Source organism: Pseudomonas sp. LBUM1652 (genome assembly GCF_059716105.1).
This window is the reverse complement of sequence record NZ_CP166804.1, coordinates 5,261,007-5,373,226: the sequence shown is the minus strand read 5'-3', so window position 1 is coordinate 5,373,226 and position 112,220 is coordinate 5,261,007. Positions and strand designations below refer to the sequence as shown.

Genomic DNA, 112,220 nt, shown 5'->3' with positions numbered 1-112,220 from the left:
AGTGCCCCGGACGGCTGGCGCCGCACAGACCTTCGGAGAGGTGCGGCACGCTGACCCGGGTCTGTCCGGCCATGCCGTCGGGGTACATTTCCTCGACAGTCGGCGCGAACAGCAGCGAACAGCCAGCTTCCAACAGTTTTTCCTGATCCGCCGCCAGGGTGCGCGGATACTTGTCGAGGTCTTCGCCGGCGCCGAATTGCAGCGGATTGACGAAAATGCTCGCCACCACGAAGTCGACCCGCTGGGTGGCCTTGGTGACCAGCGCCACGTGGCCGCTGTGCAGGTTGCCCATGGTCGGCACGAAGCCGATGCGCTTGCCTTCGCTACGGGCGCGGGCTACGGCGGCGCGCAGTTCGCGTACGGTTTTAACGGTGTTCATGCAGAGAATCCGTGTTCGATCCCAGGGAAAGTAACGCCTTTGACTTCGTTGACGTATGCCTTCAGTGCGGACTGGATGCTGTCCTGACCCTGCATGAAGTTTTTAACGAACTTCGGTACGCGGCCGGTGATCGACAGGCCGAGCATGTCGTGCAGCACCAGTACTTGGCCGTCGGTATCGCTACCGGCGCCGATGCCGATGACCGGAATCTTCACGGCCTGACTGATTTCAGCGGCCAGTTCACTCGGCACGCATTCGAGCAGCAGCATTGATGCGCCTGCCTGCTCCAGCGAGATCGCATCAGCGCGCATCTGCCGCGCCTGGTTCTCGTTGCGGCCCTGCACTTTGTAGCCGCCGAGAATGTTCACCGCTTGCGGGGTCAACCCCATGTGCGCGCAGACCGGAACACCGCGTTCGGCCAGCAGACGAATCGACTCGGCCAACCACAGCTGACCTTCGACCTTGACCATGTGCGCACCGGCCTGCATCAGCATGGCGCTGTTGTTCATGGTTTGTTCGAGGGTGGCGTTGGCCATGAACGGCAAGTCGGCCAGGATCAGGGCGTCGCTGTTGCCGCGTTTGACGCAGGCGGTGTGGTAGGCCATTTCCGCAGTGGTCACCGGCAATGTGCTGTCATGACCTTGCAGGACCATGCCGAGGGAGTCGCCCACCAGCAGCACTTCGACACCGGCCTCGTTGCAGGCGTGGGCGAAGGTCGCGTCATAGCAGGTCAGCATGGTGATCTTTTCACCTTTCTGCTTGAGGCTCTGGAGCGTGGTCAGGGTGATGGCTGGCATGTAAAAAATCCTCGTTCAGGCGCTCTGGAAACTACTGCGAGTAACGCGCGTGATTCTTCATCTACTCAGGCGCACGCTCTTTTGTCGTGCTTATAAGGCCTGGATTGCGCCCGTTTGTGCCGGGTTGGCGGCAGCGGGACGCCTATAGTCGTGAGGAGAACCTAGGAAGTCAATTGCGTGTGTTACCGCGTTGTTACGAGGGGAGTGTTACCGGCGTTACTGATGCGATTCAGCGCGGCGGCGGGGCTTGATCGGGGCGTTTTTGTCCGACAAAAAACGAATACGGAGCATCGCTTATGTGGCGAGGGGATTTATCCCCGATGGGCGGCGAAGCGGCCCCAAAATGGTAGTACGCATTAATCAGTCACTCCGCATTTGCCGGTTTTGCGACTGCTGCGCAGCCGATCGGGGATAAACCCCCTCGCCACAAAAGCCTGCACCCAAGGGAAATGGGTGTCAGGCGTGAGGGAGGCGCTCGAGGCCGACGAACGGGCAGGCGGCGAGCAGGTCGGTGAGGGTGCGGCCATCGGCCAAACGCAGCTCTTCAGGAGCTAGCTCGGCGAGGGGATAGAGGACGAACGCACGTTCCTGAATTTGATAGTGCGGGACTTTCAGCCGTGGTTCGTCGATCAGCCGATCACCGAACAGCAGAATATCCAGATCCAGCGTGCGCGGCCCCCAGCGCTCCAGACGTTCGCGGCCCTGATCGTTCTCGATGGCTTGCAAGGCATCGAGCAGTTCCAGCGGCGCCATATTGCTCTCGAGCGCTGCAACCGCGTTGGTATAACGCGGTTGGCCTGGCAGCAACGAGTCGCTTTGGTAGAAGGCTGAAACGCCGGCCAGCGTGGTCAGCGGCAATTGCCCCAGCGCCTCGACGGCGCTGCGCAATTGTTCGGCAGGGTCAGCGAGGTTGCTGCCCATGCCGATGTAGATACGTTCCATGCCTTACTCGCCCGATGCGCTCGGAGCACCGGCGGTGCGCTTGCGCTTGGAACCGCTGCTGCGGCGACGCTTGCGCGGAGCACCGCTGGCGTCATCACCTTTGCCGCTCAGATCACGGATCATGTCGCGACGCTCGCTGTCATTGGCGTCCTGATAATCGGTCCACCATTCGCCCAGGCCATCGGTCTGCTCGCCAGCGCTTTCACGCAACAGCAGGAAGTCATAACCGGCGCGGAAACGTGGATTGTCCAGCAGCAGATCGGCACGTTTGCCGCTGCGCCGTGGCAGGCGTTCCTGCATGTCCCAGATTTCGCGGATCGGCATGGTGAAGCGCTTCGGAATCGCAATGCGCTGGCACTGTTCGGCAATCAGTTCGTGCGCCGCTTCCTGCATGGCCGGAATCGGCGGCATGCCACGCTCTTGCAGACGCAACACACGGGCCGGCAGGGCAGGCCAGAGCATGGCGGCAAACAGGAACGCCGGGGTTACCGGTTTGTTCTGCTTGATCCGCAGATCGGTGTTGGTCAGCGCTTCACTGATCAGCGTGTGGGTGTATTCCGGGTTGTGTTCCAGTGCGTCGGCACTGGCCGGGAACAGCGGGGCGAACAGTTGCAGATCGACCAGCATTTCGAAGGTAATCGCGCCGTGGCCGGAGAGGAACAGCTTGAGTACTTCTTCGAACAGGCGTGCCGACGGAATCTCGCGCAGCATCGGCGCCAGTTCACGGATCGGCTGGACGGTGTGCTTCTCGATACCGAAATTGAGCTTGGCGGCGAAACGCACGGCTCGCAGCATGCGCACCGGGTCTTCCTGATAGCGCTGCTTCGGGTCGCCGATCAGACGAATCAGATGATTGCGGATGTCGTGTACGCCATTGGCGTAATCGAGAATGCGCTCGCTGACCGGATCGTAATACAGGGCGTTGATGGTGAAGTCGCGGCGCTGCGCGTCTTCTTCCAGGGTGCCGTAGACGTTGTCGCGCAGAATCCGCCCGCTTTCGTTACGCGAAGACTGATTGCTGTCTTCGTCGTCTTCGTTCTGCGGGTGATTGGCGCGGAATGTCGCGACTTCGATGATTTCGCGACCGAAGTGGATATGCACCAGCTTGAAGCGACGTCCGATGATTCGCGCATTGCGGAATTCGGCACGGACTTGCTCAGGGGTGGCGCTGGTGGCGACGTCGAAATCCTTGGGCGTGATGCCCAACAGCATGTCACGCACGCAACCGCCGACCAGATAGGCCTGGTAACCGGCGCCCTGCAAGCGTTCGACGATATTGACCGCGTAGCGGCTGAACTGCGTTTTCTGCAGCGAATGTTGGCCGCTGTTGAGCACTTCAGGGGTGCTGCGGATGTGTTGCGTACGACGCACGGGAGCTCGGAATGACTGGAACAACTTCTTCAGCATGGGATGCACTGTTTGAAGGAATGTTCGGCCATACCAAAGAATGACCGCATGATGGGCGCAGATTCTAGCATTTAGTCGGGGGATGGTGTAGGACGCAGCCGTTTTACGCTGCAAGCCGCGGGCTACAGGCGTCGAGCCTTGAAAATGTGGGGAGTTTTGCCGGGAGGGAGAAACTACAAGGGGAGCCGAAGCTCCCCAAGAAGTAGTTGCGTGCTCTTTTTATTATTGATTCGGGCTTCTTGTTTTTGTTGAGTGCCCTCGCCATGAAGCTTTTCCTTCATGACCCTCCCAATCGGGAGCCAAGAGCAAACGGATTGCTTTGGTCGCTGAATTGCAGTGATCTCTCGATCCAACCAGTACAGGCTCTGTCTTAGGACAGTTTTTGTTGTTCTCGGCCTGGTCGTGGGGCAAGCCCCAAATACAACGCCTCTCCAAAAGAATCAGTTAGCTGCGCCTCTCGCCGTCTTGTTTTTATTGTGCGTGAGTCGATTCGTCTTATTTTTATTGTCTTGTGCATTGCTTGTTATTGTTCTTGTACCAAACATATAGCAGGTGCCGTGCCAACTTTTGCGAAGGCCAATAAAACAAGGGGTTAGGTCGATATAACCGTTTTAGAGGGGCGAAAAAAAGCCGGGGTTTCGTTACCGATAACCCCGGCTTCTGTTACGTGAAAAGGCTGAGGTAACAGTTTTTTCACATCTTCATGCGTTACCCGCACACTCGACAGGTAACGTTCAGCTCTCGCTGGCGACCCCGGTCTTGCGCCGCGGGATGCCCAAGCGCTGACGGCGTTCCCACAGGCATTTACGGCTGACGCCCAGTTTGCGCGCCAGTTCGGTCTCGGTCATGTGGTCCTGATGCTCAAGCACGAAGTGCTGGAAGTAGTCTTCCAGCGACAGATCTTCGGTCGGTTCATGGCTGCTGTTGCTGGTGTTACCCGCCGTCTGTGGCGGCAGACCGATGAATTCGTCGTCTTCCAGATCGCTCAGCTCGATATCGATGCCCAGCAGGTCGGCGGAGATTTCCGGGCTCTCGCTGAGGATCACCGCGCGCTCGACGGCGTTTTCCAGCTCTCGCACGTTACCCGGCCAGGAATAGTGACGGATTGCCTGTTCGGCATCTGCGGCAAATTTCAGGTCGGTACGGTTGATGCGCGCACTTTGGCGGGCGAGGAAAGCATTGGCGATTTCGTTGACGTCGGCGCCACGCTCGCGCAGGGCCGGCAGTTTCAACGCGATCACGTGCAGACGGTAATAAAGGTCTTCACGGAACTGGCCGATTTTCGCCAGGCTCTTCAGGTCGCGGTGGGTCGCGGCGATCAAACGCACATCGACCTTCTGCGACTGCACCGAACCAACGCGGCGAATCTCGCCTTCCTGCAATACACGCAGCAGGCGAGCCTGGGCTTCCAGCGGCAATTCGCCGATCTCATCGAGGAATAGCGTGCCACCGTCCGCCGCTTCCACCAGACCGGCACGCCCGGCGCTGGCGCCAGTGAACGCGCCTTTCTCGTGGCCGAACAGTTCGGACTCGATCAGGCTTTCCGGGATGGCCGCGCAGTTCACCGAGATCATCGGCGCCTTGGCGCGTTTCGACAGGTTGTGCAGGGCGCGGGCAACAAGCTCTTTACCCGTGCCGGATTCGCCCTGAATCAGAACATTGGAATCGGTCGGCGCCACTTTGCGGATCTTGCTGTACAGGTCCTGCATCGGTGGACAGGAGCCGATGATGCCGATTTCGCCGTTGCTGTTGTCGACGGCGGCTTTGCCGCTGCCATTGGCGGTTTTACCGGTAACAACTTCGCCGGCAGCAGGCGCCGACTGACGGTCTCGCAGAATCCGCGCGACAGCCTGAAGCATTTCATCGTGGTCGAAAGGCTTGGCGATGTAGTCCACCGCGCCCATCTTCATCGAGTCGACCGCCGAGCGCAGGCTTGCGTAACTGGTCATGATCAGCACCGGCGTGCCCTGGCCAAGCTTGATCAGCTCGGTACCCGGCGCACCCGGCAGGCGCAGATCGCTGACGATCAGATCGAACGTAGGAATGGTGAAGCGTTCTTGTGCTTCCTGCACTGAACCGGCTTCGCTGACCTGGTACTGGTTACGTTCCAGCAGGCGGCGCAAGGCGGAGCGGATAATTGTTTCGTCTTCGACGATCAAAATGTGCGGCATTGATTCGATACTCTCGACGGTCTCAGTTCACAGCGGACGTCGCTTCGACATGACGCGGTAAGGTCACCCGGATACGGGTGCCGCGTTGGCTTTGTACATCAGCCGGGCTGTCGATGGTGATTTGTCCATAATGCTCTTCAACGATGGAATAGACCAGTGCAAGGCCCAGACCGGTGCCTTCGCCAGGATCCTTGGTGGTGAAGAAGGGTTCGAACAATCGGTCCATGATGTTCTTCGGAATACCACTGCCTTCGTCCTCGACGATCAGATCGACCGTGTGTTCGCCGGCTTCGCTCTTGACCCGCACCGCACTGCCCGCAGGCGACGCGTCACGGGCGTTGGAGAGCAGATTGATGAGGACCTGAGCGAGTCGCTGTGGATCACCTTCGACCCAGTGATCCGGATCGCACAGGTTGTAGAACTGCACTTCGAAATTGCGTCGGTTCAGGGCCAGCAGGCCGATGGCGTCCTGGGCCACTTCCGCCAGACAAACGGGCTCGTCGCTGTGCTGATGGCTGCCGGCATGGGCAAAACTCATCAGCGACTGAACGATGCGAGACACGCGTTTGGTCTGTTCGAGGATCTGCCCGCTGATTTCCGTCAGCTCGCCATCGTCTTCGCGTTCTTCGCGCAGGTTCTGCGCCAGACAGGCGATGCCGGTGATCGGGTTACCGATTTCGTGGGCCACACCGGCCGCGAGACGACCGATGCTCGCCAGGCGCTCGGAGTGCACCAGTTTGTCTTCGAGCATCTGGGTTTCAGTCAGATCTTCCACCAGCAACACCAAACCACTGTTACCCGGCGCCAACGGCTCGTCGATTGCGGCTTTGTGCAGGTTCAGCCAGCGGGTCTGGCCATCGAGCGCCAAGTGCTGTTTGTGCAAATGCTCGTCAGGCAAGTTGATGAAGCCTTGCAGCAATTCTTTCCACGGATTGCCGATGGTGCTCAGGCGGGAACCGACCACCCGTTGCGCGGCGATCCCGGTCAGCTCCTCCATGGCCTTGTTCCACATCAGGATCTCTTGATCCTTAGCCAGCGAGCAGACGCCCATCGGCAATTCCTGCAGGGTCTGGCGGTGGTAGCGGCGCAGGGCGTCGAGCTCGGCGGCCAGACCTGTGAGGCGCGAGTGGTAATCCTCGAGGCGGCTTTCGATGAAGTGAATGTCTTCGGTGACATAGTTTTCGCCGCCGGCCTTGTACGGCAGGAAGGTTTCGACCATGTCCTGCGCCACACTCGGGCCCATCAGGCCGGAAAGGTTGGCTTCGATACGGTCGCGCAGACGGCGCAAGGCGTAAGGGCGGCGTTCATCGAATGGCAGATAAAGGTCACGCAGCGCCTGTTCGACTTCTTTCTGAGCAGCCTTGGCACCCAGTGGTTTGGCCAGTTGCGTGGCGAATTCCTGTGGCGAGGCAGCGTGCAGTTCCCGGCGTTGCGGGCGGCGCACGTTATCCACCGCGCAGGCTTCGGCGGCGCTGGCTTCTTCGGGACTGGCGTTGGTGAACAGCGAGATCAGGGTGAACATCAATACGTTGGCGGCCAGTGACGCGATGGCAGCCATGTGCCAGCTGGTGTCGTCCAACACGTAGATCATGTTCAGCAGCGGAATGTAGAAACCCTGCAGATTGCCGACCAGCGGCAACAGCATGGTGATCACCCAGACCAGAATCCCCGCCAGCAAACCGGCAATGAAGCCGCGACGGTTGGCGGTCGGCCAGTACAGCACCGACAGCACGCCCGGTAGGAATTGCAGGGTCGCTACGAAGGCCACGATGCCCAGGTTGGCCAGATCCTGGCCGGCGCCGAGCAGCAGATAGAAGCAGAAGCCGGCCATGATGATCGCGACGATCAACGCCCGGCGCGTCCACTTCAGCCAGCGGTAGATATTGCCTTCGGCCGGTGGCTGATAAAGCGGTAGCACCAGGTGGTTAAGGGCCATGCCCGACAACGCCAGGGTGGTGACGATGATCAACCCGCTGGCCGCCGACAGGCCACCAACGTAGGCGAGCAATGCCAAAGGCTTGCTGTTGGCGGCAATGCCGATGCCGAGGGTGAAGTATTCCGGATCGGTCGTGGCGCCAAGCTTGAGGCCGGCCCACAGGATCAGCGGCACCGCCAGACTCATCAACAACAGGAACAGCGGCAGGCCCCAACTGGCACTCACCAGTGAGCGCGGGTTGAGGTTCTCGGTAAAGGTCATGTGATACATGTGCGGCATCACGATCGCCGAGGCGAAGAACACCAGCAGCAACGTGCGCCACGGGCCTTCCTGCAACGGCGTGTGCAAGGCGGCGAGAGCGGTCTGGTTTTGCAGCAGCCACAGTTCAAGTTGTTGCGGGCCGTCGAACACGCCATAGAGGGCGTACAGGCCAACGCCGCCGAGGGCGATCAGTTTGATCACCGACTCGAAGGCAATCGCGAACACCAGCCCTTCGTGTTTCTCGCGGGTGGCAATGTGGCGCGAGCCAAAGAAGATCGTGAACAGAATGATCAGCGCACAGAATGCCAGCGCCACGCGGCTTTGAATCGGTTCACCGGTGAGAATGCCGATGGAGTCGGCCACTGCCTGAATCTGTAATGCCAGCAGCGGCAAGACGCCGATCAGCATGAAAATCGTGGTCAGTGCCCCGGCCCAGGTGCTGCGAAAACGAAACGCAAACAGATCCGCCAGCGACGACAGTTGATAGGTGCGGGTGATTTTCAGAATCGGATAGAGCAGCACCGGCGCCAGCAGAAACGCGCCGGACACCCCGAGATAGCTGGAGAGAAAGCCGTAGCCGTACTGATAGGCCAGGCCGACCGTGCCGTAGAACGCCCAGGCACTGGCATAGACCCCCAGCGACAGGGTGTAGGTCAACGGATGGCGAATGATCGCCCGCGGGATCATGCCCCGTTCGCTGATCCAGGCTACGCCGAACAGCACCGCCAGGTAGGCGGCGCTGACCAGGATCATCTGGGTCAGGCTAAAGCTCATCGGCATCTTTTTGGCTCTGCAGGATGAAGGTCACGACAATCAGGATCAGCCAGAGCAGATAGGGGCGATACCAGGCGCCCGTAGCGTCGATCCACCAATCCATGATGGCGGGAGAAAACAGATAGATCCCCACGACCAAAAGCAGGACCAAGCGATAGATGTACATCCCGGCCTCTCTTTTTTATGCGCGTGCCCGAAAACGTGCGGCGATGGTAACGGATGGCGGCGCGACTGCAAGTGTCGTCATAGCAGTTGCGCTTCGGGCAGGGTCAGTGTGCGCGGGATCTTGCTGGCATCCCAATGGGCGCTGCCCCAGTTGAGCAGTTCCTGCGGCGACGCATGTGCCAGTTCGGCGCCGGGGTTTTGCCCCAATGCGCGCAAGGCCCGCAGCAGCAACGGCGTGGCTTGGTCGGCTTTCAGCGGCGGCGAGCGGTAGGACTTGCCGAGCTTGTTGCCGTCCGGCTGGGTGATCAACGGCAGGTGCAGATAACGCGGCTGACGCAGGCCCAACAGTTGTTGCAGATAGAGCTGGCGTGGCGTGGAGTCGAGCAGGTCGGCGCCGCGTACGATGTCGGAAATGCCTTGCCAGGCATCGTCGAGCACCACGGCCAATTGATAGGCATAGAGGCCGTCGCGACGGCGAATCACGAAATCGCCGACATCACGGCCCAGATGCTGTCGGTATTCGCCCTGCACCCGGTCGATGAAGTGGTATTCGAGTTCCGGCACGCGCAGGCGGATCGCCGCGTCCTGCTGGTCGTGTCCGGCATTGCGGCACAGCCCCGGATAAATCCCGTCATAGGGCTCCAGCTGTTTGCGCGAGCAGGTGCAGGCGTAGGCCAGGCCATGATTGAACAGGCTGTTGAGCACTTCGGCATACGCGTCGTGCCGATCACTTTGGCGCACCATCTCGCCGTCCCATTCGAAACCGTAGCTTTCCAGGGCCTTGAGGATCGCCGCTTGCGCACCGGGTTCTTCACGGGGCGGATCGAGATCTTCCATGCGCACCAGCCAACGTCCGCCAACCGAACGTGCATCAAGATAAGAGGCGAGGGCGGCAACCAGCGAACCGAAGTGCAGGTGGCCACTTGGGGTTGGGGCGAAACGGCCGATGTAGGCGGGTGATGTCTTGGCAGTCATTGGGCGAAACTACTTTTCAGGGCGTGCGCAGGTCAACTTGTAGGAGTGAGCCTGCTCGAGATAGCAGTGTGACAATCAACATCATTATTGACTGATCTACCGTGATCGCGAGCAGGCTCACTCCTACACAGGCAAAAGGCAGAAACAAAAACGGAGCGTTCGCACGCTCCGTTTTTCGTTCAGGTCGAGATTACTTGCCGACCTGCTTTTCCTTGATTTCAGCGAGGTTCTTGCAGTCGACGCACATGTCGGCTGTCGGGCGGGCTTCGAGGCGCTTGACGCCGATCTCGATGCCGCAGGATTCGCACCAGCCGTAATCTTCGTTCTGGATCAGATCAAGCGTCTTGTCGATCTTCTTGATCAGCTTGCGCTCGCGATCACGGGCGCGAAGCTCCAGAGCGAATTCTTCTTCCTGGCTGGCACGGTCGGCCGGGTCAGGGAAGTTGGCCGCTTCGTCTTTCATGTGGTCGACAGTACGGTCGACTTCCTGCATCAAGTCCTGCTTCCACTTGTTCAGGATCTTGGTGAAGTGGGCGCGCATCGGAGCGCCCATGTACTCTTCGTCTTTGGCCTGAACATAAGGTTCGAAACCGCTGACGGTCGGATTAGCCTGTTGCTTTGCTTGGGTGGGCATGAAATGGACCGCCTCTACTCTTGTAATCCATTGCGCAGGATTGCTCCATCACCGACACCTGCCGGCCCTGCGGCTGCAAGCGGGCGAACTTACCAGATCAATTCGGCCTGCGCTACTCCCGGATGTCGAGGCCCCGGCGGGTGGCGCTTGCAAATGTTTGGCAAGCCGTGTCTGGCGGTGTGGGAGACCTGTTCAATCACTGATTTTAGTCAATCCTGGAGGGTACGCGTGTGTCATTACATTCCAGAGTTCTTGAGGCTGTGACCGCTACGGGTTCTCGCTCGTTCCGGCAGATGGGTAGAATCGTTTCTTTTCTCCCGTCGAAGGAAGGCCAATGGCTCAGCCCTACAGTGCGCGCAGTCGTGCGATCGAACCGTTCCATGTGATGGCGCTGCTGGCGCGGGCCAACGAGCTGCAGGCTGAAGGCCACGATGTGATCCACCTGGAAATCGGCGAGCCAGACTTCACCACGGCCGAGCCGATCATTCGTGCCGGGCAAGCGGCGCTGACGGCGGGCAAGACCCGTTACACCGCGGCGCGCGGTATTCCTGAACTGCGCGAGGCGATTTCCGGGTTTTATCAATCGCGCTATGGCCTGAATATCGACCCACGGCGGATTCTGATCACTCCGGGCGGCTCCGGCGCCTTGTTGCTCGCCAGCGCGTTGTTGGTCGATCCCGGCAAACACTGGCTGTTGGCAGACCCGGGCTATCCGTGCAATCGGCACTTCTTGCGCCTGGTCGAAGGCGCGGCGCAGCTGGTTCCTGTAGGGCCTGACGTGCGTTATCAACTGACCCCAGATCTGGTCGAGCGCCATTGGGATCACGACAGCGTCGGTGCATTGGTGGCCTCGCCGGCCAACCCGACCGGGACGATCCTGACCCGAGATGAGCTGGCCGGGTTATCCACAGCCATCAAGGCGCGACACGGACATCTGGTGGTGGACGAGATCTATCACGGCCTGACTTATGGCACCGACGCGGCGAGTGTGCTGGAAGTCGATGACAGCGCTTTTGTCCTCAACAGTTTCTCCAAATACTTCGGCATGACGGGGTGGCGTCTCGGCTGGCTGGTAGCCCCGGATGCGGCGGTCAGTGAGCTGGAGAAGCTCGCGCAGAACCTCTACATCAGCGCGCCGAGCATGGCCCAGTACGCCGCGCTGGCCTGTTTCGAGCCGGACACCATTGCGATTCTCGAAGAGCGCCGCGCAGAGTTCGGACGTCGTCGTGACTTTCTCCTTCCGGCATTGCGCGAGTTGGGGTTCAACATCGCCGTTGAGCCCGAAGGTGCTTTCTATTTGTATGCAGATATCAGCCGGTTCGGCGGTGATGCCTTCGCATTCTGTCGTCATTTCCTCGAAACCGAGCACGTTGCGTTTACCCCGGGGCTTGATTTTGGTCGCTATCAGGCCAGTCACCATGTGCGTTTTGCCTACACGCAAAACCTCCCGCGCCTACAGGAAGCAGTCGAGCGAATCGCCCGTGGCTTGAAGAGTTGGCAAGGCTGATGCGCTTTTATCCTCCTCTGGAAGAGGCGCGGCTGATTCGACGTTACAAGCGTTTTCTCGCCGATATCGAAACCGTTGGCGGCGAGATGCTGACCATTCACTGCCCGAACACTGGTTCGATGCTCAACTGTCAGGTCGAGGGTGGGCAGGTCTGGTTCAGTCGCTCCAACGACCCGAAGCGCAAGTTGCCTGGCACCTGGGAAGTCGGCGAAACCCCACAGGGTCGGTTGTTTTGCGTGAACACCGGGCGCGCCAACGGGCTGGTGGAAGAAGCCTTGCAGGCCGGTGTCATCACCGAGTTGAACGGGTTTACCGCGTTGAAGCGCGAAGTGGCTTACGGACAGGAAAAAAGCCGCATCGATTTCCGCCTCGAATACCCCAGCGGCCCCGCTTATGTAGAAGTGAAAAGCGTCACCCTGGGCTTCGATGGCACGAATGTGGCGGCTTTTCCCGATGCCGTGACCCAGCGCGGTGCCAAGCATCTGCGTGAGCTGGCGCATCTGGCGCGGGACGGGATTCGCGCGGTGCAGTTGTATTGCGTCAATCTCACCGGGATTGAAGCGGTGCGTCCTGCGGTGGAAATCGATTCGGCCTACGCCGATGCCCTGCGCGAAGCGGTGGCCTGTGGCGTTGAAGTCCTGGCTTACGGCGTTCGGCTCAACCATGAAGAGATGGTGATCGACCGGCGACTCGACGTATTGCTCAACGGTTAAACATCGATCCACACGCCCTGTGCATCTTCGCGGCAATCTATAGTCGTCAGCGCCTGCCCGGCGCAGGGGCCGGACACGCACTCGCCGTCCTCGATCAGAAACAGTGCGCCGTGGGTGGCGCACTGGATCAGGCTGTTGCTCGGGTCGAGAAACTGGTCCGGGTGCCATTCCAGACCCACACCGCGATGCGGGCAGCGATTCAGGTAGACATACGCCTGACCGTTGCGGCGCACGGCAAACAGCTTTTTACCGTCAATATCAAAACCGCGACTGCCGGCCTCGGCCAGATCGGCGCCCGCGCACAGAAACTTCATGGCTATCCTCTAATGTCGGCTCGTGTCCGGATATGTCCGAGCTTGACGTTTAAATGCAAACAATTATCAAATGGAGGCCTTCACCCGCAGGCGCCCGCCAGATGCCGAGGATACTTGGCCTGTCATCCTGACGCCCGGGAAACCTTGTTCAAGGAAGCTGTGTATGCGCCTGAGTACCCGCGTCGCTGTGCTCTGTGTCGGACTTTTCGCCAGCCACATGACGGCAGCGGCCGATCTGCCGCAACGCTGGGTCAGTGCTGGCGGTGCGCTGTCGGAGTGGGTCAGTGCGTTGGGCGGCGAGTCAAAACTGGTCGGCGTCGATACCACCAGTCAGCATCCCGACTCGTTGAAGGCGCTGCCGAGCATCGGTTATCAGCGCAGCCTTTCCGCCGAGGGCATTCTCAGCCTGCGTCCGGACATCCTCATCGGCACAGAAGAAGTCGGTCCGCCCCCCGTGCTTGCCCAAGTGAAGGCGGCCAAGGTTCAGGTGGAGTTGTTCTCGGCTCAGCCGGATCTGCCAACGCTGGAAAAAAACGTCATTCATCTTGGGCAGTTGCTCGGCGCTGAAGAGCGGGCCACTCAGTTGCTGCAAAGTTATCAACAGCAACTCGACGCGCAGAAAGCGCGGGTGACTGAAGCGCAGTCCAAGCAGAAATCGCCGGGCGTGCTGCTGTTGCTGGGACATGCCGGGGGCAAACCGCTGATCGCCGGCAAGGACACCGCCGCCGATTGGCTGCTGCAACAGGCGGGCGGGCATAACCTGGCGACTCACACCGGCTACAAACCGTTTTCCGTGGAATCTCTTGCGAGTCTTGATCCTGAAGTGCTGGTGTTTGCCGATCGTGCGTTGACCGGTGATGCGGCCAAGGCTGCACTGTTCAAGGAAAACCCGATTCTCAATTCAAGCCGTGCGGCCAAGGACGGACGTGTGCTTGAGCTCGATCCGACCTTGCTGGTCGGCGGGCTCGGGCCGCGACTGCCGGCGGCGTTGAAAACCCTGTCTGACGGTTTCTACCCAACCAAGAGTGGCCAATGACCACACTGCTCAAACCTCGTGGCCTGTTCATCGGCCTGACACTCCTGTGTCTGCTGGCAATCTGGTTGTCGCTGGCGCTGGGGCCGGTCAGCCTGCCGTTGTTCGATACGTTGCGTGCGGCGTTGCGCCTGATTGGCGTACCGTTGGCTCCGGAAGGGCTGGAGCAGGCTGAGCTGATTCTCGGGCAGATTCGTCTGCCGCGAACGTTGCTCGGGCTGGCGGTCGGCGGTGTGCTGGCCTTGTCCGGTGTGGCGATGCAGGGATTGTTTCGTAATCCTTTGGCGGATCCGGGGCTGGTCGGGGTTTCCAGTGGCGCGGCGTTGGGCGCGGCAATTGCGATTGTCGGCGGCTCGTTTTTCGGCGGCTTGCCGGAGTGGTTCGGGCCTTATCTGTTATCGGTGTGCGCGTTCCTCGGTGGGCTCGGGGTGACGGCGCTGGTTTATCGCCTCGGCCGGCGCAACGGGCAAACCCATGTCGCGACCATGCTGCTGGCGGGGATCGCGCTGACCGCGCTGGCCAGTTCGGCGGTCGGACTGTTCACTTATCTGGCGGACGACGCGACTTTGCGCACGCTGACCTTCTGGAACCTCGGCAGTCTCAATGGCGCCAGTTATGCGCGGTTGTGGCCATTGCTGATCATCAGCGCCGGCGTTGCCCTGTGGTTGCCGCGCCGGGCGAAAGCGCTGAATGCCTTGCTGCTCGGCGAGTCCGAGGCCGGGCATTTGGGGGTTGATGTCGAACGGCTCAAGCGTGAACTGGTGTTTTGTACGGCGCTGGGTGTCGGCGCGGCAGTGGCTGCAGCGGGGATGATCGGCTTCGTTGGGCTGGTGGTGCCGCATCTGGTGCGCTTGCTCGCGGGTCCCGATCATCGAGTATTGCTGCCGGCCTCGGTGTTGGCCGGGGCTAGTCTGTTGTTGCTGGCTGATCTGGTGGCGCGTCTGGCACTGGCACCGGCGGAATTGCCGATCGGGATCGTCACGGCGTTTATCGGCGCGCCGTTCTTCCTTTATTTGCTGCTGCGAGGGCGTGCCTGATGTTGCGTGCGCAAAATCTGCATATCCGTCGCGGCCGCAAGACTGTTCTCAGCGAGGTCACCCTGCAACTCGAACCGGGCGAAGTGCTCGGCGTGCTGGGGCCGAACGGCGCCGGTAAAAGTACTTTGCTTGGTGCCTTATGCGGTGAACTGGCGCCAAGTGAAGGCGAGGTCTCGCTTGATGGCCAGTCGTTGGCACATTGGACGGGCACGCAACGCGCTCGACGATTGGCCGTGTTACCGCAGGTTTCGACCCTGGATTTCGCCTTTCGCGTTGAAGAAGTGGTCGGCATGGGGCGTTTGCCTTATCAAAGCGGTCGAGTGCGTGATGACGAGATTGTCGCCGCAGCATTGGCGGCGGCGGATGCCGGGCATCTGAGCGGGCGCAGCTATCTGGCATTGTCGGGCGGTGAGCGCCAGCGCGTGCATCTGGCGCGGGTGCTTGCGCAACTCTGGCCGGGGCAGGTCGGGCAGACATTGCTGCTGGATGAGCCGACGTCGATGCTTGATCCGCTGCATCAACACACGACTTTGCAGGCCGTACGCGAGTTTGCCGATCGCGGCGCGGCAGTGATGGTGATCCTGCATGATCTGAATCTGGCTGCGCGTTATTGTGATCGCGTGTTGCTGCTTGAGGGCGGACGACCGGTTGCGCTGGACACGCCGCAGCAAGTGTTGCGGCCGGACACGCTCAAAGCCGTGTTCGGTCTCGAAGTATTGGTGCAGCCGCACCCGGAGCGTGGGCATCCGCTGATCATCGCCCGCTGACTTTCTCATTGAGGTGATTGCATGCGAGGAATGTGGCTGTTGGCGGTGTTGTTGCTCGCGGGGTGTCAGCATGTTGCCGCGCCACCGCCAGTCAGTGGCGAGATTCGTGACCTGCACAGCGGTCAGGTGCTGACCGCGCAGCAACTGCTCACACGTCTTGCTGAACCGCAGCGGCTGATCATCGGCGAGCAGCATGACAACGCCGATCACCACGCCGCGCAGTTATGGCTTTTGCAGTCTCTTGGCAAACAGCGGCCGCAAGGCAGCCTGTTGTTGGAAATGCTCACGCCTGATCAGCAGCCGAAGGTTGATGCGCTAAGCCAGTCTGCGTCTCAGCCCGACAACCTTCCTGACGCATTGGCCTGGCAGGAGGGTTGGGACTGGAGTCTCTATGGGCCGATTGTTCGCTTCGCCCTCACACAGCCGTATCCGCTGCTGGCGGCAAATCTGGATAACAACGAAATCCGCAGCTTTTATCGCAATCCTTCCCTTATGCCGGGGGAGCGCAGCAATGCTCAATCGGTGAAAACTGTTTTGCTGGAGCAGATCAGCGATTCCCACTGTGGCCTGCTGCCTGAGTCGCAGATGCCGGCGATGCTGGCGGTTCAGCAACAACGCGATCGGCGCATGGCCGAGCGTTTATTGGCTGCGTCCACACCGTCGTTGCTGCTGGCGGGTGCCTGGCATGCACGCAAGGATGTCGGGGTGCCGCTGCATGTTGTGGATCTGGGCGCTACCCAGGCTCCTGCAGTGCTGATGCTGGCGGAGCAGGGCGCCGAGGTTACGGCGGCGATGGCCGATTACGTCTGGTACACCTCGGCCATGCCCAAGCGTGATTACTGCGAAGAAATGCGCAAACAGTTCGGCAAGTGACTTTTCCACAGGCAAAAAAAGACCCGGTAAAAACCGGGTCAAATAACCGTGATTAGCCTGATGAGGAGATAATCTGAGAGTCCGAACCAAGGGCTTTTCAGAATATCGACTGATCTCGCGACCAGTTGTGATAATCATAGCGATTCTCATTACCGAGTCAACCTCTGTTTTTTCATTTGCCTGATTTAATCTCGGGATTGGCCGGAATGCCCCGGAAAACGAGGACTTAAAACTGGGTTTTGACCGCAGTCAGTTGAGTGATCTGGCCGTTGAGCTGGCTGATGCGCCGCGCCATGCTTTCGATCAGGCTGTGGGCGATCTTCGGATTGCTGCGGGTCATGCTCAAAAACTGATCACCGGGAATCAGCATCACCGTGCTCGAATCACGAGCAATTACTGTGGCATTTCGTGGCTCCCCGGTGAACACCGCCATGGCTCCAAAAATCTCATCCTTGGGCACTTCGCCGACCTTATGTCCATCGACAAAGGCTTCGGCATGCCCGTCGATGATGACAAACACGTGATCGGCGGCATCGCCCTGGTGGATCAGCACTTCACCGGCCTCGACCCGTTTGAAACCGTTGGTACTGCGAAACTCCCGCGGTTTCAGTTCGGCCACGGCGTGGGCGAGGAGTGCCATTTGGCCCAGCAGGTACTCGAGAAATTGGTTCGCCCGGTTGGTGTCAGCATACAAATGCCCGAACACATCGCTGCGGCGATAGGGCAACAAGCGCAACGGTCCTTCACTGCACAGACGGCAATCGCCCCATGCATCACCCTGTTGTAGGCCGATCAAGTCACCTTCCTGCCAATAGAACAGTGCTCGTGCACCGACGTACCCGTTGATTACACCTTCCGTCAGCAGAAACAACTGATCGCCGGGCAACTGCGCCATCAAGTCATCGGTCGTCTCCAGTTCAATCACCGGGCCGCACGGCACGAGGTCTTCCAGCCACTGCGCAGGAAAATTCTGCAGACGGTTGATCACTGAGTCGGCAAATGCCGATTGTTCCCCAAGCAGGTACATGACGGTCAGCGCCCGTTCAGTTCTTGTGACGTGAGGAAATGGCTTCGAGTTGCTTGTTCAAGGCGTCCTTGCGCTCGGCGGGGATGTCGTTCCAGTGAACATCCATCAATGCGCCTTCGATCGCATACAACAACACCTTCGATGCGCGAAACCCGCGGGTACGCACGGCCCGGTAGGCGTCCACCGCGCCCAGGCGACGCAAGTCCGAGGCGCTGTGGATGCCCACGGCATGCAGCCATTGCGCCGACGTCTTGCCAAGATTCTTCAGGTGTTGCAGTTCATCATTCATCAAGCCTCCTTGCGACGGCCGAATGGTGCGTGGGGCGAGCTTCTCAGGAGTGTAGCCATCAGTAGGAAAAGCGTGGTTGTTTGGTCGGATTCAACGCAAACGCTTCTAAGAACGGTCGCAATTTTCAGCAGGATAGGCGGGGGGGAGGGATGCCATGGCGCGGGAAAAATCCGCGCAGCAAGCAGTCCAGCGCAAAGCGGGGGCGCTGGACACATCAGGCAGAAGCGTTTAGCGAGTGCGATAACGCAGGCGTGTACCGAAGTTCATCGACATCAGAATCTCGTCAGCGCTCAGCTCAGGCGGAAAGTACGCACCGGAAATCTGTGCGTGGGCCAGGCTTGCACCTTCCAGCGATGCGTTGCGGAAATCAATGCCACGCAAATCGGCGGAACGGAAATACGCGTCCCGGAAATCCACGCCATCGGCGTTCAGTTCACGCAGGTCGAGGCCACGGAAGTCGCCGCCGACCATATCGATCGGCCCGTCTTGCGGGCGTTCCTTGTTGAAACCTGTGATGTCATCTTTGTGCAGCAAAGCATACAGCGGGGTATCGAGAAGTTTCGGCTGGCTCATGTCACATCACCTGTTGGTTTTATGGCGCCAGTATAGTGCCACTATTTGACGGCCGTGAAGCCGGCGAGGGCTTCACGGCCGAAATAGTTTCTTACAGGCCTGGCAGGCGTTGGCGGATTTGCGCGACCACGGTGTCCAGTGTGCCGGATTCATTGGTCTGCACGCGTTTGCTGCGCAGGATTTCTTCCGGCGTCAGCGCTTCGCGATTGGCCTGCTGAGCTTCGATCACTGCCAGCGTGGCGTCGGACGGATCCTGTTTGTCTGCCTGACGAATCGCCAGCCAGCTCTCGATCACCGCTTGCGGCGCGTTGCAGTCGAGAATCAGGAACGGCGTGCCGGTGGCTTCGGCGACTTGAGCCGCGCTGTCACGTTGTTCGCGCTTGAGGTAAGTGGCGTCAATCACCACCGGGAAACCGGCGTGCAGGATCACGTCAGCGATTTCATGCAGGCGCGCGTAGGTCTTGGCGCTGGCGTCGGCACTATAAATGCCGGCCTGTACATCATTGGCGACGGTTTGCTCGCCGAACAGACGCTTGCGCTCAACATCGGAGCGCAGGCGGATCGCCCCCAGCGCTTCGACCAGACGCATGGCCACGTGGCTCTTGCCGACAGCGGAAACGCCGTGGGTGATCGCCATGAAGCGCGAAGGAATGGTGCTGTAGCTTTCCGCCAGGTTGGCGTAGTTGCGGTACTGGCGCAGGGTGGTGGCGCGCTGCACCGGGGTCGCGTCTGCCGGCATGCTGAACAGCGCTACTTTTGCGCGAACCAGTGCGCGGTAGGCTTTATAGAAGTTCAGCACTTCCAGGCCTTGATAGTCGCCGGTCAGTTCCAGATATTGGCTGATGAAGCGGCGGGCCAGGGATTTCAGGCCGCGATCTTCCAGGTCCATTGCCAGGAAACCGGTGTCGGCCCAGACGTCAGTGAAGCGGAACGGTTCGTTGAATTCGATGCAGTCGAAGATCACCACTTTGCCGTCAATGACAGTAGCGTTACCCAAGTGAATATCGCCGTGGCACTCGCGGGTGAAGCCTTCGGCCTTGCGCTGGGCGAACAGTGGCTTGAGACGCGCAAAGCTGCTTTCGGCCCAGGCTTTCAGGGCTTCAAGTTGCAGCAGGTCATTTTTGTCGCTGAGGAACGGCAGGATCTGTTCGAAGTTTTGCGATACCGGCGCCATCACGCTGTCCGGGGTGCCGGCGTCGTGCTCGGCCGGGACTTCCGGGGCGGTGAGGTGGAAATGGGCGATCTGCTCGGCCATTTCATCGATGTGCTGGGTGGTCAGCTCGCCATTGGCTTGCAAGGTGCTGAGCAAACCGGTCTGCGGGAACTGACGCATTTTCAGCACGTATTCGATAGCCGGGCCGTCGCCGCCCAGTTGTGGTGCTTCGACGCTGCCGGTGACAGGCAACACCTCCAGATACAAATCGTCGGTCAGGCGCTGGTTCAGACGCAGTTCTTCGCCGCAAAAGTGTCCGCGTTGTTCGAGATTGGTGAAGTCGAGGAAGCCGAAATTCACGGGCTTCTTCACTTTATAAGCAAAGGGACCGGTGAGGATCACCCACGAGATATGGGTTTCGATGACCTGGAACCCTTCGACGGGGTGCGGGTAGAGGGCCGGGTTTTGCAGGGCAGCGATCAGTGACTGGCTCACGGGCGATCCTTCAGAGACTGGGGGAAATTCGAGGTCGCCATTATGGCCGCTCGCCAGCCCGACGCAAACCTCGGAGCGCTCCTGTTGAGTATGAATAAAGTGCGTATAATCCGCCGCCATGACTCGAACTCGATCCCCCCGCACTCCTAAAAAACCACCTGCCAAGGGCCTGCGCCCATGGTTGGGTTGGGCCATTAAACTCAGTCTGGTCGGCCTTGTGGTGCTGGCCGGCTTCGCCGTTTACCTCGATGCCGTGGTGCAGGAGAAGTTCTCCGGCAAGCGCTGGACCATCCCGGCCAAGGTCTACGCGCGCCCGCTTGAGCTGTTCGTCGGACAAAAGCTCAGCAAGGACGATTTCCTCACCGAACTCGATGCCCTCGGCTACCGCCGCGAAGCCGTGAGCAATGGCCCTGGCGCCGCTGCCGTCAGCGGCAACACCGTCGATCTGAATACCCGTGGCTTCCAGTTCTATGAAGGTCTGGAGAAAGCGCAGCCGGTGCGCGTGCGCTTCTCGGGCGATTATGTCGCCGAGCTTTCAGCCACCAATGGCTCCAAGCTGTCAGTGGTGCGCCTGGAACCGGTGTTGATCGGCGGGATTTATCCGAAGAATCTTGAAGACCGCATTCTGATCAAACTCGATCAAGTGCCGCCATATCTGCTGGAAACCCTGGTTGCGGTTGAGGATCGGGATTTCTACAGTCACTGGGGCGTGTCGCCGAAGTCGATTGCCCGCGCCATCTGGGTCAACACGTCCGGCGGCAAGATGACCCAGGGCGGCAGTACGCTGACCCAGCAGTTGGTGAAAAACTTCTACCTCACCAACGAACGCAGCCTGTCCCGCAAGCTCACCGAAGCGATGATGGCGATGCTGCTGGAACTGCATTACGACAAGAAGGAAATTCTTGAGGCCTACCTCAACGAAGTCTTCGTCGGACAGGACGGCCAACGCGCGGTGCACGGTTTCGGTCTGGCCAGTCAGTTCTTCTTCGGTCAGCCTCTGTCCGAGTTGAAGCTGCATCAAGTCGCGATGCTGGTGGGAATGGTCAAAGGCCCGTCCTATTACAACCCGCGGCGCAATCCCGAGCGTGCGCTGGAACGTCGTAATCTGGTGCTCGATGTGCTTGAGCAACAAGGCGTCGCAACGGCGGAGCAGGTCGAAGCAGCGAAGAAAATGCCACTGGGTGTGACCACTCGCGGCAAGCTGGCCGACAGCTCGTTCCCGGGCTTTATCGATCTGGTCAAACGCCAGTTGCGTGAAGACTACCGCGACGAAGACTTGACCGAAGAAGGTCTGCGGATCTTCACCAGTTTCGACCCGATTCTGCAGATGAAAGCCGAGGCGTCGGTCAACGACACCTTTAAGCGTCTGTCCGGGCGCAAAGGCTCCGATGACGTTGAAGCGGCGATGGTCGTGACCAATCCGGAAACCGGCGAAGTCCAGGCGATGATCGGCAGCCGACAGGCAAGCTATGCCGGCTTCAACCGGGCACTGGATGCGGTACGACCGATCGGCTCGTTGATCAAGCCGGCGGTGTATCTCACTGCGCTGGAAAAACCGAGCCAATACACCCTGACCAGCTGGTTGTCGGATGATCCGTTGTCGGTCAAGGGGGCGAACGGTCAAGTGTGGAAACCACAGAACTACGATCGTCGTTCCCACGGCACTGTGTTCCTCTATCAGGGCCTGGCGCATTCCTACAACCTGTCGACCTCGCGTCTGGGCCTGGAAGTGGGCGTGCCCAATGTCCTCAAGACGCTGGGGCGCCTGGGTGTGACGCGCGAGTTTCCGGCATTCCCGTCGATGTTGCTGGGTGCCGGCGGCATGACCCCGATCGAAGTGGCGACCATGTATCAGACCCTCGCCAACGGTGGTTTCAATACGCCGATGCGCGGGATTCGCAGCGTGCTGACCGCCGAAGGCGAGCCGCTCAAGCGTTATCCGTTCCAGATTCAGCAGCGTTTCGATCCGGCGTCCATTTACCTGATCCAGAACGCCATGCAGCGGGTCATGCGTGAAGGCACCGGCAGCTCGGTTTACAACGTGCTGCCCAAGACCCTGACACTGGCTGGCAAGACCGGTACCAGTAACGACTCGCGTGACAGCTGGTTCGCCGGTTTCAGTCAGGATCTGCTGGCGGTGGTCTGGCTGGGACGCGATGACAACGGCAAGACGCCATTCACTGGTGCTACCGGTGCGTTGCAGGTCTGGACAAGTTTCATGCGCAAGGCTGACCCGCTGCCGCTGGACATGCCACAGCCGGACAACATCGTCCAGGCGTGGGTCGATTCGCGTACCGGGCAAGGCTCTGATGCCAACTGCCCGGGGGCGGTGCAGATGCCGTATATTCGCGGCAGCGAACCACCACCCGGCGCTGCCTGTGCAAGCGAAACGCCTGCTTCCGGCGAGTCGGTGATGGATTGGGTCAAGGGCTGGATGAATTAAGCAAAGAGGGTTTCAAGTGAACAAGTGGTTGATTCCAGCGGTGACTGCCGTGGCTTTGCTCAGCGGCTGCTCTACCGTACAGCGTGGTTCGATTCCGGTGGTTGATTCGGGCACGGCTGTGTCCAACAGCGAACGTATTTCGGCCAATGGCGGCTTCCGTCAAACCACGGTCAAGCGTCCTGCGCAGGGCCAGACTCAGGCCATACCGCAAGGTGATACTGGCGTTGTGGTGATGGTGCCGGGCGGCGGCGCGGCAACATCGGCGCCGATCAGCTCTTCGCCGATCGTGCCGGGCCCGGCATCCGGCGGCATCACGCCGGGGCCGTACAACCCTTCGCCAGTCGAGTCGGCACCGATCAACTCCGGCAGCTACAGCATGCCTTCGACGCCGAGCGGCATTCCTTCTGCCAGCAGCGGCGGCGGTCTGTCGGCGGACGAGCAACTGGACGGTCCGGTACTCGCCTTGCTGACGACTGCCCAACAGCAACAGGCCGGTGGCGACCTCAACGGTGCATCGTCCAGCCTGGAGCGCGCGCAGCGTGTTGCCCCGCGTGAGCCGCAAGTGCTTTATCGCCTGGCGCAGGTGCGTATGGCCCAAGGCGATGCGCCGCAAGCCGAGCAGTTTGCCCGTCGTGCACTGACCATGGCCAACGGCCGTCCGGACTTGCAGGCCAGCCTGTGGGAAATCATCGCTCAGTCCCGTGAGAAACAAGGTGATTCCGCCGGCGCTGCGCAGGCTCGCCAGAAGGCCAAGGTTTCGTTGTGATGGATAGTCGTTTCCCGAAAATCGCCGATCAGCTGTTGCTGATTGAGCGTGAGCTGCGCACGCAGGGGTGGTGGGATGAAGTTCAGCCGTCGGTAGAAGCCTTGAGCAGCGTCGAGCCATTCTCGGTCGACACGCTGGACTTCGAGCAGTGGCTGCAATGGATCTTCCTGCCTCGGATGAAGATGATCCTCGAGCAGGATCTGCCTTTGCCGAACGCCTCGGGCATTCAGGAAATGGCTGAAATGGTCTTCGCCCAGCGCAATATGCAGGGCAAGGATCGGCAGCTTCAGTTATTGCTCAAACAGTTTGATCAGTTGATTACTGCTTCGCGCTGAACCGGAAGCTGCCAGTTGTTACTGGCAGTTTTCCGCAATCTGCTTCTGCGCTTCGACGATGCGCTCCTGACGTTGTGCATCGCTCAGCCGCCGCAACTCCCCCTCAACTTCCTCCCGCAAACGCGGATTGTTGTGCAATTGCGCAAGATTCGTACGTGCCTGCTCGCAAAACGCCTTGAGCTGCGCTTGTTGATCGGCGACTTGCTTCTTGACCTTGTCGTCGATGGCTTTCTGATCGCCCATCACGCCGCCACCTGGCATCGGCGCCGGTTTTGCCGCAGGCGAGGAGGGCGTCTGCAGGGTAGTGGACGGCTGGCCTTGGGGAGGTTGTGCATCAAAGTGAGTGACACCTTGGGCATCGACCCATTTGTAGATCTGAGCGGCCGTGCACCATGGGCTGAGGCCGATCAGCAGGGTTAACAGAAGCATTCGCATGCTGATTCCTTGGCAAAATTGCGCAATTGACACTAACAGAGTAGCTGTTTTCAGGTTTTTTCTTGCGTTCTCATGTGCTTACCCACAATTAAGCACATAGACGGCTTGACTTGGAGAGGGCGAAACAGAAGAATCCAAAGTCCGCTGTAGAGGGACTGCCAGAAGCAGACCCACTCGGTAGATCATGAGGCGCACATCCGCGCCGACCTGTTACACCCGCAACGCGTTACCTCGCGCTGGGTGGGAAAGGCCCGCAACACTTGGGACGATCCCAATACTTGCTCAGTCAGTGCTGACGTAGTCGGCGACCACCGTCGCTCATGCTCTGCCGAGAAGTAAACCTATTAAGACCCGTCCCATTTTTCGTGGGCGGTATTCTGGCGTTTTAGAGGTGAACAACGTGGAGCTTTTATCTGGCGGTGAGATGCTCGTCCGCTTCTTGCGTGACGAAGGCGTCAAATATATCTACGGGTACCCGGGTGGTGCTCTCCTGCATGTTTACGATGCCCTGTTCAAAGAGCCGGAAGTGACTCACATCCTGGTTCGTCACGAGCAAGCGGCTACCCATATGGCTGACGGCTACGCCCGTGCCACCGGTAAAGCCGGCGTGGTATTGGTGACTTCCGGTCCAGGCGCCACAAACGCCATCACCGGTATTGCCACCGCCTATATGGATTCGATTCCAATGGTGATCATTTCCGGTCAGGTGCCTAGCACCATGGTCGGCACCGACGCGTTCCAGGAAACCGACATGATCGGTATCTCCCGGCCGATCGTGAAGCACAGCTTCATGATCAAGCACGCTTCGGAAATCCCGGAAGTCATGAAGAAGGCCTTCTACCTGGCGCAATCCGGTCGTCCGGGTCCGGTCGTGGTCGATATTCCGAAAGACATGACCAACCCGGCCGAGAAGTTCGAATACATCTTCCCGAAGAAAGCCAAGCTGCGCTCCTACAGCCCGGCCGTTCGCGGTCACTCGGGGCAAATCCGCAAGGCGGCAGAAATGCTCCTGGCGGCCAAGCGCCCTGTGCTGTACTCCGGTGGCGGCGTGATCCTGGGCAACGGTTCCGCACCGCTGACCGAACTGGCGAAAATGCTCAACCTGCCAGTGACCAACACGCTGATGGGCCTGGGCGGCTTCCCTGGCACCGATCGTCAGTTTATCGGCATGCTCGGGATGCACGGCAGCTACACCGCCAACCTGGCGATGCACCATGCCGACGTGATCCTGGCTGTCGGTGCGCGTTTCGACGATCGCGTGATCAACGGCGCGGCGAAGTTCTGCCCGAACGCCAAGATCATCCACATCGACATCGACCCGGCTTCGATTTCCAAGACCATCAAGGCTGACGTGCCTATCGTTGGTCCGGTCGAGAGCGTCCTGACCGAAATGGTCGCGATCCTCAAGGAAATCGGCGAGACCCCAAACAAGGAGTCTGTGGCCAGTTGGTGGAAGCAGGTTGATGAATGGCGTGGTGATCGCGGCCTGTTTCCTTACGACAAGGGCGACGGCAGCAAGATCAAGCCGCAGACCGTGATCGAAACCCTGTGCGAAGTGACCAAGGGCGATGCCTTTATCACCTCCGACGTGGGTCAACACCAGATGTTCGCTGCGCAGTACTACACGTTCAACAAGCCTAACCGCTGGATCAACTCCGGTGGCCTGGGCACCATGGGCTTCGGTTTCCCAGCGGCCATGGGTATCAAGTTGAACTTCCCGGAAGACGACGTTGCCTGCGTCACCGGTGAAGGCAGTATCCAGATGAACATCCAGGAACTGTCGACCTGCCTGCAATATGGCTTGCCAGTAAAAATCGTCATCCTGAACAACGGTGTTCTGGGGATGGTGCGTCAGTGGCAGGACATGAGCTACGGTAGCCGTCACTCGCACTCGTACATGGAATCGCTGCCTGACTTCGTCAAGTTGGCTGAAGCCTACGGTCACGTTGGCGTACGCATCACCGATTCGAAAGATTTGAAGTCGAAGATGGAAGAAGCGTTCGCCATGAAGGATCGCCTGGTCGTGATCGATATTTCGGTAGACACCAGCGAGCACGTCTACCCGATGCAGATCAAAGACGGCTCGATGCGCGATATGTGGCTGAGCAAGACGGAGCGTACTTAATCATGCGGCACATTATTTCCTTGCTTCTGGAAAACGAACCCGGCGCTCTGTCTCGCGTAGTCGGCCTGTTCTCGCAGCGCAACTACAACATCGAAAGCCTGACCGTGGCCCCGACCGAAGACCCGACTCTGTCGCGTCTGACGCTGACCACCGTTGGCCACGATGAAGTCATCGAGCAGATCACTAAAAACCTGAACAAGCTGATCGAAGTGGTCAAGCTGGTGGACCTGTCGGAAAGTGCTCATATCGAGCGCGAACTGATGCTGGTCAAGGTCAAGGCCACTGGCGCCCAGCGCGCCGAGATCAAACGCACCACCGATATTTACCGTGGACAGATCGTCGATGTCAGCGCCAGCGTGTATACCGTTCAATTGACCGGTACCAGCGACAAGCTCGACAGCTTCATTCAGTCCATTGGCACCGCATCGATTCTGGAAACCGTCCGCAGCGGCGTGACCGGCATTGCCCGCGGCGACAAAGTACTCAGCATCTAAACCAAATTAGCGAATGGCCTGAACGGCCAGGATATATAGGGGAAATTCATGAAAGTTTTCTACGATAAAGACTGCGACCTGTCGATCATCCAGGGCAAGAAAGTTGCCATCATCGGTTACGGTTCCCAGGGCCACGCCCAGGCGTGCAACCTGAAAGATTCCGGTGTCGACGTTACCGTTGGTCTGCGTAAAGGTTCGGCCACCGTTGCCAAAGCTGAAGCTCACGGCCTGAAAGTGACCGACGTTGCTTCCGCTGTTGCTGCTGCCGACCTGGTCATGATCCTGACCCCGGACGAGTTCCAGTCCTCGCTGTACAAAAACGAAATCGAGCCGAACATCAAGAAAGGCGCCACCCTGGCCTTCTCCCACGGTTTCGCGATCCACTACAACCAGGTTGTTCCGCGTGCCGATCTCGACGTGATCATGATCGCGCCGAAAGCCCCGGGCCACACCGTGCGTTCCGAGTTCGTGAAGGGTGGTGGTATCCCTGACCTGATCGCGATCTACCAGGACGCTTCGGGCAACGCCAAAAACGTTGCACTGTCCTACGCTGCCGGTGTTGGCGGCGGTCGTACCGGCATCATCGAAACTACCTTCAAGGACGAGACTGAAACCGATCTGTTCGGCGAACAAGCCGTTCTGTGTGGCGGTACCGTTGAACTGGTCAAAGCCGGTTTCGAAACTCTGGTTGAAGCTGGCTACGCGCCGGAAATGGCCTACTTCGAGTGCCTGCACGAACTGAAACTGATCGTTGACCTCATGTACGAAGGCGGTATCGCCAACATGAACTACTCGATCTCCAACAACGCTGAGTACGGCGAGTACGTGACCGGTCCGGAAGTAATCAACGCCGAATCCCGTCAGGCCATGCGCAACGCCCTGAAACGTATTCAGGACGGCGAATACGCCAAAATGTTCATCAGCGAAGGCGCAACCGGCTACCCTTCGATGACCGCCAAGCGTCGTAACAACGCCGCTCACGGTATCGAAATCATCGGCGAGCAACTGCGCTCCATGATGCCGTGGATCGGTGCCAACAAGATCGTCGACAAAGCCAAAAACTAAGTCGTCGTCCCTTGTACGAAAAACGCGGCCTCGGCCGCGTTTTTTCGTTTGAGGCGGTGGTTCTGGTATAAAGCTGCATCGTTTGTGGCCGAACCGTCGTCCCAGACACCTGTCGAATTTTTTCCAAACCGTTGCAAGGTAATGTCCATGAGCGAACGTCCCGAAGAGCCGAACAAGGCTTCTGACGCCGAAAGCCTGCTGCCTATCGATGAACACATCGAAGAAGGGCACGACGCAGAAGGTCGTAAAGTCCGGCATCGTGGTATCTATCTGCTGCCGAATCTGTTCACCACTGCGAACCTGTTCGCAGGGTTCTACTCCATCATCAACTCGATGAGTGCCCAGGCTGCGTTAAGCGCCGGGGACTCGGTGAACGCGAGCAAGTATTTCGCCTTCGCTGCCATCGCTATTTTCGTCGCCATGGTGCTCGACGGCCTCGATGGTCGTGTTGCGCGCATGACCAATACGCAAAGCGCTTTCGGCGCCGAGTATGACTCGCTGTCCGACATGGTTGCTTTCGGCGTGGCACCGGCGCTGCTGGCCTTTGGCTGGGCGTTGGGTGATATGGGCAAGGTCGGCTGGATGGTCGCCTTCATCTATGTAGCGGGTGCGGCCCTGCGTCTGGCGCGCTTCAACACTCAGGTTGGCACTGCCGACAAGCGCTACTTCATCGGTCTGGCCAGTCCGGCAGCCGCCGGCGTGGTGGCGGGTATTGTCTGGGCGTTCAGCGATTACGGGATCCAGGGCTCGAAGATGTCGTTCCTGGTCGCGCTGATGGTGGCCGCTGCCGGCATGCTGATGGTCAGCAACATCAAGTACAACAGCTTCAAGGAGCTGGACTTGAAAGGGCGTGTGCCTTTCGTTGCGATTCTCGCGGTGGTGTTGGTGTTTGCCGTGGTCTTCAGCGATCCACCGCGCATTCTGCTGCTGGTGTTTCTCGCTTATGCGGCCTCCGGCCCAGTGCAATACCTCTTGCATCTTCGTCGCCACAAAAACGCCGAGTGATGTAATTTCCCGCATACTCCGCAGTCTATGGGTACATCTGTCCTCCAAAGCTGCGGAGTTGTCATGTTGATCAAAATCCCCAAAGCATCTGACTGCCATGAGTCGGATGTCACGTCTGAATCGATTTATCTCTCTCGTCGCCAATTGCTTGGAGCCACTGCCGCCGGTATCGCCGTCAGCAGCTTGCCGCGCTGGGCAAGTGCAGACGAAGCCGCTCGATATGCTGATGTCGAGGCGGGTAAAGCGCCAGCCTGGTTTACCGAGAAGCTCCCCTCTACTAAGTGGGGAGCGGTCAACGTCAAGGATGAGGCGATCACCCCTTATAAAGACGCGACTCACTACAACAACTTCTATGAGTTCGGTACTGACAAAGGTGACCCGGCGGCGAATGCCGGGACGCTGAAAACCGAACCCTGGAGTGTTGTGGTAGACGGGGAGGTGGGTAAGCCAGGGCGTTATGCGCTGGAAGACTTCATGAAACCGTATCAGCTGGAAGAGCGCATCTATCGCCTGCGCTGCGTTGAAGCCTGGTCGATGGTTATTCCGTGGATCGGTTTTCCTATCTCGGCGCTGCTCAAGCAGGTCGAGCCTACCTCCAATGCCAAGTACATCCGTTTCGAAACGCTGCAGGATCCCAAGAGCATGCCCGGACAGCGCTCTGGTTTTGCCCTGATCGACTGGCCTTATGTAGAAGGCTTGCGTCTGGATGAGGCGATGAATCCATTGGCGATTCTGGCTGTGGGCATGTATGGCCGGGAATTGCCGAATCAGAATGGCGCACCGCTGCGTTTGGTTGTGCCTTGGAAGTATGGGTTCAAGAGCGTCAAATCCATCGTGCGGATCAGTTTGGTCAGCGAGCAGCCGAAGACGACATGGCAGAGTATTGCGGCGGATGAGTACGGGTTTTATGCGAACGTGAATCCTACAGTCGACCATCCGCGCTGGACGCAAGCACGGGAGCGCCGGTTGCCGAACAGCCTGTTCAAGCCGAATGTGCGCGATACCCAGATGTTCAACGGCTACTCGGATGAAGTTGCTTCTTTATATACAGGGCTCGATCTGCGGAAGAATTACTGATGCGATATCCGGTCTGGCGAGTGGGTGTTTTCATTGCAGCGGCGATCTGGCCTTTGCTGTGGTTTTATCAAGCCTTCGAAGATTTGCTTGGGCCGGATCCTGGCAAGGTCCTGGTTGATCGGCTCGGACTCGGGACGTTGGTGTTGTTGCTGATTACTTTGAGCATGACGCCTATGCAAAAGTTGACCGGCTGGGCGGGGTGGATCGCAGTACGTCGGCAATTGGGGCTTTGGTGTTTTGCCTATGTGGTTCTACATCTATGTAGCTACATGGCATTCATTCTCGGGTTCGATTGGTCGCAGCTTGGCGTTGAGCTGCGTAAGCGGCCATACATTATTGTCGGTACGTTAGGTTTTCTCGGGTTGCTGGCGTTGGCGGCGACTTCCAATCGTTACAGTCAGCGCCGTCTAGGCGTGCGCTGGAAGAAGCTGCACCGTCTGGCCTATGTGATTCTGGGGCTGGGTTTGCTGCATATGCTTTGGATCGTGCGTGCGGATCTCCGGGAGTGGGCTATCTATGCCTTTATAGGTGCTCTGCTTCTTTTGCTGCGTGTGCCACCCGTTACTCGCCGAATCCCGCGTTTAATGGCTAAAAAACAGATTCTGCAAGAAAAGCGAAATTAGTGGTTGACGGCAGATTCTGGAAGTCTATAATTCGCCCCACTTCCGGCGCAGTCGAAACGGAAAACTCCTTGAGATTCAATGAGTTGCACGGTTTTCGGCAGCGGGTTGCTTCAGTTCATCGAAGCCTGGAAGGAGTTGAAAGAGCGGTGATGTTTGGCTCTTTTAACGGTTCGATCTTCTCGGTCGAAAGCGGAGAAAAAGAGGTGTTGACAACAGCGACTAACGCTGTAGAATTCGCCTCCCGCTAACGAGAGATCGGAAGCGCAAGTGGTTGAAGTTGCTGAAGAATTCTTCGAAAACTTCTGAAAATAATCACTTGACAGCAAATGAGGCTGCTGTAGAATGCGCGCCTCGGTTGAGACGAAAGATCTTAACCAACCGCTCTTTAACAACTGAATCAAGCAATTCGTGTGGGTGCTTGTGGAGTCAGGCTGATAGTCAACAAGATTATCAGCATCACAAGTTACTCCGCGAGAAATCAAAGATGTAACCAACGATTGCTGAGCCAAGTTTAGGGTTTCTTAAAAACCCAAAGATGTTTGAACTGAAGAGTTTGATCATGGCTCAGATTGAACGCTGGCGGCAGGCCTAACACATGCAAGTCGAGCGGATGAGAGGAGCTTGCTCCTGGAATCAGCGGCGGACGGGTGAGTAATGCCTAGGAATCTGCCTGGTAGTGGGGGACAACGTTTCGAAAGGAACGCTAATACCGCATACGTCCTACGGGAGAAAGCAGGGGACCTTCGGGCCTTGCGCTATCAGATGAGCCTAGGTCGGATTAGCTAGTTGGTGAGGTAATGGCTCACCAAGGCGACGATCCGTAACTGGTCTGAGAGGATGATCAGTCACACTGGAACTGAGACACGGTCCAGACTCCTACGGGAGGCAGCAGTGGGGAATATTGGACAATGGGCGAAAGCCTGATCCAGCCATGCCGCGTGTGTGAAGAAGGTCTTCGGATTGTAAAGCACTTTAAGTTGGGAGGAAGGGCATTAACCTAATACGTTAGTGTTTTGACGTTACCGACAGAATAAGCACCGGCTAACTCTGTGCCAGCAGCCGCGGTAATACAGAGGGTGCAAGCGTTAATCGGAATTACTGGGCGTAAAGCGCGCGTAGGTGGTTTGTTAAGTTGGATGTGAAATCCCCGGGCTCAACCTGGGAACTGCATTCAAAACTGACAAGCTAGAGTATGGTAGAGGGTGGTGGAATTTCCTGTGTAGCGGTGAAATGCGTAGATATAGGAAGGAACACCAGTGGCGAAGGCGACCACCTGGACTGATACTGACACTGAGGTGCGAAAGCGTGGGGAGCAAACAGGATTAGATACCCTGGTAGTCCACGCCGTAAACGATGTCAACTAGCCGTTGGGAGCCTTGAGCTCTTAGTGGCGCAGCTAACGCATTAAGTTGACCGCCTGGGGAGTACGGCCGCAAGGTTAAAACTCAAATGAATTGACGGGGGCCCGCACAAGCGGTGGAGCATGTGGTTTAATTCGAAGCAACGCGAAGAACCTTACCAGGCCTTGACATCCAATGAACTTTCCAGAGATGGATTGGTGCCTTCGGGAACATTGAGACAGGTGCTGCATGGCTGTCGTCAGCTCGTGTCGTGAGATGTTGGGTTAAGTCCCGTAACGAGCGCAACCCTTGTCCTTAGTTACCAGCACGTAATGGTGGGCACTCTAAGGAGACTGCCGGTGACAAACCGGAGGAAGGTGGGGATGACGTCAAGTCATCATGGCCCTTACGGCCTGGGCTACACACGTGCTACAATGGTCGGTACAAAGGGTTGCCAAGCCGCGAGGTGGAGCTAATCCCATAAAACCGATCGTAGTCCGGATCGCAGTCTGCAACTCGACTGCGTGAAGTCGGAATCGCTAGTAATCGTGAATCAGAATGTCACGGTGAATACGTTCCCGGGCCTTGTACACACCGCCCGTCACACCATGGGAGTGGGTTGCACCAGAAGTAGCTAGTCTAACCTTCGGGAGGACGGTTACCACGGTGTGATTCATGACTGGGGTGAAGTCGTAACAAGGTAGCCGTAGGGGAACCTGCGGCTGGATCACCTCCTTAATCGACGACATCAGCTGCTCCATAAGTTCCCACACGAATTGCTTGATTCATTGAAGAAGACGATAAGAAGCAGCCCGAAATTGGGTCTGTAGCTCAGTTGGTTAGAGCGCACCCCTGATAAGGGTGAGGTCGGCAGTTCGAATCTGCCCAGACCCACCAATTTTGTGTGGGAAACGCCTGTAGAGAATACGGGGCCATAGCTCAGCTGGGAGAGCGCCTGCCTTGCACGCAGGAGGTCAGCGGTTCGATCCCGCTTGGCTCCACCACTACTGCTTCTGAAGTTTTGAAAGCTTAGAAATGAGCATTCCATCAGTATGATGATGAATGTTGATTTCTAGTCTTTGATTAGATCGTTCTTTAAAAATTTGGGTATGTGATAGAAAGATAGACTGAACGTTACTTTCACTGGTAACGGATCAGGCTAAGGTAAAATTTGTGAGTTACTCTGAATTGAGTATTATCGAATTTTCGGCGAATGTCGTCTTCACAGTATAACCAGATTGCTTGGGGTTATATGGTCAAGTGAAGAAGCGCATACGGTGGATGCCTTGGCAGTCAGAGGCGATGAAAGACGTGGTAGCCTGCGAAAAGCTTCGGGGAGTCGGCAAACAGACTTTGATCCGGAGATGTCTGAATGGGGGAACCCAGCCATCATAAGATGGTTATCTTGTACTGAATACATAGGTGCAAGAGGCGAACCAGGGGAACTGAAACATCTAAGTACCCTGAGGAAAAGAAATCAACCGAGATTCCCTTAGTAGTGGCGAGCGAACGGGGACTAGCCCTTAAGTGGCTTTGAGATTAGCGGAACGCTCTGGAAAGTGCGGCCATAGTGGGTGATAGCCCTGTACGCGAAAATCTCTTAGTCATGAAATCGAGTAGGACGGAGCACGAGAAACTTTGTCTGAATATGGGGGGACCATCCTCCAAGGCTAAATACTACTGACTGACCGATAGTGAACTAGTACCGTGAGGGAAAGGCGAAAAGAACCCCGGAGAGGGGAGTGAAATAGATCCTGAAACCGTATGCGTACAAGCAGTGGGAGCCCACTTTGTTGGGTGACTGCGTACCTTTTGTATAATGGGTCAGCGACTTATTTTCAGTGGCGAGCTTAACCGAATAGGGGAGGCGTAGCGAAAGCGAGTCTTAATAGGGCGTCTAGTCGCTGGGAATAGACCCGAAACCGGGCGATCTATCCATGGGCAGGTTGAAGGTTGGGTAACACTAACTGGAGGACCGAACCGACTACCGTTGAAAAGTTAGCGGATGACCTGTGGATCGGAGTGAAAGGCTAATCAAGCTCGGAGATAGCTGGTTCTCCTCGAAAGCTATTTAGGTAGCGCCTCATGTATCACTGTAGGGGGTAGAGCACTGTTTCGGCTAGGGGGTCATCCCGACTTACCAAACCGATGCAAACTCCGAATACCTACAAGTGCCGAGCATGGGAGACACACGGCGGGTGCTAACGTCCGTCGTGAAAAGGGAAACAACCCAGACCGTCAGCTAAGGTCCCAAAGTTATGGTTAAGTGGGAAACGATGTGGGAAGGCTTAGACAGCTAGGAGGTTGGCTTAGAAGCAGCCACCCTTTAAAGAAAGCGTAATAGCTCACTAGTCGAGTCGGCCTGCGCGGAAGATGTAACGGGGCTCAAACCATACACCGAAGCTACGGGTATCACCTTCGGGTGATGCGGTAGAGGAGCGTTCTGTAAGCCTGTGAAGGTGAGTTGAGAAGCTTGCTGGAGGTATCAGAAGTGCGAATGCTGACATGAGTAACGACAATGGGTGTGAAAAACACCCACGCCGAAAGACCAAGGTTTCCTGCGCAACGTTAATCGACGCAGGGTTAGTCGGTCCCTAAGGCGAGGCTGAAAAGCGTAGTCGATGGAAAACAGGTTAATATTCCTGTACTTCTGGTTATTGCGATGGAGGGACGGAGAAGGCTAGGCCAGCTTGGCGTTGGTTGTCCAAGTTTAAGGTGGTAGGCTGGAATCTTAGGTAAATCCGGGATTCTAAGGCCGAGAGCTGATGACGAGTCATCTTTTAGATGACGAAGTGGTTGATGCCATGCTTCCAAGAAAAGCTTCTAAGCTTCAGGTAACCAGGAACCGTACCCCAAACCGACACAGGTGGTTGGGTAGAGAATACCAAGGCGCTTGAGAGAACTCGGGTGAAGGAACTAGGCAAAATGGCACCGTAACTTCGGGAGAAGGTGCGCCGGTGAGGGTGAAGGACTTGCTCCGTAAGCTCATGCCGGTCGAAGATACCAGGCCGCTGCGACTGTTTATTAAAAACACAGCACTCTGCAAACACGAAAGTGGACGTATAGGGTGTGACGCCTGCCCGGTGCCGGAAGGTTAATTGATGGGGTTAGCTAACGCGAAGCTCTTGATCGAAGCCCCGGTAAACGGCGGCCGTAACTATAACGGTCCTAAGGTAGCGAAATTCCTTGTCGGGTAAGTTCCGACCTGCACGAATGGCGTAACGATGGCGGCGCTGTCTCCACCCGAGACTCAGTGAAATTGAAATCGCTGTGAAGATGCAGTGTATCCGCGGCTAGACGGAAAGACCCCGTGAACCTTTACTATAGCTTTGCACTGGACTTTGAATTTGCTTGTGTAGGATAGGTGGGAGGCTTTGAAGCGTGGACGCCAGTTCGCGTGGAGCCAACCTTGAAATACCACCCTGGCAACTTTGAGGTTCTAACTCAGGTCCGTTATCCGGATCGAGGACAGTGTATGGTGGGTAGTTTGACTGGGGCGGTCTCCTCCTAAAGAGTAACGGAGGAGTACGAAGGTGCGCTCAGACCGGTCGGAAATCGGTCGTAGAGTATAAAGGCAAAAGCGCGCTTGACTGCGAGACAGACACGTCGAGCAGGTACGAAAGTAGGTCTTAGTGATCCGGTGGTTCTGTATGGAAGGGCCATCGCTCAACGGATAAAAGGTACTCCGGGGATAACAGGCTGATACCGCCCAAGAGTTCATATCGACGGCGGTGTTTGGCACCTCGATGTCGGCTCATCACATCCTGGGGCTGAAGCCGGTCCCAAGGGTATGGCTGTTCGCCATTTAAAGTGGTACGCGAGCTGGGTTTAGAACGTCGTGAGACAGTTCGGTCCCTATCTGCCGTGGACGTTTGAGATTTGAGAGGGGCTGCTCCTAGTACGAGAGGACCGGAGTGGACGAACCTCTGGTGTTCCGGTTGTCACGCCAGTGGCATTGCCGGGTAGCTATGTTCGGGAAAGATAACCGCTGAAAGCATCTAAGCGGGAAACTTGCCTCAAGATGAGATCTCACTGGAACCTTGAGTTCCCTGAAGGGCCGTCGAAGACTACGACGTTGATAGGTTGGGTGTGTAAGCGCTGTGAGGCGTTGAGCTAACCAATACTAATTGCCCGTGAGGCTTGACCATATAACACCCAAGCAATTTGCGTCGAAAGGCCAAGTTGCGGTGTGAAGACGAAACGAACCGAAAGTTCGATGTTCACAAAACACCGATAGCTGTCACATACCCAATTTGCTGAAGCGAGGCCATCAGGTCACGACTCAGTACCCGAATTTCTTGACGACCATAGAGCGTTGGAACCACCTGATCCCATCCCGAACTCAGCAGTGAAACGATGCATCGCCGATGGTAGTGTGGGGTTTCCCCATGTGAGAGTAGGTCATCGTCAAGATTAAATTCCGAAACCCCAATTGCGAAAGCAGTTGGGGTTTTGTTTTGCCCGCAGGAAAGTTTTTTGCTTAGCCTGCGAACAAATTTGCACAGTTATTTTCCAATCAGAACACTAGAATAGCCCCACCTTTTTCGGAGCCAGAGCCTTTATGTCAGAGTCGGTTGACGCCCCCGGGCTGTCAGATTTACCGCTGGAAGACTTGGTGGCCTGTCACGAGTGCGATTTGCTGATGCGCAAGCCAAAACTTGCCCACGGTGAGAAGGCCCTCTGTCCACGCTGCGGTTACGAGCTATACGCCCACCGCCATAACGTGGTGCAGCGTAGCCTTGCCCTGGTAATCGCGGCACTGCTGCTCTACGTACCAGCGAACTTTTTACCCATCATGGAGCTCAATCTACTCGGGCAATCGTCGCAGGACACTGTCTGGAGCGGTGTGGTCGGTTTGTTCAACACGGACATGCAAGGTGTATCGATCGTCGTATTCCTGTGCAGCATGGCCATACCGTTAATCAAATTGCTCTGCCAGTTGATCGTATTGCTAACAATCCGCTTCAACATCGGTCGCAGCTACGGTTTGTTGCTCTACCGCATTTACCATCACCTCAAAGATTGGGGAATGCTTGAGGTCTACCTCATGGGCGTACTGGTGGCGATCGTCAAACTGGCGGACATGGCGGCCATTACTGTCGGTTTCGGCCTGGTGTGTTTCATTGCGTTGTTGTTGGTACAGGTCTGGCTGGAAGTGGTGATGTCACCGCATCAGATCTGGCAGGCGTTATCTGGAGAGGATGCTCATGCGGGCGATTGATGCGGGCATTCTGATTTGTACCGAATGCCACGAATTGAACAGGCAGGAAGCGGACACCGATGAGCAAACCTGCACTCGATGCGGTGCATTGGTTCATGCTCGGCGTCCAAACAGTCTGGCCCGAACCTGGGCTCTGCTGATTACGGCGGCAATTATCTATATTCCGGCCAATGTGTTGCCGATCATGACTGTCAGTTCTTTGGGGCAAGGCGATCCGAGTACCATCATGTCCGGTGTGATCCAGTTGGTGCAGCACGGCATGATTCCAATTGCTGCCGTGGTGTTCATCGCCAGTATTCTGGTGCCGACTTTCAAATTGGTCGGCATCGCCCTGCTGCTGTTTTCGGTGCAGCGGCGCCAGCCGTTGTCCGCGCGTCAGCGCATCTGGATGTACCGCTTTATCGAGTTCATCGGCCGCTGGTCGATGCTCGATATTTTTGTGATCGCCATTCTGGTGGCGGTCGTCAATTTCGGCAGGCTTGCCAGTGTCGAAGCCAATCTTGGCGCCATCGCTTTCGCCACTGTGGTGATTCTGACGATGCTCGCCGCAGTAACTTTCGATCCCCGACTGATTTGGGATAACACGGAGTCGGACGACGACCATGACTGATTTGCCCGTAGCGAAAACCCGACCGGCCTCGAACTGGTCTGCCATTTGGGTACTGCCTCTGATTGCGCTGATCATCGGCGGTTGGCTCGGCTGGCGTGCCTATTCCGAAACCGGTATCGAGATCCAGGTTCGCTTCGAAAGCGGCGAAGGCATCCAGGCCAACAAGACCGAGGTCATGTACAAAGGCATGTCGGTCGGTAAGGTGAAGGCGCTCAAACTCGACGACGAAGGCAACTCCAAGGGAGTGATTGCCACGGTCGAGATGAACAAGGACGTCGGGCAGTACCTCAAGACAAGCACTCGCTTCTGGCTGGTCAAACCCAGCGTGACCTTGGCGGGTATTACCGGTCTGGAAACCCTGGTGTCCGGTAACTACGTGGCCATCAGCCCCGGCGAAGGCGAGCCTGCGCGCAAGTTCAAGGCGCTCGCCGAAGAGCCGCCGCTCTCCGACGCCAAACCCGGTCTGCACCTGACGATCAAGGCTGATCGCCTCGGTTCGCTGAATCGCGGGAGTCCGGTGTTCTACAAGCAGATCAAGGTTGGCCAGGTGAAAAGCTACCTGCTTTCCGAAGACCAAAGCACGGTCGAACTCAAGGTCTTTATCGAGCCGACCTACGCCAAACTCGTGCGCAAACACACGCGTTTCTGGAACGCCAGCGGCATCAGCATCGATGCCAATCTGTCCGGAGTAAAAGTGCGTAGCGAATCCTTGGCGAGCATTGTTGCCGGCGGTATCGCATTCGCAACGCCTGAGAACCGCAAGGACAGTCCTCCGACCGATCCAAGCCTGCCGTTCCGTCTCTATGAAGACTTCGATGCCGCCGCTGCCGGGATTCGGGTCAAGGTCAAACTCAGCGACTTCGAAGGCCTGCAGGCCGGCCGCACGCCGGTGATGTACAAAGGTATTCAGGTCGGCAACATGAAAGCGCTGAAAGTTGATCCGGATTTGAACAGCGCCACAGCCGAGCTCACCCTTGATCCATTGGCTGAGGACTATCTGGTCGATGGCACTCAGTTCTGGGTGGTCAAACCGTCGATTTCCCTCGCCGGTATCACCGGGTTGGAAGCGCTGGTGAAAGGTAACTACATCGCTGTACGCCCGGGCGACAAGGGTGCGGCACCGAAACGCGAATTCGAGGCCAGGCCAAAAGCGCCGCCGCTGGATCTGCGTTCGCCGGGCCTGCACCTGGTGTTGTTCACCGATGCCCTCGGCTCAATCGATGTGGGTAGCCCGATTCTGTACAAGCAGGTCAAGGTCGGTTCGGTGCAAAGCTACCAGTTCTCCAAGACCAAGAAGCAATTGGTCATCGGTGTGCACATCGATAAGGAATACGAAAACCTCGTCAATGCCTCGACCCGTTTCTGGAATGTCAGCGGTATCACACTGACCGGTGGTTTGACGGGCGGGATTCAAGTGAAGAGCGAGTCGTTGCAGACGTTGATGGCCGGCGGTATCGCCTTCGAAACGCCGCAGGCCAAGGCGCCATTGCAGAAGCGCATTCCGCGCTTCCGTCTGTTCGCCAACCATGACGACGCGAATCAGAAGGGCGCCGTGGTGACGATCAAGGTTGATCGCGCCGACGGTTTGCGCAGCGGCACACCGGTTCGCTTCAAAGGCCTGGATGTTGGCAAGATCGAAAGTGTCGACCTGACTGACGATCTGCAATCGGTCATCCTCACCGCGCGTATCACTGAAGTGCCGGAGAAGATTGCCCGGGTTGGCAGTCAGTTCTGGGTGGTCAAGCCGGAGTTGGGTTTGATGAAAACATCGAACCTGGAAACCCTGGTGACCGGGCAATACGTCGAAGTGCAACCGGCGGCAAAAAACCTCGGCCCGCAGAAGAACTTCGTGGCACTGGCCAATGCGCCGGAAGTGGCTAAGCAAGAGGCAGGTTTGAGTCTGGTGTTGAGCGCGGCTCGCCGTGGCTCGCTGAAACCGGGTGTGCCGGTGACTTATCGTGAAATCACTGTGGGTAAGGTCACTGGTTATGAACTGGGTCAGACCGCCGACCGGGTGTTGGTACATATCCTGATCGAGCCGAAGTACGCGCCGTTGGTGCGCAGTGGCAGCCGGTTCTGGAATACCAGCGGTGTAGGCTTCGATATCGGTCTGTTCAATGGTTTGACGGTACGCACGGAGTCGCTTGAGACGGCGATCCAGGGTGGCATTGCCTTCGCTACACCGGATGGCGAGCGCATGGGTAATCCGGCGCGTCCTGAGCAGACGTTCCCGTTGTTCGACAAGTTTGAGGATGAGTGGCTGACTTGGGCGCCGAAGATTTCGCTGGGTAAGTAAGCTTGCGGCGACTGCTCGCGATAGGGCACTAAAAATCAGCACAAACCCCAAGCCATAAAAAAGGGCCGCGATCCAAACAGATCGCGGCCCTTTTTATTGCCTTCAGTTAATGCCGATCAAACCGCATCCATCTGCGGTTCATCCGCTTCAACATTCAGCGTCGCCTTTACCACATCATGGCGACGGATGTACTTCCAGTCCGCCTCGTCAATGTAGATCCCCGCCGGGCCGCTGCCACCTTCCAGGTCGATGGCGACACTGGCGCAGACCTGCGGCTTCACGCTCGCCAGAATCGGCACAAAGCCCAGTTGCAGGCTGGTTTCCAGCAATGCGGCCTGGTTCTTCTCGTCGATGTCCGCCGCCTCGTCGAGGTAGTACGGCAGGCGTACGCGACCGGCCAGATCGCGATCCATCAAGTGCAGCAACAAGTACATGTTGGTCAGCGCCTTGATGGTCATGGTGGTGCCGTTGGACGCCGCGCCGTCGATGTCGGTGTGAATCACCGGTTGACCGTTAACCTTGGTGATCTCGAACGCCAGTTCGAACAAGTCCTTGAGGCCGAGCTGGTTGTGGTTTGCCGCCACCAGCCGTGCCAGGTATTCCTTGGCTTCTTCGTTCTTGTTGTCCTGCTCGGCGCTTTGGCTCAGATCGAACACTGACAGTGTTTCGCCTTCTTCGTACTGACCGGCGCTGTGGATGATCTGGTCGATGTGCTTGAGCGCTTCCTTGTTCGGCGCCAGCACAATGCGGAAGCTCTGCAGGTTGGAGACCTGACGCTTGTTGATCTCGCGGTTGAACAGCGCCAGTTGATGCTCGAGGCTGTCGTAGTCGCTGCGGATGTTACGCAAGGTCCGGGCGATGTCGGTGACCGCTGCACGACGGGCCTTGCCCAAGGTCAGGGCTTCGTCGGTACGGTGTGCATAGGCGTTGATCAGCAGTGACAGACGGCGCTCCATGTCGTCTTCGCTGTCGAACTTGGCCACGCCTTTGAGGCGCACTTGCGCATACAGCGCTTCGATCTGGCCATCGGCGCGCAGCAGGCCCTGCCAACTGTCCTGGTAGTCGTTGAGCAGCGGCAGCAAGTTGTCCATCGAATCGTCGACAGGGTCCATGAACGGCGTACCGAACGGCAGATCCGCCGGCAGCAGTTGGCGGCGGCGCAGAGCGTCGTCGAGGGTGCGTTGCTTGGCTTCCATGTCCGCGATCTGCCGGCCGACCAGTTGCAGCTTGGCCGACAGTTGCTGGACGCGCTCGGTGAACGCATCGCTGGAGCGTTTGAGCTCGTCCTGCGCGCCTTCCATTTGCGCCAGTTGTTCGAGCTTGTCGCCTTCTTCGGCGCTCAAGGTCTGGGTGCGACGGAAGTCTTCCAGGGCTTTCTGCGCATCCAGCACCTGCTGGTACAGCGCTTCGGTCTGGGTCTTGCTCGCGGCGCGGTCGGCGGCCACGGCTTGCTGGGTTTTCAGTTGCTTGAGCTCTTTTTCCAGACGCTCTTTCTGATCACGCAGCGCGGCGCGGTCGGCCAGCGCTTGCAGGGCCGGCGGCTCGATGTGCGAGATGTCGATCGACAGGCCCGGCACTTCGAAGCGCTCGCCTTTGAAGCCATCAAGGATCAATTCAACCGATTTGACCCACTCGCCATCCTCGTCGAGGGTGATGCCGTGTTCGCCCAGCGGCAGACTGAACAGCGCGCTGTTGAACAGACGCATCAAACGCTCGACGTCCTGTTGCGAGAACTCTTCGCGCAGGCGCGCATAGCTGTTGTTGTCGGCGTGATCGAGTTGCTGCTTCACCGACTTCAGGCGTTTTTCCAGATCGCGCAGACGCTCTTCCAGATCTTCGGCGCTGAACTGACGGGATTGCGCCAGGGCGCCGGCCAGTTCGTCGTGGGCGTCTTTGGCCGCCAGCAGTTGCTGCTCCAGCACTTTGACGTCGTCGACCAGCGCGAAACGGTTTTTCAGTACCGACAGCTCGCCGAGCCAGCGCTGGATACCGGAGATTTCCCGCTCCAGACGCATCAGTTCCTGAGTGCCGCCACGCTGATTGTTTTGCAGAGCGTCCTGCTCGCCACGGTAGTGGTCGGCCTGAATGGTCAGCTCTTCTTTGCGCGCACTGGCGTAGTCCGACCAGGTGCCGAGCAACGAGTCGAGCAAAGGCGACAGGCGATGCAGTTTGCCGCGCAGCACGTCGCGTTGTTTCACGCCGTTGGCCAAGGCTTCAACCAATGGGCCAGCGGCAACCAGCGAGTTGTAGTCCTGTTCCATACGACGCACGTCGCGGAACGCTTCTTCGCACGCGGCGATGTAGTCGACGCTGCCGGAACGCAGGCTGTGTTCGAAGGCATCGAGGAACAGCTGCTTGAGTTTGGCCGCAGTGATTTCGCGCATGTGCAGCAGGTTGATGAACAGCGCGCGGAAGGTCTTCAGGCTCTGCTCGCTGGTGGAACGCAGCGGGATCAGGGTCAGATCCAGCGGGATCGATGTGTGACCGCCGACCAGCAAACGACGCAGTTCGTCAGGTTTGAGCTCGTAGGCTTTCAGGCCTTCGCGCTCAAGGTTGCTGAACAGCTCTTTCTGACGCAGGCAGGTGTCGTTTTTCTGGTAATGAGCCAGATCGAGTTTGCCCGCGTAGGCGAAGAACTGGTGACCGAAACCGCCGCCCGGGCCGCGACCGACCACGCCGATCACGTGCGGGCCGTGGGGCAGGTTCACTTCAACCAGGATGTAGCTGGTGTCGGAAGCGAAGTAGAAACGCCGCGATTGTTCCAGGCTGTACTTGCCGAAACTCATGTCCGACATGCGCGCCAGAATCGGGAACTGCAAGGCGTTGATCGACGCCGATTTACCGAGGTTGTTCGCGCCGTAAACCGACAGTGGTTCTTCGAGCGGAAACAGGCCGAGGCTGTAACCGGCGGTGTTCAAAAGGGCAAAGCGGCGGATGCCGTAGCGTTCCTGGCTCATGCGTCGGACTCCTGTTCTTCGGCAATGGCGCGGGCCAGTGCGTCTTCTTCGCTTTCTTCATCAAATTCGGAAAGATCGAGCGGATCGTCGGTTTCGAGGAATTTCGCCTCAGCGGCTTCGTCAATCAGCACCGGCGCCGGCAGCGGCAGAACGCTGTGGACGCTGGCGGCCAGATCGCGGTCTTGCTGCACTGACAGGCACACGTCGAGGAAACGGTGCATCGGTGGCAGGAACCGGTAGACGCCGTTTTCTTCGCCAGCGAAACCCAGTTGAGTCATGCGGCGCATGATTTTTTCTTCCAGCTCTTCAACCGTCTGCACTTCGGCCTGAATAAACAGGTCGCGGTACTTCTCCAGCAACGACGGCAGTTCTTCGCGGCCGAGGCTGCCGCCGTCGAGCACGGCGATCGGGTCGCGGCCCTGGTCGGCCAGATGCTCGACGAGGATGAAGGTGAACAGCGCCAGACGCTGGGCAGTCTTGTTCACCGCCGCCGCGGCCATGTCCGGCACGAAGTAGTAGAAACCACGGGTGTCGCAGACCAGTTCAAAACCCAAGGCCTTGAACAGCGTGCGGTACTGATCCTGGAAGTTCGAAAGTTGTGTGTACAGCTCCGGGTCGCGGCGGCTGACGTGGTAGCCCTTGAACAGTTCGCGGAAGATCGGCGCCAGTTGGGACAGTTCGGAGAGATCAAGATGCATTGGGGATGCTCGCAGAATCCTCGGCGGCGGTGTCGCGGGCCGAGAGCAGGGCGAAGGAGCGCAGGCTGACCTGGTGCTCGTGAGTGTGGTATTCGCGGCGTTCCAGACGCTCGCGCTTGAAGCGTTTTTCCCGCGACAGGCGCGAGAACCAGTAGAGCAATTCGTCGGTCGCGCCGTCCGGTTCCTGCTCCAGCAGCCAGGTCATCAAGTCCGGCATCGGCAGGGATTCTTCGCAACGATCGACCATCTCGCGCACGGTGCGCGGCGCACGTGGGGCCTCGCCCTTGTGAGTCTTGTGCGCCTTGGGGAAGCGCGCCGGTTTCGGCTCGAATCGCGCCAAAGCGTAAACGTAGGCTTCAACTTGACTGGCGCTGCCGAGGAAGGTGCTTTGCGGCCGGGTGAACAGTGGCATCGCGGCTTGTGGCACGGCGTCGATGCCTTTACGGCGGATCGCCGCCAGGGCCAGCGCGGCGCCACGGGTCACGGCGTTGTGCCGACGGGCTTCTTCACGCAGCGGCAGCAGCAGTTCGCGGGCATGACGCAGGGTCAACTGGGCGCTGGTCTGCATTTCGAGAATGCGCGCGTGGGTGCGCAGCAGCATGTCGTCATCGACCAGATGGCCGAGGCGCTGCTGTTCGCTGAGCATCTTCAGCAGCACGGTTTCGACCTTGCGCACGCCTTGTTCGAAGGCGCCGTCGGCGTTCACCAGATCGATCATCGGCTCGACGTATTCGTCCCAGGTTGCCAACACTTCGGCGTAACGCTGACGCAACGGAATCTGCCGGTCGCTGGTTTTCGCCCGTTCGGCGACGGCCACCAGCGCCTGTTCGTCGTTGTCGAGCTTCTTCAATACGTCGCGCACGCGCATATCGAGAAGACGCAACTGACGGGCGAGGTCGTTGCCGTCGCGGATGTCGAACGCGTCCTGGATGTAACCGGCCAGACGTTCGAGGTGGCGCAGATAGGCTTCGATTTCCAGGCACAGGCCCAGACGGTGCTCACGGCGCAGGTAGGCGAGGAAGTCGTGGATCTGCGCGTTCAGCTCGAAACGGTTCGGGCTTTTCGCCACGGGCACCAGGATATCGAGGCGAATCCACACGTCGAGCAGGCTGGTGATGTCCTGCGGCGTGCTGTCCAGTTGTTGGGCGGCCAGTTGCGTGCGCAGTTCGTTGAGGCTCAAGGTGCCTTGGTCGAAGTGCTCGCACAGTGGCTCCAGAAGTGCCCAGTGTTCAGCGAGGGCGCGCAAGACGCGCTTGGGTTCGATCATCGGAATGGCCGGCTGGTTGGCGATTAAAAGCCGCGATTGTACTGCATCACGAAGGATGCGATTCACTCTCGGGACGGGCTGTCGCTTTTGTTTAGGTCAAGACTATCGATCAACAGCGGGCGATCTTTAGCGAAGGGCGGTAGAATCAGCGCACTTTCAGTTATCCACAAGTGGCCGACCCTTGCTTATCGAGTCCCGCCGCCGCGCCTATTTGAACGCCATGCAGGTGGTCAATTGGCTGCCGCGCACCGAATTGCCCTTCGCCGCCCCGTCGCGGCCCGAGCTGCTGGACATGCCCGAGCCTGAGGTTGAGGTGCCGGTGGTGCTGGCTCCGCAGGCCGAAGCTCCGGTGCAAGCGGCTGCAGCGCGTCCGGTCGAGCGGGCGAAGATCGAAGTGCCGCGCCCCTCGCTGGCGAGCACCCGCACCGGCGCCAAACCGGTGGAAGAAGTCGACGACACACCGGTGGTCGCCAAACCAGCCCCTGTGCCGCCACCGCGTTTCGCCCTGCAATTGCTGCGTGCCGGGCGTTGTCTGCTGCTGGTGGAGTTACCCACAGGCGAACCCTTCCAGAGTCGCGACCCCGCTTATCTGCTGCTCAAAGACATGCTGCGCGCCGCCGGTCTGCCGGATGCGCCGCAGATCGTCGGCGAACCAGTGCGTTGGCCGTGGCTCAATCGCGGCACGATGGATCAAGGCCCGGACGCGGCGCGCGACTTTGTGCAGGGTTTCCTTTCTGTGCAGATGGAAGCCGCGCCTTGTGCCTGCCTGTGGCTGATCGGCCTGCCGGCAGTGCGTTTTGCCGGTGAGGCGGACGCCGAAGCGTTCAATCGTGAATTGCAGATCGAAGGCCTGGGCTCGGCCTGGGCCCTCCCGGGTCTGGAATTATTAATGGAAGAGCCGCAGCGCAAAGCCGCTGTGTGGCAAGCCATGCGTCGGCTGATGGCGCGCTGGAAAGAATCGAATGAGTGAAGCTGTATCGTTCCGCCCGATGACCGAGGCGGATCTGGACACCGTGCTGAAGATTGAATACGCGGCGTACAGCCATCCATGGACTCGCGGGATTTTTCTCGATGGCTTGGGCAAGTACCAGATCTGGCTGATGTTCGAAGGTCAGCAGCAAGTCGGCCACGGCGTGGTGCAGATCATTCTTGATGAGGCGCATCTGCTCAATATCACGGTGAAACCGGAGAATCAGGGGCGTGGGCTGGGGCTGACGTTGATGGAGCATTTGATGTCGCGGGCCTATGCCGCCGAGGCTCGCGAGTGTTTTCTCGAAGTACGCGACAGCAATACCGCGGCGTTCAAGTTGTATGAGCGTTATGGCTTCAACGAGATTGGCCGGCGTCGGGATTACTATCCGGCGGTGGGTGGGCGTGAAGATGCGGTGGTCATGGCCTGCACCTTGGTTGATTGAATACTGTAGGAGCTGCGCAGGCTGCGATCTTTTGATCTTGATCTAAAAAACAAAGTCAAAAGATCGCAGCCTGCGGCAGCTCCTACAGGGGATTGCATGATGGCGGGTGATCAGCGGTTGCCATCAATCGGATCGCGCCGCGCCAGTTCCGCCTCATCCAGGCCGTTACCGCCGCCGATGTCATCTTCATCGACCACGCTCAAATCCCAATCCGCCGGATGGTTTTCACCCGCTTCTGCGGCATCCCGGGCACCATCTTCATGAATCAGCGTTTCCGGGCTCATATCGTCGTCGGTCGGCTCATGGTCGCTGATTGACGCTCCCGTCATGCCCGCCTCACGCACACGTTCCTCTGGCATCAGCTGTTCGCGCTCACGCTCGGGCAATTCATCGCCAATTTTTGCGCTGGGCTGTTCGTCTTCGTCGAAGTCCAGTTCGCGCATCGAACCCATGCGGTCTTCGTTATCATCGATGGGCTCCGGTTGCACCGCATCGTAAGGGCGTCGTGAATCAGTCATGGCAATTCCTCATACTGTGGGCCTTACTTGGGTGGACACACCCGGCACGCGAGAATTCCAATCAAAACACTTGCGATCCTTTCGTGACCCCGACGGACGGTTGTCTGTCAAAGCTGCGCATCTTTCTTGAGGCCTTACAGCATGCATGACTTACAAGACCTGATTGATAACAACGAGCGTTGGGCTGACGCGATCACCAAGGAAGACCCGGATTTCTTCGCCAAACTCGCTCGCCAGCAAACCCCCGAATATCTATGGATCGGCTGCTCCGACGCGCGGGTGCCGGCCAACGAAATCGTCGGCATGCTGCCGGGTGATCTGTTCGTTCACCGCAACGTCGCCAACGTGGTCCTGCACACCGACCTCAACTGCCTGTCGGTGATCCAGTACGCCGTCGATGTGCTCAAGGTCAAACACATCCTGGTCACCGGCCACTACGGCTGTGGCGGTGTGCGGGCGTCGATGCAGGATCGTCAGTTCGGCCTGATTGACGGCTGGCTGCGTTCGATCCGCGATCTGTACTACGAAAAACGTGAAGAGCTGGCCAAGCTGCCAACCGAAGAAGAACAGGTCGACCGACTGTGCGAGCTCAACGTCGTCCAGCAAGTGGCCAACGTCGCCCACACCAGCATCATCCAGAACGCCTGGCATCGCGGGCAGAGCCTTTCGATTCACGGTTGCATCTATGGCATCAAGGACGGTCGCTGGAAAAGCCTGAACACGACCATCAGCGGTTTCGAACAGTTGCCGCCGCAATACCGTTTGCGTCCGGTCGGTGAGTTGTAACCCGGATTTTTCAGGGGCTGTTCAACGTGAGCATTGCCGGTGCCAGCGCTGCAGAAAGTACTGGCCCTCAATGCTCGGTGGTTCGTTGTAACCGGTGATCCACCCTCGGCAACGCGAAGACCCGCAACCGCAGGCAAACTGGCGCAGCAGTTTGTCTTCGGTGGCGGCGTAATCCATGGTCAGGCGCTCGCCCCTGTGGATATCTTTCAACGCCCACAGCCATAGTTCGCTCATGTCGAGAAACACATTTGGGTCGCAGGCGTGTTCGAGCAATCCGCAGAAGCGCGGATCGTAGATATGAATGCCGGTCAGCAATTGTCGGGTCTGTCGACAGCGATAGGGCAGCAATTGCCCCGAGACCCGGCACATGCGGCTGGTATGCAGAAACTCACGGCGCGCGGCAACCGCCACAGGGTTGCCGTGTTGATCGTGGATGACTTCGAAGTCGGCGCTGGATGGAAACCCGAGGCGCACCGGCAGTCCGGCGAAGGGGTAGATGCCTTCGGTATCGCGTGGAGCGGATCCAGCAACGGCATGGGTATTCATAACAATCCTTGTCGCAAGGGGCTGCGACTTCCTTGGTTGACGTCCTGTCAACACGGTGACACGTTTCTTTGGATCCAATCTATTCGTATAGGTATAGCCGGTCTACTGTCAGATCTGACAGTCGAGATAGACGCTTTCCCGCGTCAGTCATGACTGACACAGGAATCACGTCTGCTCGATTACAGATGTGGAGCGGGAACCGCAGCGGCTGGCAGCGGGGCTTTGAGCTGTTGCAGTTGCGCCTTGATCGGCGTGGTCGTGCACTTGGCAGCGGCCTCTTCCGGCTTCAGGTTGCGGATCGAGGTGTAGAACAGCTCGCAGGTTTTGACCTTTTGCGTCACCTGCCAGGTCTGGGTGCAGCTGTTGAGCGTGGCTTGCGGATCACTTCCCGGTTTGCTGCCCATCCCGGCCTGCCAGCAGGCGGCGCTCAAATCCTGCCCCATCACTTTCAAACCAGCAGCATCGGCTTTGGCCTGCGCATCGTCGCCGGTGTAGCTCTTGGGGTCGGCGGCGTACCAGATGTAACTCGGGTGGTTCGAACCGAGCACCGGCACTTTTACACCTTCGCTCGGGCTGATGGTCGCCAGACCCAGGACGTTCACGGTCGGCCCGTATTGCTGTTTGATCCAGTTCCGCACGGGCGCGCCGAAAGCCACCATCGGCAGCGTCGCGCCGCTGGCGGTCTGGCTGAACTGTTTGACCAGTGTGGTCTGGTAGTCCTTGAAGTAGTCATAGACGCCTTCCAGATCGCTGCCGGCGTTGGACGGCGCGGCAATCGGGGCGATGTCGATGATGGTCTGGTAAGCAGGTGTCTGATCGGCAGGGATGCCATTGACCGTCAACAGCGTTGCCCAGCGGTCGGTGGTGTTCGAACGCAGATAATCCTGAGCCTGAGTCAGTGAGTAATCCGGCGGGAAGTGCAACAGCTCGACGCTTTTGCGATTTTCCAGGGCCATGCCCAGTGGCAGGAACAGGTACCAGCTATAGGCCCATTTGCCGTCGGCATTGAGTTTGCTCGCGCCGGTATAAGCCAGATCACCGGCATCGAGCAGGGCGGACAGCGGTTTGTCGTACCCCTCAGGCACGCCGCTGATTTCGGCGTAAATCTGGCCGTTATCGTTCTTCACCAGCACCTTGGCATCGGTGTAACCATCGCGCTGCACGCTCTGGCTCAGATAATGGGCGACGGTCTGCTCCAGCGACCAATTGCGAAAGCAGATCACGCTGCAATTGTTGGGATAGGCGAAGAGGCGGGTGACGCGCTCGGTGCTGCCCAGTTTCAGGTCGACATCGGCGTGGGCGGCCGCGCTCAGTGTGAGCGCGGCGAGGGTAAGTCCTGCGAATTTGAACATGCTCAGATCCTTTTCAGCGTGGTTTCCCCCGATTGTTGGGGCGCTTCATATTGGATCAGCGCCGTGACACAGAGAAGCCATCATTCGCAGATTTTTACGCCGCGCCGCAGGACTCGCTCTCAGACCTGAAAATGCAGGGCGTTGGTCAAATCCCCCATGGGTTTCTGGCCTCGTGCGGTCATTGCATCATCGCGCTGCTTGAGGCCGTCGAGGGTCTCCAGTTGGAACACTCGGGTGATCAGGCGCAGGATCGATGCCGTGTCGTAAATCGTGTGATCCACCGTGCCCTTGCGTGCGAATGGCGACACCACCAAGGCCGGTACGCGTGAGCCCGGCCCCCAGCGATCCCCCTTGGGCGGCGCGACGTGATCCCACCAGCCGCCGTTTTCGTCCACCGTGACGATCACCACCATGTTTTTCCACTGTGGACTTTCGCGCAGCACCTTCAGCGCACGCACGATGTGCCGGTCACCTGACGCCACGTCGGCATAACCGGCGTGCATGTTCAGGTTGCCCTGAGGTTTGTAGAAACTCACGGCGGGCAGCTTGCCGGCCTCGGCGTCGGCGAAGAACTTGTTGGTGCTCGACTCGTCACCCAACCCGGCATCGCGCAGGCGTTTGTTGCGCTCGGCTGGATTCTCCGGGCCTTGCTGCTTGAAGTAGTTGAACGGCTGGTGGTGATACTGAAAGTTAGGGATCTTCGGAATGCCGCCGGAATCCTTGTACTGCTCCAGCGTCGCCTGCCACGCCCCGGCGTACCACGCCCAGTCGACGTTCTTCTTCGACAGCTTGTCGCCGATGTGCTCGTGGGTCTGCGGCACCAACACGTTGGGCAGATCGGGTTTCGAGTACGCCGGACGCTCCGGGTCGCGAATCCACGTTGGCCAGTAGGGAGGGGCGAGAGTGTTGACCGCGAAACCGTCCGGCGTCAGCGCACTCGGGCCAAACTGTGGCGGGCCTGTCATGGCGCTGGCCGGTGATTGCGCCAGCGGTTTGAGCCTTGGATCGGCCGGGTCATCGCTTTGCAGCGCAGCGATTTGGCTTTTGGCTACCGAATTGGCAGCGTCCGGGTAAAACGGCGCGGTGGCGCTGATCAGGTATTGATGGTTGAGGAACGAGCCACCGAAGGCGCCCTGGAAGAAGTTGTCGCACAGCACGAATTCCTGCGCGACGTCCCACAAACGCAGGGAATAGCGACTCTGTGCGTAGTGGCCCATGGTCAAGCCGCCGGAATCGGCCCACGCGACAAAACCATCGTTCTTGCCGCCATTGATCTGCATCTGGTTCTGATAGAACACGTGCCATAAATCGCGGGTAACCAGACCAAACGGCAAGTCTTCGCCGTTCGGACCTTTGAGGGCGAATGGGGCGTTCGGCAGGTTTTCCTGAAACTGCGTGGCGCCGGGATAGGTTACGCCATCGAGGGTTTGCGGACCGATCTGCAAGACACCGCCCCAGGCGGGCGGCAGGGTTTGTAGCAGGCTGCCGTCGCGGTCGCGTTGTTGATAGTCGGCAGGTTTTAGCGCTGACAGCGGTTTCTCGACACCGGGGAAATCACCGAACAGGTTGTTGAAGCTGCGGTTCTCGGCGTAGATCACCACCACGGTTTTCACCTGATCGCGCAGGGCCTTGTCCAATTCGGCATGGGACAGTGGCCGCTCGGTCGGTTGGCCGGATTGATCGCCCGCGTTGCTGCAACCCGCCAGCGTTGCGCCGACACCGAGTACCGCGACGCCGCCGAGAAAGCGGCGGCGACTGGTGTCGGTGGGTTTATCAGATTCTGGCGAGGAGGTGTCTTTAGCGTCTGTATCGTCGTTCATGTCGCGCCCGTTTTTGCTTAAATGTTTCAGTATGTTTCAGTATGTTTCGGGCGGACGCTAGCAAGGGAATGTGACGGTGGGGTTACAAATGGCGCGGTGTCTACCGCGCATCGGCACTGCTAGACTGCTGCGATATTGAAACCGGCTACGGTGAACCATGAAGCCTTCCATTGCTCTTGATTTGCAACGAACTGCCGTCCGTGAAGTGGTCGGCAGATTTCGCGTGACCAACCCCCGAGTCTTTGGCTCTGCGGTGCTGGGGACTGATATGGAAGGCAGTGATCTTGATCTCTTGGTCGATCCACTGCCCGGGGCCACCTTGTTTGATCTCGGCGGACTTCAGGTCGAACTTGAGGATCTGCTCGGCGTTACTGTTGATTTGCTGACGCCGGGAGACCTGCCGTTGAAGTTTCGTCAGCAGGTTCTTGATCAGGCCCGTCCCGTATGATCTGAGCAAAACTGATTGCACCTGCCCTTAGGCAGGTGCAATCCAATCATTTACGGCATCACCGGCGGCGTATACGCCAATGTCGTCCCCAGCGCCCACAGCAACAGCAGTACCAGCGGCGTGTGCACCAGCAATTGCACGAACGAGAAGCCGATCAGATCCCGCGCCTTCAGACCGAGCACGCCCAGCAGCGGCAGCATGTAGAACGGGTTGATCAGGTTCGGCAGCGCTTCGGCGGCGTTGTAGATCTGCACCGCCCAGCCGAGGTGATACTGCAGATCGTTGGCCACTTGCATCACGTACGGCGCTTCGATGATCCACTTGCCGCCGCCGGACGGGATGAAGAAGCCGAGAATCGCCGAGTACACGCCCATCAACAACGCATAGGTATCGTGAGAGGCGATGCTCACGAAAAACGTCGAGATGTGATGCGCCAGGGTTTGCGCATCGGCGCCTTTGACCGTGGTCATCAGCGCGGCAATCGAGCCGTACAGCGGGAACTGAATCAGCACGCCCGTGGTGGTCGGCACCGCTCGCGCAACCGCGTCCAGGAAGCTGCGCGGACGCCAGTGCAGCAATGCGCCGAGCATGATGAACAGGAAGTTGTAGGTGTTCAGCCCGGAGATCGCGGTGATCGCCGGTTTAGTCGAGAACTCGTGGAACAACCATCCCGCCGCCAGCAGCACCAGCACGATGATCAGCAGCGGACTGTGTTCCAGCCATTCACCCGGCCGGGTGCGTGGTTGCAGCGGAGGCAGGTTAAAGGCCGGGTCGATGCCGCAGGCCTCGGCGTCGCGCGCGGAGTTCGGCCCGGGGGCGGTGGCGTAGGCGATGATGATCGAAATCACGATCAGCGCCAGCAGCATCACGCCGGACTGCCAGAGGAAAATCGTTTCGGTGAACGGAATAACGCCAGTGATCGACAGGATCGATGGCGGCAGGCTGGCGGGGTTGGCCTGCAATTGCGCAGCCGACGACGACAAGCCCAGCGCCCACACCGCGCCAAGACCCAGATAAGCAGCGGCCCCGGCGGCACGGTAGTCCATTTTCAGATCGGTGCGGCGGGCGAGGGCGCGCACCAGCAAACCGCCGAACACCAGCGACAGACCCCAGTTGAGCAGCGACGCGACCATCGAGATCAAGGCAACCCAGGCCACGGCGGAGCGACCGTTTTTCGGGATGCGTGCCAGGCGATCAATCAGTTTCACGGCGGGGGGCGAGCTGGCGACAACGTAGCCGCCTATCACCACGAAAGCCATCTGCATGGTGAACGGAATCAGGCTCCAGAAGCCGTCACCGAACGCCATCGCGGCAGCGGTGGGCTTGGCGCCCATGGCCAGCGTGGCCAGTGCCACGATGATCACGGCCAGCGCGGCGAATACCCAAGAGTCGGGAAACCAGCGTTCGGCAAAACTTGAACAGCGCAGGGCAAAGCGTGCGGAGCGGCTATCTTCGATATCAACGGCCACGGGAGTACCTCGGATTTTTTATGGTTATTTTTGGTCCCTTGGGGCTGCCATCCCTATCAGTCAAACCAGATAACCCCTGTGGATATGACTGTCAGAGCTTCGCGTACCCTCAGGACAGGCATAAACAGTAAATCAACCGCCGCCGTTTTGTGAGCAGGTTTTGCCAAACCATGACTATGGTCTAACGGGTTGTCCATCCGCCCATTTGCGTAGACCATGGGCGCCTTGGTTTTTTGCCTGCCAGAGTTCTTTGCCATGACTGCCCAAACCACGGCCAAACCTGCGCCGTTCAGCCGCTCCGACTACAAGACCCTCGGTCTTGCGGCCCTTGGCGGGGCGCTGGAGATCTACGATTTCATCATTTTCGTGTTCTTCGCCCTGACCCTCAGCCAGTTGTTCTTCCCGCCGGAAATGCCCGAGTGGCTGCGCCTGTTGCAGAGCTTCGGCATCTTCGTCACCGGTTATCTGGCGCGGCCGCTGGGCGGGATCCTGATGGCGCATTTCGCCGACCGATTGGGGCGCAAGAAAGTCTTCAGTCTGAGCATCCTGATGATGGCGTTGCCGTGCCTGCTGATCGGGATCATGCCGACGTATGCGCAGATCGGTTATTTCGCGCCGCTGCTATTGCTGGCGCTGCGCATCCTCCAAGGCGCGGCCGTCGGCGGTGAAGTACCGAGCGCCTGGGTGTTCGTCGCCGAACACGCACCGACCGGCCATCGCGGTTATGCGCTGGGCGTTTTGCAGGCCGGGTTGACGTTCGGCTATCTGATCGGCGCACTGACCGCGACCTTTCTGGCGCAAGCCTTTACCCCGGCGGAAATCCTCGATTACGCCTGGCGCTATCCGTTCCTGCTCGGCGGCGTATTCGGCGTGATCGGTGTCTATCTGCGTCGCTGGTTAAGCGAAACTCCGGTATTCATGGCGATGGAAGCGCAACGCGAAGCGCGGGTCGAACTGCCGCTGCGTACCGTGCTGCGTGAACACCGGTTGGCGATGCTGCCGGCCATGCTACTGACTTGCGTACTGACCTCGGCAGTGGTGGTGTTCGTGGTCATCACCCCGACCATGATGCAGAAAACCTTCGGCATGACCGCTAGCCACACCTTTGCCCTGAGCGCATTGGGCATCGTCTTCCTCAACATCGGTTGCGTGATCGCCGGTCTGCTGGTCGATCGCATCGGCGCCTGGCGCACCGTCATGCTTTACAGCCTGCTGCTGCCGCTAGGCATCGCCGTGCTTTATGGCTGTCTGATCATGGGCGGCGATTGGGTTGGACTGGCCTACGCCGTGGCCGGTCTGGCGTGTGGTGTCGTCGGCGCGGTGCCGTCGGTGATGGTCGGTTTGTTCCCGGCGCGTATCCGAGTGTCGGGGATCTCCTTCACCTACAACATTGCCTACGCCGCCTGGGCGAGTATCACACCGCTGTTGTTGATCGGTCTGATGCCGTGGAGCCCTTGGATCTGCGTGATCTTCTGCGCGGTGATGGGCGTAGTGGGGATTCTCAGTGCAGCGTATTTCGGCTCGCGGATGCCGCGCACGGGCCCGTGTCAGGTGGCCGGGGCTGCTTGACGCCAACCGCCCAAACTATTTTTGACTGACCGGTCTCAAACGCTCTTCAGAAAAGACTTCCAAGGCCGATGGTTAGGCTGTATCCCGCTTACTACCCTGCCCATCGGTGCTTTCCCATGTTCAACAAACGCCTGAAGCAAGAGCTGGCCGCTCTTCGTGAAGAACTCTCCAGTCTTGTACAGGTAAAGGAAAGCCTGGAGAGCGAGATGCTGGTGCTGACCCTTGAACCGGACGGACGGATTCAATCGGTCAACCAGAACTTCCTCAACGAGATGCTCTACAAGAGCCAGGACCTGATGGGTCGGGCGCTTGAGGATATCGTGCCGGCTCACGTCAAATCCGACGAATTTCACCACCGCTTCAGGAATGCCTTGACCCGAGGCGAGCACTTCGCCGGAGCCGTGCGCCTGTTGCGTGGCAATGGTGAAGAGGCCTGGTTGCGCTCGATTGCCCAGCCTGTACGTTCTTCGGATGGGCGGATCAAACATATTTCGATCTTCTCCAGCGACTTGACCCGCACCATCGAAGCCTCCCGCGAACACGAAAACCTGATCGGCGCGTTGGTGCGTTCCACTGCAGTGATCGAGTTTGACCTCAACGGCAACGTGCTGAACGCCAACGAGCGGTTCCTCAACGGCATGGGTTACAGCCTGGCGCAGATCAAAGGCAAACATCACCGTATGTTCTGCACACCCGAGGAATACAACAGCGCCGAGTATCAGAACTTCTGGCGCCGTTTGAACAATGGCGAATTCGTGGCTGAACGCTTCAAGCGTGTCGACAGCCATGGTCGTACAGTCTGGCTGGAGGCGTCCTACAACCCGGTGGTCGATGCCAACAACAAACTGTACAAAGTGGTGAAGTTCGCCACGGTGATCACCGATCAGGTCAATCGCGAGCAAGCCGTCGCCGACGCGGCCAACATTGCCTACAGCACCTCGCAGCAGACCGACAGCACCGCGCAACGCGGTACGACCGTTGTGACCGAGGCTGTCAACGTGATGCGCGATCTGTCGCGGCACATGCAGACCGCCGGTGAAGGCATCGAAGCGTTGAACGAGCAGTCGCTGGTGATTGGCACCATCGTCAAAACCATCAGCGGCATTGCCGAGCAGACTAACTTGCTGGCGCTCAACGCGGCGATCGAAGCGGCTCGCGCGGGCGAGCAGGGTCGCGGCTTTGCTGTGGTGGCCGATGAAGTGCGACAACTGGCTTCACGTACCAGCCAGGCGACCGAGGAAATCGTCGGCGTGGTGCGGCAGAACCAGGAAATGGCGCGCAACGCCGTCGCCCTGATGACCGACGGCAAGCTCCAGGCCGAACAAGGGCTGGCGCTCGCGGCGGAGGCGGGCACGGTGATCCTCGAGATTCAGGACGGCGCGCAGAAAGTGGTCGATGCGGTCGGCCAGTTCGCCAATCAACTGTCCCACTGACCTGCACTGATCCCTTGTGGGAGCGACGGTGCGACGATTCGACCTGCTCGCGAAGGCGTCAGTACACTCAGCATTGATGTTGACTGATACACCGCTTTCGCGAGCAGGCTCGCTCCCACAGGATCTGTGTTTCTCCAGTGGCAGCGCTACAATCTGTTCCTTTTTCCCGGAGCAGATCCCCATGAGCGATTCCCACCGCCGCCCGGTACCCCTGAACAAAGCCTACCGTTTGCTCAACCACGGCCCGACCGTTCTGGTCAGCGCCGCCCATGACGGCCAGCGCAACATCATGGCCGCCGCGTGGGCGATGCCGCTGGATTTCGAACCGCCGAAAGTCGCCGTCGTACTCGACAAATCCACCTGGACGCGGCAATTGCTCGAAGCCTCCGGCACCTTTGTCCTCAACGTGCCGTGCGTCAATCAGGCCGACATCGTGCAAACCGTCGGCAACACGTCGGGTCTGGAAATCACTCAAAACCAAGGGCAGGACAAGTTTCAGGCCTATGGCTTGCAGACCTTTGCTGGCGAGAAAGTCGAGGCGCCATTGCTCGACGGTTGCGTCGCCTGGCTCGAATGCCGCTTGTTGCCCGAGCCGCGTAACCACGAACAGTACGATCTGTTTCTCGCCGAAGTCATCGCCGCTCACGCCGATGAGCGTGTGTTCAGTGAAGGGCGTTGGCATTTCGAAGGGCATGATGGTTTGCGTACGCTGCACCATGTGGCGGGCGGGCATTTCCTGACGATTGGTGATGCGGTGGATGGCAAGACGCTGGCGCTTTAACGCTGGTTGATGGCAAATCATTGCCGAATGTTGCAAGGTAGGGGCATTGTCGAACCGATCAGGCGCGTGCCCCATGGATCTTTCCCTTTCGAGTTATCTCGCACCGTTACTGTCGCTGGCGTTGCTATGGACAGTTGCGGTGGTCACACCCGGCCCGAACTTCTTCAACATCGCTCAACTCGCAGTTAGCCGCTCCCGCCGTCATGGCGTGGTAGCGGCGCTCGGCGTTGCCAGCGGGACGGTGTTGTGGGGACTGGCGGGCGGCCTGGGTATCCAGTCATTGTTCAGCGCAGCACCGACCTTGTACTTGAGCTTCAAGATTGCCGGCGGCTGCTACCTGATCTATCTCGGACTCCAGCAATTCAAGCGCAAGGCGTCCATCGTCCCAGGCGCTTCAGATGCTGCGGAGCAAACGTTGCTCGGTGCTTACGGGCGCGGTTTTCTGGGCAATATGACCAACCCCAAATCGGCGCTTTTCGTCGCAACAATCTTCGCCACCGCGATGCCTGCCCATATACCGCCGTTGCTGCTGGCGCTGGCGGTGATGACCATGGCCACGTTGTCGTTCAGTTGGTATTGCAGCGTGGCGCTGTTCTTCGCCAGTCGGCGGATTGCCGGTGTTTACGAGCGGTCACGTCAATGGCTGGATCGATTGGCCGGTGGTTGTTATCTGCTGTTTGGTGCGCATCTGCTGGCTTATCGCTGAGCCGCGGTCACAGTCTGGGTTGCTGCAATCTGTATCAGATTTGCTTCATTGGCTTGATCAGGCTTTCTGCAGGAATTCCAAACAGCTCATGAAGTTTCCAGATCATTGGCAAAGTGAGTGCCCGCTTGCCATTCAACACTTCATAGACCCTGTTTGTTCGACCGATAGCCGGAGCGAGATCCGCGGCTGACAGGCCTGACTGTTCCATCCGGAATTTGATGGCATCGATTGGATTGGGCAAATCCAGTGGAAACTGTTTGGCTTCGTAGGCCTCAATGAGAGTGATCATGATGTCGAAGTAATCACCTTCAGGGGTACCCGGTTCTGGCTCGTTGTCGAAGAGTGCAGACACGTTATTGAGCGCCGCACGGTAGTCTTCTTCGTTATGAATCGGACGTATGTTCATGGGTTACTCCATTTCGACGGTATCAGCGTCGATTGCATCGTACTGCTTGTGGGTGCCGACGAATTTTATGTATATGGCGCCGAAGCGGCACGGTCACTTACTCTATCCGTGGCAGCAAATTTTTGGGGTAGGAAAAGGCGACGGAATGCTAGTGAACACAATCTGTTAGCCACAAAAAAGGCCTACCTCCCGGTAAGCCTTTTCCATTCACTGCGTAGCCTCAATCGCCCAACGCTTCCCCTTCACGCCGTGGATCCGCGCCACCCGCCAACGACACACTCCCTTGCGCATCCTTGACCCGCACGACGGCCTGGGTGCCGCTGGTCATGTCGATTTCATTCACGCTGTGGCCCTTGTCCTTCAGCGCCTGAATCAGCGCCGGGCTGAACTGGCCTTGTTCCAGTTCGGTCGGGCCGTTGCGGCTGCCGAAGTTGGGCAGGCTGATAGCGCTTTGCGGGTCGAGGTTCCAGTCGAGCAGGCCGACGGTGGTTTTCGCCACGTATTCGATGATCTGCGAGCCACCCGGTGAGCCGACGCTTGCGAGGAATTCGCCGCTGTTGCGGTCGAAGATCAGCGTCGGCGCCATCGACGAGCGTGGTCGTTTGCCGGGTTCGACGCGGTTGGCGACTTTCTGCCCGTTTTCTTCGGGGATGAACGAGAAGTCGGTCATCTGGTTGTTCAGCAAGAAGCCCTGAACCATCAGGTGCGAACCGAATGCGGCTTCGATGGTGGTGGTCATCGACACGGCGCCGCCGAGGTCATCCACCGCCACCACTTGCGAGGTGGAAATGCGTAGCGGCGAGCGATCCGGTGCGTAGGCCACTTGCACGCCCGGCGGCGTGCCCGGTTTGGCGCTGCCCATGCTGCGTTCGCCGATCAGGCTGGCGCGGCTGGCGAGGTAGCCTGGGTCGACGAGGCCTTTGACCGGCACTGGCACGAAGTCGGTGTCGGCGACGTATTGCGCGCGGTCGGCGTAGGCCAGGCGCTCGGCTTCGGCGATCAGGTGCACGGCTTGTGGGTCGGGTTCGATGCCGGCCGGTTTGTCAGTCTTGTGGGGTTTGAGCGGGGTCAGCGAAAGACGCGGATCGCGGGTTTCCAGTGCCTGCAAGGTGCCGAGAATCTGCGCCACGGCGATCCCGCCCGACGACGGCGGCGGCATGCCGCAGACCTGCCATCGCTTGTAGTCGGTGCACAGCGGCGCGCGCTCCTTGGCCTGATAGCGCTGAAGATCGTTCAACGACAGGCTGCCGGGGTTGGCGTGGCCCTGAACCTTGGCGACGATTTCGTCGGCGATCGGGCCTTTGTACAGCGCATCGGCGCCTTCGTTGGCAATGCGCTTGAACACCTTAGCCAGCGCCGGGTTTTGCAGGCGCGTGCCGACGGCTTTGACACTGCCGTCGTGGTTGAGAAAGTACGCGGCCATGTCCGGCGATTTACCAATCACCGGGTCTGACGCCAGCAGCGAATACAGACGCGGGGAAATCGCAAAGCCTTGCTCGGCCAGTTTGATTGCCGGCTCGAAGAGCTTCGCCCACGGCAGGCGCCCGTGTTGTTTATGCGCCATCTCCAGTGCGCGCAACACGCCCGGTGTGCCGACCGAACGGCCACCGATCTGCGCCTGCGGGAACGGCATCGGTTTACCGTCCGCTTGCAGAAACAGCTTCTCGGTGGCGCCGGCCGGCGCGGTTTCGCGTCCGTCATAGGTGCGCACCTGTTTACCGTCCCACAGCACGATCATCGCGCCGCCACCGATCCCGGAGGATTGCGGCTCAACCAGCGTCAGCACCGCTTGCATCGCAATCGCCGCATCAATCGCCGAACCGCCCTGACGTAGCATCTCGCGACCGGCTTCAGCGGCCAGCGGATTCGCAGCGGCGGCCATGTGTTTGCTGGCGTGGCGGGTTTGCAGGTCGGTGCGATAACCGGAGGCGGCTTCCGGCGCCAGCGGCAGGGTCGAGGAGGGCGGGGCGTTGCACGCGGTGAGGGTCAGGGCACTGATAATCAGGGTCAGGGCAGGCAGGCGAAAGCGGCTCAAGGGCAGGGCTGTAAACACGTAGGCTCTCCGTCCGTGGGATAAAAGTCTGACGGACTTTATCGGCCGACCGTGCAGGACGCAAACCACCGGTGTGTTTCTCCTTCATGCCTTGACGAATTTTCTGTAGGGTCAGTGGCAATCGTGAAGCCAGAAAAATCCACAAGAGGCCGACATGCACAGCGAGTTTCCTAGCGAGTCCAGTTACCGCCATCAGCGCGAACAGTTTCTTGCCGCTGCGACATCCGCCGGCGCGACGCTTACCTCCTACGCACACCCGCGTTGCGGGCCGTTTGGCGAAACGTTGAGCACCGATGTGGCCGTGCTCGGCGACCCGCAGGCGAAGCGGCGTTTGGTGACGCTTAGCGGTACGCATGGCGTGGAGGGTTATTACGGCTCCGACTGTCAGATCGACTGGCTGAAAACCTTCGTGCCGGGTTCGCTGCCCAAGGACGTCGCGGTGGTGATGGTTCACCAGATCAATCCCTGGGGCACGGCGTGGTTGCGGCGGGTCAATGAAGACAACATCGACCTCAACCGCAATCACCAGGATTTCACTGGGTCGCTACCGGATAACCGCGCTTACGCCGCGTTGCATGAAATTTACGCCTGCCGCGACTTGAACGGCCCCGAGCGACAACGTGCCGATGCCTTGCTGGCTGCGCAGATCGCTGAGCATGGCTGGCCGGCGGTGATGTCGATCGTCGAGGGCGGCCAGCACAGCCATCCCGATGGATTGTTTTACGGTGGCCGAGCGGCGAGCTGGTCGAATCGCACGTTGCATCAAATCATCGACGCGCATCTGGCCGGCGCTGAAACGCTGATGTGCTTCGACCTGCACACCGGGGCTGGTGAGTACGGTCATCCGATGCTGTTGACCATCACTGAGGCGCCATACCCGGCGTTGGCGCAGGCCCAATCGATCTACGGCCCATGGCTCTACACCCTGCACACCGGCGCCGATACCCTGAGTGCAACCGGTGTCGCGGCGACGGCTACCGGTTACACCTCGCAGGCGTTGCTCAATGCATTACCAGGTGTGCAACTGATGCCATTCGTGATCGAGTGCGGGACGTATCCGGGCGCGGACGTGCATCGATATTTGCGTGATGACCATTGGCTGCATCTGCATGGCGATCCGCTGGATGCGACGGGAAGGGCGATCAAGTTGAATTTGCTGGGGCAGTTTTATCCGGCGGACCCGGATTGGCGGGCGATGGTGGGGTTGCGGACTCGGCAGATTTGGGGGAAGGGATTGGCAGCCCTGTCGACAGAGAACCCCGAATAGGTCAGGCAGAACTCTGTGGCGAGGGGATTTATCCCCGATGGACTGCGCAGCAGTCCCATTCATTTAATGAAGAGGTGGGGGGCGCTTCGCACCCCATCGGGGATAAATCCCCTCGCCACAGGTTCGGTGCTGTTTCAAGGTATAAAAGCGCTTATCGCTTAAAACCGGGCAGTCCATTGGCGGCACGCCACTTTTTTACTGTTTCGGTGATGCCTTCTGCAGAGTCATCGGCGTCCTCTTGCGGATAGAAAATCAAATCGGATCCTTCGGGATGTCCGCAAATAGAATTGAAGTGAAATACGAGTCTGCTTTCGTCCTCCTCGCGCTCATCATTTCCTATGATGCGCTCAAGCAGGTCAATAAACTCTTGTTCTGTGTAATCCGAAAAGCTTTGTTTAGTAGCCATTTCAATCTTCCCTGTGAATCTCTACGTGCCGTTTCGGAGTCATTACAGCCAAGTTATCCACATCATAAACTGCACCACCATTCTGGATATGCTCGATGTGATGTATCTCATACTTGGCTTTTTCTCCGTGGTGCTCTGACTTCGGAGCAAAAGGAGATCTTCCGTCCATGAGTTTCCCTTGGTTTGTGCGTTTGAATTGACTGAGCAACTCAGGGTCATTCGCCACCTCCACCCAAAACGCCTCCCTAAATTTGTCAAAGCTTGAAAACTCCCACCCCCTGAGCCTATCCGCAATCCGTGTCGGAATCGGCACGCCTATCCCCGTTCCCGCTCCAGCAAGCCAGATCCCCGAAACATCATCCCCAACCCCCGTCACCGTACCCGGCGTCAGTCTGGCCAGTTTCGAAAACACCACATACAGCGACTTCAGCCCAGTGTCCGCCGGGAACACCAGAATGCAATCCTCGGCAGTAATGTCCTCGCCGGGCAGGCCTTCTATCTGGGTGTCCGTGTTCTCGGCAATCGGATGAACAAGGATCGTGTTCAGTTGCTCGCCGTGTTCGGGACAGACCAGCGGCGGCATTGAGCCGAGTGGCCCGCGTTGTGGCGTCCACAAAATCGTAATGCCGTTAAGCTTGGCCTCCATCGCAGTCTTGTCGCTGTTCCACTCGACTTTGACAGTACGCACCGAGTCATCGCCAGAAGCGCCGGAGTGGATGCCGTAAACCTGCATGACCCCTTCGGCATCACGCCGAAACTGGAAGCGCACACGAGTGGGCGCGCGGCTCATGCGGCGCAGCTGTTCATCGGTATGCAGCGTGCCGTCGCCCATTCGGGTCGGCAGCATCCCGAGGATGAACACGCTGGCCGGCCCACCAGCGCCGCGAATTGCCCAGTTGAGGCGTTGTTGCAGAATGCCGCCGCCCGCCAGACGCCCCAAGGCCAGATCAGCACCTATTGCCGTCGCTACCGCAGTGCTGGTAGAGGGCAGGAGCATGGCGCCGGCGACCATGATCTTGCCGAAGTTGCTGGCGGGTTCGGTGGCCGTGCCGGCGTCCGTTCGGCACCAGTTATCCACAGTGCAGGACTTGGCGAACACCTGATCTTCGCGAGGCTTGGGCGTTGGCCATTCATCCTTTTCGATGTACACCGGCTCCGGCGCGGGGGGGGGGGGGCGGATTCCACGCAGCCCATGAGCCGTTCCCGCTTGGACGTTTCCAAGGCCAATCTTCATCGAAGAGAGATTTGAATCGAGCCATGACAACTCCCTGTATAGCTTTGAATCGAGCCAGGGAACCTTGTCGGTCAGTGGGGATTTCGGGCAAACCGATGGGGTGAGTTTCACGCGCCTGGATTTACGAAAAATCCGATTCGTACCTGGATCGAAGCCGTTTCCTACGGCGCTCTCTCAACCTGTTGATGGGCGATTGATCCAGGTGAACCAGCGGTATTTCGTGCTTGTAGTCTTTCGGTTTGGATGGAAGGGATGTCTGCATTTCTCCTACAGAGTTTTCAGGTCGACAACTTACGCACCGCTGCCTGAGGATGTTTTCTGTTGTTTTTTCCAGGATGGATTTCATATGAAAAGGATGAGTCCGTTGCCATTTAACTCTATTTTCAGTCGGCCATTGTCATGAGTATTTCCAATGAGGACCGTGATTTTCTGGTGGCGATGGGCAGTCGCATTGCCCACTTACGCACAGTGCACGAGATCACACAGACTCGGTTTGCACGGGCATTAGGTCTTTCCCGGCAAACCTTTCAGGGCTACGAGGAGGGCACGCGCAGCATGCCGGTCACGACACTGGTGAAGATGGCATTTGCGCTTCGCGTTCCTGTTGAAGACTTGCTCGGGGTTCCCTCGTACACGGAGACGCCCAGACGCTGCTTGACCTCAGCGTGGTATCGACGGCTGCAGTCCATCAATGAGCTTTCGAAGGTCCAACAGAAGGTCATTGCGCAGATGCTCGACGCCCTGATCGCGCAGGCAGCGACCAAAACAAGCGACGAAGAAAGAGAAGTTTGAAGTAACTCAAAGAACGCAGAACCAAGGTGCGACAACACCTTGGCCCCGCTAACCAAAAGCAGCTAAACAGGAGCTAATCATGGCTAAAACCAATCATACGTCATCAACCCCCATCACTGAACGCCGGTTGAAAATCGCCGCAGACTTTTACCCGGTCCACACCAAGGAAAAAAACCACAGCCCCGCCAAACCGGTGCCCTGGATCAGGCTACGTGGCCTGTGGTTGCGGCAGGCGGGATTTGAGGTGAACGAGAACGTTAAAGTCCGAGTGATGAAAGGGTGCTTGGTGATTACCGCGGAGTAACGGATTGCCGAGACTTTTCTCGAGGCATAAAAAAACGGCCTACCTTTCGGTAAGCCGTTTTTAGTACTTGGTGGCTACACAGGGACTTGAACCCCGGACCCCAGCATTATGAATGCTATGCTCTAACCAACTGAGCTATGTAGCCAAGTGGCGCGCATTATTCCCCTGAAATGGAAAAGCGTCAAGCGTAAATTTAAAATATTTCTTCCTGTTTTCAACCGCTTATCCTCCGACCCCGGAAATCGGGGCCGGGCAGGGCGTCAACGCAGTTGGAATCTTGCGGTATTGGCGCTCAACGCATGGCTGCCCTGGCTCAGGGTGTCCGCCGCCAAGTTCACCGCCCGCGCACCTTCAAGCAAACGCACCGCTGCCTGATCGACCTGCTGGATATTGCCGCTGACCTCATCGGCGGTACTCGCTTGCTCTTCAACCGCCGTGGCGATCTGCGCGAGGGTGTCGGTGACGCTCTGTACGGCGCTGGCGATTTCGCCCAAGCGTTCACCGAGACCGGTGACCGACTCGGCATCGGTTTGCGCCTGGCCGCACGCGGCTTCCATCAAACTCACGGCTTCGTTGACCGTGGCGCGTAGGCTGTCAACGGTGCCGGCGATCTGCGCCGTGGACGATTGCGTACGTTGCGACAGGCTGCGCACCTCATCGGCCACCACGGCAAAACCGCGTCCCTGTTCACCGGCGCGCGCCGCTTCAATCGCAGCGTTGAGTGCCAACAGGTTGGTCTGTTCGGCAACACCACGAATGGTGTCGACCACCAGTTGAATCTGCTGCCCTTGCTCGCTGACCCGGCCCAGTGCCGCTGCCGTTTCGTTGAGGCGTTGATTGAGCTGCTGAATGCTCGCGGTAGTCCGTTGGCTGTCGCGGCTGCTGTCAGCGGCGATGCGTTGGGTGTGCTGCGCGCTGCCGGAAGCCTGTTCGCAACTCTGCGCCACGCCTTGCGAGGTGGCAGCCAGTTGCGTGGCGGCAGCGGCGATCTGGCTGATCTGCAACTGCTGCGCTTCGACTTCACCCAGCGCGCCGCTGGAATGATCGTTGAGGCTGCGCACCGCGTTGCTCAGTTGCGAGGTCTCGTGGTCGACGCCGAGCATGCTGTTGCGCAGTTGCACCACGGCGACGTTGAGCGCGGTGCTGATCGCCGCCAACTCATCGCGGCCCTCCACCGGCACTTGCAGGCTCAGGTTGCCGTCACGCAGGGCTTCGGCAAGCACCGTGATGCCGCTGGCGCTGCGCCGGATCGAGGCTTGCAGGCAGATGAACAAGTACAACGCGGCCAGCAGCAGACAGCCGAATACAGCGGCGACGAGGATGAACTGGCGAATCGCCGAGGCGTGGTAGGCCTCCAGGCGCTGATCCAGCGACACCAGCGATTGCTGGCGCAGGGAGGCAAGGTCGGTCAGCAACGCGTCGAGGCTGCGTTCGAACTCTTCGGGCTTGAGCGTGATGCTGCCGCCGAACACGCCGTCATCCAGCACCTTGAGGCCAGCATCGAGGTTTTTCAGGCTGCCGTGATACTGGCCGGCCCAGGCTTGCAGCTCTTTCGGCAGGCGCGCTTCGAGCAGGCCTGCCGTTTTGACAAGCTGCTCGCGGGCATCGCCGATACGGCTGCGCAGGTCGCGCAACTGCAAACGGCTCTGCAAGGTGAACTGGCCGGACACCACCGAAGCCTGACCCACCGCTGCGAGGCGACCGACCCGTTCGATCAAGTCCGGCGCGTGCTGCGTGGAAATTTGCGTGAGCAAGTAGGTTTCCAGCCACGGTGCCAAGGTCAGGCGATTGTCCATGACGATCTGCTCGCGCAACGCTTGCAGGGCGCTGAGGGCATGGGTGAACCGGTCGTAACCGTCCGGCCACCAGCCGACGCCGCTGAGGCTTTTCGAATCCAGGCCATTGAGCGCGGTTTGCAACGCCTGAAAGCGGACGAGAATCTCGCCGTCGGCGCCTTCGTTTTTCAGGGCATTGCCCAAATCGGCAGTGGCTTGCAGGACGGCGGGTTGCACGCCATCGAATGCAGCCATGGCGGCGAGGGTCGCCGGCGTCGGTTGGCGATTGGTTTCCGTGGCGCGCCAACGGGCGGCGCGGTCGCGCTGGGCGGCGAGCAGATTGTCCAGCGCATCGAGGCTGAGCAACTGGCGCACCCCGGCGCGTTCGCCGGAAATCAGGTTGAGCTTGTCGCGATAGTCCTGGCCGATCATCAACAGACTGCCGGCCAACGGCAGAATGAACAGCAGAAACAACAGCTGGAATTTACGTGCGAAGCCAAACCGCCCCAGCAATTTGATCCCCGGTGAAAGGAAAGCCTGCATGCCCCATGACTCCTCTGGACACCACGCACCATTGGCGTGCATCGCGGTCGTGCGACCTTGATGTTGTGCCCTGCTAAAAGGCCTCGAAAGTTCACTCTCGCCCGCTCTGTAGGCCGACTCTGTAGCGAAACTTCCCATTCTCGGCGCCCTTTGTAAGGGCGCCGCGTTCAAGCATAGAAGCAAGGCAAGATTCAGACCATGGCGTTGCGCTATCACCGTTATGGCGATGAACAACTCGTTCGTTAGCTGGCTAAGGGGATGGCGCTGGCGCACCGAAAAATGGCACATTGACGCACCTGCCTGCGGGCACCCATCTGCTGTCCGGAAATCTCCATGGCTATCAGCAACACTCAGACCGCCGCTGCCTCGGCGTCCGCTCCTCCCCAAAGCAGCCCATTGGTGATGCGCATCATCGGCGCGGTGGCGCTGGCGCATTTGATCAATGACCTGATCCAGTCGGTGCTGCCGTCGATCTACCCGATGCTCAAGGCCAACTACGGTCTGAGCTTCACTCAGGTCGGTTTGATTACCCTGACGTTTCAACTGACCGCCTCGCTTTTGCAGCCGTGGGTCGGTTATCACACCGATCGCCATCCGAAACCGTGGCTGTTGCCGGCGGGTTCCATTTGCACGCTGATTGGCATCGTGATGATGTCGATGGTCGGCAGTTTTCCATTGATTCTGTTGGCGGCGGCGCTGATTGGTATCGGCTCCTCGACGTTCCACCCCGAGGCATCGCGCATTGCGCGGCTGGCCTCGGGCGGACGCTTCGGTCTGGCGCAATCGACCTTCCAGGTCGGTGGTAACGCCGGTTCTGCGTTCGGCCCGTTGCTGGCGGCGGCGATCATTATTCCGTTCGGTCAGGGCAACGTGGCGTGGTTCGGTCTGTTCGCAGTGTTTGCATTGTTCGTGCTGTACCGCATCAGTCGCTGGTACGCCCATCACCTGAACCTGTTCAAACTCAAGGCCGGCCAAGCAGCGACTCACGGGTTGTCGAAGGGCAGGGTGACCAGTGCGCTGGTGGTGCTCGGTTTGCTGGTGTTCTCCAAGTATTTCTACATGGCCAGCCTCACGAGCTATTTCACGTTCTACCTGATCGAGAAGTTCGACCTGTCGGTGGCCAGTTCGCAGCTGCACTTATTCCTGTTTCTTGGCGCGGTGGCGGCGGGCACCTTCTTCGGCGGGCCGATCGGCGACAAGATCGGGCGTAAGGCGGTGATCTGGTTTTCGATCCTGGGCGTGGCGCCGTTTACGCTGCTCATGCCTCACGTCGATCTGTTCTGGACGACGGTCCTTAGCGTGGTGATCGGCTTCATCCTCGCTTCGGCGTTCTCGGCGATTGTGGTGTACGCGCAAGAGTTGGTGCCGGGCAATGTCGGGATGATTGCCGGGGTGTTTTTCGGTTTGATGTTTGGTTTTGGCGGGATAGGCGCGGCGTTGCTTGGGCATCTCGCGGATGTGCACGGGATTGAGTACGTTTACTTCCTGTGCTCGTTCCTGCCGTTGTTTGGCGTGTTGGCGATCTTCTTGCCGCGGACCAAAAAGGCCTGACCTCACACAGTTCAAACTGTGGGAGCGAGCCTGCTCGCGAATGCGGTGTGTCATCCGCAGAGATGTGACTGACACTCCCTCTTCGCGAGCAGGCTCGCTCCCACAGGGGAAATGTTCAACAGTAGATTTCAGGCACAAAAAAGCCGCGTATCAAACGCGGCTTTTTCTTGGGCGTGTCGCTTACACGTTGAAGCGGAAGTGCATCACGTCGCCGTCTTTGACGATGTAGTCCTTGCCTTCCAGACGCCATTTACCGGCTTCTTTGGTGCCGGCTTCGCCCTTGTACTGGATGAAGTCGTTGTAGGCGATAACTTCGGCGCGGATGAAGCCTTTTTCGAAGTCGGTGTGGATCACTCCGGCAGCCTGAGGTGCGGTGGCACCGACTTTGACGGTCCAGGCGCGGACTTCTTCGACACCGGCGGTGAAGTAAGTCTGCAGGTGCAGCATTTCGTAGCCGGCACGGATCACGCGGTTCAGGCCAGGCTCTTCCAGGCCCAAGGCCTCGAGGAACATGTCCTTCTCTTCGCCGTCATCCAGCTCGGCGATTTCCGCTTCGATCTTGTTGCAGACCGGAACCACCATGGCGCCTTCTTCTTCGGCGATGGCCTTGACCACGTCTAGGTGCGGGTTGTTCTCGAAACCGTCTTCAGCGACGTTGGCGATGTACATGACCGGTTTGGTGGTCAGCAGGTGGAAGCCCTTGATCACTGCCTTTTCGTCAGCGCTCATGTTCTTCATCAGGCTGCGTGCCGGCTTGCCTTCGGTGAAGTGCGCGATCAGTTGCTCCAGCAGAGCTTTCTGAACGACTGCGTCCTTGTCACCGCCCTTGGCGTTACGCGCGACTTTCTGCAGTTGCTTCTCGCAGCTGTCGAGGTCGGCGAAGATCAGTTCCAGGTCGATGATTTCGATGTCGCGTTTCGGGTCGACGCTGTTGGAAACGTGGATCACGTTTTCGTCTTCGAAGCAGCGCACGACGTGAGCGATGGCATCGGTTTCACGGATGTTGGCCAGGAACTTGTTGCCCAGGCCTTCACCTTTCGAAGCGCCGGCTACAAGGCCCGCGATGTCGACGAATTCCATGGTGGTCGGCAGGATGCGCTTTGGATTGACGATGGCCGCCAGTGCTTCCAGACGCGGGTCCGGCATCGGCACGATGCCGCTGTTCGGCTCGATGGTGCAGAAGGGGAAGTTCTCGGCCGCGATACCGGATTTGGTCAGGGCGTTGAACAGGGTGGACTTGCCGACGTTAGGCAGGCCGACGATGCCGCAATTGAATCCCATGGTGTTTCCCCTCGGAGTAGAGTCAGGCCTTCTGGCTGTGCAGGTTTTTCATCGCGCGGTTCCATTCACCGGCGAGGATATCCGGCAGCACGCCGAGGGCAAAGTCGATGCTGGCATCGAGTTTTTCCTGTTCGGCGCGTGGCGCACGACCCAGGACGAAATTTGAAACCATACTGGCGACGCCCGGGTGGCCGATGCCAAGCCGCAGGCGGTAGAAAGTATTCTGATTACCCAGTTGCGCGATGATGTCGCGCAACCCGTTGTGACCGCCATGGCCGCCGCCCTGCTTGAGCTTGGCAACGCCCGGAGGCAGATCGAGTTCGTCGTGCGCCACCAGGATTTCTTCAGGCTTGATGCGGAAGAAACCTGCGAGTGCCGCCACGGCCTGGCCGCTGCGGTTCATGTAGGTGGTGGGAATCAGCAGACGAACATCCTGACCCTGGTGCGAATAGCGCCCGGTCAAGCCGAAATATTTGCGATCGGCCACAAGATTCACATTCTGTGCGTGGGCGATGCGCTCAACAAAAAGGGCCCCTGCGTTATGCCGGGTCTGTTCGTATTCGGCGCCTGGATTTCCCAGGCCAACGATCAGTTTGATGGCAGTCACGATAGGGGCCCTTCCTTGGAGTGGTGGATAACATCGCCGCGATCAGGGGAAGCGGCGAAAGTGGACGAAAATTGCTCATTTACCATGAATGTAAACTCCGCGTTCTCGCCCGCTTTCTCGCTACGTTCCAGTCCGCGATGTTACCTGCTCACTCAGGCGTTACAGAGTGAATTACTCTGCTGCGCCTTCTTCGGTAGCTTCTGGAGCAACACGTGGAGCGTGGACGTTGGCAACAGCCTTGTCATCGCCGTGTGCCAGAGCAACGAACTCAACACCTTTAGGAGCTTTGAGGTCCGACAGGTGAATGATGGTGCCGATTTCTGCTTTCGACAGGTCGACTTCGATGAACTCAGGCAGATCTTTCGGCAGGCAGGTCACTTCGATTTCCGAAGTAACGTGCGAGATTTCGCCGCCTTTCTTCACTGGAGCTTCTTCACCAACAAAGTGTACAGGCACGATAGCGGTCAGTTTCTGACCTGCTACAACGCGTACGAAGTCAGCGTGCAGAACGTGGCCTTTCGACGGGTGACGTTGCAGAGCTTTGATGATGACGTTCTGCTTGGTGCCACCAACGTTCAGCTCGATGATGTGGCTGTAAGCCGCTTCGTTTTCGAGCAGTTTGGCAACTTCTTTGGCCAGCATGCTGATGGATTCAGGGGCTTTTTCGCCACCGTAAACAACAGCTGGAACCAGAGCGGCGAGACGACGCAGGCGGCGGCTCGCACCTTTCCCCAGGTCGGAACGCACTTCAGCATTCAGAGTAAAATCGTTCATTTTGTATCTCCAAAATAGCCATGACCGAGCGGCGTTTGCGACCAGCGCCTAACACGGTATGGGCAAAAAAGCCCCGCCCCGACAGGAATGCCGGGGCGGGGCGCTTTTCGTCAACTAGACATTTCGAGAAGGGCAGGGCCCTTAGCGGAACATCGCGCTGATCGATTCTTCATTGCTGATGCGGCGAACCGCTTCGGCAACTACCGGTGCAATATCCAGTTGACGGATACGTGCACAGGCTTGTGCTGCAGCGGACAGCGGGATGGTGTTAGTCACCACCAGCTCGTCCAGCACGGAATTTTCGATATTCTCGATGGCCCGACCCGACAGCACAGGGTGTGTGCAGTAGGCAAAGACCTTGGCTGCGCCATGCTCTTTCAGGGCCTTGGCCGCGTGGCACAGAGTGCCGGCGGTATCGACCATGTCATCGACCAGAATGCAGGTACGCCCTTCGACATCACCGATGATATGCATCACTTCAGAGTGATTGGCTTTCTCACGGCGTTTGTCGATGATCCCGAGATCCACACCCAGCGACTTGGCAACAGCACGTGCACGCACGACGCCACCAATATCCGGGGATACGATCATCAGGTTTTCGAAGCGCTGATCTTCAATGTCATCCACCAGAACCGGGGAGCCGTAGATGTTATCTACCGGAATATCGAAGAAACCCTGAATCTGGTCAGCATGCAGATCAACCGTGAGAACACGGTCGATGCCGACTACGGTAAGCATGTCAGCGACGACTTTCGCGCTGATAGCCACACGTGCGGAACGCGGACGGCGATCCTGACGGGCATAACCAAAATAAGGAATAACAGCAGTGATACGAGTAGCCGAGGAGCGGCGGAAGGCATCAGCCATCACTACCAGTTCCATCAGGTTATCGTTGGTCGGAGCGCAAGTCGGCTGAATAATGAAAACGTCTTTACCGCGAACGTTTTCATTGATCTCGGCAGTAATTTCGCCGTCGGAGAACTTACCGACAGAGATGTCACCGAGAGGGATATGCAGCTGACGTACAACACGCCGAGCCAGATCGGGGTTAGCGTTCCCCGTAAAGACCATCATCTTGGACACGCGCAGTACCTAGAGGCTGAGGGTAACCTGGATGAGTAGAGAAAATGGCAGGGGCGGCTGGATTCGAACCAACGCATGGCAGGATCAAAACCTGCTGCCTTACCGCTTGGCGACGCCCCTGTATCTGTTGCATCAAGTGCCGAGCACTTGGTTCCTTTAGAGCAGACTTTGCAGCTTGCGATGCAACATCGAAACGTTGCTTCCTTTTGCTACAAACCCTGTAAGGGTCTCTGTCAGAAGGGCCGAGACTTTATCAGCTTCAGCTTTGCTTGGGAAGCCCCCAAACACACAACTTCCAGTTCCGGTGAGCTTTGCTTCGGTAAATTTACCTAACAAATCCAATGCGTTACGTACTTCTGGATAACGCCTTGCAACCACCGGCAAGCAGTCATTTCGACTGTTTCCCTCGGGAACGGGGCGCACTTTAATGGGCGGCGTGTTACGTGTCAACAAAGGATCGGAAAAAATTTCTGCCGTACTTACAGCGACTTGCGGCACAAGCACGAGATACCACGGTTCTTCGGGATCGACCGGGGTGAGTTTTTCGCCTACGCCCTCGGCAAACGCTGCGTGGCCACGGACGAAAACCGGAACATCAGCGCCAAGCGACAAGCCCAGTGCGGCGAGTCGATCTTCATCCCAGCACAACTGCCACAGATGATTGAGACCGAGCAGGGTTGTCGCCGCGTTGGAACTGCCGCCACCAATGCCGCCGCCCATGGGCAGCACCTTGTCGATCCAGATGTCGATACCAAGAGAGCAACCGGATTGTTCCTGCAACATTTTCGCCGCGCGCACGATCAGATTGCTGTCGTGGGGCACGCCTGCGAATTCGGTGTGCAGTTGAATCACGCCGTCATCGCGAACGGCAAAAGTGATTTCGTCGCCGTAATCGACAAACTGAAACAGCGTCTGCAACTCGTGATAACCGTCTTCACGGCGACCAAGAATGTGCAGCATCAGATTGAGTTTGGCCGGCGACGGCAGAGTCAGGCGTGCAGCGCTCATGCTTATTGCCCCAGTTTGCGCGGCTGCCAGGTCTTGATCACCAGCGTCACGTCCAGGTCAGTGCCGTGCAGTTTGATGCGCTCGGGCAACCAGTAACCATTTTGTTCGGTGTAGGCGGTGTATTCGACTTTCCAGCCATCCTGTTCAAGGTTGGCCAGGCGGCTGTCGGCATCCAGACTCAGACGGCTTTTGCTTTCCGGCGCCGGCAGGCCGCGCACCCACCAGGCGAGGTTCGACACTGGCAGTTTCCAGCCAAGTTGCTCTTCCAGCAGCGTTTCCGGCGACTGCGATTCATAGCGACCCTGATTGGCGACTTCCAGCGACACCTTGCCCGGACGCCCGGTCAAACGTGCCGCACCACGACCCAGCGGGCCGGAGAGTCGAATGTCGTAATAGTCCTGACGCTGCAGCCAGAACAGCGTGCCGCTGCCCGAGTCTTTCGGGGCGCGGATGCCGATCTTGCCGTCGATCTGCCAGCCGTCAAGGCCGGTCAGTTGCTGTTTGTTCGCGGCCCATTGAGCCGGGCTGCCGTGGCCTTCGACCGATTCGCGAGCGCCGAAGCCCGCGCAACCGGCGAGCAGGGCGATGAAGCTGAAAACAATAACGTGGCGCAAAAACATTAAAGAGTCTCGGATCCGGTCAGGCGCTTGATGGTGCTGCGCAGAATGGTGCTGTCGGGCTGATCCTTGAGGAATTTGCCCCAGATTTGTTTGGCTTCGCGCTGATTGCCCTTGGTCCACAGGACTTCGCCCAGATGTGCGGCGACTTCGTGATCAGGGAAACGCTCCAGCGCCTGACGCAGATATTTCTCGGCGTCGTCCAGGTTGCCCAAGCGGTAATTCACCCAGCCGAGGCTGTCGAGTACTGCCGGGTCTTCCGGGTTGATCTGGTGCGCCTGCTCGATCAGCGTCTTGGCTTCAGCGTAGCGGGTGGTGCGGTCGGACAGGGTGTAGCCCAGCGCGTTCAGCGCCATGGCATTGTCCGGATCGCGCTTGATGATCAGGCGCAGGTCTTTTTCCATCTGCGCCAGATCGTTGCGCTTTTCCGCAAGCATGGCGCGGGTGTACAGCAGATTCAGATCGTCCGGGTATTGCAGCAAGGCTTGCTGCAAGACTTTCATGGCCTTGTCGTCCTGTTTGTTGGCCGACAGGGTTTCCGATTCGATCAGGTACAACTGGATCGCGTAATCGGGTTGTTCGTCACGCTCGGCCGCCAGTTTGCTTTGTGCTTCGGCGGTTTTGCCGTTGTTCATCAGAATGTCGGCCTGACGCAACTGCGCGGGCAGATAGTCATTGCCCGGGCCGACCTGGGCGTATTCGATCAGTGCGCCTTGCGGGTCATTGCGCTCTTCGGCGATACGACCGAGGTTAAGGTGCGCCGAATCGACATGGCTTTCACGGGCGATCAGGTCTTCCAGATAACCCTTGGCCTCGTCCCAGGCCTTGGCTTCCAGGCACACCAGCGCCAGCGAGTAACGCAGTTCGTCGTCTTCCGGGTATTGCTGAACGAGGCCGGAGAACTCGGCCTTGGCGTCGTCCATCCGGTCCTGTTCAACCAGCATGCGCGCGTAAGTCAGGCGCAGACGCTTGTCGTCCGGGTATTTCTTGATGTTCTTTTTCAGCAGCGGCAGGGCTTCGTCGCCACGGTTCAGGAGCTGGAGAAGACGTGCGCGCAGCAGGATCGGGGCGATTTCGCCGTCTTCCGGCTGATTGTCTTCGAGCAGGGCCAGTGCCGCTTTGTTGTCGCCATCCTGCTGCATGAGCAGGGCCTTGCCGAAAATCAGCTGACTGTTGTTCGGGTGACGCTGCAACAAACGGTCGAAACTTTTCATCAGGCCGTTGCGGGTTTCCTGATCAGTATCGGCCGCCGACAGTGCGAGGAAATCGAAATGGGTATCGCCCTTGCCTTGCAGGACTTTCTCCATATAGACCATCGAGTCGTCGTAACGCCCGGCGCGTGCCAGTTGCACGGCGGCGGCGCGTTGCGCTTCGAGATCGTCCGGGGCGTTTTTCGCCCAGATCAGCGCGGTATCGAGGGCCGGTTGATCGGCGCCAAGGTACTCGGCGATGCGGAACGCACGCTCGGAGACGCCCGGATCCTGAGTGTTGATGGCCTGGGTCACGTAGTTGTCCAGGGCAATGTCGAAACGATTGCGCTGGCCGGCGAGTTCGGCGCTCAGCAGGCTGAACACGGTTTCTTCGCTGAACGAGCTGTAAACCTTGGGCTTTTCAGGGGCGGGCGTGGTGTCTTCTACCGATGGCGTACCATTCGGCGCAACGGGGGCCAAGGCCTGGCAGCCGCTGAGGAAGACAAAAGCAAGGAGCAACGCGGAAGATCTATTCATATAGGAAGAGGACGACTAACCTGCGGTCGGATCATCATGACACAAGCCTTCGGCCAAACATAACCGAGTCTCAATTGTGCCCATTATAGGGGCGGACAATTGGGACAATAGTCAGCGGTAGTTGTTCTGAATCTGACGAAGGTGGACAATTGCCGGCTTCACGTCACCATCAGCGACCTTGAATGGCCTTCCTTGCACTCGGTATTAACCACAAGACTGCTTCAGTAGACGTCCGCGAGCGCGTGGCCTTTACCCCTGAGCAACTGGTTGAGGCCTTGCAGCAGCTCTGCCGAATGACCGACAGCCGCGAAGCTGCGATCCTCTCCACCTGCAATCGCAGTGAGCTTTATATAGAACAGGATCAGCTTTCTGCGGATATCGTGCTGCGCTGGCTGGCCGATTATCACCATTTAAGCCTCGATGAGCTGCGCGCGAGTGCTTATGTGCATGAAGATGATGCGGCAGTTCGTCACATGATGCGCGTCGCCTCCGGGCTCGACTCGCTGGTATTGGGCGAACCACAGATTCTCGGCCAGATGAAGTCGGCCTACGCCGTGGCCCGCGAGGCCGGCACCATCGGGCCGCTGCTGGGGCGGCTGTTTCAGGCAACCTTCAATGCCGCCAAGCAGGTGCGTACCGACACCGCCATCGGTGAAAACCCGGTGTCCGTGGCGTTTGCCGCGGTCAGCCTGGCGAAACAGATTTTCAGTGATTTGCAACGCAGCCAGGCCTTGCTGATCGGCGCCGGCGAGACCATCACCCTGGTCGCCCGCCATCTGCACGAGCTGGGGGTCAAACGCATCGTTGTCGCCAACCGTACGCTTGAGCGTGCCAGCCTGTTGGCCGAGCAGTTCGGCGCCCACGCGGTGTTGCTCTCGGACATCCCGGCCGAACTGGTGCGCAGCGACATCGTCATCAGTTCGACGGCCAGCCAGTTACCGATTCTCGGCAAGGGCGCGGTGGAAAGCGCACTGAAGCTGCGCAAGCACAAACCGATCTTCATGGTCGACATCGCTGTTCCCCGGGATATCGAACCGGAAGTCGGCGAGTTGGACGACGTTTACCTGTATAGCGTCGACGATCTCCACGAAGTGGTCGCCGAGAACCTCAAGAGCCGCCAAGGCGCAGCGCAAGCGGCCGAAGAGATGGTCTCGGTCGGTGCCGACGATTTCATGGTGCGCCTGCGTGAGCTGGCGGCGGTCGATGTGCTCAAGGCCTATCGTCAACAGAGCGAACGCTTGCGCGACGAAGAGCTGCAAAAAGCCCTGCGTCTGCTGGCCAACGGCGGCAACGCTGAAGATGTGCTCGGCCAATTGGCCCGTGGCCTGACCAATAAACTGTTGCATGCACCCAGCGTGCAACTGAAAAAGCTTTCTGCCGAAGGCCGCCTCGATGCGCTGGCCATGGCCCAGGAACTCTTTGCCCTCGAGGGCTCACCGGATAGCTTTTCGGATAAAAAACCGCAATGAAAGCGTCACTGCTCAATAAACTGGACATCCTCCAGGATCGTTTCGAGGAACTGACCGCGTTGCTCGGCGACGGCGAAGTCATTTCCGATCAGGCCAAGTTCCGCGCTTATTCCAAGGAATACGCCGAACTCGAGCCGATCGTACACGCCTATAAAAAGCTGCTCAGCGTACAAAGCGATCTTGAAGGCGCTCAGGCGCTGCTCAAGGACAGCGACCCGGACATGCGTGAAATGGCCGTGGAAGAAGTCCGTGAAGCCAAAGAGTTGCTGATCACGCTGGAAGGCGATCTGCAGCGCATGTTGCTGCCCAAGGACCCCAACGACGGGCGCAACGTGTTTCTCGAAATTCGCGCCGGCACCGGTGGCGACGAGGCGGCGATTTTCTCCGGCGACCTGTTCCGCATGTACTCGCGTTACGCCGAACGCCGTGGCTGGCGTGTGGAGATCCTTTCGGAAAACGAAGGCGAACACGGCGGCTATAAAGAAGTCATCGCTCGCATTGAAGGCGACAACGTTTACGGCAAGCTGAAATTCGAATCCGGCGCGCACCGCGTACAGCGTGTACCCGCCACCGAATCCCAGGGACGTATCCACACCTCGGCCTGCACCGTAGCGGTGTTGCCGGAGCCGGACGAGCGGGAAGCCATTGAGATCAACCCGGCGGATTTGCGCGTCGACACTTACCGTTCCTCCGGGGCCGGTGGTCAACACGTCAACACGACCGACTCGGCGATTCGCATCACGCACATACCGACCGGCACCGTCGTCGAGTGTCAGGAAGAGCGTTCCCAGCACAAGAACCGTGCGCGGGCGATGGCGTGGCTGTCGGCCAAGCTCAACGATCAGCAAACCGCCGCGGCGGCCAATGCCATCGCCAGCGAGCGTAAATTGCTGGTCGGCTCCGGTGACCGTTCCGAGCGGATTCGCACCTACAACTTTGCCCAGGGCCGGGTCACCGACCATCGCGTCAACCTGACCCTGTACTCTCTTGATGACGTTCTCGCCGGTGGCGTTGACGCGGTGATCGAGCCTTTGCTGGCTGAATACCAGGCTGACCAACTCGCTGCGATAGGTGAATAAATGACCATCATTGCCAGCCTGTTGCGCGCCGCCGAACTGCCGGACTCACCTACCGCGCGTCTGGACGCCGAATTGCTTCTCGCGGCCGCGCTGGGCAAGTCGCGTAGCTTCCTGCACACCTGGCCCGAGCGCATCGTGCCGACGGAAGCCGCGCTGACCTTTGCCGAATACCTGCAACGCCGTCGTGGCGGCGAGCCGGTGGCCTACATTCTCGGCCAGCAAGGATTCTGGAAACTCGATCTGGAAGTCGCGCCGCACACGCTGATTCCCCGTCCGGACACGGAACTGCTGGTGGAAGCGGCGCTGGAATTGCTGCCAGCGACCCCGGCCAAAGTGCTCGACCTCGGCACCGGCAGCGGCGCGATTGCCCTGGCTCTGGCCAGTGAGCGTCCGGCATGGGAAGTCACCGCCGTGGATCGCGTGCTGGAAGCGGTGGCATTGGCCGAGCGCAATCGCCAGCGTCTGCACTTGAACAACGCCACGGTGCTGAGCAGTCACTGGTTCAGCGCTCTGGAAGGTCAGCGTTTTGATCTGATCATCAGCAACCCGCCGTACATTGCCGCCGCCGATCCACACCTGGTCGAAGGCGATGTGCGCTTCGAGCCGGCGAGTGCGCTGGTGGCCGGTGAGGATGGGCTCGACGATCTGCGCCTGATCGTTGCCCAGGCCCCGGATCATCTTCAGGCCGGCGGCTGGGTAATGCTCGAGCACGGCTATGATCAAGCCGAAGCCGTGCGCGATCTGTTGAACACTCGCGGTTTCGAAGAAGTCCACAGCCGCACCGATCTGGGCGGCCATCAACGCATCAGTCTGGGACGCCTGCCGTGCTGAATGATCAGGAGTTGCTGCGCTACAGCCGGCAGATTCTGCTGCAACACATCGATATCGATGGGCAACTGAAGCTCAAGGACAGTCGCGTCCTGATCGTCGGCCTCGGTGGTCTTGGCGCACCGGTTGCGCTGTATCTGGCGGCAGCCGGTGTCGGCGAACTGCATCTGGCGGACTTCGATACAGTCGATCTGACCAACCTGCAACGCCAGATCATTCACGACACCGACAGCGTCGGCATGAGCAAGGTCGACTCGGCGCTAAAGCGCTTGAGTGCGATCAATCCCGAGATTCAACTGGTGCCGCATCGTCAGGCGCTCGACGAGGACTCTCTCGCCGCTGCCGTTGCGGCGGTGGATCTGGTACTCGACTGTTCGGATAATTTTTCCACGCGCGAAGCGGTTAACGCTGCGTGCGTGGCCGCGACCAAACCCTTGGTCAGCGGCGCGGCGATTCGTCTTGAAGGGCAACTGTCGGTATTCGACCCGCGTCGCCCCGAGAGCCCTTGCTATCACTGTTTGTACGGGCATGGCAGCGAAGCCGAACTGACCTGCAGCGAGGCTGGTGTGGTCGGGCCGTTGGTGGGGTTGGTCGGCAGCCTTCAGGCGCTTGAAGCGTTGAAAGTGTTGGTCGGCTTCGGTGAGCCGCTGGTGGGCCGCTTGCTGTTGATCGATGCCTTGGGTTCGCGTTTCCGCGAGTTGCGGGTCAAGCGTGATCCGGGGTGCAGCGTCTGTGGGTCGCGCCATGCGTGAGGCGCCGGTCGGCGTGTTCGATTCCGGTGTCGGCGGTTTGTCGGTGCTGGCGGAAATCCAGCGCTTGTTGCCCAATGAGTCGCTGCTGTACTTCGCCGATTGCGGGCACATTCCGTACGGCGAGAAAACCCCGGAGTTCATCCGCCAGCGTTGCAGCGTGATGGCCGGGTTTTTTCGCGAGCAGGGCGCCAAGGCTTTGGTGGTCGCCTGCAATACCGCCACAGTGGCGGCGGCTGCCGATCTGCGCCGTGACTTTCCCGACTGGCCGATCGTTGGCATGGAGCCGGCGGTGAAACCGGCGGCCGCGGCAACGCGCAGCGGCGTGGTCGGTGTTCTCGCCACCACCGGCACCTTGCAGAGTGCCAAGTTCGCTGCGTTGCTTGATCGCTTTGCCACCGATGTGCGGGTGATTACTCAGCCGTGCCCGGGCCTGGTCGAATTGATTGAAAGCGGTGATCTGCACAGCGCCGAGTTGCGCCAGTTGCTGCAAAGCTATGTCGATCCGCTGCTGGCCAACGGTTGCGATACGATTATTCTTGGTTGCACGCACTATCCCTTCCTCAAGCCGATGCTCAAGTCGATGATCCCCGAGACCATCAGCCTGATCGATACCGGCGCCGCCGTGGCGCGGCAACTTCAACGGCTTTTGGCCGAGCGTGATCTGCTCGCCGAAGGACCGAACCGATCGGTCAGATTCTGGACCAGCGGTGATCCTCAGCACTTCAAAAACATCCTGCCGTTGTTGGGGCAAACTGCCGGCGACGTGCAAAACTTCAGTTTGTAAAAAAAATGTGAAATAACCGGAAGATCGGCTGAACTTCTGTTTGAGCGCTAGCTTCTATAGCGATGAGTTATCTAGAAAACCAAACGATCGTTCCGGAAAAGGAAGTTTCAAAGTGAAGCGACTATTCTGCCTGGCCGCGATTGCGGCCGCGTTGATGGGGCAAAGTATTACAGCACAAGCTGCCGGCGTTGAATTCGCCGTCGGTGCTACCAGCGATTCGACCATGACCTATCGCCTGGGGATGAATTTCGACTGGGACAAGAGCTGGCTGCAGAGCGACGTCGGTCGCCTGACCGGTTACTGGAGCGGTGCTTACACCTACTGGGAAGGTGACAAGACCTCCAGCAACAACAGCCTGTCGTTCTCGCCGGTATTTGTTTATGAGTTTGCCGGCCAGTCGGTCAAGCCCTATATCGAGGCGGGGATCGGTGTGGCGGCGTTCTCCAATACCAAATACGAATCTAACAATCTCGGCGGCTCCTTCCAGTTCGAAGACCGTCTCGGGTTTGGTCTGCGCTTCAATGGCGGGCATGAAGTCGGGATCCGCGCGACGCACTATTCCAACGCCGGTCTTGCCAGTGACAACGACGGTGTAGAAAGCTACTCGCTGCATTACACGTTGCCGTTGTAAGCAAAATCAAAAGATCGCAGCCTGCGTCAGCTCCTACAGGGAAAAACACAATCCCATGCAGGAGCTTCCGCAGGCTGCGATCTTTTCGCTTTTAATCAGCGGTAGGCTGTGGCGATACCCTGGCGTTCTTCGATGCACTCCGGTGCACCCATCTCGAACTCGCGACAAATCAGCGGGCGCTTCTCGTAAATCGTGCACATCATCGTGTCGCGATCCAGCGCCGCACACCAGCCGTCGTCCAGACGCAGCATCACTTCGCCGCCCCATTCATCGGTATCGATAAAACGATCAGGCACGCCCGTGTCGGTGATCAGCATCACTTCGAGCTGGCAGCAGCAGGCTGCGCAAGTCGAACAGGTGACCGCCGGTTCGGTGATTTGCTGGTGAGGAATGGTTTTCATGGCCGGCAGTGTAAGGCAGAGCTTGCCGAGTGTGTGAAAGCTCTGACGGACGCTCAGTGAGTCAAGCGTCGGGCCATGATGTGCAGCAGCGGAAACAGCAGCGCCCAGAGCAGGCCGATGCCGATCAGTGTCGGTAACTCGCCGTAGGGGAATTGCACCCCGGCCAGGCGCCCGCCACCGTAGTAAGACATTGCACCGCCGACCGCGCCGAGCGCGCTGGCCAGCCACCATGGCCTGGCAGTCCACTCAAGGCAATGACGCAAGGTCGTGGCGAGCAAGGCCCACAGCAACATCAGCCACAGCGGAATCAACGGCGACTGATCCTGAAACTCGAACACGCCGAGGGCGCGCAAGACGCTGTCCACCGCCGTGCCGACGATCACCACACTGAGCATCAAACGGCCTTCAGCCGCCCAACTGCTGATCCAGCGCAGATGAATCACCAGCACCGCCAACGCCAGCAGCAACCACAGGCTGTTGCCGCCGAGCACACAGACCAGCCAACCGAGCTGGAACAGCACGGCATTGGCGATCCGCTCAAGCATCGAAGCGGCCGAGCAGCGGCGCGGGCATGGCGGCCGGTTTGGCCAGCAACAACTGCGCGGTGCCGATGGTGCGTTCGAGGAATCCGCCCTCGCAATAGCACAGGTAAAACTCCCACAGTCTGAGGAAGTAATCGTCGTAGCCCAACTCGCTCAAGCGACTGTGGGCGCGGCGAAAGTTCTCGTGCCACAGGCGCAGGGTTTTGGCGTAGTGCAGGCCGAAGTCCTCCATGTGCAGCAGGTTCATGTCGGTTTCGCGACTGACCACCTCGAGCATCTTCTGTACAGACGGCAAGGCGCCGCCAGGGAAGATGTAGCGCTGGATAAAGTCGACCCCGCGTTTGGCCTGCTCGTAGCGCTGTTCGCGAATGGTGATTGCTTGAATCAGCATCAGGCCGTTGCTCTTGAGCAGGTGCGCGCATTGTTTGAAATAGGTGGGCAGGAAGCGATGGCCGACCGCTTCGATCATCTCGATCGATACCAGTTTGTCGTACTCGCCGGTGAGGTCGCGGTAGTCCTTGAGCAACAAGGTGACTTGATCCTGCAAGCCCAGCTTTTCGATGCGCTGAGCGGTAAAGGCGTACTGCTCCTTCGACAACGTGGTGGTGGTTACCCGGCAGCCATAGTTCTGCGCCGCGTAGAGCGCCATGCTGCCCCAGCCTGTGCCGATTTCCAGCAGGTGGTCCTCGGGCTTGAGCGCGAGCTTCTGGCAGATGCGCTCCAGTTTGTTCAGTTGCGCCTGTTCCAGACTGTCTTCGGGAGTGAGGAACTGCGCCGCCGAATACATCATGGTCGGGTCGAGAAACTGTTCGAACAAATCGTTGCCCAGATCGTAGTGGGCGGCGATGTTCTTCTGCGAGCCTTTGCGCGTATTGCGATTGAGCCAGTGCAAGCCCTGCACCAACGGTCGCCCAAGGCGGGCCAGACCGCCCTCCATCGCATCGAGTACTTCAAGGTTGCTGACGAACACCCGCACCACCGCAGTCAGGTCGGGCGAACTCCAGTAACCGTGGATAAACGCTTCGCCAGCGCCAATCGAACCGTTGCTGGCGACCATTCCCCAGACCGCCTTATCCTGGACATGAATTTCCCCAAGCAATGTGCTGCCAGGGGTGCCGAACAGCAGACGTTCGCCATCCTCAATGACCACCAGTTGCCCGTGTTTGAGCTGACCCAGCTGGCGCAAAACGCCACGGCGCAGGAGCGAGCCGGTCACGCCATTGGTGCTGAACAGATTGGCTTTGGCCGAGACGCTAGAGGATTTCATGGCGGCGCTCCTTGGGAAGCACGGTGGCGGTTTGAAAGCTGCCGTCAGCAGCCTTGTGAGTGAAGATCGGTGCACGTTTGAGCAACAGGCGCAGTGCCTGCCAGTAAATCGCCAGAGCTGTTTTTGCCGTCATCCATGGAAAACGCCGCAAATAGCGATGCAAGTTTGGCCGGTCGAGTGTTTCGCGTTTCAGGCTGAGGGTGGCGTCGAACAATTTGTGTTCGCCCTGCCAGTCCGCCATGTGCACGCCGAGGCTTTGCGCGGCGGGGCTGAAACTCATGCGGTATTCCAGATCGCGCGGCAGAAAAGGCGAAACGTGAAAGGCTTTGGCCACGGCGAAATGTTGATGGAAGTCGTGCAGGTTCACCCGGGGGCTGGCGGGCAGTACGTAGTGATAACGCTCGCGCCACGGGGTGTTGGTGACTTCGCAAAGAATGGCCGCAAGTTGCCCGTCAGGTTCATGGCAATAAAAAAAACTCACCGGGTTGAACGAAAGGCCCCAACTGCGAGGCTGGGTCAGCAGGCAGATCGAACCCTGTGGCTCATACCCGATAGCCTCAGCGACCCGCTGGCGCACAGCATCGATAAGGCGAACGCCCCGACCGGTGAAGGTTTTCAGGTAGTCCGTCTCGCGGAAGGAGAACGGCGCAAATCGACTGCGTCCCGCCAGTGGCGATAAACCCAGCACCGCGTCCTGCTCGGCCAGATCCAGATACAGCAGACCAATCCGGTAACGAAACTCATGCCGGCGCGGCGCAAAACGTCGGTGGCCGATCCAGCCGCTGTACAGGGCGCTGTTCATAAGGTTTCCCCGAACGCGGCGGCCACGCGCAAGCCGCTGACCACACCGTCCTCATGGAAACCGTTGGCCCAGTAGGCACCGCAGTAATGGGTGTTCTGCACGCCGTCCAGTTCGGCCCAGCGGTTTTGTGCGGCTACCGCTGTGAGGCTGAACTGCGGGTGGGCGTAGGTGTATTTGGCGAGCACCTTGAACGGACTGATGCCGGCACTCTGGTTGAGGCTGACGCAGAACGTGGTGTCGCTCTCAATCCCTTGCAGGATGTTCATGTCGTAAGTGACGGCCGCGTGGGTATGGCCGGCACCGCTCAAGCGATAATTCCAGCTGGCCCAAGCGAGTTTGCGTGTCGGCAGTAGACGCGTATCGGTGTGCAGCACGACTTCGTTGTCGGCGTAGGGCATGGCGCCGAGAATCGCCCGTTCGGCGTCGCTCGGGGTCGCCAGCAGTTGCAAGGCCTGATCGCTGTGGCAGGCGAACACCACTTTGTCGAAATGCTCGATGCCCGCCGGGCTGTGGATAACCACGCCGTGTTCGTCGCGATCGACTCGGCTCACCGGGCAGTTCAGGCGGATCCTGTCCTTGAACGATGCGGTCAGCGGCGCGATGTAGGCGCTGGAACCCCCGTCGATCACCCGCCATTGCGGGCGGTCACTGACTGACAGCAGGCCATGATTCTTGAAGAACCGCACAAAGAACTGCAGCGGAAAATTGAGCATCTCGGCCATCGGCATTGACCAGATCGCCGCGCCCATCGGCACGATGTAGTGCAGGATGAAGCGCTCGCCATAACCGCCGGCCTTGAGGTAATCATCCAGGGTCATGTCGGCCGCGATGCGCTGTTCGGCAAGGTCGCGCTGGGCTTCTTTGTTAAAGCGCAGGATGTCGCGCAGCATGCCCCAAAACCCCGGCGACAACAGATTGCGCCGCTGGGCGAACAGGCTGTTGAGGTTGTTGCCGTTGTATTCCAGACCGCTATCCGGATCAGTCACCGAAAAGCTCATTTCAGTAGGGCTGGACGTCACCCCGAGCTGATCGAGCAAGCGGATGAAGTTGGGGTAGGTCCAGTCGTTGAACACGATGAAACCGGTGTCGACCGCGTACTGACGTTCGTCGACCGTCACCTGCACCGTGTGCGTGTGACCGCCGACCCAGTCGCCGGCCTCGAACACGGTGACGTCATGGCGACGATTGAGCAGGTAGGCGCAGGTCAGCCCCGCGATCCCGCTGCCGACGATAGCGACCTTCATACTGGATCACGCAGCGGCGGTGATTTGCGCACCATGCGTTTGCCGATTGCCAGTTGCAGACGGGCAGGCAGTTTCGACAAGGGCCACAGCGCCGCCATGAACAGCGCCGGGAAGGCGATCTCCAGTGGTCGATCCTTGAGCTTGGCGAAGATGTGCCGCGCGGCTTTATCCACAGGCCAACTGAGCGGCATCGGAAAATCGTTCTTCGCGGTCAGCGGAGTTTCGACGAAACCCGGACTGACCACGGTGACTTCAATGCCCTCATCCGCCAGATCAATGCGCAACGATTCGAACAGATAACGCAGCCCTGCTTTGGACGCGCCGTAGGCTTCGGCCCTTGGCAGCGGCATGTAAGTCACGGAACTCGCCACCCCGACCAGATGCGGCGCGGTGCCTTTGCGCAGCAAGGGCAGGGCGGCTTCGATGCAGTAAGCGCTGGCGAGCAGATTGGTGCGCACCACGTGCTCGACAATGGAGGCGTCGAACTGCCGGGCGTCGACATATTCACAGGTGCCGGCATTGAGGATCACCGTGTCCAGTGAGCCCCAGGCCTCGTTAATCTGTTCGCCGATTTCCCGGACCGTCTGGCTGTTGGTCAGGTCTCCGGGCACCACCAGCACTTGTCCCGGATAGCGTTGTGACAAGACCTTGAGTGGGGCGACCTGGCGTGAGCTGACCGCCAGATGCGCACCGCTTTTCAGAATGTCCTCAGCCAGTGCCGCGCCGATGCCACTGCTGGCACCGGTCAGCCAATAACGCCGTGGAGGTGTACGACTCATCCCATTCTCCTTTTCAGCCAGGCGATCACCCGGCCCAATACTGGCAAGTGTTCATAGAGCAACGCCCCGGCATCGAAATAATCCCGATGGCGATAAACCTTGTCGCGCCAAAGCAGGTGCGAGCAACCGCTGACCCGGATCACCCGGCCCCCGGCCAAGCGTGGATGGCGATAACTCATGACCCAGCGCAGGTAGCCTTCACCGTCGCTGATCTGGTCGAAACCGTGGAAGTCGAAACGCAGCTCGCTGACGTTGGCGTACAGCTCACTGAAGTAATCACGCAATTGCGCCAACCCCTGTACTTCGTGCAGCGGGTCGGTGAACTGAACGTCATCGCTGTACAGCTCGCCCAAACGGTGCAGGTTCTCTGAGTTCAATTCGGCAAACTGGCGGGCGAAGCGGCGCAGGAATTCACTCATGATCGCCTCCGGCCGGTTGGCGCGAGGGCAGATTTTTGAACGCGGTCAGCGCCCGCTCCCGCGAGGCACTCAGATTGACGATTGGCGTTGGGTAATCCGCCACACCGAACAATCCGCCGGCACTGGCCGGGTTATGCACAGCTTTTTTGTCGAGGCCGGCCAGTTCCGGCAGCCAGTGCTTGATGAACAAGCCTTCGCTGTCGAATTTTTCCGACTGGCTCAGTGGATTGAAAATGCGGAAATACGGCGCCGAATCGGTGCCCGTCGACGAGCTCCATTGCCAGCCGCCGTTGTTCGCGGCCAGATCCCCATCAATCAAATGCCGCATGAAAAAGCGCTCGCCTTCGCGCCAGTCGATCAGCAGGTTCTTGGTCAGGAACATTGCCACCACCATGCGCAGGCGATTGTGCATCCAGCCGGTTTCGAGCAATTGGCGCATGGCGGCATCGATGATCGGCAGGCCGGTACGCGCCTCTTGCCATGCGGCGAGGTCATCCGGCGCGTTGCGCCAGGCCAGTGCTTCGGTTTCCGGACGGAACGCGCGGTGGCGCGAGACCCGTGGATAACCCACCAGAATGTGTTTGTAGAACTCGCGCCACAGCAACTCGTTGATCCAGGTGACGGCGCCGACTTTGCCGCTTTCGAACTCGCCCTGATTGCTTTGCAGGGCGGCGTGCAGACATTGGCGCGGCGAGATCACACCGGCGGCCAGGTACGCCGACAGCTGACTGGTGCCGGGCTTGGCCGGGAAGTCGCGCTCGCTTTTGTAGTAATCGATTTGGGCGTCGGCAAAGGTGTCGAGACGGCGACGGGCTTCTTGTTCGCCGGCAGGCCACAGGTCACGCAACGACTCGCTCGGTGCGGCGAAGCCTTTGACGGACGCAGGAATCGGATCACTGTCGATGTTCAATGGCGACTGTTTGCCGGGGACTGTTACCAACGCCGGCATCGCGCGATGCAGGCGCTCGTAACAGACCTTGCGAAACTGGCTGAATACCTGAAAGTAGGTTCCGGTCTTGGTCAGCACGGTGCCGGGCTTGAACAGCAATTGATCGAGGTAACTGCGAAAATCGATACCTTCGGCCTGCAATGCCTCGGCCACGGCTGCATCACGGCGGCTTTCGTGGATGCCATATTCCTCGTTGACATGCACCGCTTCGATGTCCAATTGCCGACAGAGTTTGAGCAGCTCCGCCGGCGCCTGATCCCAGTGCGCCGCCGTGCGAATCAACAACGGAATGTTCAGGGCTCCGAGACTTTTACTCAGCTCATTCAGATTGCGCAGCCAGAAGTCGACCTTGCACGGCGCGTCGTCATGTTCTTGCCACTGCTGTGGGCTCAACAGATACACCGCGACCGTCGGACCGCGCGCTGCGGCCGCCGCGAGGGCAGTGTTGTCGTGTTGGCGCAAGTCGCTGCGCAGCCAGATCAATTGCATGTCGGTATTCGCCGCGCTCATTAAATCAGCCCATGCTGAACGAGGGTCTGGTGCGCCGAAAGCGCATCTTCAGCCAGGTACAAATCAGCAGTTTCTGAGGTTTTTACGGACAACTCGGCGTGGTGGATGCATACCGTTGGTCCGACAATCATTTTCGTGCAACTCACGCCAGCCAACAGTTTCGGCAACTGCGCAAGCTGCATGGCTTTGCTGGAATACAGCAGTACGCCACGGGCTTGCAGATGTTCGACCGTCAGTGCCAGCTCCCCGGCCGGTAACGGCCAGTCAAACACTTGCACAGGGCAATTGGCGCTGCTGATCAACCAAGCGCATAGCCACAGATGAGGTTCCAGTGGCAGGTCGGAATGGTTGATCAGCAACAGGGGCGCAGCGTGCAGTTGATGATTGTTATGGTAGATGCGTGCGCCGAATTTGCTGCGTAGCCACGAATAAAAGAACACGCGTTCCATCTGCGCGCCGAACTGGCCCTGCCAGCGCTGTTCCAGTTCTTCCAGCAGCGGCATCAGCAATTGCTCGCACAATGTGCGCGGCGGGTAGAGCGCCATCGCTTGATTGACGCTGTCGTCGACGGTGCGTTCATCGAGTTGCGTAACGGCTGCCAGCAGGGTCTGGCGCAACCGTTGCCAGTCGTTTTCCACCGGTTCGCTGAATGCCTGCGGCGTGTCGAGCAGCGGTTTGACCTGGCTGACCGCGACGCCGCGGTTGAGCCAGGTGAGGATGGTCAGAATGCGTTGTACGTGCTCGGCCGAATACAGCCGATGGCCCTTCGGTGTGCGTTGCGGGATGACGAGTCCATAACGACGCTCCCACGCACGCAGCGTGATCGCATTGACGCCGGTCTGGCGCGCCACTTCGCGGATCGGCAGCCAGCCTTCGTCGAGGGCTTTCTTGAAGTCGGCGCCGAGGTCTTCCTGGGCGCTTGAATCGGGTTTTTCATTCATTAGATAGCGTTTCGCAGGCTGAGATTTTCCGGATGCGGTTGCAGGTAAACCTGTTGCGCAATGTACGGATCCGGATGTTGGCGAAAGTGATGTTTGAGCAGTGTCAGCGGTACCACCAGCGGTACAATGCCGTGGCGGTACTGGCCGATCACGTGCTGCATTTCCTGTTTGTCTTCGGCAGTGATGACCTGCTTGAGGTAACCGCTGATGTGCTGCAAGACGTTGCTATGGGTGCGCCGGGTCGCGCACTTTTTCAACGCGGCCATCAGCTCGCTGAAATAGCGAGGGCCGAGTTCGGCCGGGTCGCTGTGGCCCATGTTGCCGAGCATGTTGCCCAGCGTCTTGTATTGCACCGGGTTATGGGCCATCAGCAGATATTTGTAGCGCGAGTGAAATTCGGTGAGCGCGCGACGGCTCAAACCCTGGGTCAGTAATTGCTGCCAGGCGCTGTAGGCGAGGACGCGGGTGATGAAGTTTTCCCGTAGCACCGGGTCGTTCAAGCGTCCGGCTTCTTCCACCGGCAAGTCCGGGTGTCGCGCGCAGAAGGCCTGGGCGTAGATACCGCGACCGCCGCCGTTCACTGGAGCGCCATTGGCGTGATAGACCTTGACCCGTTCCAGCCCGCAGGACGGCGATTGCTGCATGAAGATATAGCCGCAGAGGTCACCAAGTTCGGCGGCCATTTTCTCGCCGTACTCAGCCAGTGGCGCAGTAACGTTGATCGTCGGGTTGACGGTGCCGATAGCTTCGGGGCTTTCAGGATTGCCTACCAGACGAATCGGCTCGCGGGGAATGCCCAGGCCGATGGCGACTTCCGGGCATACCGGGACGAACTCGAAGTGTTCAGCGAGTGTGCGGCTGCACAGTCGCGATTCCTTGTGTCCGCCGTTGTAGCGCACCTCGGCGCCCAGCAGGCAGGCGCTGATGGCTATCTTGGGTTTGAGCTGGGAAGCTTCGGACATAAGCACCTCGAATCTATACCTGTACAGAGAGTTATCTCTGTACAACATTTCTTTCAGCATAGATTCATGGGTGTACAAGTCAAATCATTTGTATAAGTTTTTGCAGGGGAGGTGATTCCGTGTGGGAGCGGGTTTCACTTCCAGCCTTGCATCCACTCGGAATTATTTTTCAGGATTTGCCACTCGAATCGCTCACTGCGCTGCGTGAGCACTGCTTGCAACTCAACCTCGAGCACCGTGCCTTCCTCATCGCGGATCAGCTCGGTGACCAGAAAATGTTTTTCACGGTTTTGCGGGTGGGCTGCTGTCCATTTCGACAGCAGCAGTTTTTGCGGATTGATGCGATTCATTGCAGGTGTTCGTGCAGACGGCGCGCGGCTTCCTGGCCACTGAGCCAGGCGCCTTCGACGCGCCCGGACAGGCACCAGTCGCCACAGGCGTACAAACCCAGATCGGCATCGGCCAGGGTGCCCCATTCGTGGCCTGTTGCCGGGCGGGCATAGAGCCAGCGATGAGCGAGGCTGAAGGTCGGGGCGGGCATGGCGCTGTGCAGCAACTCGGCAAAGGCGCCGTGCAGTTGCTCGATCACGGCTTCCTTGGGCAGATCAATGTGCTGCCGGCTCCAAGCGCTGGTGGCATGCAGCACCCAAGTGTCGAGGGTGTTGTCGCGTCCGGGTTTGCTGCGGTTGCGCGCCAGCCAGTCGAGGGCGCTGTCTTGCACGAAGCAGCCTTCGATGGGCGTATCCAGCGGTGTGTCGAAGGCGAGGGCAACGGCCCAGGTCGGTTCCATTTTCACCCCGGCAGCGGCACCGGCAAGTTTCGGCGCAGCGGCGAGCAATGCCGTGGCCTGAGGCGCTGGCGTGGCAATCACCACATGGCTGAAAGGGCCGTGGGTGAAGCCTTCGGCGTCTTGCAGATGCCAGTGTTCTTCGCCACGAAAGACCTCGGTGATCCGGCAGGCGAAGTGGACTTCCATGCCGTCGAGCAAGCCGCGGGTGATCGCGCTCATGCGCGGCGCGCCGACCCAGCGGGTCTGCTCGTCCGGCGACAGATTCAGTTGTCCACCCTGGAAGGTATAGAGCTGCGGCGTCCACTCGGCGACCCAGCCCTGACTTTGCCAGCGCTGAACCTCGGTGACGAAACGGCGGTCGCGCGCAGTGAAATATTGCGCGCCCATGTCCAGCGAACCGGCGTCGCTGCGTTTGCTCGACATGCGTCCACCGCTGCCGCGACTTTTATCGAACAATTGAACGGTGTGCCCGGTCTCTGTCAGAGCCTGGGCTGCCGAGAGTCCGGCGATGCCGGTGCCGATGATTGCGATAGGTACAGTCATAGGGGCCTCGTTTACCTTTCTGTACAGACTACGCCGTTGATGAAACCTGTACAATTTTGTTTTTTGGTATAACTTCTAGCGTTCTCGTTCTGACAGCTTGGCCTATGGTTAAACAATAGAGCCTGCCCGTTCGAAAAGATCCCTGCTTTTAAAAATAGACTAGGGATCCGGGTAAAACGCCACGCGAGGAAGATGTCATGCACATATTGCTGACCGGCGGTACTGGTTTGATAGGACGGCAGCTCTGCCAGCATTGGGCGGAGCAGGGCCATCGCCTGACGGTGTGGAGTCGACGCCCCGAAAAAGTCGCGAAAATCTGTGGTGCGCAGGTGCGTGGCATTGCGCGCCTGGAAGACCTCGGCGATGAACCCGTAGACGCCATCGTCAATCTTGCGGGCGCGCCGATCGCCGACCGCCTGTGGACGCATCGCCGCAAGGCGTTGCTGTGGAGCAGCCGGATCAAGCTCACGGAAACCCTTTTGGCGTGGCTCGAAACCCGAGCGCAGCAGCCGTCGTTGTTGATCTCGGGATCGGCCATCGGCTGGTACGGCGACGGTGGTGAACGCGAGTTGACCGAAGACTCGCCGCCAGTGATCGACGATTTTGCCAGCCAGTTGTGCATCGCCTGGGAGGAAACCGCCCTGCGCGCAGAGTCGCTGGGCATCCGCGTGGTGCTGGTGCGAACCGGTCTGGTGCTGTCGGCCGAGGGCGGCTTTTTGTCGCGCTTGCTGCTGCCGTTCAAGCTCGGGCTGGGCGGGCCTTTGGGCAATGGTCGGCAGTGGATGCCGTGGGTTCATATCGACGATCAAATCGCCCTGATTGATTTTCTTCTGCACCGCGATCAGGCGAGCGGTCCTTATAATGCGTGCGCGCCGAAACCTGTGCGCAATCGTGAATTTGCCAAGACGCTGGGCAGCGTGTTGCACCGCCCGGCGTTCATGCCGATGCCCGCCCTTGCACTGAAGGTGGGGCTCGGCGAGATGTCTTTGTTGTTGCTGGGGGGCCAACGGGCCACGCCGGCACGCTTGCTGGAAGCGGGTTTCACTTTCCAGTTCACGGATTTACGCGCGGCTCTGGACGATCTCTCCAGCCGCCTCTGAAATAGGACGTTGCATGACCGATCACGCCTTGCTTCTGGTCAACCTGGGCTCCCCGGCCTCCACCTCGGTGGCCGATGTGCGCAGTTACCTCAATCAATTTCTGATGGACCCGTACGTGATCGACCTGCCGTGGCCAGTGCGGCGTTTGCTGGTTTCGCTGATTCTGATCAAGCGGCCCGAGCAGTCGGCGCACGCCTATGCCTCTATCTGGTGGGACGAAGGTTCGCCGCTGGTGGTACTCAGCCGTCGTCTGCAAGAGCAGATGAAAGCGCAGTGGAAACATGGCCCGGTCGACTTGGCGATGCGCTACGGCGAGCCTTCGATTGAAACGTGCCTGACAAGGCTGGTAGCAGCGGGACACAAGCGCATCACGCTGGCGCCGCTTTATCCACAGTTCGCCGACAGCACCACCACCACGGTGATCGAAGAGGCGAAGCGCGTGATCCGCGCGAAGAAGCTCAATGTGCAGATTTCGGTGCTGCAGCCGTTCTACGATCAGCCGGAATACCTCGACGCCTTGGTGGCCAGTGCCAAGCCGCATTTGCAGCAGGATTACGATCACTTGCTGCTGAGCTTCCATGGCCTGCCGGAACGGCACCTGACCAAGCTCGACCCGACCGGCAATCACTGCTTCAAAAATGAAGACTGCTGCAAGAATGCGTCGCCTGCGGTATTGGCAACCTGTTATCGCGCGCAATGTTTGCGCACGGCGGCCCTGTTCGCTGAGCGTATGGGGTTACCGGAGGGCAAATGGTCTGTCTCTTTTCAGTCGCGATTGGGCCGGGCGAAGTGGATTGAACCCTACACCGAAGCGCGGCTGGATGAGCTGGCGAAAAGCGGCGTGAAGAAGATTCTGGTGATGTGCCCGGCGTTTGTCGCCGACTGCATCGAGACACTGGAAGAGATCGGTGATCGCGGCAAGGAGCAGTTCCGCGAGGCGGGGGGAGAGGAGTTGGTGCTGGTGCCGTGCCTGAATGATGACCCGCAATGGGCGAAGGCGTTGGCGACCTTGTGTGAGCGAGCGCCGTTGGCGCTGTAAAGCCAAAAGCTTCGTCGGAACGCCGCCCGGAGCAAGCTCGCTCCCACATTTGATCTTCGGTGCGCTGAAGAACCCCTGTGGGAGCGAGCCTGCTCGCGAAAGCTATCTGTCAGGCAATAAACATCTTGAAGCCTTAGATCAGCGGCTCATCCGCCTTCTTGTTCTTCCAGCCATCATTGCCCGGCAGAATCAGGTTCAGCGCAATCGCCACCACCGCGCACAGCGCGATGCCTTTGAGACCGAAGTCATCCGGGCCAGTGCCGGTGCCGACCAGCACACCACCAATCCCGAATACCAGCGTCACCGAAACGATCACCAGATTGCGTGCTTCGCCCAGATCGATCTTGTGACGGATCAGGGTGTTCATCCCCACCGCCGCGATCGAGCCGAACAGCAGGCACAGAATCCCGCCCATCACCGGCACCGGAATGCTTTGCAGCAGCGCACCGAACTTGCCGACGAACGCCAGGCTGATGGCAAAGATCGCCGCCCAGGTCATGATTTTCGGGTTGTAGTTCTTGGTCAACATCACGGCGCCAGTCACTTCGGCGTAAGTGGTGTTTGGCGGGCCGCCGAACAGGCCGGCAGCGGTGGTGGCAATGCCGTCACCGAGCAGGGTGCGATGCAGGCCAGGCTTCTTCAGATAGTCGCGACCGGTAACGCTACCCACCGCAATCACACCGCCGATGTGTTCAATGGCCGGAGCCAATGCCACCGGCACGATGAACAGAATCGCCTGCCAGTTGAATTCCGGTGCGGTGAAGTGCGGGATCGCAAACCATGGAGCTGCGGCAATCTTCGCGGTATCGACCACGCCGAAATAGAAGGCCATGCCAAAGCCGACCAGCACGCCAGAAATGATCGGCACCAGACGGAAGATGCCTTTACCGAACACCGCCACGATCAACGTGGTCAGCAGCGCCGGCATCGAGATCATCATCGCGGTCTGGTAGTGGATCAGTTCGGAACCGTCACCCGCCTTGCCCATTGCCATGTTCGCGGCAATCGGCGCCATGGCCAGGCCGATGGAAATGATCACCGGACCAATCACCACCGGCGGCAGCAGGCGGTCGATGAAGCCTGTTCCTTTGATCTTCACCGCAAGGCCCAGGAAGGTGTAGACGAAACCAGCCGCCATCACGCCGCCCATGGTCGCGGCGAGGCCAAACTGGCCCTTGGCGAGAATGATCGGCGTGATAAAAGCGAAGCTCGACGCGAGGAACACCGGGACCTGACGGCCGGTGACGATCTGGAACAGAATCGTCCCAAGACCTGCGGTAAACAGTGCCACGTTCGGGTCCAGGCCGGTGATCAGCGGCATCAGCACCAGAGCGCCGAAAGCCACGAACAGCATCTGGGCGCCGGACAGCACCGTGCGCCAGAGCGGATCGTTGAACTCTTGCTGCATGGTCACGCGTCCTTCTGCTTGGTGCCGAAGATCTTGTCACCGGCATCGCCCAGCCCTGGGATGATGTAACCGTGTTCGTTCAAGCGTTCATCAATGGAAGCGGTGTAGATGGTCACGTCCGGGTGAGCCTTTTCTACTGCGGCAATGCCTTCCGGCGCGGCAACCAGCACCATGGCGCGGATATCTCTGCAGCCAGCCTTCTTCAGCAGGTCGATGGTCGCAACCATGGAGCTGCCGGTAGCGAGCATCGGGTCGATGATCATGGCCAGGCGTTCGTTGATTTCCGGAACCAGTTTTTCCAGATAAGTGTGGGCTTGCAGGGTTTCTTCGTTGCGGGCAACACCCACAGCGCTGACCTTGGCACCCGGGATCAGGCTCAGCACGCCTTCGAGCATGCCGATGCCGGCGCGCAGGATCGGCACGACGGTGATCTTCTTGCCGGCGATTTTCTCGACCGACACGGTGCCGCACCAACCTGCAATATCGTAGGATTCGAGCGGCAAATCTTTTGTAGCTTCATAGGTCAACAGTGCGCCGACTTCCTGAGCGAGCTCGCGGAAATTCTTGGTGCTGATGTCAGCGCGGCGCATCAGGCCGAGTTTATGACGGATCAGCGGATGGCGGATCTCGAGGATGGGCATGGGAAAGGCTCCGGCGGCGGGCAAAAAAACCGGCCTAGATTAATCTATCCGAGGGTGATGTCCTATAGGACATTGAGTACGTTAGTCCATAAAGGCTTGATTCGGCCGTGCGAGATGCGTACCTTTGCCCGCTTTTCGCAGCCATACCCCCCACCCACAACCCCCCCGGAGAGCGCCATGTCCGCTGATCTCGAGCATATCCGTCAAATCATGCGAGAGGCTGACTGCCTGTACACCGAGTCTGAAGTCGAGGCGGCCATCGCCCGCGTCGGTGCACAAATCAACGAGCAACTGGCTGACAGCAACCCGGTGGTGTTCTGCGTGATGAACGGCGGCCTGATCTTCTCCGGCAAACTGCTGACCCATCTGCAATTCCCGCTGGAAGCGTCCTACCTGCACGCGACCCGTTATCGCAACGAAACCAGCGGCGGCGATCTGTTCTGGAAAGCCAAGCCAGAAGTCTCGTTCATCGACCGCGACGTACTGATCATCGACGACATCCTCGACGAAGGGCACACCCTGGGCGCGATCATCGACTTCTGCAAACACGCCGGCGCGCGCAAAGTGCACACTGCCGTGCTGATCGACAAGGATCACGACCGCAAGGCACGTCCTGACCTGAAAGCCGATTTCGTCGGTCTGCCGTGCATTGACCGTTATATCTTCGGTTACGGCATGGACTACAAAGGCTACTGGCGCAACGCCAACGGGATCTTCGCCGTTAAAGGCATGTAAGCAAGATCAAAAGATCGCAGCCTTCGGCAGCTCCTACATGGGATTGATGTAAACCTGTAGGAGCTGCGGAACGCTGCGATCTTTTGCTTTTAATCCCATGCTAGAGTGCTCGGCCCGTCCCCGGAGCCAGCCATGAGCCTCTTGATCCGCAGCTTTGCCGCCCTGTTGCTGACCCTCAGCCTGCCTCTGTCCGCCGCGCCGATGCACAGTCAATTCCTGCCGCCGGATGACCTGACCCTTCGCGATGCCGAGCCGGAACAGCAGCAACTGCTGCAAGTCACCGACTATTCGGTGGTCGTCGGTGCGCAACGCCAATCCAATCAGCAGCCAATTCCGGTCACTTCGTCGCTGATGATCCGTCTCAAGGGCAAGTCCCTGAACAAGGGCGCAACGATTACTCAGGTGCTGGTCAGTTTCGATGGTGAAAGCAAAAGCCTGAAAAAACCGCTTTACGACGAAAAAAGCAAAACCCTGAACCTGTTTTACCCGCTCGCCCAATACCGCGTGGTGATGGATCTGCTGCGTAACGACACCGTCTATGTGCAGTTCCTCAGTTACGCCAACGGCCATATCTGGGCCGATTTGCACACCGGCAGCGTGCGCGCGCGTTGAGCCCGGCGGCGGGGCAGGGGTAAACTGCCCGCCCGTGAAATGTCTGCGAGCTGGAGTCGGCAATGCGTAAAGATAAGAAACAAGTGATTGGTGACGAGATCGGCGATGAGCAGATCAAGCTGTTCCTCGATTTTGAACCGGTCGACGCCACCTCGCCGTCGCTGCACAAACTGATCAAGGCTTATCGTGGCTTGCGCATTGATGACTTCGAGCGGTTTCTGACGTTCTTCGTTGCCGCTGGCTACGACGTCGATGGCAAGGATGAGCAGGGCCAGACTTTCGTTGAGGTGATCAAGGATCAGCGAAACGCCCCGGACTACATCGAGCTGATCGAAAAAAGCCGCGGCTAAGGTTTTCTCAAGGCATAAAAAAACGCCCCGCACTCACTGAGTACGGGGCGTTTTTTATGCCGCTAGATCAAGCGTAGCTTGGGGTCTCGCTGCTTTCTTCAACCAGTTCCAGTGCGATGTTGTTCTGCGTGTTGATCTTGCGATACAGCGCAGCATCGGTTTCCAGTACTTTTTCACGGGCCGGGAAGATTTCGGCCAGTTTGCCAGCCCATTCAGCCTTGGCCTTGCCCGGGAAGCACTTCTCGATCAGTTCCAGCATGATCGAAACGGTTACCGAGGCACCTGGGGATGCGCCGAGCAGAGCAGCGAGGGAACCGTCCTTCGCAGCCACCAGTTCGGTACCGAATTGCAGGATGCCGCCCTTTTTCGGGTCTTTCTTGATGATCTGCACCCGTTGGCCGGCCACTTCCAGGCGCCAGTCTTCGGCTTTCGCTTCAGGGTAGAAACGGCGCAGGGATTCCAGACGCTGCTCCATCGACTGCATCACTTCGCTGACCAGGTACTTGGTCAGGTCCATGTTGTTTTTCGCCACCGCCAGCATCGGCCCGATGTTGCCGGCGCGAACCGACATCGGCAGATCCATGAAGGAGCCGTGCTTGAGGAACTTGGTGGTGAAACCGGCGTATGGCCCGAACAGCAGGGATTTCTTGCCATCGACCACGCGGGTGTCCAGGTGCGGCACCGACATCGGCGGCGAACCCACGGCGGCCTGGCTGTAGACTTTGGCCTGGTGGTGTTTGACCACGTCCGGGTTGTCGCAACGCAGCCACTGGCCGCTGATCGGGAAGCCGCCGAAGCCTTTGCTTTCTTCGATTCCAGAGGCTTGCAGCAACGGCAGTGCCGCGCCACCGGCGCCGAGGAAGACGAATTTGGCGTCGACTTCACGGCTGCTGCCGCTGTTGACGTCCTTGATGCTGACGGTCCAGCCGTTGCCGTTACGCTTGAGGCCAGTCACGCGCTTGCAGTATTTGACCTGGGCGTCGGGTGCGCTGGTCAGGTGCTTGAGCAACTGATTGGTCAGGGCGCCGAAGTTGACGTCGGTGCCGTTCATCACGCGGGTGGCAGCGAGCACTTCGTCCGGCGAGCGGCCCGGCATCATCAGCGGCATCCACTCGGCCATCTTGGCTTTGTCTTCGGTGTATTCCATGTCGGAGAAAGCGTGGTGCTTGCTCAACACGTCAAAGCGTTCCTTGAGGAACGAAACGCCTTTGTCACCCTGGACAAAACTCAGGTGCGGCACCGGGCTGATGAAGGACTTGCACGAGCCGAAGGTGCCTTTCTTGGTCAGGTACGACCAGAACTGCTTGGACACTTCGAACTGGGTGTTGATGTGCACGGCTTTCTTGATGTCGACGCTGCCATCGGCAGCCTGCGGCGTGTAGTTCAGCTCGCACAGGCCTGCGTGACCGGTACCGGCGTTGTTCCACGGGTTGGAACTCTCCGCAGCACCGGAATCCATCAGCTCGACAACTTCCAGCTTGATCGCCGGATCGAGCTCTTTGAGCAGCACGGCAAGGGTGGCACTCATGATGCCGGCCCCAACCAGTACTACGTCGACTGCTTCGTTATGCGCCATTTAACGCGTCTCCAAAATCTGCAGCACCAAATTGTCGGCATGGCTGCCAGGCGTTCAGGGGCAGTTCAGTGGTGCCCCAGGTAACGATGGTCAGTTCGCCATGTCCGAATCTTCGCAATTTTTCGCGACTTCGATGGATGCATGCGGCCAGGCTTCAAGAGTTCCATGAACTCATTTCAGCGCGCGGCTGGCAATTCGACTTATGGTCGAGACATCCATTTTGTGCAACCAAATCCGTAGCGGACAGGCTTCAGGCTCCGATATTCGAGGTATACCCGGTCCTGTGTCGTTGGGCTGTTTCAGACGCTAATGGTGCATGTTCAGACGCAAAACTATTCATTTGCTCGCCACACTCTTGTGAAGTTGTGAAAACCCGTTTTTTTCACGCTCTTTTGAAGACGTGAACCTCAAAAAAGGGCTGTCGAAGCCTGGCACCGTGCCCATGAAGGCAAAACAGCTCAGTGACCGAGCGTCATGACAGCTCTGCAGATTCGCGAAAAGCGGGGTTTTGCCGGAAGAACAGGCAAGCGCGCCAACTTCACTCGATCTGTGTGGGCGGCTCTCTGTGGGCGATTTTTGATGTCGATGCAAGCGCATTGACGCTGTTGCGGGGCCCGATCAGGAGACGTCCTTATAATCGGGGGGAGATTGTATCGAAGAAATGCGCGGAGTTGGTTGTGTTTAATGACTTTTATTAGCCGTCCGGTCAGATGGTCAACTGCACTTGAGCCCGTGCGCGCATTTGTCGCGGTACGACCCGGGCGCTGGCGGGCAGCGGCTGGTTCAACCACTGCAGGCGGATTTCTTCGATTTCGACCCAGCCATCGCCCATCGGTTGCAGGCTGCACTGCTTGAACGCCTGACAATGGCCGTTACGATCGAGCAGGGCGAAGCTGCGGTGCAGCGGGCGTGGGGCGAACAACGAGATCAGATAACGCATGGCCGAGTACCTTGTTGGAGGACTGGTTTGAAGATTGCCAGCGACCCGTGACGTCAAGGTGTATGGGCGGTGAAGAATGTGTGACAGGAACCGCTTTCGACAGGGTTTGTCAGACATTTCAGTATTCACCTCGCGATGCTGGTGACCCGCAGTGGCCCACCGCTATACTGCCGGCCTGTTTGTGCCTGATTCTGGAGAGAAGAGCATGTTGCAACGCCTGTTGTTCGGTTTGATCACTGTGGCCGGTTTGACTCTGGCCGGCTGCGCCCACAGCCCGCAACAACTGAGTCCGGAACCGAAGCTGACCACGCAATTGCCAGCCGTCGGCCGTGGCCAGCCTGTGGTAGTGCGTGTGGTTGACGGTCGTCCGTCGCCAACCTTGGGCACCCGTGGTGGCCTGTACCCGGAAACCAGCGCCATCACCGTGCAACGCGAGCAGATCCTGCCGAAGTTGCAGGCTCAGGCTGAAGCCGCCGTGCGTCTGCTCGGGTTTACCCCGACCAACAACGCGCCGAATGCTCCCCAGTTGACCGTGACCCTGGCGGAACTGAAATATCAGTCGCCTAAAGAAGGCATGTACGTGACCGAAGCCACGATCGGCGCAACCTTCCGCTCCGACGTACAGAACGCCAACCGCCGCTACAGCGGCCGTTACGGCGCATCGCTGGACCAGCGTTTCGGCATGGCGCCGAATCAGGAAACCAACACCAAACTGGTGAGTGACGTGTTGAGCGATGCGTTGACGCGTCTGTTCAAGGACCCGACTGTTGGGCAGGTTCTCGCTGAGTAAGTCTTTCGGCTGATGTAAAAAAGCCCGGTGCCAGTGATGGCTCCGGGCTTTTTCATGTGTGCAGGTTCTGGATTCGGGTTGTCTGGAAGATCCATCCCCCTCACCCCAGCCCTCTCCCCCAGGGGGGCGAGGGGGAAGGGAGCCGATTGGGGGCTTTTCAAGGCTTGAGTACGGCTCGATATTTCAGGTCGACGTAACTTAAATATTCATCTCGGTCAGTCCCCTCTCCCTCCGGGAGAGGGTTAGGGTGAGGGGCTCTTGACTCACGCAGCTTGCGAATAGAAATCGAGCACGCTGACCCCAGTCAGCAAATCCGTCTCGGGCAAATCCGCATGCTGATGCCCGCCCAGTGCGCAATACACCAGCCAATGGCGATCCTGAACATTGAAGGCAAGGCTGCCGACGAGGCTCTGCTGTTCGTCGGATGGGGTGATGAGGTAGAGACGATCCTGGTTTTCAGCGTGAAGCATGTCGCATTCCATGTGTGTTTCGAGGCGCGCATGGTGGCCGATGTAAATGACGAAGCCGTGACACAGGACAGCCATCGGTCGATTGATGGGTTATTTGTCGTAAAAGGGAGGCGTCGGGGGCCGGTTTCGGTAGAATCCCGCCGCAGTCGTCGGTCTGGCGCCTGCCACACCGATTAAGTTTGAGGTCTGTGATGTCGCTGCATTTGATGACGCTGTTTACCGCCCATCCCGCCAAATTGATCAATCTGTTGGCCCTGCTGCTGGCCTTCCCGGGCAGTTGGCTGCTGCACGCGACTCGCCGCCGTGAACAACGCGCAATGGCCAGTATTGCGGCCCAGCGCCAGGCGCAGCCGAACGCCGAGCCGATCCTCGATTGGGCAACGTTGCGCATGAACCGGTTTTTCTATCGCTTCGGCTTTGCCTGCCTGGGGCTGGCGTTGCTCATTTCGTGGGTCAGCACCCGCTTCTGAAGCGAATGCAAAACCTTGTGGTGAGGGGATTTATCCCCGATGGCCTGCGCAGCAGGCCCATGATTTCTCAGGCAGAAACCTGGGGCCGCTTCGCGCCCCATCGGGGATAAATCCCCTCACCACAAAGGCGCCGTTTTTGTCTCTGGCCGAAGACGCTTACAGCGCCAACCCAGCCTTGACCCGGTACTGATTGCGCACCGGCGTCGCATATTGAAGCACCAGATACGGACGATGCTCTTCAGGGCAGGCGTCCAACCGTTGCTGCCACTCTTCCTGCGCCTTGGCCAGTTCATCCGCCGGGAACACCTCGGCAGCCTTCGGCACGTTCAACTGCGGATCAGCATCCGCCCACTGCGCATACGCCAGGTAATGCACCGGGAACAGGCGATAACCGCCGAGAATCTGCTTGTCCATCTCGACCGCCAATTGCTTGGTGTCTTCGAACAGCTCGGTGATTGGCGCGGCAAAGTTCACGTGCACCCGGCCTTTGTAACCGGTGATGCCCTTGGCGATACTCACGTCATCTTCGCCCGGCGCCTTGGCGTAGGTGCCGGTGGTGGCGCGGATATACAACTCGCGGGCCTTGGCCTGGTCGCACGGGTCGTATTCGTAGCTGATCGACACCGGGGTGACGTTCAGCGACTGAATGACTTCACCGAACGGTTCGTCCTTGCGGCTCATGTGGAACATCTTGAGGATCGCCGACTCGGTACGGTCGTCACCGTCCTTGGCCCGACCTTCGGCCTGAGCGATCCAGATCGAGGCGCAGTCGTTGCGGATCGAGTGGTTGATGTAGGCCGACAGCAATTGGTACGCAGCCATTTTCTCGCGGCGTCCGGTGATCGAACGGTGAACGATGAAGCTTTTGTTCAGGCGCATCAGATCGCTGACAAAGGGCTTTTGCAGCAGGTTGTCACCAATCGCGATACGCGGCGTCGGCAGGCCGGCGTGATACACGGCGTAGTTGACGAAGGCCGGGTCCATCACGATGTCGCGGTGGTTGGCGATGAACAGATACGCGCTGCCGGACTTGAATTGCTCGACACCGGTATAGGTCACGCCATCGGTGGCGCGCTCGATGGTGTGGTCGACGTAGAACTCGACTTTGTCCTGCAAGGTCGCCACCGACGTCACGTCGGCGAACTCACGACGCAGCCGATGGGCTATAAGTGGTTTGAGCATCCAGCCGAAGGCACCGGCAAAACGCGGGAAGCGGAAGTGGGTGAGGATATCTAGAAACGCCTTGTCGCCGAGCAGTCTTGCCAGTACCGCAGGTACTTCGCTGTCGTCGTAAGGTCGGATGGCATCGAATTCGCCCATCATGCTCTCTTGTTGGAAACGGCTAGGGTAAGTAAAGGTTTTGATCGAAAACCAACGGGGCACGGTCTGAAAAAGTAGCCAGACAAAAATAGCCCTGCAAATAGACCGGCGATTATACGCACAAGTCACCTGGGAGACCGCGATGCTGGAAACCGAGCATTATGAATGTCCATATTGTGGGGAAAGGTGCGAAGCGGTTCTGGATTTGTCCGGAGGAGATCAGAAGTACACCGAGGACTGCCCGGTATGCTGTAAACCGATCATATTCAAGCTGCAAACTGACGGTATTGAATGGATGCTCGATGTACTTAGCGAAAACGAATGAGGGGCGCCCATGCAGCGAATCTACGAGCCGGAAAACCTGATGGAAGGCGAGATGCTCAAGGGCATGCTTGCCAGCGAAGGCATCGAGGCGCACCTGATGGGGCGGGATCTGCTCGGCGGCACGGGCGAGTTGCCGATCTTTGGCCTGTTGGGGCTGTCGGTCGACAATGATAAGGCCGAATACGCCCTTGAGCTGATCACCGCGTACAATGCCGCGCTGCCGCTACCCGGCGATGAACCGGAGAGCTTCCCCGGTACGTTGGTCTGTTAGGCTGACGTTCGTTTTATTTGTGAGTCGTGTTGCCCCATGTGCGGACGTTATGCCCTGTTTCGCTGGAACCGCGACTTCGCGGCGCTGCCAGGTTTTCCTGCCGATCAACTGGCGCAGTGGAACATTTCCCCCAACGATTCGGTGTTGATGCTGCGTGCCGGTGAAGATGGCGAACGCACTCTGGCCCGTGCGCGCTGGGGGCTGACGCCGCCGTGGCTGACCGATCTGTCGCGTACCCCGGCCCACGCCCGGGCGGAAACGGTGGCCGAGCAGCCGATGTTTCGTGAAGCCTTGCGTCTGCGTCGTTGCCTGCTGCCGGCCAACGGTTTTTATGAATGGCGCGGGACCCAGCGCAAGCGCCCGTACTGGCTGACGCCGGGTGAGGGCTCTTCGCTGTTTTTTGCGGCGATCTGGGAAGCGTATCCGGTGCAGGAGCAGGTGTGGCTGAGCACGGCGGTGATCACTCAGTCAGCGGCCAGTCAGCGACGACCGTTGATTCTGGATGAGGCGGGGCAGGCGGCCTGGCTCGATCCCGAGACGCCGCTGCATACCTTGCAGGCGCTGCTGGCCAGTGAACCCGCCGCGTTGCGCGAGCGGGTGTTGGCGAATCTGGTGAATGATCCGAAGCTGAATGGACCGGAATGTTTGACTCCGGGGTGAGGGGCTCTTCGTTTTTCAGACCTTGAACTGGTTGATCAACCGTCGCTGCTGCTCCGCCAATTTGGTCAGGTCGGCGCTCGCCGAACTCGATTCATCCGCGCCGCCCGCCACTTCATTGGCCACTTGTCCGATATTGATCACGTTGCGGTTGATGTCATCGGCGACCGCACTCTGCTCCTCGGCCGCACTGGCAATCTGCGTGTTCATGTCATTGATCACCGATACCGCCTGAGTAATCGTCTCCAGCGCCTCGGCCGCTTTTGCCGCGTGCTGCACGCTTTCGTCGGTGCGATTCTGGCTGTCTTCCATGACCCGCACCACGTCGCGGGTGCCTTGTTGCAGTTGCTGAATCATGGACTGGATTTCTTCGGTGGCTTTCTGGGTCTTCTGCGCCAGATTGCGCACTTCGTCCGCGACCACGGCAAAGCCACGACCCTGTTCCCCGGCGCGCGCCGCCTCGATGGCCGCGTTAAGCGCCAACAGGTTGGTTTGCTCGGCAATCCCGCGAATCGCGGTAAGGATCGCGTTGATGTTTTCGCTGTCCTTGGCCAGTGTTTGCACTACATCCACAGCCTTGCCGATTTCCACAGCTAGCACGCCAATCGAATTCGAAGTATCACGGACGATCTGCATGCCCTGGCTGGCGGCCTGATCGGCATGGCTGGCAGCTTGCGCAGCCTGGGTCGCATTGCGCGCGACGTCCTGCGCGGTAGCCGTCATTTCGTGCACGGCAGTGGCGACCTGCTCGATCTCGGCCATTTGTTTCTGTATGCCGATGTTGGTGCGAATCGCGATGTCGGCCGTGTGTTCGGAAGAATCACTGACGCTCTGCACCGACGTCACCACTTGCGTGATCATCGCCTGCAACTTGCTCAGGAAAGTGTTGAAGCCCTTGGCGATCGAGCCCAGTTCATCGCTGCGATCACTGCTCAAACGACGCGTCAGATCACCTTCGCCCTGAGCGATGTCATCCAGCATGGCGACCATTTGCTTCAGCGGTCGGGCGATGCCGTGGCCCACCAGCCAGATCACCAGCAGGCCGATGCCGGCAATGATCAGGCCGACCATGGCCATGCCGAAGGTGTCGGATTTGCGCTGGGCGTCGAGGTCGGCCTGCAGTTTCTGCAAGTCGGCCATCACCGCGTCGAGCGGCAGTTGCAGCATCAGCGTCCAGCGTGCGTCGGTCTGGCCGATGCCGAACGGCAGGTACAGTTCGATCCGACCCTTGTCCTTGTCGACGGAGTAGGTGACTTCGCCGCGCTTGAGATTGGCCATGTTGGCGATCTGCTCGGCGTCGAGAATGTCGCTGACCTTCTCGCCGAATTTGCTCGGGTCCTTGGTGTAGGCAACGATCCGCCCGTTGCTGCCGACCAGGGCCATTTGCCCGGCGCCGCTGTACAGCTTCTGGTTGGCCGCGAGGAGCATTTCCTGAATGAAGTTCACCGACAGGTCGGCGCCAACGATGCCCTGGAACGCGCCGTTGAGCATGATCGGTTCAATAAACGAGGCGAGCATGACGATCTTGTCGCCGACCTTGTAGGGCGCCGGATCGATCACGCAGGATTTTTTACTCTCTTTCGAGCACAGGTAGTACTCGCTGGCACGCACGCCGGTGGACAGGACTTTCTGGTCGTCGACGTCCACCAGTTTGTCCAGGCCCAGGGTGCCGTCGTCATTGCGGAACCACCATGGCAGGAAGCGCCCGTTGGCCGAATCGATACCGACTACGCTAGTGCCGACGTAGGCTGCGTCATTGTGGTCCAGAGCGTTTTTTTCCCAGCCGATGTAAGTACCCAGAATCTTCGGGTTCTTTTCGACGTTTTCCTTGATCAGGCTGATCAGTTGCTCACGGCTGACGGTCAGTCGCGGCTGGCCATCGGCACCCGGCGCGCCGAGCAGGGCATTGACCCGCACCAGCCCTCCGGCAATCAACAACGGCGCTTCGAGTTCGCGCTGGATCTGGCTGACCTGGGTCTGCGCCAGCGAAGTCAGGCGCTGTTCGATGACTTGCTCGAACTGGGCCTGGGTGCGCTGCTGCACCATCTCTTGGGTGCGGGCGCCGGAGAACAGCGCATATAACACCAGCGCGGCGACCACGCTGAGAACGATGGCGCCGGCCAGAGCGGCGACGGAAAACTGGATCGACTTGAACTTCATGGGAGCTCCGCACGCAAGAGGACGTCTGCGCTGTTGTATCGGCCGCGGGCAATGAGCCATGAGTGGTGCAAGGCGTGATCAGGCGGGGATGTCGCAAATGGATCGGTATGCGACGTAGTTGCCGGGGCTTGCCGGTCGCTGTGAATTTTTTACGACAGCGCGGGTGGGAAACTTCTGAAAGTCGGTGCAACACGTCCGTTGTATCTGGCGCCGATACAATTACCCGCCTACGATACGCGACAGGTTTTCAGGGAGCTTTTTAATGAACAAGACATTGGTTGTAAGTGCACTGAGCGCAGCGCTGTTGCTGGCCGGTTGTCAGTCGGTCAACACCACCAGCGGCGGCGCCGTGGGCGTGGAGCGCAAGCAGTACATGTTCAGCATGCTGTCCTCGCAAGAGGTCGACCAGATGTATGCCCAGTCGTATCAGAAGACCGTCGGCGAAGCATCGAGCAAAGGCGTGCTGGACAAGACTAGCCCTGAAGCCAAGCGTGTTCAGGCCATTGCCAACCGCCTGATCGCCCAGGCGCCGAACTTCCGTCCGGATGCCGCTCAGTGGAAATGGGAAGTCAATCTGATCAAGAGCGATGAGCTCAACGCCAACTGCGGCCCTGGCGGCAAGATCATTTTCTACACCGGGCTGATCGACAGCCTGAAACTGACCGACGATGAAATCGCCGCAGTCATGGGCCATGAAATCGCCCACGCCTTGCGCGAGCATGGTCGTGAAGCGATGTCCAAGGCATACGGTATGGAGATGGCCAAGCAGGGTGCGGGTGCTTTGTTTGGCTTGGGTCAGGACAGCCTGGCGCTGGCCGACACCGTGGCCAACTACGGCATGACCTTGCCTAACAGCCGTGCCAACGAAAACGAAGCCGACCTGATCGGGCTGGAACTGGCCGCCCGTGCCGGATACAACCCGAACGCGGCGATCACCCTGTGGAACAAGATGAGCAAGGCCTCGGAAGGTTCGCCACCGGAGTTCATGAGCACTCACCCGGCGTCGACCAGCCGTATTGCTTCGTTGCAGGCGGCGATTCCGAAAGTCATGCCGCTGTACGAGAAAGCACCGAAGTCCTGAGACTGCCGCAGTTTCTGTGGTTGATTGGATTTCATTGTGGCGAGGGGATTTATCCCCGATGGGGTGCGCAGCGCCCCCAAAACCCGCTGTCTCAGAATGTCAGACATGCCGCATGTAAAGGTTTTGGGGCTGCTTTGCAGCCCATCGGGGATAAATCCCCTCACCACAGGTCAGTGTCAGATCAGGAGGCCGGTTTAAACCCAGCCACTGCTCTGCATCGCCTTGTACACCGCAACGATCGCCAGAATCAGGAACGCCGAAGCCGCCAGGCGACGAATCAGGGTCAACGGCAGTTTGTCTGCGGCAAAGTTACCCGCCAATACCACCGGCACGTTGGCAATCAACATGCCCAGGGTGGTGCCGATAATCACTAGCCACAACTCAGGATACTGCGCGGCCAGCATGACGGTAGCCACCTGAGTCTTGTCGCCCATTTCCGCCAGGAAAAACGCGATCAGCGTGGTCAGGAATGGCCCGAATTTGCGCGCAGTGCTCGCTTCATCGTCATCCATCTTGTCCGGGACCAGTGTCCACAGCGCTGTGGCAGCGAAGCTCGCGGCGAGAATCCAGTGCAGCACCGAATCCGAGAAGAAACTGCCGAACCAGGCACCGACCGCGCCGGCTGCTGCGTGGTTGGCCAGGGTCGCGGCGACAATCCCGGCAATGATCGGCCAGGGTTTGCGGAAGCGAGCGGCGAGAATCAGCGCGAGCAGTTGCGTCTTGTCGCCGATTTCGGCCAAGGCAACGATTGCGGTGGGAACGAGTAACGAGTCCAGCATCAGGATTTTCCTAAGGGGCGGGTCGACACGGCTATGACACGTACAGCCTTCCCGCCCCGGGTAAGGTGTGCGTGTCATAGGTCTTGTCAAACCCTGCGATCCGTCTGGTGCGGACGCTTGGGTCGCATACGCCATGATCTGAGGATCAAGTATGTTGACGTATGCCGGACGAGCTTGGCGCTCGTGGGAGACTACTCCCCTAGGACGGAGCGGATTCTGCCTAGGCAAATCCGATAGAGCAAGCCTCTTTTTGAAAAGAAACTTCAGCCGCGTTTGGCCCGGTAAATCCGGAAGCCATTGCCTTCGGCCTTGATCGCACAGACCCCAAGATGCTCTTCGATCAGTGGTTGATACTTCAGGAAACTGTTCGCGACCAAGCGTAGTTCGCCGCCGTTTTTCAGATGTTTGGCCGCTTTTCGCAGCAAGTTCTCGGTAGCGAAATAGTCGGTATGCACGCCGACATGGAACGGGGGATTGCTCAGAATGGCGCTCAAACCCATGGGCGCCGCATCGATTCCGTCGCCGGTCAGCACGTCGGCTTCCAGACCGTTGGCCGCCAATGTCAGACGGCTGCTGGCGGCGGCAAACGCATCGACGTCGAGCAATGTCACCTGATTGTGCGGATAGCGACGTTTGACCGCAGCACCCAACACACCCGCGCCACAACCGAAGTCGAGCAAATGGCCGCTTGGCAGTTTGTCCAGATGTTCCAGCAGCAAGGCACTGCCGCGATCCAGTCGACCGTGGCTGAACACGCCCGGCAGGCTGATGACTTTCAACGGGCCTTCGGCCAGCGGCAGCTCGTAAGTCTGCGCCAGGCTTTCCAGCGATTTGGCTTCAGGGGCATTGGCGACCGTCACTTGCCACAGTTGGCAGTGACGTGCGCTGTCGAGTTTACGGGGCTTGCCGAACGGGTTGAGCTGTTTTGACGCGCCTTCGATGCCGCTGCGTTTTTCCCCGACCAGAAACACTTCACGACCGGCCAGGCGCGCCGCCACAGCGTTGAGAACGTAATCGGTCAGATCCTTGGATTTGGGCAGAAACACCACAGCGCTGTCGAACTCGCGCTCGGGAATGTTTACGCCAAAATGGCTGCGGCCTTCGAAGCGAGCGTCGAGCGCGGCTTGGTCGCCGGCGTGCCAGCACCAGCCAAAGGCGTTGGGCAGGCGCCCGAGCAAATCGTCGGCAGGCAACCCGGCCAACAACAGTGAACCCTGAAATAACTCGGCCTGACGAAGCAGTACTTCACTGCGCGGATCCATAACTGCTCCTCAAAAAAAAGTGCAGCAGTTTATCAACTGACGACCCGCAGCGCCTTACCGCTGAAGAACGCCTGAGCGTTTTCGGTTAATTGGCCAACGATGCGCTGTCGCGCCTCGCGACTGCCCCAGGCGTTGTGCGGCGTGACGATCAGGCGCGGGATATCGGCGGCCAGCAATGGATTGCCTTGGCTCGGTGGCTCGATACTCAGCACATCAGTAGCAGCGCCGCCGAGATGACCGGCGCGCAAGGCATCGGCCAGGGCCTGTTCGTCGATCAGTCCGCCACGGGCCGTATTGACTACGAACGCGCCGGGCTTCATCGACGCCAGTTCGCGGGCGCCGATGAAGTGGCGGGTGTGCTCGTTGAGTGGGCAGTGCAGGGTGAGGGCGTCGATCTGTGGCAACAGTTCATCCAGCGGCAGGCGATCCGGCCGGGCAGGGCGCCCCGGAATCTGCCCGAGCAACACGCGCATGCCGAAGGCTTCAGCCAACCGTGCGACGGCGCCGCCGAGTTCGCCATGCCCGAGCAGGCCAAGGGTTTTGCCTTCCAGTTCAACAATCGGGTAGTCGAGCAGACAGAACTGTTTCGCCTGCTGCCAGCGACCTTCACCGACGGCTTTCTGGTAATCGGACAGGCGGGTAGCGAGGTTGAGCAACAGCATGATCGTGTGTTGCGCCACCGACGGGGTGCCGTAGCCCTGGCAGTTACATACGGTGATGCCTTGGGCGCTGGCGGCTGCGAGATCGACGTTGTTGGTGCCGGTGGCGGTGATCAGGATCAGTTTCAGATCCGGGTTGGCGGCCATGGCGGCGGCGTCGATCTTGATCTTGTTGGTGATCGCAACTGTTGCGCCCTGCAAGCGTTCGGCTACTTGTTCCGGCAGGGTCTGGGCGAACAGTTGCAGGTCGCTGAAGCAGGCGCGCAACGGGCTGAGGTCGAGATCGCCAAGATCCAGCGAAGGGTGATCGAGGAATACGGCGCGGCGCGGGTTCGTCATCAACTGTACCTTTTGTGCGTTGTACGGAAGGCGTAATCTGCCGAGCCTACCAGATGAAACAAAACGTTACGCTTGGCCGAAAGGAGCCCCCATGTACTGGACCGAGTTCTTGACCGTTGCATTGATCCACCTGCTGGCCGTCGCCAGCCCCGGCCCGGACTTTGCCGTGGTGGTGCGCGAGAGCGTGACCCATGGTCGCCGCGCGGGCACATGGACGGCACTGGGTGTCGGCACGGCGATTTTCCTGCATGTGGGTTATTCGCTACTCGGCATCGGCCTGATCGTGTCGCAGTCGATTGTCCTGTTCAACGCCTTGAAATGGGCGGCTGCCGCATACCTCGTGTATATCGGCTTCAAGGCCTTGCGCGCGCAACCGGCGAAAACCGTCACCGACGATTTGCACAAGGAAGCGGGTGTTCGCACAGCGCGTGGTGCCTTCACCTCGGGTTTCGTGACCAATGGTCTGAACCCGAAAGCCACGCTGTTTTTCCTGTCGCTGTTCACCGTGGTGATCAATCCGCACACGCCGCTATCGGTGCAGGCCGGTTACGGCGTTTATCTGGCTGTCGCGACGGCCGTCTGGTTCTGCCTGGTGGCGATGCTGTTCAGCCAACAACGCGTACGCGCCGGGTTCGCGCGCATGGGCCATTGGTTCGACCGCACCATGGGTGCGGTATTGATCGCTCTCGGCGTGAAAATCGCGTTTACCGAGATGCATTGAGCGATAGAAAAGCGGCAAATGCTGGCGCAAAGCTAGCATTTGTACGGCTGTGCAAATCATTCCTTCGGCTGATTTGACTGGCGTATAAGCGATCTAGAGTACAAAACTCTTCGCCTAACACCGTGCAGTCAGAAAAGGGATTCTTATGTTGCAGACTCGCGTCATTCCCCCGGCCGATGGGGCTTACCAGTATCCATTGCTGATTAAACGGCTGTTGATGTCCGGCGCCCGTTACGAGAAAACCCGCGAGATCATCTACCGTGACCAGTTGCGCTACAGCTATCCGACCCTGATCGAGCGTGTCGCAAGGCTGGCCAACGTGCTGACGGCTGCCGGAGTCAAGGCCGGTGACACCGTGGCGGTGATGGACTGGGACAGCCATCGTTACCTGGAATGCATGTTTGCCATTCCGATGATCGGCGCGGTGATCCACACCATCAATGTGCGTCTGTCGCCGGAACAGATTCTCTACACCATGAACCACGCCGAGGACCGCTTTGTGCTGGTCAACAGCGAGTTCGTCGGTTTGTACCAGGCCATCGCGCCGCACCTGACCACGGTCGACAAAACCCTGCTGCTGACCGACCTGCCGGAAAAAACCGCCGATCTGCCAAATCTGGTCGGCGAGTACGAACAACTGCTGGCCGCCGCCAGTCCGCAGTACGATTTCCAGGATTTCGACGAAAACTCGGTCGCCACCACGTTCTATACGACCGGCACCACCGGCAACCCGAAAGGCGTGTACTTCACCCATCGGCAACTGGTGCTGCACACCATGGGCGTGTCGACGATCATGGGCTCGATCGACAGCGTGCGCCTGCTCGGCACCAACGACGTGTACATGCCGATCACGCCGATGTTTCACGTGCACGCCTGGGGCCTGCCTTACGTGGCGACCATGCTTGGGCTCAAGCAGGTTTACCCGGGACGTTACGACCCGGAGTTTCTGGTGGAGCTGTGGCGCAAGGAGAAGGTCACGTTCTCCCACTGCGTGCCGACCATCCTGCAAATGCTGCTCAACGCCAAAGGTGCGCAGGGCAACGATTTTGGCGGCTGGAAAATCGTCATTGGTGGCAGCGCACTGAATCGCACCTTGTATGAAACCGCCAAGGCTCGCGGCATTCAGCTCACCGCCGCGTACGGCATGTCGGAAACCGGGCCGCTGGTCTCATGTGCGCACCTCAACGATGAGTTGATGGCTGGCACCGAAGACGAACGCACCACTTATCGGATCAAGGCCGGTGTGCCGGGGCCGCTGGTGGAAGCTGCCATCGTCGATGCTGAGGGCAACTTTCTCCCGGCGGACGGCGAGACTCAGGGCGAGCTGGTGCTGCGCGCACCGTGGTTGACCGAAGGCTATTTCAACGAGCCGCAGAAGGGCGCCGAGCTGTGGGCCGGCGGTTGGCTGCACACCGGTGACGTTGCGACGCTCGACAGCATGGGCGTGATCGACATCCGCGACCGCATCAAGGACGTGATCAAGACCGGTGGCGAGTGGATCTCTTCGCTCGACCTCGAAGACCTGATCAGCCGTCATGTGGCGGTACGCGAAGTAGCAGTGGTGGGCATCGCCG

Annotated in this window: 106 protein-coding genes, 4 tRNA genes, 3 rRNA genes, 2 pseudogenes and 1 riboswitch (2 of these 116 cut by a window edge); of the genes and pseudogenes, 55 read left to right on the top strand and 60 right to left on the bottom strand. The window is 59.0% G+C overall.

Annotation, left to right across the window (positions count from 1 at the left end; translation table 11 throughout):
- The 9 genes from panC to dksA all read right to left on the bottom strand — a co-directional run.
- On the bottom strand, positions 1-379 hold the beginning of the coding sequence (gene panC, locus ACA069_RS24230; protein ID WP_497615369.1) for a pantoate--beta-alanine ligase. Its footprint begins 482 nt before the window's first position; the window shows 379 of its 861 coding nt (coding positions 1-379); its start codon is at positions 377-379; the stop codon falls past the left edge of the window.
- Entirely contained in the window at positions 376-1,176 is an 801-nt protein-coding gene (gene panB / locus ACA069_RS24225; protein ID WP_187679237.1) for a 3-methyl-2-oxobutanoate hydroxymethyltransferase, read from the bottom strand. The genes panC and panB overlap by 4 nt, the downstream gene beginning before the upstream one ends.
- Positions 1,177-1,632: 456 nt before the next feature.
- Complete coding sequence (gene folK / locus ACA069_RS24220; RefSeq protein WP_497615368.1) at positions 1,633-2,118, bottom strand: 2-amino-4-hydroxy-6-hydroxymethyldihydropteridine diphosphokinase; 486 nt, start codon at positions 2,116-2,118, stop codon at positions 1,633-1,635.
- A 3-nt stretch (positions 2,119-2,121) separates the two neighbouring features.
- Positions 2,122-3,525, bottom strand: a complete 1,404-nt coding sequence (locus ACA069_RS24215; protein WP_401268441.1) for a polynucleotide adenylyltransferase PcnB — start codon at positions 3,523-3,525, stop codon at positions 2,122-2,124.
- 734 nt (positions 3,526-4,259) lie between these two features.
- The gene (locus tag ACA069_RS24210) at positions 4,260-5,696 is read right to left on the bottom strand and encodes a sigma-54-dependent transcriptional regulator (RefSeq protein WP_489881352.1); all 1,437 of its coding nucleotides are present in this window, start codon (positions 5,694-5,696) and stop codon (positions 4,260-4,262) included.
- 22 nt (positions 5,697-5,718) lie between these two features.
- Positions 5,719-8,673, bottom strand: coding sequence for a sensor histidine kinase (locus tag ACA069_RS24205; RefSeq protein WP_187679241.1), 2,955 nt, complete (start codon positions 8,671-8,673; stop codon positions 5,719-5,721).
- Entirely contained in the window at positions 8,657-8,833 is a 177-nt protein-coding gene (locus tag ACA069_RS24200) for a hypothetical protein (protein WP_003176118.1), read from the bottom strand. The genes ACA069_RS24205 and ACA069_RS24200 overlap by 17 nt, the downstream gene beginning before the upstream one ends.
- A gap of 77 nt (positions 8,834-8,910) precedes the next feature.
- A complete protein-coding gene (gluQRS, locus tag ACA069_RS24195) occupies positions 8,911-9,807 on the bottom strand; it encodes a tRNA glutamyl-Q(34) synthetase GluQRS (RefSeq protein WP_497615367.1) in 897 nt (298 codons plus the stop codon).
- A gap of 190 nt (positions 9,808-9,997) precedes the next feature.
- Positions 9,998-10,441, bottom strand: a complete 444-nt coding sequence (gene dksA, locus ACA069_RS24190) for an RNA polymerase-binding protein DksA (RefSeq protein WP_042561095.1) — start codon at positions 10,439-10,441, stop codon at positions 9,998-10,000.
- A 334-nt stretch (positions 10,442-10,775) separates the two neighbouring features.
- Between dksA and ACA069_RS24185 the strand changes: the two genes are divergently transcribed.
- Both ACA069_RS24185 and sfsA read left to right on the top strand, forming a co-directional pair.
- Positions 10,776-11,948: a pyridoxal phosphate-dependent aminotransferase gene (locus tag ACA069_RS24185; RefSeq protein ID WP_489881354.1), complete on the top strand. Its 1,173-nt coding sequence runs from the start codon at positions 10,776-10,778 to the stop codon at positions 11,946-11,948.
- A complete protein-coding gene (gene sfsA / locus ACA069_RS24180) occupies positions 11,948-12,661 on the top strand; it encodes a DNA/RNA nuclease SfsA (protein ID WP_497615366.1) in 714 nt (237 codons plus the stop codon). The genes ACA069_RS24185 and sfsA overlap by 1 nt, the downstream gene beginning before the upstream one ends.
- Here the strand turns inward: sfsA and ACA069_RS24175 are convergent.
- Positions 12,658-12,975 carry a Rieske (2Fe-2S) protein gene (locus ACA069_RS24175; protein ID WP_489881356.1) on the bottom strand — a complete coding sequence of 106 codons (318 nt, stop codon included), beginning with the start codon at positions 12,973-12,975 and terminating at the stop codon, positions 12,658-12,660. The two genes, sfsA and ACA069_RS24175, sit on opposite strands and share 4 nt — an antisense overlap.
- A 163-nt stretch (positions 12,976-13,138) precedes the next feature.
- Here ACA069_RS24175 and ACA069_RS24170 point away from each other — a divergent pair, with 163 nt between their 5' ends.
- The 4 genes from ACA069_RS24170 to ACA069_RS24155 are packed head-to-tail and all read left to right on the top strand — an operon-like array spanning position 13,139 to position 16,685.
- Positions 13,139-14,011 (top strand): heme/hemin ABC transporter substrate-binding protein, encoded by an 873-nt coding sequence (locus tag ACA069_RS24170; RefSeq protein ID WP_497615365.1) that lies wholly within the window; start codon positions 13,139-13,141, stop codon positions 14,009-14,011.
- 50 nt (positions 14,012-14,061) lie between these two features.
- Positions 14,062-15,045, top strand: a complete 984-nt coding sequence (locus tag ACA069_RS24165) for a FecCD family ABC transporter permease (RefSeq protein ID WP_497618299.1) — start codon at positions 14,062-14,064, stop codon at positions 15,043-15,045.
- Positions 15,045-15,812, top strand: a complete 768-nt coding sequence (locus ACA069_RS24160; protein WP_401268429.1) for a heme ABC transporter ATP-binding protein — start codon at positions 15,045-15,047, stop codon at positions 15,810-15,812. The genes ACA069_RS24165 and ACA069_RS24160 overlap by 1 nt, the downstream gene beginning before the upstream one ends.
- A 21-nt stretch (positions 15,813-15,833) precedes the next feature.
- Complete coding sequence (locus ACA069_RS24155) at positions 15,834-16,685, top strand: ChaN family lipoprotein (protein WP_497615364.1); 852 nt, start codon at positions 15,834-15,836, stop codon at positions 16,683-16,685.
- Positions 16,686-16,911: 226 nt separating this feature from the next.
- Here the strand turns inward: ACA069_RS24155 and ACA069_RS24150 are convergent, their stop codons facing one another.
- The 4 genes from ACA069_RS24150 to ACA069_RS24135 form a co-directional block, all read right to left on the bottom strand.
- Positions 16,912-17,712: a Crp/Fnr family transcriptional regulator gene (locus ACA069_RS24150; protein ID WP_489881360.1), complete on the bottom strand. Its 801-nt coding sequence runs from the start codon at positions 17,710-17,712 to the stop codon at positions 16,912-16,914.
- 16 nt (positions 17,713-17,728) lie between these two features.
- Positions 17,729-18,001: a TfoX/Sxy family protein gene (locus tag ACA069_RS24145; RefSeq protein ID WP_003228231.1), complete on the bottom strand. Its 273-nt coding sequence runs from the start codon at positions 17,999-18,001 to the stop codon at positions 17,729-17,731.
- Between the two features lie 228 nt (positions 18,002-18,229).
- Positions 18,230-18,574 (bottom strand): pentapeptide repeat-containing protein, encoded by a 345-nt coding sequence (locus ACA069_RS24140; RefSeq protein WP_007909940.1) that lies wholly within the window; start codon positions 18,572-18,574, stop codon positions 18,230-18,232.
- 91 nt (positions 18,575-18,665) lie between these two features.
- Entirely contained in the window at positions 18,666-20,222 is a 1,557-nt protein-coding gene (locus ACA069_RS24135; protein WP_497615363.1) for a bifunctional aminoglycoside phosphotransferase/ATP-binding protein, read from the bottom strand.
- Between the two features lie 118 nt (positions 20,223-20,340).
- Between ACA069_RS24135 and mrcB the strand changes: the two genes are divergently transcribed.
- Genes mrcB through ACA069_RS24120 form a run of 3 tightly spaced genes read left to right on the top strand, consistent with a single transcriptional unit; the run spans position 20,341 to position 23,766 of the window.
- Positions 20,341-22,665: a penicillin-binding protein 1B gene (gene mrcB, locus ACA069_RS24130; RefSeq protein WP_305439810.1), complete on the top strand. Its 2,325-nt coding sequence runs from the start codon at positions 20,341-20,343 to the stop codon at positions 22,663-22,665.
- 16 nt (positions 22,666-22,681) lie between these two features.
- Complete coding sequence (locus tag ACA069_RS24125; RefSeq protein WP_187679251.1) at positions 22,682-23,431, top strand: tetratricopeptide repeat protein; 750 nt, start codon at positions 22,682-22,684, stop codon at positions 23,429-23,431.
- The gene (locus tag ACA069_RS24120; protein ID WP_187679252.1) at positions 23,431-23,766 is read left to right on the top strand and encodes a YqcC family protein; all 336 of its coding nucleotides are present in this window, start codon (positions 23,431-23,433) and stop codon (positions 23,764-23,766) included. Before ACA069_RS24125 ends, ACA069_RS24120 begins: the two co-directional genes overlap by 1 nt.
- 18 nt (positions 23,767-23,784) lie before the next feature.
- On the opposite strand, the gene ACA069_RS24115 is transcribed toward ACA069_RS24120, so the two are convergent.
- Positions 23,785-24,201, bottom strand: a complete 417-nt coding sequence (locus ACA069_RS24115) for a DUF4124 domain-containing protein (protein WP_187679253.1) — start codon at positions 24,199-24,201, stop codon at positions 23,785-23,787.
- A 400-nt stretch (positions 24,202-24,601) separates the two neighbouring features.
- Between ACA069_RS24115 and ACA069_RS24110 the strand changes: the two genes are divergently transcribed.
- From ACA069_RS24110 to ACA069_RS24045, 14 genes are all read left to right on the top strand, one after another.
- Positions 24,602-26,326 carry an acetolactate synthase 3 large subunit gene (locus ACA069_RS24110; protein WP_187679254.1) on the top strand — a complete coding sequence of 575 codons (1,725 nt, stop codon included), beginning with the start codon at positions 24,602-24,604 and terminating at the stop codon, positions 26,324-26,326.
- Positions 26,327-26,328: 2 nt separating this feature from the next.
- Positions 26,329-26,820 (top strand): acetolactate synthase small subunit, encoded by a 492-nt coding sequence (gene ilvN / locus ACA069_RS24105; RefSeq protein WP_003176102.1) that lies wholly within the window; start codon positions 26,329-26,331, stop codon positions 26,818-26,820.
- A gap of 48 nt (positions 26,821-26,868) precedes the next feature.
- The gene (gene ilvC, locus ACA069_RS24100; protein WP_003228216.1) at positions 26,869-27,885 is read left to right on the top strand and encodes a ketol-acid reductoisomerase; all 1,017 of its coding nucleotides are present in this window, start codon (positions 26,869-26,871) and stop codon (positions 27,883-27,885) included.
- Positions 27,886-28,032: 147 nt separating this feature from the next.
- Positions 28,033-28,890, top strand: a complete 858-nt coding sequence (gene pssA / locus ACA069_RS24095) for a CDP-diacylglycerol--serine O-phosphatidyltransferase (protein ID WP_187679255.1) — start codon at positions 28,033-28,035, stop codon at positions 28,888-28,890.
- Between the two features lie 63 nt (positions 28,891-28,953).
- Complete coding sequence (gene msrP / locus ACA069_RS24090) at positions 28,954-29,967, top strand: protein-methionine-sulfoxide reductase catalytic subunit MsrP (RefSeq protein WP_497615362.1); 1,014 nt, start codon at positions 28,954-28,956, stop codon at positions 29,965-29,967.
- Positions 29,967-30,590: a protein-methionine-sulfoxide reductase heme-binding subunit MsrQ gene (msrQ, locus tag ACA069_RS24085; protein ID WP_401272190.1), complete on the top strand. Its 624-nt coding sequence runs from the start codon at positions 29,967-29,969 to the stop codon at positions 30,588-30,590. Before msrP ends, msrQ begins: the two co-directional genes overlap by 1 nt.
- Positions 30,591-31,131: 541 nt before the next feature.
- Positions 31,132-32,668: ribosomal RNA gene (locus tag ACA069_RS24080) — 16S ribosomal RNA — on the top strand.
- A gap of 82 nt (positions 32,669-32,750) precedes the next feature.
- Positions 32,751-32,827: transfer RNA gene (locus tag ACA069_RS24075), tRNA-Ile, on the top strand.
- Positions 32,828-32,858: 31 nt separating this feature from the next.
- Positions 32,859-32,934: transfer RNA gene (locus ACA069_RS24070), tRNA-Ala, on the top strand.
- A 250-nt stretch (positions 32,935-33,184) separates the two neighbouring features.
- Positions 33,185-36,078, top strand: a 23S ribosomal RNA gene (locus tag ACA069_RS24065).
- Positions 36,079-36,227: 149 nt separating this feature from the next.
- Positions 36,228-36,343 (top strand): 5S ribosomal RNA (gene rrf, locus ACA069_RS24060).
- Together the 16S, 23S and 5S rRNA genes with 2 tRNA genes alongside form the textbook arrangement of a ribosomal RNA operon.
- A 148-nt stretch (positions 36,344-36,491) precedes the next feature.
- Complete coding sequence (locus tag ACA069_RS24055) at positions 36,492-37,151, top strand: paraquat-inducible protein A (protein WP_401271400.1); 660 nt, start codon at positions 36,492-36,494, stop codon at positions 37,149-37,151.
- The gene (locus ACA069_RS24050; RefSeq protein ID WP_187681336.1) at positions 37,138-37,761 is read left to right on the top strand and encodes a paraquat-inducible protein A; all 624 of its coding nucleotides are present in this window, start codon (positions 37,138-37,140) and stop codon (positions 37,759-37,761) included. Before ACA069_RS24055 ends, ACA069_RS24050 begins: the two co-directional genes overlap by 14 nt.
- Positions 37,754-40,057, top strand: a complete 2,304-nt coding sequence (locus ACA069_RS24045; RefSeq protein ID WP_497615361.1) for a PqiB family protein — start codon at positions 37,754-37,756, stop codon at positions 40,055-40,057. The genes ACA069_RS24050 and ACA069_RS24045 overlap by 8 nt, the downstream gene beginning before the upstream one ends.
- Positions 40,058-40,173: 116 nt before the next feature.
- On the opposite strand, the gene mksF is transcribed toward ACA069_RS24045, so the two are convergent.
- The 3 genes from mksF to mksB are packed head-to-tail and all read right to left on the bottom strand — an operon-like array spanning position 40,174 to position 44,979.
- A complete protein-coding gene (mksF, locus tag ACA069_RS24040) occupies positions 40,174-43,014 on the bottom strand; it encodes an Mks condensin complex protein MksF (RefSeq protein ID WP_401271405.1) in 2,841 nt (946 codons plus the stop codon).
- Positions 43,011-43,712 (bottom strand): Mks condensin complex protein MksE, encoded by a 702-nt coding sequence (gene mksE, locus ACA069_RS24035; protein ID WP_187681333.1) that lies wholly within the window; start codon positions 43,710-43,712, stop codon positions 43,011-43,013. Before mksE ends, mksF begins: the two co-directional genes overlap by 4 nt.
- Positions 43,702-44,979 (bottom strand): Mks condensin complex protein MksB, encoded by a 1,278-nt coding sequence (mksB, locus tag ACA069_RS24030; RefSeq protein WP_187681332.1) that lies wholly within the window; start codon positions 44,977-44,979, stop codon positions 43,702-43,704. Before mksB ends, mksE begins: the two co-directional genes overlap by 11 nt.
- 220 nt (positions 44,980-45,199) lie before the next feature.
- Here mksB and ACA069_RS24025 point away from each other — a divergent pair, with 220 nt between their 5' ends.
- Positions 45,200-45,949 carry an energy transducer TonB gene (locus tag ACA069_RS24025; protein ID WP_497618297.1) on the top strand — a complete coding sequence of 250 codons (750 nt, stop codon included), beginning with the start codon at positions 45,200-45,202 and terminating at the stop codon, positions 45,947-45,949.
- Positions 45,942-46,394 (top strand): ribosomal protein S18-alanine N-acetyltransferase, encoded by a 453-nt coding sequence (gene rimI / locus ACA069_RS24020; protein WP_497615360.1) that lies wholly within the window; start codon positions 45,942-45,944, stop codon positions 46,392-46,394. Before ACA069_RS24025 ends, rimI begins: the two co-directional genes overlap by 8 nt.
- 110 nt (positions 46,395-46,504) lie before the next feature.
- On the opposite strand, the gene ACA069_RS24015 is transcribed toward rimI, so the two are convergent.
- Positions 46,505-46,912 carry a serine kinase/phosphatase gene (locus ACA069_RS24015; RefSeq protein ID WP_489881021.1) on the bottom strand — a complete coding sequence of 136 codons (408 nt, stop codon included), beginning with the start codon at positions 46,910-46,912 and terminating at the stop codon, positions 46,505-46,507.
- Positions 46,913-47,053: 141 nt separating this feature from the next.
- Here ACA069_RS24015 and can point away from each other — a divergent pair, with 141 nt between their 5' ends.
- On the top strand, positions 47,054-47,698 hold the full coding sequence (can, locus tag ACA069_RS24010; protein WP_401271417.1) for a carbonate dehydratase: 645 nt from the start codon (positions 47,054-47,056) through the stop codon (positions 47,696-47,698).
- Between the two features lie 21 nt (positions 47,699-47,719).
- Here the strand turns inward: can and ACA069_RS24005 are convergent, their stop codons facing one another.
- The 3 genes from ACA069_RS24005 to ACA069_RS23995 all read right to left on the bottom strand — a co-directional run bounded on the left by ACA069_RS24005 (position 47,720) and on the right by ACA069_RS23995 (position 51,416).
- Positions 47,720-48,244, bottom strand: a complete 525-nt coding sequence (locus ACA069_RS24005; protein WP_489881022.1) for an SET domain-containing protein-lysine N-methyltransferase — start codon at positions 48,242-48,244, stop codon at positions 47,720-47,722.
- Positions 48,245-48,423: 179 nt separating this feature from the next.
- Positions 48,424-49,596 carry a hypothetical protein gene (locus ACA069_RS24000; protein ID WP_497615359.1) on the bottom strand — a complete coding sequence of 391 codons (1,173 nt, stop codon included), beginning with the start codon at positions 49,594-49,596 and terminating at the stop codon, positions 48,424-48,426.
- A gap of 119 nt (positions 49,597-49,715) precedes the next feature.
- Positions 49,716-51,416: an acid phosphatase gene (locus ACA069_RS23995; protein ID WP_497615358.1), complete on the bottom strand. Its 1,701-nt coding sequence runs from the start codon at positions 51,414-51,416 to the stop codon at positions 49,716-49,718.
- Between the two features lie 157 nt (positions 51,417-51,573).
- On the opposite strand from ACA069_RS23995, the gene ACA069_RS23990 reads away from it, so the two are divergent.
- Positions 51,574-51,864 (top strand): nucleotidyltransferase family protein, encoded by a 291-nt coding sequence (locus tag ACA069_RS23990; RefSeq protein ID WP_187678071.1) that lies wholly within the window; start codon positions 51,574-51,576, stop codon positions 51,862-51,864.
- Between the two features lie 50 nt (positions 51,865-51,914).
- On the opposite strand, the gene ACA069_RS23985 is transcribed toward ACA069_RS23990, so the two are convergent.
- Positions 51,915-53,333 carry a short-chain fatty acid transporter gene (locus ACA069_RS23985; RefSeq protein ID WP_401271426.1) on the bottom strand — a complete coding sequence of 473 codons (1,419 nt, stop codon included), beginning with the start codon at positions 53,331-53,333 and terminating at the stop codon, positions 51,915-51,917.
- A gap of 255 nt (positions 53,334-53,588) precedes the next feature.
- Between ACA069_RS23985 and ACA069_RS23980 the strand changes: the two genes are divergently transcribed.
- From ACA069_RS23980 to ACA069_RS23960, 5 genes and pseudogenes are all read left to right on the top strand, one after another.
- Entirely contained in the window at positions 53,589-54,902 is a 1,314-nt protein-coding gene (locus ACA069_RS23980; protein ID WP_187678068.1) for an MFS transporter, read from the top strand.
- Positions 54,903-54,970: 68 nt separating this feature from the next.
- A pseudogene (locus tag ACA069_RS23975) lies at positions 54,971-55,795 on the top strand (PAS domain-containing protein); the annotation flags it as partial.
- Positions 55,775-56,335 carry a methyl-accepting chemotaxis protein gene (locus ACA069_RS23970; protein WP_410457997.1) on the top strand — a complete coding sequence of 187 codons (561 nt, stop codon included), beginning with the start codon at positions 55,775-55,777 and terminating at the stop codon, positions 56,333-56,335. The pseudogene ACA069_RS23975 and the gene ACA069_RS23970, both read left to right, overlap by 21 nt.
- 181 nt (positions 56,336-56,516) lie before the next feature.
- Entirely contained in the window at positions 56,517-57,116 is a 600-nt protein-coding gene (locus ACA069_RS23965) for a flavin reductase family protein (RefSeq protein WP_497615357.1), read from the top strand.
- 73 nt (positions 57,117-57,189) lie between these two features.
- Entirely contained in the window at positions 57,190-57,822 is a 633-nt protein-coding gene (locus tag ACA069_RS23960) for a LysE family translocator (RefSeq protein WP_497615356.1), read from the top strand.
- A gap of 34 nt (positions 57,823-57,856) precedes the next feature.
- Here the strand turns inward: ACA069_RS23960 and ACA069_RS23955 are convergent, their stop codons facing one another.
- From ACA069_RS23955 to ggt, 3 genes and pseudogenes are all read right to left on the bottom strand, one after another.
- Positions 57,857-58,228 carry a helix-turn-helix domain-containing protein gene (locus ACA069_RS23955; protein WP_401271435.1) on the bottom strand — a complete coding sequence of 124 codons (372 nt, stop codon included), beginning with the start codon at positions 58,226-58,228 and terminating at the stop codon, positions 57,857-57,859.
- Positions 58,229-58,231: 3 nt separating this feature from the next.
- Positions 58,232-58,315: pseudogene (locus ACA069_RS23950) on the bottom strand (type II toxin-antitoxin system HigB family toxin); the annotation flags it as partial.
- Between the two features lie 133 nt (positions 58,316-58,448).
- Positions 58,449-60,281, bottom strand: a complete 1,833-nt coding sequence (ggt, locus tag ACA069_RS23945; RefSeq protein WP_497615355.1) for a gamma-glutamyltransferase — start codon at positions 60,279-60,281, stop codon at positions 58,449-58,451.
- A 154-nt stretch (positions 60,282-60,435) separates the two neighbouring features.
- On the opposite strand from ggt, the gene ACA069_RS23940 reads away from it, so the two are divergent.
- Positions 60,436-61,548, top strand: a complete 1,113-nt coding sequence (locus ACA069_RS23940) for a DUF2817 domain-containing protein (RefSeq protein ID WP_497615354.1) — start codon at positions 60,436-60,438, stop codon at positions 61,546-61,548.
- Between the two features lie 151 nt (positions 61,549-61,699).
- Here ACA069_RS23940 and ACA069_RS23935 read toward each other — a convergent pair whose 3' ends face one another.
- Both ACA069_RS23935 and ACA069_RS23930 read right to left on the bottom strand, forming a co-directional pair.
- Positions 61,700-61,954 carry a bacteriocin immunity protein gene (locus ACA069_RS23935; protein WP_489881029.1) on the bottom strand — a complete coding sequence of 85 codons (255 nt, stop codon included), beginning with the start codon at positions 61,952-61,954 and terminating at the stop codon, positions 61,700-61,702.
- A gap of 1 nt (position 61,955) precedes the next feature.
- Positions 61,956-63,104, bottom strand: a complete 1,149-nt coding sequence (locus ACA069_RS23930) for a pyocin-S2/colicin E7-DNase domain-containing protein (protein ID WP_497615353.1) — start codon at positions 63,102-63,104, stop codon at positions 61,956-61,958.
- A gap of 483 nt (positions 63,105-63,587) precedes the next feature.
- On the opposite strand from ACA069_RS23930, the gene ACA069_RS23925 reads away from it, so the two are divergent.
- Both ACA069_RS23925 and ACA069_RS23920 read left to right on the top strand, forming a co-directional pair.
- Positions 63,588-63,980, top strand: a complete 393-nt coding sequence (locus ACA069_RS23925) for a helix-turn-helix domain-containing protein (RefSeq protein WP_497615352.1) — start codon at positions 63,588-63,590, stop codon at positions 63,978-63,980.
- 79 nt (positions 63,981-64,059) lie between these two features.
- Entirely contained in the window at positions 64,060-64,284 is a 225-nt protein-coding gene (locus ACA069_RS23920; RefSeq protein WP_497615351.1) for a SymE family type I addiction module toxin, read from the top strand.
- 68 nt (positions 64,285-64,352) lie between these two features.
- On the opposite strand, the gene ACA069_RS23915 is transcribed toward ACA069_RS23920, so the two are convergent.
- Positions 64,353-64,429 (bottom strand) — tRNA-Met (locus ACA069_RS23915).
- 115 nt (positions 64,430-64,544) lie between these two features.
- Positions 64,545-66,602 (bottom strand): methyl-accepting chemotaxis protein, encoded by a 2,058-nt coding sequence (locus ACA069_RS23910; protein ID WP_401271446.1) that lies wholly within the window; start codon positions 66,600-66,602, stop codon positions 64,545-64,547.
- Positions 66,603-66,935: 333 nt separating this feature from the next.
- Here ACA069_RS23910 and ACA069_RS23905 point away from each other — a divergent pair, with 333 nt between their 5' ends.
- Positions 66,936-68,153 carry an MFS transporter gene (locus tag ACA069_RS23905; protein WP_497615350.1) on the top strand — a complete coding sequence of 406 codons (1,218 nt, stop codon included), beginning with the start codon at positions 66,936-66,938 and terminating at the stop codon, positions 68,151-68,153.
- A 180-nt stretch (positions 68,154-68,333) separates the two neighbouring features.
- On the opposite strand, the gene ychF is transcribed toward ACA069_RS23905, so the two are convergent.
- The 8 genes from ychF to ACA069_RS23865 all read right to left on the bottom strand — a co-directional run bounded on the left by ychF (position 68,334) and on the right by ACA069_RS23865 (position 75,250).
- A complete protein-coding gene (gene ychF, locus ACA069_RS23900; protein WP_497615349.1) occupies positions 68,334-69,434 on the bottom strand; it encodes a redox-regulated ATPase YchF in 1,101 nt (366 codons plus the stop codon).
- A gap of 22 nt (positions 69,435-69,456) precedes the next feature.
- Complete coding sequence (gene pth, locus ACA069_RS23895; protein ID WP_016773203.1) at positions 69,457-70,041, bottom strand: aminoacyl-tRNA hydrolase; 585 nt, start codon at positions 70,039-70,041, stop codon at positions 69,457-69,459.
- A gap of 171 nt (positions 70,042-70,212) precedes the next feature.
- Positions 70,213-70,815, bottom strand: a complete 603-nt coding sequence (locus ACA069_RS23890; protein ID WP_187678058.1) for a 50S ribosomal protein L25/general stress protein Ctc — start codon at positions 70,813-70,815, stop codon at positions 70,213-70,215.
- 141 nt (positions 70,816-70,956) lie between these two features.
- Complete coding sequence (locus ACA069_RS23885; protein WP_003171603.1) at positions 70,957-71,898, bottom strand: ribose-phosphate pyrophosphokinase; 942 nt, start codon at positions 71,896-71,898, stop codon at positions 70,957-70,959.
- Positions 71,899-71,943: 45 nt separating this feature from the next.
- Positions 71,944-72,018: transfer RNA gene (locus ACA069_RS23880), tRNA-Gln, on the bottom strand.
- Between the two features lie 36 nt (positions 72,019-72,054).
- Positions 72,055-72,906, bottom strand: a complete 852-nt coding sequence (ispE, locus tag ACA069_RS23875; RefSeq protein WP_401272231.1) for a 4-(cytidine 5'-diphospho)-2-C-methyl-D-erythritol kinase — start codon at positions 72,904-72,906, stop codon at positions 72,055-72,057.
- Between the two features lie 2 nt (positions 72,907-72,908).
- A complete protein-coding gene (gene lolB / locus ACA069_RS23870) occupies positions 72,909-73,526 on the bottom strand; it encodes a lipoprotein insertase outer membrane protein LolB (protein WP_187678056.1) in 618 nt (205 codons plus the stop codon).
- Entirely contained in the window at positions 73,526-75,250 is a 1,725-nt protein-coding gene (locus ACA069_RS23865) for a tetratricopeptide repeat protein (protein ID WP_401272232.1), read from the bottom strand. Before ACA069_RS23865 ends, lolB begins: the two co-directional genes overlap by 1 nt.
- A 182-nt stretch (positions 75,251-75,432) precedes the next feature.
- Between ACA069_RS23865 and hemA the strand changes: the two genes are divergently transcribed.
- The 6 genes from hemA to ACA069_RS23835 all read left to right on the top strand — a co-directional run bounded on the left by hemA (position 75,433) and on the right by ACA069_RS23835 (position 80,793).
- A complete protein-coding gene (gene hemA, locus ACA069_RS23860) occupies positions 75,433-76,719 on the top strand; it encodes a glutamyl-tRNA reductase (protein WP_187678054.1) in 1,287 nt (428 codons plus the stop codon).
- Entirely contained in the window at positions 76,716-77,798 is a 1,083-nt protein-coding gene (gene prfA, locus ACA069_RS23855; RefSeq protein ID WP_401271813.1) for a peptide chain release factor 1, read from the top strand. Before hemA ends, prfA begins: the two co-directional genes overlap by 4 nt.
- Complete coding sequence (gene prmC, locus ACA069_RS23850; protein ID WP_497615348.1) at positions 77,799-78,629, top strand: peptide chain release factor N(5)-glutamine methyltransferase; 831 nt, start codon at positions 77,799-77,801, stop codon at positions 78,627-78,629. It begins immediately after the preceding gene.
- Complete coding sequence (locus ACA069_RS23845) at positions 78,623-79,378, top strand: molybdopterin-synthase adenylyltransferase MoeB (RefSeq protein WP_497615347.1); 756 nt, start codon at positions 78,623-78,625, stop codon at positions 79,376-79,378. The genes prmC and ACA069_RS23845 overlap by 7 nt, the downstream gene beginning before the upstream one ends.
- The gene (gene murI / locus ACA069_RS23840) at positions 79,371-80,162 is read left to right on the top strand and encodes a glutamate racemase (RefSeq protein ID WP_497615346.1); all 792 of its coding nucleotides are present in this window, start codon (positions 79,371-79,373) and stop codon (positions 80,160-80,162) included. The genes ACA069_RS23845 and murI overlap by 8 nt, the downstream gene beginning before the upstream one ends.
- Positions 80,163-80,274: 112 nt before the next feature.
- Positions 80,275-80,793: an acyloxyacyl hydrolase gene (locus ACA069_RS23835; protein WP_497615345.1), complete on the top strand. Its 519-nt coding sequence runs from the start codon at positions 80,275-80,277 to the stop codon at positions 80,791-80,793.
- Between the two features lie 95 nt (positions 80,794-80,888).
- Here the strand turns inward: ACA069_RS23835 and ACA069_RS23830 are convergent, their stop codons facing one another.
- The 12 genes from ACA069_RS23830 to ACA069_RS23775 all read right to left on the bottom strand — a co-directional run bounded on the left by ACA069_RS23830 (position 80,889) and on the right by ACA069_RS23775 (position 90,942).
- Positions 80,889-81,194 (bottom strand): YkgJ family cysteine cluster protein, encoded by a 306-nt coding sequence (locus tag ACA069_RS23830; protein WP_187678048.1) that lies wholly within the window; start codon positions 81,192-81,194, stop codon positions 80,889-80,891.
- A 53-nt stretch (positions 81,195-81,247) separates the two neighbouring features.
- On the bottom strand, positions 81,248-81,739 hold the full coding sequence (locus ACA069_RS23825) for a DUF2878 domain-containing protein (protein ID WP_497615344.1): 492 nt from the start codon (positions 81,737-81,739) through the stop codon (positions 81,248-81,250).
- The gene (locus tag ACA069_RS23820; RefSeq protein ID WP_497615343.1) at positions 81,732-83,003 is read right to left on the bottom strand and encodes a class I SAM-dependent methyltransferase; all 1,272 of its coding nucleotides are present in this window, start codon (positions 83,001-83,003) and stop codon (positions 81,732-81,734) included. Before ACA069_RS23820 ends, ACA069_RS23825 begins: the two co-directional genes overlap by 8 nt.
- A complete protein-coding gene (locus tag ACA069_RS23815) occupies positions 82,990-83,805 on the bottom strand; it encodes a DUF1365 domain-containing protein (protein WP_187678045.1) in 816 nt (271 codons plus the stop codon). The genes ACA069_RS23820 and ACA069_RS23815 overlap by 14 nt, the downstream gene beginning before the upstream one ends.
- Positions 83,802-85,049, bottom strand: coding sequence for an NAD(P)/FAD-dependent oxidoreductase (locus ACA069_RS23810; RefSeq protein ID WP_497615342.1), 1,248 nt, complete (start codon positions 85,047-85,049; stop codon positions 83,802-83,804). The genes ACA069_RS23815 and ACA069_RS23810 overlap by 4 nt, the downstream gene beginning before the upstream one ends.
- Positions 85,046-85,828: an SDR family NAD(P)-dependent oxidoreductase gene (locus ACA069_RS23805; RefSeq protein WP_187678043.1), complete on the bottom strand. Its 783-nt coding sequence runs from the start codon at positions 85,826-85,828 to the stop codon at positions 85,046-85,048. Before ACA069_RS23805 ends, ACA069_RS23810 begins: the two co-directional genes overlap by 4 nt.
- Positions 85,825-86,247 (bottom strand): nuclear transport factor 2 family protein, encoded by a 423-nt coding sequence (locus ACA069_RS23800; protein WP_497615341.1) that lies wholly within the window; start codon positions 86,245-86,247, stop codon positions 85,825-85,827. Before ACA069_RS23800 ends, ACA069_RS23805 begins: the two co-directional genes overlap by 4 nt.
- Complete coding sequence (gene phrB, locus ACA069_RS23795; RefSeq protein ID WP_497618295.1) at positions 86,240-87,685, bottom strand: deoxyribodipyrimidine photo-lyase; 1,446 nt, start codon at positions 87,683-87,685, stop codon at positions 86,240-86,242. The genes ACA069_RS23800 and phrB overlap by 8 nt, the downstream gene beginning before the upstream one ends.
- Before the next feature lie 20 nt (positions 87,686-87,705).
- On the bottom strand, positions 87,706-88,647 hold the full coding sequence (locus ACA069_RS23790; RefSeq protein ID WP_401271804.1) for a MerR family transcriptional regulator: 942 nt from the start codon (positions 88,645-88,647) through the stop codon (positions 87,706-87,708).
- Positions 88,647-89,609 carry a YbgA family protein gene (locus ACA069_RS23785; protein WP_489881042.1) on the bottom strand — a complete coding sequence of 321 codons (963 nt, stop codon included), beginning with the start codon at positions 89,607-89,609 and terminating at the stop codon, positions 88,647-88,649. The genes ACA069_RS23790 and ACA069_RS23785 overlap by 1 nt, the downstream gene beginning before the upstream one ends.
- A gap of 134 nt (positions 89,610-89,743) precedes the next feature.
- Positions 89,744-89,959, bottom strand: coding sequence for a TIGR02450 family Trp-rich protein (locus tag ACA069_RS23780; RefSeq protein ID WP_187678039.1), 216 nt, complete (start codon positions 89,957-89,959; stop codon positions 89,744-89,746).
- The gene (locus tag ACA069_RS23775; protein WP_305439758.1) at positions 89,956-90,942 is read right to left on the bottom strand and encodes an NAD(P)/FAD-dependent oxidoreductase; all 987 of its coding nucleotides are present in this window, start codon (positions 90,940-90,942) and stop codon (positions 89,956-89,958) included. Before ACA069_RS23775 ends, ACA069_RS23780 begins: the two co-directional genes overlap by 4 nt.
- 197 nt (positions 90,943-91,139) lie before the next feature.
- On the opposite strand from ACA069_RS23775, the gene ACA069_RS23770 reads away from it, so the two are divergent.
- On the top strand, positions 91,140-92,042 hold the full coding sequence (locus tag ACA069_RS23770) for a TIGR01777 family oxidoreductase (RefSeq protein WP_187678037.1): 903 nt from the start codon (positions 91,140-91,142) through the stop codon (positions 92,040-92,042).
- 13 nt (positions 92,043-92,055) lie between these two features.
- Positions 92,056-93,081: a ferrochelatase gene (gene hemH / locus ACA069_RS23765; RefSeq protein WP_401271801.1), complete on the top strand. Its 1,026-nt coding sequence runs from the start codon at positions 92,056-92,058 to the stop codon at positions 93,079-93,081.
- A 133-nt stretch (positions 93,082-93,214) separates the two neighbouring features.
- Here hemH and ACA069_RS23760 read toward each other — a convergent pair whose 3' ends face one another.
- Positions 93,215-94,489 (bottom strand): uracil-xanthine permease family protein, encoded by a 1,275-nt coding sequence (locus tag ACA069_RS23760; protein WP_095190599.1) that lies wholly within the window; start codon positions 94,487-94,489, stop codon positions 93,215-93,217.
- 2 nt (positions 94,490-94,491) lie between these two features.
- A complete protein-coding gene (gene upp / locus ACA069_RS23755; RefSeq protein ID WP_305439755.1) occupies positions 94,492-95,130 on the bottom strand; it encodes a uracil phosphoribosyltransferase in 639 nt (212 codons plus the stop codon).
- 177 nt (positions 95,131-95,307) lie between these two features.
- Between upp and ACA069_RS23750 the strand changes: the two genes are divergently transcribed.
- From ACA069_RS23750 to ACA069_RS23740, 3 genes are all read left to right on the top strand, one after another.
- Positions 95,308-95,865 (top strand): hypoxanthine-guanine phosphoribosyltransferase, encoded by a 558-nt coding sequence (locus ACA069_RS23750; RefSeq protein WP_016987197.1) that lies wholly within the window; start codon positions 95,308-95,310, stop codon positions 95,863-95,865.
- Positions 95,866-95,997: 132 nt separating this feature from the next.
- On the top strand, positions 95,998-96,477 hold the full coding sequence (locus ACA069_RS23745; RefSeq protein WP_401271800.1) for a hypothetical protein: 480 nt from the start codon (positions 95,998-96,000) through the stop codon (positions 96,475-96,477).
- A 62-nt stretch (positions 96,478-96,539) separates the two neighbouring features.
- The gene (locus tag ACA069_RS23740; protein WP_187678033.1) at positions 96,540-96,827 is read left to right on the top strand and encodes a PA4642 family protein; all 288 of its coding nucleotides are present in this window, start codon (positions 96,540-96,542) and stop codon (positions 96,825-96,827) included.
- A 67-nt stretch (positions 96,828-96,894) separates the two neighbouring features.
- Here ACA069_RS23740 and mqo read toward each other — a convergent pair whose 3' ends face one another.
- Both mqo and ACA069_RS23730 read right to left on the bottom strand, forming a co-directional pair.
- Positions 96,895-98,403 (bottom strand): malate dehydrogenase (quinone), encoded by a 1,509-nt coding sequence (gene mqo / locus ACA069_RS23735; RefSeq protein WP_187678032.1) that lies wholly within the window; start codon positions 98,401-98,403, stop codon positions 96,895-96,897.
- A gap of 706 nt (positions 98,404-99,109) precedes the next feature.
- Positions 99,110-99,343 carry a hypothetical protein gene (locus tag ACA069_RS23730; protein WP_187678031.1) on the bottom strand — a complete coding sequence of 78 codons (234 nt, stop codon included), beginning with the start codon at positions 99,341-99,343 and terminating at the stop codon, positions 99,110-99,112.
- 205 nt (positions 99,344-99,548) lie between these two features.
- Here ACA069_RS23730 and ACA069_RS23725 point away from each other — a divergent pair, with 205 nt between their 5' ends.
- Entirely contained in the window at positions 99,549-100,133 is a 585-nt protein-coding gene (locus ACA069_RS23725; protein ID WP_007912832.1) for a YajG family lipoprotein, read from the top strand.
- 263 nt (positions 100,134-100,396) lie between these two features.
- On the opposite strand, the gene ACA069_RS23720 is transcribed toward ACA069_RS23725, so the two are convergent.
- Positions 100,397-100,603, bottom strand: a complete 207-nt coding sequence (locus tag ACA069_RS23720; protein ID WP_047296561.1) for a hypothetical protein — start codon at positions 100,601-100,603, stop codon at positions 100,397-100,399.
- 191 nt (positions 100,604-100,794) lie between these two features.
- Between ACA069_RS23720 and ACA069_RS23715 the strand changes: the two genes are divergently transcribed.
- Entirely contained in the window at positions 100,795-101,073 is a 279-nt protein-coding gene (locus tag ACA069_RS23715) for a hypothetical protein (protein ID WP_095190593.1), read from the top strand.
- A gap of 156 nt (positions 101,074-101,229) precedes the next feature.
- On the opposite strand, the gene ACA069_RS23710 is transcribed toward ACA069_RS23715, so the two are convergent.
- Positions 101,230-102,393: a 1-acyl-sn-glycerol-3-phosphate acyltransferase gene (locus ACA069_RS23710; RefSeq protein ID WP_497615340.1), complete on the bottom strand. Its 1,164-nt coding sequence runs from the start codon at positions 102,391-102,393 to the stop codon at positions 101,230-101,232.
- A gap of 142 nt (positions 102,394-102,535) precedes the next feature.
- On the opposite strand from ACA069_RS23710, the gene ACA069_RS23705 reads away from it, so the two are divergent.
- The 3 genes from ACA069_RS23705 to ACA069_RS23695 are packed head-to-tail and all read left to right on the top strand — an operon-like array spanning position 102,536 to position 103,648.
- On the top strand, positions 102,536-102,718 hold the full coding sequence (locus ACA069_RS23705; RefSeq protein ID WP_489881046.1) for a CPXCG motif-containing cysteine-rich protein: 183 nt from the start codon (positions 102,536-102,538) through the stop codon (positions 102,716-102,718).
- A 9-nt stretch (positions 102,719-102,727) separates the two neighbouring features.
- Positions 102,728-102,988 carry a putative signal transducing protein gene (locus tag ACA069_RS23700; protein WP_187678029.1) on the top strand — a complete coding sequence of 87 codons (261 nt, stop codon included), beginning with the start codon at positions 102,728-102,730 and terminating at the stop codon, positions 102,986-102,988.
- A 36-nt stretch (positions 102,989-103,024) separates the two neighbouring features.
- The gene (locus tag ACA069_RS23695) at positions 103,025-103,648 is read left to right on the top strand and encodes an SOS response-associated peptidase (protein ID WP_187678028.1); all 624 of its coding nucleotides are present in this window, start codon (positions 103,025-103,027) and stop codon (positions 103,646-103,648) included.
- Between the two features lie 15 nt (positions 103,649-103,663).
- On the opposite strand, the gene ACA069_RS23690 is transcribed toward ACA069_RS23695, so the two are convergent.
- A complete protein-coding gene (locus ACA069_RS23690) occupies positions 103,664-105,805 on the bottom strand; it encodes a methyl-accepting chemotaxis protein (protein ID WP_497615339.1) in 2,142 nt (713 codons plus the stop codon).
- Between the two features lie 262 nt (positions 105,806-106,067).
- Between ACA069_RS23690 and ACA069_RS23685 the strand changes: the two genes are divergently transcribed.
- The gene (locus ACA069_RS23685) at positions 106,068-106,886 is read left to right on the top strand and encodes a M48 family metallopeptidase (RefSeq protein ID WP_187678026.1); all 819 of its coding nucleotides are present in this window, start codon (positions 106,068-106,070) and stop codon (positions 106,884-106,886) included.
- Between the two features lie 194 nt (positions 106,887-107,080).
- Here ACA069_RS23685 and ACA069_RS23680 read toward each other — a convergent pair whose 3' ends face one another.
- The 3 genes from ACA069_RS23680 to ACA069_RS23670 form a co-directional block, all read right to left on the bottom strand.
- Entirely contained in the window at positions 107,081-107,665 is a 585-nt protein-coding gene (locus tag ACA069_RS23680) for a TMEM165/GDT1 family protein (protein WP_401271739.1), read from the bottom strand.
- A gap of 88 nt (positions 107,666-107,753) precedes the next feature.
- Positions 107,754-107,878, bottom strand: a riboswitch (yybP-ykoY riboswitch).
- A 50-nt stretch (positions 107,879-107,928) separates the two neighbouring features.
- Positions 107,929-108,927, bottom strand: coding sequence for a methyltransferase (locus ACA069_RS23675; RefSeq protein ID WP_497615338.1), 999 nt, complete (start codon positions 108,925-108,927; stop codon positions 107,929-107,931).
- Between the two features lie 32 nt (positions 108,928-108,959).
- Positions 108,960-109,925 (bottom strand): 2-hydroxyacid dehydrogenase, encoded by a 966-nt coding sequence (locus ACA069_RS23670; RefSeq protein ID WP_497615337.1) that lies wholly within the window; start codon positions 109,923-109,925, stop codon positions 108,960-108,962.
- A 91-nt stretch (positions 109,926-110,016) separates the two neighbouring features.
- Between ACA069_RS23670 and ACA069_RS23665 the strand changes: the two genes are divergently transcribed.
- The gene (locus ACA069_RS23665) at positions 110,017-110,646 is read left to right on the top strand and encodes a LysE family translocator (RefSeq protein ID WP_187678022.1); all 630 of its coding nucleotides are present in this window, start codon (positions 110,017-110,019) and stop codon (positions 110,644-110,646) included.
- Positions 110,647-110,791: 145 nt separating this feature from the next.
- Positions 110,792-112,220, top strand: the 5' portion of a protein-coding gene (locus ACA069_RS23660; protein ID WP_489881049.1) for a fatty acid--CoA ligase. 254 nt of this gene lie beyond the right edge of the window; the window shows 1,429 of its 1,683 coding nt (coding positions 1-1,429); its start codon is at positions 110,792-110,794; the stop codon falls past the right edge of the window.

Excerpts from the sequence above, each read along its gene's own strand:
- panB (WP_187679237.1), bottom strand. The coding sequence starts at position 1,176 with ATGCCAGCCATCACCCTGACCACGCTCCAGAGCCTCAAGCAGAAAGGT.
- folK (WP_497615368.1), bottom strand. The coding sequence starts at position 2,118 with ATGGAACGTATCTACATCGGCATGGGCAGCAACCTCGCTGACCCTGCC.
- ACA069_RS24215 (WP_401268441.1), bottom strand. The coding sequence starts at position 3,525 with ATGCTGAAGAAGTTGTTCCAGTCATTCCGAGCTCCCGTGCGTCGTACG.
- ACA069_RS24210 (WP_489881352.1), bottom strand. The coding sequence starts at position 5,696 with ATGCCGCACATTTTGATCGTCGAAGACGAAACAATTATCCGCTCCGCC.
- ACA069_RS24205 (WP_187679241.1), bottom strand. The coding sequence starts at position 8,673 with ATGCCGATGAGCTTTAGCCTGACCCAGATGATCCTGGTCAGCGCCGCC.
- ACA069_RS24200 (WP_003176118.1), bottom strand. The coding sequence starts at position 8,833 with ATGTACATCTATCGCTTGGTCCTGCTTTTGGTCGTGGGGATCTATCTG.
- gluQRS (WP_497615367.1), bottom strand. The coding sequence starts at position 9,807 with ATGACTGCCAAGACATCACCCGCCTACATCGGCCGTTTCGCCCCAACC.
- dksA (WP_042561095.1), bottom strand. The coding sequence starts at position 10,441 with ATGCCCACCCAAGCAAAGCAACAGGCTAATCCGACCGTCAGCGGTTTC.
- ACA069_RS24185 (WP_489881354.1), top strand. The coding sequence starts at position 10,776 with ATGGCTCAGCCCTACAGTGCGCGCAGTCGTGCGATCGAACCGTTCCAT.
- sfsA (WP_497615366.1), top strand. The coding sequence starts at position 11,948 with ATGCGCTTTTATCCTCCTCTGGAAGAGGCGCGGCTGATTCGACGTTAC.
- ACA069_RS24175 (WP_489881356.1), bottom strand. The coding sequence starts at position 12,975 with ATGAAGTTTCTGTGCGCGGGCGCCGATCTGGCCGAGGCCGGCAGTCGC.
- ACA069_RS24170 (WP_497615365.1), top strand. The coding sequence starts at position 13,139 with ATGCGCCTGAGTACCCGCGTCGCTGTGCTCTGTGTCGGACTTTTCGCC.
- ACA069_RS24160 (WP_401268429.1), top strand. The coding sequence starts at position 15,045 with ATGTTGCGTGCGCAAAATCTGCATATCCGTCGCGGCCGCAAGACTGTT.
- ACA069_RS24155 (WP_497615364.1), top strand. The coding sequence starts at position 15,834 with ATGCGAGGAATGTGGCTGTTGGCGGTGTTGTTGCTCGCGGGGTGTCAG.
- ACA069_RS24150 (WP_489881360.1), bottom strand. The coding sequence starts at position 17,712 with ATGTACCTGCTTGGGGAACAATCGGCATTTGCCGACTCAGTGATCAAC.
- ACA069_RS24145 (WP_003228231.1), bottom strand. The coding sequence starts at position 18,001 with ATGAATGATGAACTGCAACACCTGAAGAATCTTGGCAAGACGTCGGCG.
- ACA069_RS24140 (WP_007909940.1), bottom strand. The coding sequence starts at position 18,574 with ATGAGCCAGCCGAAACTTCTCGATACCCCGCTGTATGCTTTGCTGCAC.
- mrcB (WP_305439810.1), top strand. The coding sequence starts at position 20,341 with ATGACTCGAACTCGATCCCCCCGCACTCCTAAAAAACCACCTGCCAAG.
- ACA069_RS24120 (WP_187679252.1), top strand. The coding sequence starts at position 23,431 with ATGGATAGTCGTTTCCCGAAAATCGCCGATCAGCTGTTGCTGATTGAG.
- ACA069_RS24115 (WP_187679253.1), bottom strand. The coding sequence starts at position 24,201 with ATGCGAATGCTTCTGTTAACCCTGCTGATCGGCCTCAGCCCATGGTGC.
- ilvN (WP_003176102.1), top strand. The coding sequence starts at position 26,329 with ATGCGGCACATTATTTCCTTGCTTCTGGAAAACGAACCCGGCGCTCTG.
- ilvC (WP_003228216.1), top strand. The coding sequence starts at position 26,869 with ATGAAAGTTTTCTACGATAAAGACTGCGACCTGTCGATCATCCAGGGC.
- pssA (WP_187679255.1), top strand. The coding sequence starts at position 28,033 with ATGAGCGAACGTCCCGAAGAGCCGAACAAGGCTTCTGACGCCGAAAGC.
- msrP (WP_497615362.1), top strand. The coding sequence starts at position 28,954 with ATGTTGATCAAAATCCCCAAAGCATCTGACTGCCATGAGTCGGATGTC.
- msrQ (WP_401272190.1), top strand. The coding sequence starts at position 29,967 with ATGCGATATCCGGTCTGGCGAGTGGGTGTTTTCATTGCAGCGGCGATC.
- ACA069_RS24055 (WP_401271400.1), top strand. The coding sequence starts at position 36,492 with ATGTCAGAGTCGGTTGACGCCCCCGGGCTGTCAGATTTACCGCTGGAA.
- ACA069_RS24050 (WP_187681336.1), top strand. The coding sequence starts at position 37,138 with ATGCGGGCGATTGATGCGGGCATTCTGATTTGTACCGAATGCCACGAA.
- ACA069_RS24045 (WP_497615361.1), top strand. The coding sequence starts at position 37,754 with ATGACTGATTTGCCCGTAGCGAAAACCCGACCGGCCTCGAACTGGTCT.
- mksF (WP_401271405.1), bottom strand. The coding sequence starts at position 43,014 with ATGAGCCAGGAACGCTACGGCATCCGCCGCTTTGCCCTTTTGAACACC.
- mksE (WP_187681333.1), bottom strand. The coding sequence starts at position 43,712 with ATGCATCTTGATCTCTCCGAACTGTCCCAACTGGCGCCGATCTTCCGC.
- mksB (WP_187681332.1), bottom strand. The coding sequence starts at position 44,979 with ATGATCGAACCCAAGCGCGTCTTGCGCGCCCTCGCTGAACACTGGGCA.
- ACA069_RS24025 (WP_497618297.1), top strand. The coding sequence starts at position 45,200 with ATGCAGGTGGTCAATTGGCTGCCGCGCACCGAATTGCCCTTCGCCGCC.
- rimI (WP_497615360.1), top strand. The coding sequence starts at position 45,942 with ATGAGTGAAGCTGTATCGTTCCGCCCGATGACCGAGGCGGATCTGGAC.
- ACA069_RS24015 (WP_489881021.1), bottom strand. The coding sequence starts at position 46,912 with ATGACTGATTCACGACGCCCTTACGATGCGGTGCAACCGGAGCCCATC.
- can (WP_401271417.1), top strand. The coding sequence starts at position 47,054 with ATGCATGACTTACAAGACCTGATTGATAACAACGAGCGTTGGGCTGAC.
- ACA069_RS24005 (WP_489881022.1), bottom strand. The coding sequence starts at position 48,244 with ATGAATACCCATGCCGTTGCTGGATCCGCTCCACGCGATACCGAAGGC.
- ACA069_RS24000 (WP_497615359.1), bottom strand. The coding sequence starts at position 49,596 with ATGTTCAAATTCGCAGGACTTACCCTCGCCGCGCTCACACTGAGCGCG.
- ACA069_RS23995 (WP_497615358.1), bottom strand. The coding sequence starts at position 51,416 with ATGAACGACGATACAGACGCTAAAGACACCTCCTCGCCAGAATCTGAT.
- ACA069_RS23990 (WP_187678071.1), top strand. The coding sequence starts at position 51,574 with ATGAAGCCTTCCATTGCTCTTGATTTGCAACGAACTGCCGTCCGTGAA.
- ACA069_RS23980 (WP_187678068.1), top strand. The coding sequence starts at position 53,589 with ATGACTGCCCAAACCACGGCCAAACCTGCGCCGTTCAGCCGCTCCGAC.
- ACA069_RS23965 (WP_497615357.1), top strand. The coding sequence starts at position 56,517 with ATGAGCGATTCCCACCGCCGCCCGGTACCCCTGAACAAAGCCTACCGT.
- ACA069_RS23960 (WP_497615356.1), top strand. The coding sequence starts at position 57,190 with ATGGATCTTTCCCTTTCGAGTTATCTCGCACCGTTACTGTCGCTGGCG.
- ACA069_RS23955 (WP_401271435.1), bottom strand. The coding sequence starts at position 58,228 with ATGAACATACGTCCGATTCATAACGAAGAAGACTACCGTGCGGCGCTC.
- ACA069_RS23940 (WP_497615354.1), top strand. The coding sequence starts at position 60,436 with ATGCACAGCGAGTTTCCTAGCGAGTCCAGTTACCGCCATCAGCGCGAA.
- ACA069_RS23935 (WP_489881029.1), bottom strand. The coding sequence starts at position 61,954 with ATGGCTACTAAACAAAGCTTTTCGGATTACACAGAACAAGAGTTTATT.
- ACA069_RS23925 (WP_497615352.1), top strand. The coding sequence starts at position 63,588 with ATGAGTATTTCCAATGAGGACCGTGATTTTCTGGTGGCGATGGGCAGT.
- ACA069_RS23920 (WP_497615351.1), top strand. The coding sequence starts at position 64,060 with ATGGCTAAAACCAATCATACGTCATCAACCCCCATCACTGAACGCCGG.
- ACA069_RS23910 (WP_401271446.1), bottom strand. The coding sequence starts at position 66,602 with ATGCAGGCTTTCCTTTCACCGGGGATCAAATTGCTGGGGCGGTTTGGC.
- ACA069_RS23905 (WP_497615350.1), top strand. The coding sequence starts at position 66,936 with ATGGCTATCAGCAACACTCAGACCGCCGCTGCCTCGGCGTCCGCTCCT.
- ychF (WP_497615349.1), bottom strand. The coding sequence starts at position 69,434 with ATGGGATTCAATTGCGGCATCGTCGGCCTGCCTAACGTCGGCAAGTCC.
- ACA069_RS23890 (WP_187678058.1), bottom strand. The coding sequence starts at position 70,815 with ATGAACGATTTTACTCTGAATGCTGAAGTGCGTTCCGACCTGGGGAAA.
- ispE (WP_401272231.1), bottom strand. The coding sequence starts at position 72,906 with ATGAGCGCTGCACGCCTGACTCTGCCGTCGCCGGCCAAACTCAATCTG.
- lolB (WP_187678056.1), bottom strand. The coding sequence starts at position 73,526 with ATGTTTTTGCGCCACGTTATTGTTTTCAGCTTCATCGCCCTGCTCGCC.
- ACA069_RS23865 (WP_401272232.1), bottom strand. The coding sequence starts at position 75,250 with ATGAATAGATCTTCCGCGTTGCTCCTTGCTTTTGTCTTCCTCAGCGGC.
- hemA (WP_187678054.1), top strand. The coding sequence starts at position 75,433 with ATGGCCTTCCTTGCACTCGGTATTAACCACAAGACTGCTTCAGTAGAC.
- prfA (WP_401271813.1), top strand. The coding sequence starts at position 76,716 with ATGAAAGCGTCACTGCTCAATAAACTGGACATCCTCCAGGATCGTTTC.
- prmC (WP_497615348.1), top strand. The coding sequence starts at position 77,799 with ATGACCATCATTGCCAGCCTGTTGCGCGCCGCCGAACTGCCGGACTCA.
- murI (WP_497615346.1), top strand. The coding sequence starts at position 79,371 with ATGCGTGAGGCGCCGGTCGGCGTGTTCGATTCCGGTGTCGGCGGTTTG.
- ACA069_RS23830 (WP_187678048.1), bottom strand. The coding sequence starts at position 81,194 with ATGAAAACCATTCCTCACCAGCAAATCACCGAACCGGCGGTCACCTGT.
- ACA069_RS23825 (WP_497615344.1), bottom strand. The coding sequence starts at position 81,739 with ATGCTTGAGCGGATCGCCAATGCCGTGCTGTTCCAGCTCGGTTGGCTG.
- ACA069_RS23820 (WP_497615343.1), bottom strand. The coding sequence starts at position 83,003 with ATGAAATCCTCTAGCGTCTCGGCCAAAGCCAATCTGTTCAGCACCAAT.
- ACA069_RS23815 (WP_187678045.1), bottom strand. The coding sequence starts at position 83,805 with ATGAACAGCGCCCTGTACAGCGGCTGGATCGGCCACCGACGTTTTGCG.
- ACA069_RS23810 (WP_497615342.1), bottom strand. The coding sequence starts at position 85,049 with ATGAAGGTCGCTATCGTCGGCAGCGGGATCGCGGGGCTGACCTGCGCC.
- ACA069_RS23805 (WP_187678043.1), bottom strand. The coding sequence starts at position 85,828 with ATGAGTCGTACACCTCCACGGCGTTATTGGCTGACCGGTGCCAGCAGT.
- ACA069_RS23800 (WP_497615341.1), bottom strand. The coding sequence starts at position 86,247 with ATGAGTGAATTCCTGCGCCGCTTCGCCCGCCAGTTTGCCGAATTGAAC.
- phrB (WP_497618295.1), bottom strand. The coding sequence starts at position 87,685 with ATGCAATTGATCTGGCTGCGCAGCGACTTGCGCCAACACGACAACACT.
- ACA069_RS23790 (WP_401271804.1), bottom strand. The coding sequence starts at position 88,647 with ATGAATGAAAAACCCGATTCAAGCGCCCAGGAAGACCTCGGCGCCGAC.
- ACA069_RS23785 (WP_489881042.1), bottom strand. The coding sequence starts at position 89,609 with ATGTCCGAAGCTTCCCAGCTCAAACCCAAGATAGCCATCAGCGCCTGC.
- ACA069_RS23780 (WP_187678039.1), bottom strand. The coding sequence starts at position 89,959 with ATGAATCGCATCAATCCGCAAAAACTGCTGCTGTCGAAATGGACAGCA.
- ACA069_RS23775 (WP_305439758.1), bottom strand. The coding sequence starts at position 90,942 with ATGACTGTACCTATCGCAATCATCGGCACCGGCATCGCCGGACTCTCG.
- ACA069_RS23770 (WP_187678037.1), top strand. The coding sequence starts at position 91,140 with ATGCACATATTGCTGACCGGCGGTACTGGTTTGATAGGACGGCAGCTC.
- hemH (WP_401271801.1), top strand. The coding sequence starts at position 92,056 with ATGACCGATCACGCCTTGCTTCTGGTCAACCTGGGCTCCCCGGCCTCC.
- ACA069_RS23760 (WP_095190599.1), bottom strand. The coding sequence starts at position 94,489 with ATGCAGCAAGAGTTCAACGATCCGCTCTGGCGCACGGTGCTGTCCGGC.
- upp (WP_305439755.1), bottom strand. The coding sequence starts at position 95,130 with ATGCCCATCCTCGAGATCCGCCATCCGCTGATCCGTCATAAACTCGGC.
- ACA069_RS23750 (WP_016987197.1), top strand. The coding sequence starts at position 95,308 with ATGTCCGCTGATCTCGAGCATATCCGTCAAATCATGCGAGAGGCTGAC.
- ACA069_RS23745 (WP_401271800.1), top strand. The coding sequence starts at position 95,998 with ATGAGCCTCTTGATCCGCAGCTTTGCCGCCCTGTTGCTGACCCTCAGC.
- ACA069_RS23740 (WP_187678033.1), top strand. The coding sequence starts at position 96,540 with ATGCGTAAAGATAAGAAACAAGTGATTGGTGACGAGATCGGCGATGAG.
- mqo (WP_187678032.1), bottom strand. The coding sequence starts at position 98,403 with ATGGCGCATAACGAAGCAGTCGACGTAGTACTGGTTGGGGCCGGCATC.
- ACA069_RS23730 (WP_187678031.1), bottom strand. The coding sequence starts at position 99,343 with ATGCGTTATCTGATCTCGTTGTTCGCCCCACGCCCGCTGCACCGCAGC.
- ACA069_RS23725 (WP_007912832.1), top strand. The coding sequence starts at position 99,549 with ATGTTGCAACGCCTGTTGTTCGGTTTGATCACTGTGGCCGGTTTGACT.
- ACA069_RS23720 (WP_047296561.1), bottom strand. The coding sequence starts at position 100,603 with ATGCTTCACGCTGAAAACCAGGATCGTCTCTACCTCATCACCCCATCC.
- ACA069_RS23715 (WP_095190593.1), top strand. The coding sequence starts at position 100,795 with ATGTCGCTGCATTTGATGACGCTGTTTACCGCCCATCCCGCCAAATTG.
- ACA069_RS23710 (WP_497615340.1), bottom strand. The coding sequence starts at position 102,393 with ATGGGCGAATTCGATGCCATCCGACCTTACGACGACAGCGAAGTACCT.
- ACA069_RS23705 (WP_489881046.1), top strand. The coding sequence starts at position 102,536 with ATGCTGGAAACCGAGCATTATGAATGTCCATATTGTGGGGAAAGGTGC.
- ACA069_RS23700 (WP_187678029.1), top strand. The coding sequence starts at position 102,728 with ATGCAGCGAATCTACGAGCCGGAAAACCTGATGGAAGGCGAGATGCTC.
- ACA069_RS23695 (WP_187678028.1), top strand. The coding sequence starts at position 103,025 with ATGTGCGGACGTTATGCCCTGTTTCGCTGGAACCGCGACTTCGCGGCG.
- ACA069_RS23690 (WP_497615339.1), bottom strand. The coding sequence starts at position 105,805 with ATGAAGTTCAAGTCGATCCAGTTTTCCGTCGCCGCTCTGGCCGGCGCC.
- ACA069_RS23685 (WP_187678026.1), top strand. The coding sequence starts at position 106,068 with ATGAACAAGACATTGGTTGTAAGTGCACTGAGCGCAGCGCTGTTGCTG.
- ACA069_RS23680 (WP_401271739.1), bottom strand. The coding sequence starts at position 107,665 with ATGCTGGACTCGTTACTCGTTCCCACCGCAATCGTTGCCTTGGCCGAA.
- ACA069_RS23675 (WP_497615338.1), bottom strand. The coding sequence starts at position 108,927 with ATGGATCCGCGCAGTGAAGTACTGCTTCGTCAGGCCGAGTTATTTCAG.
- ACA069_RS23670 (WP_497615337.1), bottom strand. The coding sequence starts at position 109,925 with ATGACGAACCCGCGCCGCGCCGTATTCCTCGATCACCCTTCGCTGGAT.
- ACA069_RS23665 (WP_187678022.1), top strand. The coding sequence starts at position 110,017 with ATGTACTGGACCGAGTTCTTGACCGTTGCATTGATCCACCTGCTGGCC.